This window comes from Pseudoalteromonas sp. MMG022 (assembly GCF_021654245.1).
In the GTDB taxonomy this organism is placed as follows: Bacteria; Pseudomonadota; Gammaproteobacteria; order Enterobacterales; family Alteromonadaceae; genus Pseudoalteromonas; species Pseudoalteromonas amylolytica.
Window position 1 is genome coordinate 1 of the sequence record NZ_JAKFZQ010000008.1, and the last position, 115,343, is coordinate 115,343.

Below are 115,343 nucleotides of genomic sequence, written 5' to 3' on the forward strand. Positions count from 1 at the left end.
AAGTGGACACTACTAAACGGTAAACTACAGCCAAAAGAAACACTCTATCGAGTAAAGTCATGTTTAGAAGAAATCAAGCGCTCTCGGGCTTACACTACAGATCAAGCCAGAGCTATTTCACATCGGCAAACAGCAAAGCATCAACTCGCTACACAAATCGCCTATGCCGCAGGCCTGCGCGCCCATGAGCTACTGACGCTTGCCAAAGCTAGTGAGCGAAGTGCAGATAAACGCCCTGCCCTAGATTCAAAATGGCATGGTCGAAGCGGCGAGCTATATACCGTACAAGGTAAAGGCGGCTTGGTTCGCCATGTGCTGATTCCAACCACACTCGCCAATAAGCTAGAACAACAACGTTTAGCACAACCTATCACGGTAGTAGACAGAAAAATTAACTACCTTCAGCGCTATGATATCGCTGGCGGTAAAAAATGGTCGGACTCTTTCTCTAAGGCGTCAAACCGCGCACTGTTGTTTTCGACTGGCGCACATGGTCTTAGGCATAGTTATGCTCAAGAGCGGATGGTTGAGCTGAAAAGCTTGGGGTATAAATATGAAACGGCCTTAGAGACCGTTTCGCAAGAGATGGGGCACTTTAGGGCTGAGATTACTCTTGTATATTTAAGATAGCTTTTAGGTCGTTAAATGTTTTGCAAAGATCCCAACGATTAACCTACCTTTGGTTTCTTGGGTTATCTCAGGCAATAAATTAATGCCAAAGTGAAAATGTATTCTTCCCCTATCATGCAGATACTTTGCATGCCATTCACATCTAACACTCTGACTTTTGATTGAAATATCCCTTTCCCTCATTTTCTTTGCACTACTTTTAGTGTTAGGGCTTTCAGGGGATAAGTCGACACCATTTGAACTGGCATGATTAATAAATTGTTCTGGTGATTCTAAATATTTTTCTTGCCCAAAATCATTCAAGTAACTTAAAACTTCGACAATCCACTTGTATAAATCCTGACTTAGCTCAACACCTAAACTTCTGAACTTACACTTTTCATCGAAATATAAACTAGGGAAGCAATCGCTGCCAAATTTCCAAAAGTCATTTTCACTAAAATTATTATTCCAAAAGCTATTTCTTATATAGTTTAATGCACTCCTTGGGTCTTTGATTAAAATAAAATTATCACTGTGATATAAGTCGTTACAAATCAAGCCAAAGTTAATATTATTAACTTCTTCTCGGCCTAACAAGTCCCCATTCCGAGTATCAGCACTATCACACTTATCTAGCAAAGCATAAAAGCGGAGATATTCATCTCGTAAATCAGAATCTGCATATATCCTAGAGTCCGACATTACTTCGTTTACGCTAATCCCATTTTCGGTTTCAGCTCCCCAGTTTTTAGAATAATATACCTTCGTGAATTTTTTGCTACTTACATCAATCAGATCAAGTAACCTAACCAGCTTGGTTTTGTCCTCAAAAAGACAAACAACAGCGTTAGTTAAGCTACTTTTCTCTATAGCAAAATTAACTTCACAATCCATTACGTAAGCTCTCTAAGGTTTTTTATACTTTCATCAAAAAATCCCACAGGCCAGCTAGATAACTTTCCTTTTTTATTTACCTCTATTGCTTCAACAGTTGTTTTTCCATCTTCGTCTTTCGTGCAATAGTTTATGATAATATCGGTATTATCAATGTCATTGTTCTTTGCTGATATTCTAATACCATCAATGACATGATCTGAGTGTGTTTCTAAAATAACTTGTATTCCAGAAGACGCAGCTTTGGCAAGAAGCTTTCCAAGAGCAGTCTGGCCGCTAGGGTGTATGTGTGCTTCAGGGTTTTCGATTATAAAAATTGGTGTATGTGTTTTGTTTTTCTCGAACCAAGTCCTTACCGTATTATTAGTGATTTCTCCTAGCTCATCAGAAGCAGATAGTACCAATGAGCTTAGTACGATAGGTAAACTATATGACAAACCAAATCCGGTATTCGCAGCCCTGTAACCATTAATTTCGATATGTGAGAGATCGTGTTTCGGCTCTTTTGTAAAATCAAACTCCACATTTGGCGAAATCTCTTCCATCCAAAGTTGAAGTTGATGTCTCAATAAGTTACTCCCCCCCTCTTTTTCTTGTTTCCTAAGCCTTTCATGAACTGATACTCGTTCAAAATTCTTATAAAAGTCAGCACAAAACTCTCCCTGCTCCCCAACCGTAAAATAAGAGGTGCCTTTTTCTTTAAATATCGGCAGATGCGATGAAGGTCCAAGCCGATTAGCTCCTATATATTCGAGATTTGGAAGGAACTCACCATTCGTGAAATACGTATCCTTTTTGAATCCCAACATAAAGTCGCCATCATCAAATGTTAGATGAAATAAAATACTTTCACCTGGTGGTGTAAATACACTTTTTAATTCGGGAAAACTTCCTAGGCCTCGAATATAAGGTGAAGCCCCTTTCCCTGCTCTCACAGCCATTCTTAGAGCTTGAATAATTGAGCTTTTTCCAGAACTATTCAAGCCAGTAAGGACTGTAAGCTTCTTAGTTAAAAACTTTTCATCTACAACAGACTTAAATGACTTTATATGAATACTATTTAACATTATTTATTCAAAGTCCCATCGATTAGCTTTCGTAAAGCTCTCCACCTATAACCTACACCTGCAACACTAGCGCCGTGCCTGCTAATACTATTCTCAAACTCTTCTGAATCAAGTAACTTATAATACGACTCTAAAAATAAAGATCTATCTTCTACCAAGTCATAGTATTCCCTATCGCTTAGACTACTCATCATATTAATCCACAATTCAAAAAGCGACTTATTTATAGGAGATTTCCTGTTATCACTCAATTTTGATTTACGAAATGAATGTTCTCCGAGGATTGTAGTCGTTCTCATTAAGCCTTTCTTAAACTTTTCTTCTAAGTCCACAGGATCAATGTTCACATTTTCTAAATGCTTTTCACCATTTAATAATTGCATAGCAGATGACAAGTAATCATCTGTGTTGCCAGTATACTCCTCTCTACCGATGAGATTGAATGCAATAAACCTCAAAATCAACTCTCGACCTGCCATACGGGAATCATTTACAGTATTTTGCGTTGCCACTTCATACTCTTGTGTTTTCACAAGTTTTTTCAATAACACTGTAGCGGGCCCTTGGTATAAAGCATGTCTTATTTCTTGTTCAGATAAGCGAATTCCCCCAGTGTTAAGTCGCTTAAAGATATTCCGCTTCACTTTTTCTGGAGTTTCGGGGTTTATAATCGTAAAATTAAGCTCGGTTTCTAAGATATTATTTACAATTCTAGCCGCTTTTGGATCTTGCTCTAACTTAAAAAAGTTCCTAGTGTTTAACTTACTTCCCCAAAATTCCAATTTGGCCAAATCAAACCCTTTACCATCACCGTCTGGCCCTAAAATAAAATCTCTAATTGTTGACAAGCGTTGGAGCCCATCTACAACTTCCCAAATACCCTCCCTATCTTCAGATACATAAAACATAGGTAGTGGTATTCTCAAAATCATAGACTCTATGAGTTGGCTCTTCCTCTCGATGTCCCAAACGTAATTTCGCTGAAAATCAGGAGAAAGTCTGATTGTGTTGTTTTTTATCCGTCTCAATACAGTGTCTAAAGCAATTGTTTTAGATGATATTGATATCGAACTAGGATCAAACGGCTCTGTATCAATATACTCATCACTTGTAATTTCACGTTCTACTCCTGAAAATGAACGCTCATCAGCGATTTCTTCATCGATTTGAAAATAGTCAATATTTGTATTCATACTCAATACTTCATCATAGATTAATTGTATGAACTATACAGCTTAGTTAGGGTTAAACCAAACTTTCAGGCTCCAGCTCTTTTAGAAAAAATGTTTGTTAAATTTAGTCGACCATTTATAAAGGAGCTTTGAACGTTTCTCCATATACTCCTGCAAGTTATAAACCTTTTGCATTCCCTGCAATTGGTGGTTAAGTATCTTTTCAACCACTATCGGATCAGCGCCAATATCATCATCACCTAAGCGAGTAGCCATTGTTCTACGAAGGTCATGGGGCACGAATTTTGGTACACCTAGCTCTTTTTGCTTTCGGTTTACCGCCCTTGAAAGTGAGTGCCTATCGATAGGCTGTTCACCTACTGCGCTTGTGGTACAGGTGGTACTTGGGAACACGTACTTTGAGCTTAAATAGCTGAATGAAGCACGTAGTTCATCAAGCATAATGATCATATTTTGGGTAATGGGTACTTTGTGGATTCGCTCCCCGCCTTTATTTTGTTTTACTCGCTCGGCAGGGATGGTCCATATCATTTTATCAAAGTCGAATTCTTGCCACTGCGCGCCCGTCACCTCTATCGGCCTGCAACCAGTTAAGGCGATAAACTTTAAGGCATAGATCACTTGCGTGCTTACGCCTAGCTTAGGTAGGCGCTCGAATACTTGTATCAGCTCTTCAAATTCAAGGGCGCGTGTACGTGGCTTTTCAATACCGCCCACGTTCTTTTTCTTGGCGGTGCTAATGGGGTTGCCCTGCATTAAGTCACGCTCAACGGCAAAGTCGAACATCTGTTTAAGAATTGAAAGAGTTTTATTGGCTTGAGTGCCTGCTCCCCTGTCGGTGATTGGGTCTAATACCTTGCTTAAAATGTCTCGGCGGGTAATATCTTTTAATTTAACGCCCCCTATCGCTGGTAAAACGTCTTTTTCAAACATACGCTCAACTTCTAGAGGGTCTTTGCGATTAACCTTGATATAGCGCTCTAGGAACTCTGAGAATAGTAATTCCACCGTTGGCGAGTGATCTTCAATAAATTGTTGCTTAATACTTAGTTGTTTGGTTTCGTATACGTCTTCACCCGCAGCGATTCGCCCTTTTAAGCTTTCTACCTCTTTACGGACTTCTTTTAAATCTCGTTCACCAAAATAGCCCAACAGATAATTACGCTGTTTGCCTTTTGCACCACCAAGTCGGTAGTTTAAATAAAGCGCTATACGGGGCTTACTATTTCCTGAAGCTTTACCTATACGAGCGTGAAACCCACTTAACTTAGTATCATTTATTCGCTTTATTTGAGCAGGAACATTATTGAGCGTAGAGTCACTAAGCAGCATTTTTATCGTAGACATATGTAGCACCAATCTGACTAAATGAACTACATGCAGCATATATGTAGCAGAAAACAAAAACAACTCATTGCTTCTACTCATTTCTAATCAAAACCAATTATTTATTTATCCTGTTGTTTTAAATCAAGTTAAATTAGACGAACACATCTAATCAAAGCTACTTTGAAATAATTAAAACTAATCAACTCTTTTATGGGGTGTCAGGGGTCGCAGGTTCAAATCCTGCTATGCCGACCAGCTTTTCCTTACCCTATTCAATAAGTTAGTTTTCCCTTTTGTTTATCTACAAATAACGATAGTAATACTGTAGTAAAATAAATTTCCGATTTTTTGCTTTCTGCCATGAATTTTAGATTCATAAAGCTAATGAAACTGTAACTGCCCCAGTTTTACCCCTGTTCGTTAATAGCATTATGCAGCCTTCTAGAAAGCCCAATGAAGTTTGACCTACTAACAAATCGTGAGGCCGTTCATAGCATAAATATCCACCACTCATCTGTGATGTGATAAACCTGCTGAAATGGCCAAAAAAGATATAAATCCAATGCATCTTCTCGATAGTGACGATTAAATCGCTCTATTTGAAGCTATCAAACTTCATACCGCAAAACGACGTGTTGATTTTTTCTAGCCCGCTTTATTGATATTACTGTTTGTGCGATTAACGCCTATTTTCGAGCTGTGTTTGTGTTGCAAGACTATAGGCCTTTTCAAAAGCGCTTTCTCTTGCTGTTGGATAATCGGGCACAACGCCTTCTTCATTCCACGTCATGGATGGATTTCGGCCTGTTATAACTGCGCTGGTCATGGCTAACGTCAGGTTATCCCCCACATTTATCAGTGCTTCTATGCTAGCAAGTCCTAATGTTTCTTCTCCCACAATCACAGCACGCCCCGCTTCTTGTAATGAGTAGCTAAACAACTCCCAAGGGCCAGTCACAAATGAGGACGTTAGTATGTAAAGTGGTACACGTGCTTCAAATTGCTTAAAGTTATCAGTACCTGTTGCAGTAATTTTTTCAATCCAACCTCTGGAATAAAGCAACCCCACGGTTTCGTTAGGACTGACAAAGAACCCCAGCATCTTTTTAGTGAGCGATAGATTGCCCTCGTCTACCGAACGCAAATCTATGATTAGCGCGTTTACATCACGCAATGCTCTAAAATAGCGCTCTATCACTTCGCTACTTTTTAAAAATGCAAATTTCCCCGAGATCTCAACGTAGCCAATATTGTGGTCGAGCACCTTGGATTCAATACTTGCTTGGCCATGCTGTTGGGAGTTGGCACTTCCATAAAGTGAAGAGCGAATCAGTTCAAAGCCACTGTCACCCGTTGCGCTATAAAGCGTGCTGTGGACTTGCGTTTTAAACCAGTGGTATTCATTACTCGCACTAAACTCACCGGCTGCCAATTTTGCCTGTAGTAAGTCTGCCGCATGTTTTGCTTTTTCTGGGTCGATGTAAGTGTCATTCACTACCCGAGCAATGTTGTCGATTACAGCGTTAGTATGCGTCACATCAGGTAGTTGATTGGCTTGCAATTTACTTCCAAACAGCAGACAACCCAAAAGCCATATGGCAGATAGCACTTTGATAGGCACGTATACTTTCCTTGTTGATGAAGCTCTATAAGCACTGAGTTGATTAACGGTGCAAGATGACTTTGTTACTTATTTAAAACAGATATAAGGGCTTTTCGCCTGAGCGCAAGAGCATGTAGGTGTTTATCTTAGGAACGTAAACAAATAGCTGTAACGAGCGTTGGTGGTGATGCGATATCCACAGCCAATAACAACAAGCCAAGGGAGCTGCTTCAATCTACAAGGTGAATGTACACCTTGGCATCACCTAATTCATTTTGCTAACGGCTTGCTTTAGCAAATATATACCGTTGGGCAAAACTCAGGCGCGGTGTGGCAAGCGCCATAATCTTTGCTGTAAGCGAAAGTACCGCCAGCGATTTCTTTGGTTTGTTTTGCACTTAAGTTTTTGTCTGTGCTTAGCGCTTTTAATTTTACTTTTTTGAGTTTCATGTTGTTTCCTGTTGTAAATTATTAAAATAAGTATTGGTCATGACAAACGAGATATTATTCAACAACGTTCATCAATTAAACACTGTGTTTAAATTAGCAACAGATCTCAAGCCAAATCACTTGAATATTTTTGTATCATTTTTAGCCTGTTGTTTTTTAAGTTATTTATTATATTGAAATTTTATCATGCACATCAAAAATGACAGCGCTAGACATTTCGAAGTCATAAGCGCCCTGAAATAGACAGTTATTCGAAGCAAACAAGAACCTCATCACGCCAGTCACTATATAAACAACACTATTGATCAATGCGATACGCACTAATCAGCGTCTTTGTGAAAGTCTTCATGCTCTTCGATAAAGAATGCATTAAACCCTTCTTCTAACTTCTTGAGGGCCCATTCGTTTTTTTCTATTTCTTGTGACAGAGCCGTCGGCAATCCAGACCAGAACGCAATAAGCATGCCCGCTTCAAACGCTTGGGCAAGCGCATCCGACACATCCGACTTTGCTTCTATTGCGGTTGTCGCTATATCTCTTGCTACATCATCCATGTGTTCTTCAACAAACTCTTGTGGAGAGTCTTTTAATTGCGCTTCAGCATTTTTCCAAACTTGGGAATCTGCGCCGTCACCACTGGCGGTGGCATCAAGCGCCTTATATCCAGATTGTGAGTCTATTTGCAAACCGATAGGCTGATCTTTGCGATGTTGCTTTTCATCATTTGATAAGTCTCCCACAGATTTTGCAGGTTCTTTATTTGGTTTTAGACCATACGCTGAAATATTATCCAAAGCCGTGCCTTGGCCATCGGATGCAGTTCTATCTTTTGGGCTTCCCAGATCGGAGGTAATGTTTGCAGTGTAGTCAACCGCCCCTACATTACTGGTGTCTGTTACGTCTTTCCAAGGGCGAACTGTGGTTTGAAACGTCGCCTTGGCATTAGAGGTATTTGCGCTGGTGTAGTCGGTTGAGCCCGCCACAACCACAGAGTATTTAACGGCATTTTTGTTCTTCCAAACTTCATTTTTCACATAATTTTCTGAGGTTGAAAGATGTTTGCCATTAGCACCTTTTGAAATGGGATAGAGGTTGTTATCAAGTGCCGTGCCGCCCAAGTTATCATTGAGTAAATGCCCTTTTACCGACATGGCCCCCTTTGCCAAAGGGTAAATACCTTTTATCCATGCCATTAAATCATCTTGAGATGCATTCACACTGGCACTTTGCCCTCTTACAGGGTCGGCTGGGTCAAGCCAAGCGTGCATGGTATGACCAACCGTCACCGACTTGGCATTATTCGCTTGGCCATACTTACAGGTCTGACCAATATTTTCGATGACCGTTTTGCGTTGAATTGCATCAGAACTAGCCACTGCTTGCAATGGCATTGCTGATAACCCATTGGCGAGCCCGCGGTTATCTTCAAGGTAGCGGCCTTGGGCTAGCTGCTTGATTTGTTTTGCTTGCGCACTAACACGCTGCACGCTGCTTCGCTCTGCGGTTTTATTGGTGAGTATCAAGTCCTTGAACCTCTTACAAAGTCACGGTACACCGTTTGTATCATGTGCCACCGTGCCGATTCTATTGCTTAAAAATACCATGAGTTCATGATTGTGCAAAATACAAGTACGGTGACTTCCCCTGCACCTACTACATGCGGCTTTTTACTTTGTTTGTTGCTTGTGCCGTCGCGGGGTCATCTGGCCAAAAATGCTTGGGATAGCGCCCTTTCATCTCTTTTTGTACATCTTTGTAACTGGTTTGCCAAAAGTGAGCCAAATCTTGGGTAAGCTGTAGTGGCCTATGGGCAGGAGACAACAGTTCCATCAATAAGGGTAACTTGCCATTACACAAAACGGGCGAGGCTAACAGGCCATATACCTCCTGCATTCTAACCGATAACTTAGCTGGCCCCTGAAGCGGGTATTCAATCTTTATATTTGAGCCACTAGGCACTTGAATGCGTGGTGGTAAAATTTCATCTAATCGCTGTTGTTGGTGCCAATCCAGCAGGCCCTTAATAGCACTGGTCAAATCAAGCTTCTTTAACTCTATGAGCTTTTTGATATCAACAAGGTAAGGCGCTAACCAATCTTCAATACGATTTAAAAGCGCAGCTTCATCAAGGTTTGCAAACTCTTCAGGGTAGAAGCGCTGTGCCAGTGTCATACGGTTAAGTAGCGGTTGCACTTGCTGATAGTCATTAAACAGCGTCAAGCCATGCTTGGCGACTAAATTTAACCAAGCTTGTGTTCGCGCCTGCACATCCAGCGTTTTCGTGCTTGGTTTAGATTCAATCACCAAAGCGCCAAGTTGTACGCGTTGTTCGTGTATAAAGCGCTCGGCCTTTTCATCAAACTCACAAATGTCTTTTTCTTCAAATAAATGTGGCAGCGTTTGTTGTAAGCGTGCAACGTTAAGCTCTGTCGCGCTAAAAATACGCTGTCCTTTATGTCCGCCTAACGATGCAATGGCTAAGTAGTCACAATCTAACCAATGAGTTTCATGACTGTTCACGCCTGCGCCGTTGGCCAATACAAACCCCTGTCCTCGGCGTTTTGCTAATCTGTCAGGGAACGCCAGCGCAACAAGCAAGCTCAAATACTCACAGCTAAGCATTGAGCGCTCACTAATCTTTAAACGCTTTAACCATGGCCTTAACGATTGTGTAAACGACTTTTGAGGTTTCTCAAATTGACTTTGAAGAGCCACTCTGAGTTCCGGTGATCCAGTTGCTCTGCTTTCCAACAAAGCAACAAGGTAACAGGCTAAATGGCTAATGCCGGGGCTGTCTGCCTCCAGCGCTGTGGCTTTCAAAAGCATGTGAGCGAGGCGCGGTTCGGTGCCAAACTGGTGCATTTTACGACCAAGTTCTGTCACTTTTCCTGTTTCATCAGTTGCTTCGAGCATGCTAAGTAAGCTATGAGCTTGCTGTAATGCCCCAGATGATGGCACATCTAACAAAGGTAGTTGTTCAACCTCTGAACCCCAGACTTTAGCTTCAAGAACTAGGCTGGCAATGTCTGAACTTAAGATTTCGGGCACGTCATGTTTGTCTCTGCGCTCAAACTGCTCATGTGATCCAAGTCGATATACGACCCCTGCTTCAACCCTGCCCGCACGACCAGCCCTTTGTACCGCTGATGAACGCGAGATCGACACCGTTACAAGTTCCGTTACGCCCGTTTTTAAATTGAACTGTGCAGCGCGGCGCTTACCACTGTCTACAACAATACGAATGCCTTCTATGGTCAATGAAGTTTCTGCGACATTGGTGGTGAGTACCACTTTACGTAACCCATCTTTTGCTGGCGCTATTGCCGCTTGTTGTGTGGCTTTGTCCTGCTCACCAAACAAGGTGACAACTTGCGTGTCTGCAGCCACTTTATCAGTAAGACTTTGATATAAAAAGTTAATCTCTCTTTTGCCTGGTAAGAACACCAGTACACTTCCCGTTTGCTGTTGTAGTGCGTTTAGTACCAAAGAAGGCATAGCTTCAAGCCATTTGGCTTCATCACGCAAGGGCTGATAGATTTCACTCACGGGATAACTGCGCCCATCTGATGCGACTACGGGGCAGTCTAAAAAGGCTTGATAGCGCGTGCTGTCCAGCGTTGCCGACATCACGAGAATTTTTAGATCGTCTCTAAATGCGCCTTGCGTTTCCAACGCAAACGCCAATGCCGTATCCGCAGCCAAAGAACGCTCGTGAAACTCATCAAAAATCAGCAAATCGATACCAGTCAGTTCCGGATCCGATTGTAACATTTTTGTTAAAACACCTTCTGTAACGATTTCTAATCGCGTATGCGCCGATACCGCGACTTCATTACGAATTCGCAGGCCAATACTGTGCCCTAGTGCTTCATTTTGTTGCTGCGCCAGAAACTGCGCGATGTTACGTGCCGCAAGCCGTCTTGGTTCAAGCATCACAATATGCTTAAAACAGTTATTTTTCATTAAATTAAGCGGTAACCATGTGGATTTTCCGGCCCCAGGTGGGGCCTGAAGTAGCACGGTACTATGTTGCTGCAACTGAGCAACTAACTTCTCATAAATAGCTTCGATGGGTAACACAACAGCACTCGTTATAATCTTTTTATTAATATTAACATGTACGACTAAACAGGTATAACCATGACTCTTTCAGACGAGACAACAATCGATAGCCTAACTTGCTATCTTTAAAGAAAAAGATTATTTTTTCATAAAAATTTCCGTATAAATAAATAAATCACACATTTAGATTAACTTTTGGTTATTTTTTTGTAAAAATAAGATATCGGATAGACACCTATATCCAGAAAAAGGAACTTTGACTACTTTTAAGGAAAAGTGATGAGGATCAAGCCGTCGGCAAACTTATACGATGTAACGTGCAAATGCTCATGTTTTATTTTTCTGAGCGTTAAGGAGCACCATGGTTAATTATTATTTCAAACTAGCATGGATCAGCATTCGTAAAACCCCTATGCTCAGTTCTCTCATGGTACTTATTATTGCGATAGGCATTGCCATAACAATGATCACCTTCACGGTGAGCTACATGATGTCAAAACATCCAATTCCAGAAAAAGCCGATACACTTCATCTTGTTTATTTAAGCAGTTGGTTTTCAGAACAACCCTACAGTGAATACCAAGGCAAAGAAGAAGCGCCCCATAGGATCACTTATCGCGATGCAGTGAACATAACCGCAGCAAACAAACACAGCGATTTGGTTAAGTCGCAAACTCTTATTGCGGATCACAAGGCACTCATTCGTACGCCATCACAAGCAAAGTCGGAAGGAAAAATGCAGTATATGTATGCAACGACCAACGACTTCTTTGATATGTTCAATGTGCCATTTTTATTTGGAACGCCTTGGTTAGACAGTGCAGACGAAAATGGCGAGTTTACAGTCGTGATCAGCAAAGCGCTCAATGATAAGCTCTTTAATGGTGAAAATTCTGTTGGCAAGCAACTATTGATGGATCAACACTCGCTCACTATCTCAGGTGTTTTAGACAGCTGGAACCCAACGCCTAAATACTTTTTTTATTCGTCCTCCGCATTTAAAAAACCATTGGATATATACATACCAATAAAAACCAAGATTAACCATGAGTTGTATCTAAGCAGTAGCTTTTCAATGTATTGCGGTATTGCACCAGAGAATCCAAGCTTTAAAACAATTTTAGAGTCAGAATGTGTTTGGATGTTTTTATGGGTAGAGCTGAATAATGCCAATGACAGGCAAGCATATACAAGCTTTCTACATGACTACGATGCACAACAAAAGCAACTTGGTCGATTTCCAAGAGATTTACCAAGCTACACACGCAATGTTGAAGAGTACCTAGTCCGTGAGGAAGTCGTTCCAGATAACAGTAAGGTCGCAGTTTGGCTTGCCTCGGCCTTTTTGATTGTTTGTTTACTCAATTGTATGAGCTTGATGATAAACAAGTTCCACAACAAGAAGGGAGAGATTGGTTTACGCAGAGCAGTCGGAGCCAGCAAGCAAGATATCGCCATTCAATTTGGCTGTGAAACAGCACTTATAGGCTTACTCGGCGGTATGTTAGGGTTATTGCTGGCGCAATTGGGGTTAAAAGCTGCGCAAAACGTGTTTCACTTTATCAACGCAAGTGTCATGCAAATGAATAGTACACTGGTCATTGTCACTGTCGTACTGGCGGTATTATCTAGTTGCCTTTTTGGCCTTTGGCCCATTTACAGAGCAATGCAAGTACAACCTTCCAGCCAACTAAAGAGCTTGTAGGAGCAATAATCATGAATGACATTATGCCTATTCTAAAGTCTCTTTATCAGCGTAAGGCCCCGACATTACTTCTGGTTTTACAGATCTCAATCACCTTGATGATTCTAGTGAACACAATTTTTATGCTATTACAAAAGTGGGACAACATAAACACCAGTACAGGCTTAGAGGAAAAGCATACCTTTTCATTTACCACGAATATTCAAGGCGATAGAAGCGAAATTGCCAACTTAATCAAACAAGATATCGAGCGTATTAATCAATTATCTGCCGTACAAGTTGCTTCCAGCGTTTCAGACATTCCTTATACTTCTTGGGGGTCAACAACGCAGATAGGCCTCCCCCCTTCTCCAGAAGATGCGCTGCTAAGAGCCGGATATTACGAAGGTGATTACAATGCGTTAGAAGCTTTTGGGCTAAAACTTATTGCAGGTGAATGGTTCAAGCCCAGTGATATTTTTTACTATGAACACACCAGTACCAATACTCAGAGAATGCCAAAACTCATTATTTCCAAAGCGTTGGCGGAAAAGCTTTACCCTGATGACTGGCGAGAAGCTTTAGGGAGTACGATATATTCTGGAATGGATGCCTGCACCGTTGTAGGCATCGTTGAAAAACTACCCAGCGCGTGGAACTGGTGGAAAAACAACTGGCACACAGTATTAAGCAGTGGGAACTATATTGACTCAGAACCGATTTACATGGTCAGGGCACGCCCAGGTATGCGCGAACAAGCAATGCAGCAAGTTTCAGAGCTATTACTGCAAACCCCCGGTCGATGGCTGGATAATATGGCAACGTTTGAGCAAACTCGTAGCAAAAGCCATCAAAGTGATTTTGCTGTGGTAGTCACGCTTATTGTGTTGGTCGCTATTTTGAGCACAGTCACCGCGTTCGGGATTTTTGGCCAAGTGCGCTACACCATCATCACCCGTAAGAAACAAATTGGCACGCGTCGTGCGCTTGGTGCCAGTCGCACACAAATATTGCGCTACTTTATGCTTGAGAGCCTTATCGTAACGAGTGTGGGAATAGGTATAGGTGTACTGTTATCGCTTATTTGTAACACTTATTTAATGGTGTTATTTGAATTACCACCCATTCCTGGTGACTACTTGATAGTCGGCGCGTTGGCTATGTTAGGGATAGGACAGCTCGCCACTTTACAACCTGTCTATCAAGCCAGTTTGGTCTCTCCCGCCATTGTGACTCGCATGGGCTAGCTGTGCTAACTAACCTCGTGTGTTAGTAAATTAAAAAAGCGCTTGATTAAATCAAGCGCTTTTTTAAGGTTTAATGGCAACTTTTAGAACGGCTACGCCTCGTAGCCAAGGTTTGGTGACAACCAGCGTTCAGCTTCTGCCAAGGTCATTCCCGTGCGCCTTGCATAGTCTTCAACTTGATCTCTTTGAATACTTGCCACCGCATAGTACTTTGACTCAGGGTGAGAGAAGTACCAACCTGAAACCGCCGCCCCGGGCCACATGGCGTAGGAGCTGGTTAGCTTCATACCGATGCGCTGTTGCGTATCCAGTAGTTGCCAGATTTTCTTTTTCTCGGTGTGCTCAGGACAGGCTGGGTAGCCAGGCGCTGGACGAATGCCTTGATAGTTTTCACGGATAAGTTCTTCATTACTTAGACTTTCATCGGGAGCATAGCCCCAGTAGTGCTTGCGCACTTGTTCGTGAAGATATTCCGCAAACGCCTCTGCCAATCTATCAGCAACCGCCTTAACCATGATCTTGTTGTAATCGTCGTGTTTAGCATCAAACGCCGCAGCTAAATCATCTTCTTCCAAGCCACCGGTTACCGCAAATGCACCAAAGTAGTCAGCAACCCCTTTAGGGGCGATATAATCTGCCAAACAATAATTCGGAAAATCTGTTTTTTCCGTCTGTTGGCGTAGATGGCAAGATAAAGCGTGCACTTGAGTACGCGTTTCATCGGTGTAGATCTCAATATCATCCCCCACTCTGTTAGCAGGGAATAAGCCTATGACACCCAAAGGCTTTAGCGCCCCAGTTTGTTCAAACTCATCCAGCATCGCATTAGCATCTTCAAATAGGCTTTGTGCCTGCTCTCCCACAATTTCGTCATGCAGGATTCTGGGGTATTTACCCGCCAGTGACCAAGTCATGAAAAACGGCGTCCAGTCGATATATTGGCGAAGTGTTTTGATACTCACATCAGTGAACTCAGTCACGCCTAATTTTTTAGGTACTGGCGGAGTGTAGTTGTCCCAATCAAGCTTAATGGCATTGTCTCGCGCACGTTGCAAAGTAACAGGTTTTGAACGTGGCTTCTTGCGCGCTTGTTGCTCCCTGACTTTGACATATTCTTGGGCTGTTTTTGTCAAAAAGTCTGCTTTTTGCGTCTTGCTCAATAAGTTCGAGACCACGCCCACTGCGCGGCTGGCATTGTTTACGTACACAACCCCTTTGTCGTATTGAGGTTCGATTTTCACCGCGGTGTGCGCTTTGGAGGTGGTTGCTCCACCAATCAACAATGGCAACTCAAAGCCACGTCGCTTCATTTCTTTGGCAACGTGTACCATTTCATCCAGTGACGGCGTGATCAAACCAGATAAACCAATCACATCCGCGTTTTCATCAATGGCGGTTTGCAAAATCTTTTCCGCAGGCACCATTACCCCAAGGTCAACCACTTCATAGTTGTTACACTGCAACACCACCCCGACAATGTTCTTGCCAATATCATGCACATCACCTTTGACCGTTGCCATGATGATTTTGCCGTTCGTTTCACCTTCTTGCTTTTCTGCTTCAATGAAAGGGTCAAGGTAGGCTACAGCGCGCTTCATCACACGCGCTGATTTAACAACCTGAGGTAAAAACATTTTACCTGCACCAAACAGGTCACCAACGACGTTCATACCATCCATCAACGGCCCTTCAATAACCTCTATGGGCTTTGCCATGCCTGAGCGACACTCTTCAGTATCTTCGTCAATAAACTCGGTAATGCCCTTAACCAAGGCGTGCTCCAAACGCTTAGCAACGGGCCAAGAACGCCACTCCAAGTCTTCCACTTTTGCAGCCTGCGCCATTCCTGAATACTTTGGCGCAAGATCAACTAAACGTTCGCCCGCCTGAGGGTCTTTGTTAAGGATCACGTCCTCAACTGCGTCTCGAAGCTCTTTAGGAATATCGTCATATACCGCAAGCTGACCTGCATTAACGATACCCATATCCATGCCAGCTTGAATCGCGTGATACAGAAATACCGAATGAATGGCTTCACGTACAGGGTTGTTACCACGGAATGAAAAGGAGACATTTGACACCCCACCGGAAACCTTACAGTGAGGTAGTCCGGCTTTGATCCGCCTTGTGCCTTCGATAAATTCAACAGCATAGTTATCGTGCTCTTCTATCCCCGTTGCCACAGCAAAGATATTGGGATCAAATATAATGTCCTCTGGTGGAAAACCAATTTGATCGACCAATATACGGTAAGAGCGCTCACATATTTCAAATTTACGCTGTGCAGTTTCGGCTTGACCTACTTCGTCAAACGCCATTACTACAGCGGCTGCACCAAAACGTTTGATAATTTTGGCTTGACGAATAAAAGGCTCTTCACCTTCTTTTAAGGAGATTGAGTTGACGATGGCCTTACCTTGAATGCATTTTAGACCCGCTTCTATCACCTCCCATTTCGAGGAGTCAACCATAATAGGGACACGTGAAATATCAGGCTCAGATGCAATCAGATTTAGAAACTTCACCATGGCCGCTTTTGAGTCCAACATAGCTTCATCCATGTTGATATCAATCACTTGCGCCCCGTTTTCTACTTGTTCACGGGCGACTTCCAAAGCTGTTTCGTATTCTTCCTCTAATATCAGGCGCTTAAAACGCGCAGAGCCAGTGACATTGGTACGTTCACCAACGTTTGTAAAAATGGCTGTAGATTGTTGCGTCATAAGTACTTCCTAATTCAAATTACATGCTTCTAAACCAGCTAAGCGCATGCGCACTTCAAGCTCAGGCAAACGCCTTGGTGCAACCTGTGCAAGACCATCAGCGAACGCTTTGATGTGCTCAGGCGTTGTGCCGCAGCAACCACCAACAATATTGATTAACCCTTCCTTACCCCAGTCAATGATTTCTTTCGCCATTTCAGGCGCTTCTAGGTCATATTCACCAAATTCATTCGGCAATCCAGCGTTAGGGTGAACAGAAGTAAACGTTTCGCAAACCCTTGATAGCTCAACAACGTACTGACGCAACAAATCAGGTCCTAACGCACAGTTTAGACCAATTGATAAAGGCTTAATATGACGAATCGAGTTATAAAATGCCTCGGTTGTTTGTCCTGACAAGGTACGCCCTGATGCATCAGTAATGGTACCTGAGATCATGACCGGTAGCGTTACACCTGCGCGTTCAAACGCTTCTTCAACCGCAAATGACGCGGCTTTTGCATTGAGTGTATCAAAGATGGTTTCAATCAGAATTAAATCTACACCGCCTTCTATTAACGCAAGTGTTGACTCAATATAAGCGTCAACTAACTGATCAAAAGTAATGTTGCGATAACCTGGGTCGTTAACATCTGGTGAGATTGAGCAGGTTTTAGAAGTAGGCCCCAGCACCCCCGCCACATAACGCGGTTTATCTGAGTTGCGTGTGGTAAACTCATCACACAACTTGCGCGCCAACTGGGCTGACACTAGATTAATTTCTCGACTAACGCTTGCCATGTCATAGTCTTCCATCGAAATTGTGGTCGCGTTAAAAGTGTTGGTTTCAATAATATCTGCACCCGCTTCTAAAAACTGACGGTGTATTTGTTCAATCACCTCAGGTTTAGTAATGCTAAGTAAATCGTTATTGCCTTTGACAAGCACATGCCAATCTTTAAATCGCTCACCTCGATAGTCGTGTTCTTCCAGTTTGTATTGTTGGATCATGGTGCCCATTGCACCATCCAAAATCAAAATACGTTGTTTTAATGCCTCAGTTAAGGCGGCGCGTTTATTCGGCATAATTGTTAGTCCTTACATCTTGGCTAACGAGGTTAATGTCATAAGGTGTTGTTTGGTAAACGTAGTAATTCAACCAATTGGAGAATAACAAAAAGGCATGACTTTGCCATGTTTTCGATGGCTTTTGCGATGCATCATCGTTTGGAAAATAGTTCTCTGGTTTTGGGGCATCGGCTGACTTTTCCAAGTCTCGCTGGTATTCTTTGAGTAAAGTATCCGCATCATATTCTGGATGACCGGTAATATACACCTGACTTCCAGATACATTCTTAATGAGATAAGCGCCGACAGTTGGTGAGCCAGCCAGTACCACAAGATCTCTTTTTTGGGCTATTTGTTCTGGGCTAAGGTGGCCAAAACGAGAATGAGGTACCAAAAATTCGTCATCGAAGCCACGAGTCAGTGCACCATGTTCAAAATAGCATTGATGCTTAAATACACCACTTAGCTTTTCAGCTCTGATCTGACGTTTCAAACCATGATGATGAAATAACCCAGCATGCGCCGCCCAGCAAGAAAACAAGGTTGAAGTAACGTGGTGCTCTGCCCAATCAAAAAACTGCTGTAATTCTTGCCAGTAGATCACATCTTCATATTCTAAGTGAGCCAATGGCGCGCCTGTGATGATTAGCGCATCGTAATTTTGATCTTTTACATCTGAAAAATAGCGATAAAACATATCTAAATGCTGTTCAGAGTTGTCAGACGTGCGGTGCGTATCTAGACGCAGTAAGTCTACATGGACCTGTAATGGAGTATTAGCCAGTAAACGGATGAATTGCACCTCAGTTTCAACCTTGTTTGGCATTAAATTTAATATCGCCAATCGCATTGGACGGATTTCTTGGGTCTGTGCACGACTTTTTGGCATCACGAATACATTCTCTTGACGCAAACGAACAATTGCGGGTAATTCGTCTTTTACTGTAATTGGCATACCTTACTCCCAAGTATAGATTTAGCTGACATTATGAATGGAATTCGAAAAATATCAACCTCTAGATGTATAGACGTCCAAATATTTTTATCGTCGATTCAGCTTCACCTTTAAAAGCTGAACACATAACGCTAAGGTATCACTTAGAAAGAAAACCTAAGGACAACATCATGTTGGAAAACTTGCTCGCAAATTTACCGTTGGACACAAGCAAAGAACACTTTGAAGATCTGTTATCAGCTAAAGACGTTCGGATTGAGAGAATTGTGTCTTACGGCCAAACGTCACCGGACTCATTTTGGTATGATCAAGATGAACATGAGTGGGTTTTGGTGCTATCCGGCTGTGGTACAGTTGAGTTTAAAAACGGTGAAAAACATAGCCTAGAGTGCGGCGATTTTCTAAATATACCTGCATATACTCAGCATCGCGTAAGCCATACAGCAACTTCTGAGGCGACCGTCTGGCTCGCTATTTTTTATCGCGATTAGGCCACCGCCGCCAAAAACTTGAATTTATACCTGCGCTTCTAAGAAATCCATCGCGGTTTGTTCGCGGTGGTCAATTTTACCGTCCGCAGCACACACTTTGTGTACTATCTTAAGGGCCAACTCACGCATCGGTTGGTCAATGATAAATTTCATTCTGTGTTGAATAAATGCTTCTGTGTCATCGCTTTTAACCGCATGAACACACTTTCCAACCATGTCAGAGATGTAATTATCAAGGCTGACCGCTGAGTTCCAATTTAACGTTGCTGCCCATTTTCTCACAACATGTAGTTCAGATTCACAAACGCGACCATCAACGGCCACGAACAGAAGCGCTAGATCCAGTAATGATTCCTTTTGCAATTGTTCAACGCAAATGCCACTGTCAAAGTGATTGAGTAATTGTTCGAATTTCATAAGTCCTTGCTCCTTGAAGTCAATAACCGAGGTACATAATCACTTCATGACCATCGTGCTCTCTTTACCATATTAGACAAAAATCCAAATGTCACATTAAAAACTCTCAACATCCCCTGTTGAGCTACACTTAAGGCAAGTACTGACGATTTTGGAGGTGGCATGCGAGGTTTATGCACCTTGTTTTTTATATTACAAATCAACACAGTGCGGGCAGTCACCATCCCAATCACTATCGAAGCAGATATTTTTAATTACGCACAAATTATTTTGGCGGATCAGTCCATAGATACTGTGAATGACTTTCACCATCCACTGTGTCAAAGAGACGTTGTTGAGTTTGTATTATTACAAAAAGCGCTCAAACTCGGCGGCATGGAACTTAAGTTTAAGTTTGAGCTGGGAAATTATGATGCCCGAAACATTAAACTGTTAGTTGATGGACTATTGTTGGTTAGTTTCGACACGCTGTGGTATCAAGAAGCCCAACAACACATTGAGCGGTTATACATTTCTGATGCAATTATTCGTAAAGGTGAGTATTTTGCAGGCCTGTATACCTCCGCCAAATCCGTTTCTGACATCAAACACAAGATTGGCGAAGACTTATCACAGGTTTCTGTTATTTCAAGCCAAGCTTGGCATACCGACTGGGTTACATTGTCCGCATTAAACCCAAAACAATTACATGAAGAATCCGATTGGATAGTGATGGCAAAGATGGTCAGCCGAAGTTGGATTGATACCATGTTGGTGTCATTCAATAACACCATTCCTTTTGAGTACAAGGGCGTAGACTACAGAATTGTTGCAATTGAAGGTATCAAGGTTCCACTGCAAGACAGCCGACATTTTGTTGTATCACGCCTTCATCCGCTCGGTGAGGCCACCTTCAACGCGCTACAAGTTGGTATCAAGCAGTTACGAGCTTCGGGCTTTATTGAGCAATCATACAAACAGTGCGGCTTCTTTAATCCACATGTTGAAGCTTGGCGCCCATTAACACCAAAATAAAAATCCCACTTAGTATGGTTAATGCCATTCGCTTAAGCGCCTATGACTTTAGTTAGGAAGACGACATGTTTGTTTGAACAATGCGGTCTTCCTAATCGGTCTTGCCATTGTGAATGTGTTTCAGAATTTCATCACCTTAAACGAGTGCTGTTAACTTACGCATAGTGAGATTCATTCATTTTCAACGGCAAAATGCGCCAACGAATTAACGTTTTTTTGGTTTTTGCACACGCTGATTGTGCTTTTTAACAGCCTTACGGATTTGGTTAATCTTGGCGCGTTTATCTTTGCGCTTTTCAGGCATGACTGAAAGCTTAGTTTCCGTTTCGTTGCGCAGCTTCACCGACTTGCGCAGATAGTTAACATCTTCAAGTTTAAGCTCTTCCCAGCCGCCCTGAGGTAAACGTTTATTAAGCTCTAATTTACCATAGCGAATACGGATAAGACGCGATACTTCAACATCTTGAGATTGCCACAAACGACGAACTTCACGGTTGCGACCTTCGGTCAACGTCACATTAAACCATTTGTTAATCCCTTCACCACCCATAGGCTTTATTTTCAAGAACTTAGCAGGACCATCATCCAGTTCAACACCTTTGGTTAGGTTACGTAGTGTTTCATTGGTGACTTCGCCAAACACACGTGCCGAGTATTCACGTTCTACTTCATATTTTGGGTGCATTAGGCGATTGGCCAATTCACCATCGTTGGTGAATAATAAAAGTCCTGAGGTGTTAATATCTAAACGGCCAATCGCGATCCAACGATCTCCATCTAAGCGTGGTAAGCGATCGAATACCGTGCGACGACCCTCTGGGTCTTTGCGTGTACACAACTCCCCTTCAGGCTTGTGATACATGATCACTCGGCATATTCTATCTTCTTTTTGCTCAATTTTTACCACATGTCCATCAACACGGATCACCGCATTTTCTTCAACACGGTCGCCTAACTTTGCGACCTTACCGTCCACACTTACACGGTTAGACTCTATGTACTTTTCCATTTCACGGCGTGAACCCACACCCGCACGGGCCAATACTTTTTGTAACTTTTCACTCATTAAGATGGTTCTCTCACAGAAGGATCGTTCAACATCTGGTCAATTTTAACGCTGTGTTGCTCTGGTAATTTGGGCAACATGTTAAGGCCAGATAAAGAAAAATAATCTAAAAATTGCTTTGTTGTGGCATACAGTGCAGGCTTGCCCGGCACTTCTTTATATCCCACCACTTTTATCCATTCTCGCTCTTGTAAACTCTTGATAATATTTGAGCTTACCGTCACGCCCCGCACTTGCTCTATCTCGCCCCGAGTAATGGGTTGTCGATATGCTATCAAGGCGAGAGTTTCAAGCGTTGCTCTGGAATATTTCGGGGCCTTTTCCTGCCATAAATTGCTTAACCATGGGCTCAAGCTTGAACATGCTTGAAATCTAAAACCGGTTGCAACCTCAACAAGGCGAATACCACGTGTTTGATAATGTTCAGAAATACTGTCCAATGCTTTATCAACTCTGACATTAGATACTGAAATATCTTGCAATACAGTTTCTTTTAGACGCTTTTTTGACAACGGCTTGTCTGCAACAAAAATCGCTGCTTCTATCAGCTCTATCAGTTGCTCATCGCTAATTCGACGCGTTGCCATACACTTGCAGCCTTATCAACACATAAACGTCTATTATGACAGAGGTTGCGTTACTCTTGTAGCTGCAAACTCAAATAAATTTGGCTATCTGGTGTAACTTGTAAACAGGTTATCAATTGCTCTTTGATCAATTCCAACATTGCAATAAAGGTAACAACTACACCACTGCGTCCCTCTTCCACAGTGAAAAAGGCATTTAACTCACATGGGCCACTGTGCTCAGACAGGTACTGTAGAATATGACTCATTCGCTCTCGGGTCGACAAAGCTTCGGCACTAATGTGGTGGTGTTCGAAGGTTTTCGCCCTAGCCATTACATCTCCCAACGCAAGCAATAGCTCCTTAAGCGCAATATCAGGAAACAACGTTTCAGGTTCTGCCGATTCGTCTACCAAAGCGTGTGCGGTAAAAATATCACGCCCAACTCGGGGGATCACATCTAGATTCTCTGCAGCCTGTTTAAACTGCTCATATTCTTGCAAGCGCCTAACTAATTCAGCTCTTGGGTCTTCCTCTTCTTCCAATTCTTCATGCACAGGCAACAACATACGAGATTTAATTTGCGCCAACAACGCCGCCATCACCAAATATTCGCCAGCGAGCTCAAGTTGCAGATCTTTCATCAACTCTACATACGCAACATACTGTTCAGTGATACTCAAAATAGGAAGTTGCAGAATATCTAACTTGTGGCGCTTGATGAGATATAGCAGTAAGTCCAGCGGGCCTTCAAAGGTTTCTAAAATGACCTCTAGCGCATCCGGTGGAATGTAGAGGTCTTCAGGCTTATCAACTACCGCCTCGCCATTTAAAAACGCCAGTGGCAGTTTTTGTTGTTGAGGAATATCATTCACAAAGGTTACTCAAATGGAGAGGTATCACCACACCCCACGCGTAAAATCTCAACGTCGTCTTCTGACAAATCAATTACGGTGGTAGCTTGTTCTATCAAAAAGCCACCGTGGATAATCAGGTTCACTTGCTTTTCTAGCCGCATTCTTATCTCATCGGGGTCCGATTCGGTAAATTGCTCATTCGGTAAAATCAACGAACAAGACATCAACGGCTCTCCCAACTGGGCCAATAAAGCGGTAGTGATTGGATGATCGGTGACTCGAATACCTATGGTCTTTTTCTTGTCGTTTAGCAGTCGCTTTGGCACTTCTTTCGTGCCTTTAAAAATAAAGGTGTACGGCCCGGGTGTGTTGTTTTTTATAAGCCGAAACATTTGATTATCAACACGTGCATAGGTCGCCAGTTCAGATAAATCACGGCACATGAGCGTAAAGTTATGATGCTTTTCAATACCACGAATACGTTCAATACGCTCTTTGGCTTGTTTGTTACCAATATTACAACCTATCGCATAGCCGGAGTCGGTAGGATAAACCACCACTCCACCTTGCATGATGATTTCAGCAGCCTGTGTAATGAGCCTTGCTTGTGGATTCTCGGGATGAATATGAAAAAATTGGCTCATGCTAACACTCCTCGTTTGCTTGCCAAAACTGCCAAACACCTTGGCAATCTTTTGGTAAGTATAGGTTTTTTCCTAAATCTAACCAAGGCATTGGGTAATGAAAGTCAGAACCTTGGCTGGCGAGCAGGTTATATTCGCGACTAAGTTGCCCCAAAAACTGCCGCTCAGGAGGGGCCTGCTGAGGCTGTGCCACTTCCATCGCTTGACCGCCACACGCGCTAAACTCATTCAACAACTTACGCAGCCATTTACTCGACATTTGGTAGCGTGCGGGATGTGCCAACACACTCACTCCCCCAGCCGCTTTAATAGCAGCAATAGCGGTTGCCATGTCACACCACTGGCTCGGCACATAACCCGTTTTGTTACGTGCTAAAAACTTTTTAAATACACCCTGAATATTTTTTGCCACACCGCGTTCTACCAATGCAGCTGCAAAATGCGCTCGGGTGATCTCGGCCTCTGCGGCCAGTTCTTTGGCACGGTCAAAAATGCCCTCATAGCCTCTTTTTTCCAGCCGCCTGCCAATTTCCTCAGCCCTCGCTTGGCGTTTCGCTTGTTGCGTCTCAAGCAACTTAACCAATTCGGGGTGATGAATATCAACCGCTAGCCCAACAATATGGATCTCAAAGCTCTCCCATCTGGTGGAAATTTCAACCCCCGAAATCAACTCCAGTGCAAGTGCGTTTTGCTCTATGTATTGCTGTGCAGGTAAGATTGCAGCAGTGGTGTCATGGTCTGTGATAGCCAGTACATCAACGCCTTTTTCTGTTGCGCGCTCAAGCAGTTCAGCCACGCTCAAACGACCATCAGAAAAAGTGGTATGGCTATGTAAATCGTATTTTATCAATTGAACTCTTTATCTAAATAGTTGCTGTCATCAAGGTCACAGTATATCACTGTTGTTTGTGTCGTTTCTGTGAAATTTTTTCTTTTTGCCAAAGCAGGGGTTGACAGAATATGAACCAGTACGGTTTACTGTACCCACTAAAGACAAGTAAACGAAAAAATCTAAAACCATGATAACAACAGTAAACAATAACATTTGGTGGTGGCACTCGTAAAAGCGGGTGGTTCGTTGTGTCTTAACGAAAATATCAACCCGCTCAATGTAAGCGGGTTTTTTTATATCTAATTTTCAGGGAAAACTATGTTCAACAATGCAAAAACAACTTTTTGGTGGTGGTGCCTGGCTTAGCGGGACGGCATTGTTGCAACTTTTTGAACGACCCCGCTAAACCTAAAAAGTTAGTGGGGTTTTTTATTTTAAAGGGGAATGAGGTTTGATATTTAGTCACATAACTACCACACCAGGTGAAGTGACCAGTATACGGCAAAGACGGGACTACATAAGTAGCCCCTTGTCTTTGTACGCTGCACTGGGAAAGAAAAACTCACTGTTGTTAGAATCAGCAGAAATCGATTCAAAAGATAATGTAAAAAGCATTATTCTTGCGGATGCGGCAATGCGTATTGAATGTATTGGCAAACAAGTCGTTGTTAAAGCGTTATCAAATAACGGCCAGCAGTTGCTCAGCTTCTTACAAGCACAAGTAGCCAACTGTACAGCGATGCTAGATGACGATACGTTGACATTAACATATCAAAGTCTGGACGAAGAGCTGGACGAATTTAGTAAGCTCAAAGCAGACAACGCCTTCAGTGCATTGCGTACCTGCATAAATAGCATTAAACGTAACTCTGAAACGCCACTGTCTGTTTTCTTAGGGGGTGTATTTGCTTATGACATGGTTGCCAACTTTGAGCAGCTACAAGATGTACCAAATGGGGAAAACACCTGTCCTGATTATGTGTTTTATCTCGCGGAAACCTTGGTACTTATCGATCATCAAGCGCAAACTACGGAATTAATTGGCAACGTATTTAACGGACCAGACGTGCACGCTAACTGCTTCGAGGTAGGCAAACAGCTTGAGGAGCTTAATGCGCACTGTGATGCATTGACTCCCTACTTTGCGGCCCCCAATGAAGGCCAAGCGGATGTTCACGTAAATATTGATGATGAGACCTTCTGTGAACAGGTGTCACAGCTCAAACACAATATTGTGGATGGCGATATTTTTCAGGTAGTACCCTCTCGTACTTTCTCATTACCGTGTGCGCAGCCTCTGGCAGCTTATCAACAACTCAAACAACAAAACCCAAGTCCTTATATGTTTTATATGCACGATCAGGACTTCGTGTTGTTTGGCGCATCACCAGAGTCAGCTCTGAAGTATTGCGTCGACAGCAATCAAGTAGAAGTGTATCCAATTGCAGGCACACGTGCTCGAGGCAAGTTTGCCGACGGCCGTATCAACCCTGATCTCGACAGCCGCATTGAGCTTGATCTGCGTAATGACAAAAAAGAACGTGCAGAACATTTAATGCTTGTGGATTTGGCCCGTAATGACATTGCTCGGATCAGCGTAGCTGGTACTCGCCATGCAAAAGAGCTACTAAAGGTAGACCGCTATTCACAGGTGATGCATTTGGTATCACGTGTCGTCGGCCAGCTCAAACCTGACTTAGACGCACTACACGCTTATCAAGCCTGTATGAACATGGGCACTTTAGTCGGCGCACCAAAAGTGAAAGCGGCACAATTGGTTCGAGAAGTAGAACAAAAACGCCGTGGTAGTTATGGCGGTGCTGTCGGCTACCTGACAGGCGACGGCGCGATGGACTCTTGTATCGTGATCCGCTCTGCATTTGTCAAAAATGATATTGCCTATGTTCAGGCTGGCGCTGGGGTTGTGTATGACTCAGTGCCACAAGCTGAAGCCGATGAAACACGCGCCAAAGCACAGGCTGTGATCAAGGCGGTACAATCTACATATCAGGGAGCGACCAATGCACACTAACGCAAAAGTCTACTTTTTAGATAACTTTGATTCGTTCAGTTATAACTTAGTTGATGAGCTCACACTGCTTGGTATGGACCTTGTTGTGTATCGTAACCACCTCAGTGCAAGACGAATTTTTGACAAAATGAGTCAAGAACAACAACCCGTAATTCTGGTGCTTTCTCCAGGTCCTGGTAATCCAGCACAAGCAGGTTGTTTATTAGAGCTTATCGAACTGTGCAAGGGAAAGTTTCCGATGCTGGGTATTTGCTTGGGCCAACAGGCGTTAACCCAAAGCTATGGCGGCGAAGTGGGCCATGCTGGAGAAACCGTACATGGCAAAGCCTCAATTATAGATGCCCTGCCTCACCCAGTTTTTGAGGGATTGGGCAGGCAGTTTCCTGTGGCGCGTTACCACTCACTGATGGCAACTTATGTGCCTGATTGCTTACAGGTTATCGCAAACTATCAAGATATCCCAATGGCGATATACCACAGTGAAGATAGAGTGCTTGGGTACCAATTTCACCCCGAGTCAATTTTAACCCCGGATGGTGCCCGCTTGTTACAGCAAAGCATCGCATACTTAACACGGTAGGATTTACTATGGATAGCATCAACAAGTTAATTTCAAAACAGTCACTGGACTTTGTACAAAGCAGTGCACTGTTTGACAGTATCATGCATGGCCAACTCAGTGAGATTGAGTTAACTGCGGTACTGATCGCATTAAAGATGAAAGGTGAAAGCGCCCAAGAAATAGCTGGTGCAGCAAATGCGATGCGAAGCAATGCCAAACCTTTTAATAACAATGGACTACGCTGTGTAGATAGTTGTGGTACGGGCGGCGATGGCGCTAACACCATTAATGTCAGTACCACTGCAGCAATTGTTGCCGCCGCATGTGGTCTCAATGTGGTAAAGCATGGTAATCGTAGCGTATCTAGTAAATCTGGTTCGGCCGACTTATTAAAAACATTGGGTATTAATTTAGATATGAGCGGTGATGTTGCCAGTGAGTGTCTAACCAAAACTGGCTTTACTTTTTTGTTCGCGCCCAACTATCACCAAGGCACTAAACACGCAATGCCAGTGCGAACAGCCCTCAAAACGCGCACTATTTTTAACATTCTTGGCCCTTTGGCAAACCCAGCAGCACCGCAAGTTCAGCTACTTGGGGTTTACGATCCAGCGCTTTGCACACCTATGGCTGAAACGCTAAAAACGCTTGGTACAGAAAGAGCCATGATAGTTCATGGCGCAGGCACCGACGAAATTGCACTACACGGTGAAACTCAAGTCACTGAGCTTAATCAAGGCGAGCTGACACACTACACCCTCAATGCGCAAGACTTTGGCCTTGAAAACTATTCGCTTGCAGACATCGCAGGGGATACGCCAGAGTATAACGCCAAAGCGAGTTTGAATATTTTAAAAGGCCAAGGCAAAGATGCCCATAACGCAGCGATTGCAGCGAATGTGGCTGCGCTTTTGGTGATGGAACAAAAAGCAGAGAGCTTTAAAGAAGCCACAGCACACGTATTGGAAGTGCTGGCATCGGGCAGAGCATACCAAAAGCTCACAGATATTGTTGAGGTAAGTAATCATGGCTAACGTATTGGAAAAAATTGTTGCCGATAAGCGTGTCGAACTTGAACAAAGAAAGGCCACATTACCACTTGAAGATTTTATACATAAGGTGGAGCCTAGCCAACGCAACTTTTATGCCGCTCTGGCCGCCCCTGGTACACAGTTTATTTTAGAGTGCAAAAAGGCTTCTCCATCTAAGGGGCTGATCCGAGACCATTTTGACCTTGATGAAATCACTTCTGTATATAAACGTTATGCCAGCTGCATTAGCGTATTGACTGACGAAAAGTATTTTCAAGGCAGCTTTGACTTCCTAAGCTATGTTCGTCAAAGAGTTGAGCAACCACTGATCTGCAAAGATTTTTTTATCGACGAATACCAAGTTTATTTGGCGCGTTTACATGGCGGTGATGCCATCTTGTTGATGCTATCTGTGTTAGATGATGCCCAATATGCGCAATTGTCTCAACTTGCTCAAAGTCTTAACATGACCGTGCTCACCGAAGTGAGTAATGAACAAGAAGTACAGCGAGCGCTCGCTCTTGATGCACAAATCATCGGTATCAATAACCGCAACCTGCGAGATTTGAGCACAGACTTAGCAACCACAGAGCAACTACGCAAGCTTATTCCAGACGACAAGATCGTTATCTCAGAATCTGGTATTTATACTCACCAAGACGTTAAACGCTTAGCGCCATTGTGTGATGGCTTTTTGGTTGGCAGTTCGCTTATGGCGGAACGTAACTTAGATGCCGCCTGTCGAAAGTTGATCCTAGGAGAGAACAAGGTATGCGGCTTGACGCGCTCTCAGGATGCACAAGCTGCCTATCAAGCCGGAGCGCTTTACGGCGGGCTTATCTTCTATCCTAAATCACCAAGATATGTGGACTTAGACTGTGCCAAAGCCGTCATTGATAGCGCACCGCTTCACTATGTAGGCGTATTCGTCAATGCCGATATTGAACAGGTCGTTGAATATGTTCAAGTTCTTAAACTCAGTGCTGTACAATTACACGGTCAAGAAGACGAAACATATATTGCTACCTTACGTAGTCAATTACCAGTCACCTGCCAGATATGGAAAGCACAAGGTGTTCGTGATGTATTACCAAGCCCAATACAAGGTGTTGATAAACACCTTTATGATACCAAAACCAACGAGGGTTTTGGCGGTACAGGCATTCAATTTGACTGGCAATTATTAAGCTCTCAAGTGGCCAATAACTATATGCTTGCCGGTGGCATAAACCCCGACAACGTACTTGCTGCGACCCAGCTGGGTGCACAAGGAGTTGATTTGAACTCTGGGGTAGAGTTAAGCCCTGGTAAAAAATGTCAGCAAAAATTACAAAACGCTTTTTCAAACATTAGGAATTATTGAGGTGGAAATGAACAACGCAGCTTATTTTGGTGACTTTGGTGGCATGTTTGTCCCAGAGTTACTCGTCCCAGCGCTCAAGCAGCTTGAGCAAGAATTTAACAAAGCCCAGCAGGACCCTGAGTTTTTGAGAGAATTTCAGCAATTGCTCAATGAATATGCTGGCCGCCCTACGCCACTAACATTGACACGTAACTTGGTGCGCAACCCTAACGTTAAACTATATCTAAAACGTGAAGACTTGCTACACGGTGGTGCCCACAAAACTAATCAGGTGTTAGGTCAGGCATTATTGACTAAACGCATGGGCAAAAATGAAGTTATTGCAGAGACTGGCGCTGGTCAACACGGTGTGGCAACGGCGCTTGCTTGTGCCTTGCTAGGCTTGAAATGTCGTGTGTACATGGGTGCAAAAGACGTAGAGCGTCAACAACCCAATGTCTTTAGAATGCGTTTAATGGGTGCTGAAGTGATTCCTGTTACGGCGGGCTCTGGTACACTTAAAGACGCCGTGAACGAAGCAATGCGTGACTGGTCAGCCAACTACAAAACCGCGCACTACCTGTTAGGTACGGCAGCGGGTCCTCACCCCTTCCCAACCGTTGTTCGTGAGTTCCAAAAAATGATTGGTGAAGAGGCTAAGCAACAAATTCTTGAAGCTGAAGGTCGCTTGCCTGACGTAGTAATGGCGTGTGTGGGCGGCGGCTCAAATGCGATTGGTATGTTTAGCGACTTTATCAAAGAAGAAGGAGTCAAGCTGATTGGCATTGAACCTGCGGGTAAAGGGCTAGATACAGCAGAACACGGCGCTGCGCTGTGCAAAGGCTCCAAAGGGATCCTACATGGTGCATATACTTACATCATGCAAAATGGCGATGGACAAATAGAAGAGTCACACTCAGTTTCTGCTGGGTTAGATTACCCAGCGGTTGGCCCTCAACATGCCTACTTACATGAATCAGGTCGTGCTGAGTATGTTGCCATCACTGACACCGAAGCACTGGATGCATTCCAGTCACTGGCAAAGCATGAGGGAATAATTCCTGCGCTTGAATCTAGCCATGCATTGGCATACGCGCTGAAATATGCTGAGCAACAAACTGAAGAAACTATCATTGTGGTCAATTTAAGTGGTCGTGGCGACAAAGATTTAGCCCATGTACATCAAGTTTTAAATGAGCGAGGAGAGCTATAATGAGTCGCTACGCACAGATGTTTAGTACCCTAGCAGAAAACAATCAAGGGGCCTTCGTGCCATTCGTTACGATTGGCGATCCTAACAAAGCGCTCAGTCTTGAGATCATTAAACGCCTTATTGATGGAGGCGCTGATGCCCTAGAGCTTGGCATCCCATTCTCAGACCCTATCGCGGATGGTCCCGTAATTCAATCTGCCAATATTCGTGCATTAGCAGATAACACCAATACCGAGGATTGCCTTGAGATAATCAAACAAGTGCGTCAATACAACAGCGATATCCCTATCGGGTTGTTGTTGTATTCAAACCTCATTTTTGCCAAAGGTATAGAAACCTTTTATCGCCAAGCAAAAGAAGCTGGTGTCGATTCTATCTTAGTGGCCGATGTGCCGTTGCTTGAGTCAAAGCCATTTCGAAGAGCCGCGCAAAACGTTGGCATTGAACCAATATTTATTGCAACTCCTAATGCCAATGATGATACGCTCAGAGAGTGTGCAAGTTATGGGCGGGGCTATACCTATCTGCTTTCACGCTCGGGTGTAACAGGCACAGAAACCAGCGCGCAAATGCCAGCCGATTCGATCATCACTAAGTTGAGCGAATATCATGCTGCGCCTACTTTGCTGGGCTTTGGTATTTCTACCCCGGAACACGTTAAAGCAGCACTTGACTGTGGTGCTGCAGGCGCGATTTCTGGTTCGGCTGTGGTTAAGATCATTGAAAAAAACATCGATGATCCTAGTAAACTGCTAGACGAAATACAGGCGTTTGTCTCACAGATGAAAGAAGCAACCGTACGCTAATTGCTTGCTGAGGCTAAGGCGTCTTTTAGCGCCTTAGCCGCTTTAAACTGCACTTTATTCGCCCCTGCGATTATAATAGCTTCACCCGTTTGTGGATTACGGCCCGCTTTTTGTGGATGGTAACTTAATGCAAATGTACCAAGCCCAGAAATAGGCATTTGATCCCCTTCTGACAGGCGCTTTTGAATAATTGCTAAAAGGCTATTCAACGCAGCTTGGCTATCCTTTTTACTCAACTCACTCTTTGCAGACATCGCGGTGATCAATTCAGATTTATTCATTACTACTCACTTTCTGGACTGTCTAATTATGCAACAATACCGCTGCACATTTGTAAAAAGCGCAGAGGCTAAGGAGTTAGCCTACAAATGTCAATCTTGAACTTCCCCTCGGAACTTGGTAAAACCAAGGCATTACAAATAAAAAGGTAACCTAAATGGCTACATTGCTTGAGTATCTTCCGTTAATATTATTTTTTGCCGTTTATAAATTTGTCGATATCTATTGGGCTACAGGCGTACTTATTGTCACTTCTGTGATCCAACTGGCTTATCACTATTTCCAAAGTGGTCATATCGCGACCCGACACTGGGTATTTTTTGCTATAGCACTGGTGCTTGGTGGGATGACAATTTTGTTCCAAGACGAACAATTCATAATGTGGAAAGCCACTGTCATTTATGCAATTTTAGCGCTATCACTGCTGATTTCTCGATATGTTTTTAAAAAGAACCTCGTAGAAAAAGCACTATTAGGCTTGCTTAAATCAGTGAGCGAAAAAGAACAGGGTGATAAAACCGACAACACACCCATTGTGATCCCAAAATCAATCTATGAGCAACTAAACTTGATGTGGATGATGCTACTGGCCTTTATTTCAGCGCTTAATTTGTATGTGGCATACAACTTTTCACTCGATACTTGGGTTAATTTTAAAGTATTCGGGCTCATGGGCATCACCTTTGTGGCAATCTTGCTGACCATGATGCGCATTTATAAATACTTACCTGAAGACAACGGTTGACCCTAGCGACAGAAAACTGCCATATATTCTAAAGAATGTCACTTTTGAGGACATTTTTGCTGCTATAGTTTTTGTAAAACGAAGCAAAGCGAGAATGTCCTTGAACGCAAGTCAATACCGCTGGTGTGAACTGTTTTTAATCTTTTTTTGTTTACCAACTTTGGCATATATATTTCGTGATCATTTGGCCAACTGGCTGTTCCCTGCCCTTATTATCTTGATGATAATATGTAGCTTTTTACTCTTAAATGACCCCCATTTTAAACGCTTTAGACTCACCAGTTTAGGGCAGTTCTCGACGATAAAACGGCGTTTATTTACCACATTTCTCAGTGGTGCACTTTTTTCAGCCATGCTGTATGGCTTGTTTAATCAAGAGCATTGGTTTGCCTTTCCTCTTAACTCTACAACGCAGTGGCTGTATTTGCTGGTTGCCTACCCACTGCTGTCGGTACTGCCACAAGAGCTGATATTTAGAAGTTACTTCTTCCACCGCTACAAGCGCATTTTGCCGAAAAAAAGCTCGCGTATCATACTCAGTGCTACGGTGTTTGCACTCGCTCATAGCGTCTACGACAACTGGGTTGCTATTGCCTTGTCATTCGTGGGCGGCCTGTTGTTTTCATACACCTATGCTCACAGCCGTTCACTGATGGTTTGTGTGCTAGAGCACAGTTTATGGGGGTTATGGATATTTACACTTGGACTGGGGCAATACTTAGACTCTGGCGTAACCTTCTAGGGCGTGACAACAGTCTTTATGGCAATAGGAATCTGACATAAAAAAGCCGGGACTTAGCCCGGCTTAACTAAGGTGATAGCGTTTAAAATCCAAATAAGCTAAATGCAAAAAATTTGGTAGCCACTGTGTTAGCAAAGATCACCACCAGTACCACTGGGATGAAAGTAGACAGTGAAAAATTTACGTACTTCTCCACCAAACTGCCAGTATAGCTTTCACAGCCCTGTGCGAGTTCTGCTGATAGATTCGCCTTCTTCCAACGATAAATCACAAACAAACAAACCATAAGGCCGTTAAGTGGCAATATCGTGTCGTAGAAAACATCATAGACTAAGTCAAACATGCTCTTATCACTACCACCATAGCTAACAAACTTGGTCAACCCTTCGACCATGCCAAACGACATAGTACACAATACTGTTAACAAACCTGTCGATACTGCCAGAATAAGTAATGCCATTTTACGGCTAACACCTTTTTCTTCCATTAAAGCGGAAGTGGGTACTTCAACAATTGATACCAAAGAGGTGATCGCTGCAAAAAACACTAACAAAAAGAAAATAAAAGCAACGATAGATGCACCCACGTAACCAATATCCGTTTGTAGCGCGAGTAAAATCTTGGGTAAGAATTCGAATATCATAGAAACAGATGACTCTGATAGCTCATCAGTATTAGTAGCCGGATTAAAACTAAAGATTGCAGGCAACACCATCAGACCTGCAATAAATGCAACCAATGAGTCTGTAATCGCTACCATTTTCGCGCCACCAACAATGTCATCCTTTTTAGAGATATAGGACGCGTAAGTCATCAAAATACCCATACCCAAAGATAGCGAAAAGAATGCTTGTGATAACGCCCCATTAAGCACGCTGGCATTCATTTTAGAAAAGTCAGGCACAATGTAATAGCGCACACCTGCCATAGCGTTATCAAGAGTCAGAACATACGCAACCAGACCAATCAAAAGTACAAACAAGGTTGGCATTAAAAACTTAGCCGCTTTTTCAATCCCCTGTTTCACACCGCCTACGAGGATCAAGTTAACAATAACCCCCACTAACAACATGTACCAGAACACACTCGTTTGATTAATAAACTGCCCAAAATGGCTGGGGTTCGCTAATGCATCTAAGTTGCCCAGCGCCGTTTGTGCCAAATATCCAAAAATCCACACCGTGATCACCATGTAGAACACGGCTATCATAAATGGCGTCAATACAGACAACCCTCCGGCAATAGACCAGCGCTTGTCACCACCAGAAAGTGCTTTGTATGCTCCGTATGGGTCTTTTTGTGCCTTACGGCCCATGGCCATTTCAGCCATCATTACGGGTAAACAAATAAAAGCAACAAACAACGCATAAACCAATAGAAAGGCGCCACCGCCATTTTTTGTCGCTGACACAGGAAAACCAACTAGGTTACCAATACCAACCGCTGATCCTGCGGCCGCTAAGATAAAACCCAGTCGAGAGCTAAAATGCTCACGATTTGCACTCATGCGGAAAACCTTATTATTATTTTTTCGGAATATCCGAGCGACTCTACCAGCCTTGACGTGCGGTTTTCAAGTGTAAAAGGATAAAGGGGCAGACAAATTCCCTAAGCCATTTACAAGACAACGCAAAGCAGACTAATATAAGTGTTTATTTAATTTACCTTTGATTCGCTCCTATGCTGTATATGATTTATTCTACCGACGTTGAAAACTCGTTGGAAAAACGTCTCGCTACTCGGCCAGAACACCTTGCTCGCTTAACTGATCTCAAAGAGCAAAACCGATTGTTTGCAGCTGGGCCATTGCCTGCGATTGATAACGAGGACCCAGGCCAGGCAGGTTTTACGGGCTCGTTGGTAATTGCACAATTTGATTCTTTAGCAGATGCTCAAGCTTGGGCAAGCGCCGATCCATATATTGCTGCGGGCGTCTATGAGCATAGTGTTGTAAAACCGTACAAAAAAGTATTGCCTTAGTTCAGTTTTGGTTAATTACGCTCGTCGTAGAGTGGCGTTAAGTGTTAAGCAACCCAAGCCCCGTGGAGCTTAGTAGAATGCGATTGTCAGTTTGTTTCCTGCTTTTTACCTGCCTTACATGCACGCAAGTGCTTGGTCAAACACCCAAGGGTGAACCAATCAGTAAAAAGCAAGCCGTTGAGCTTGCTCTGGCTGAATGTCAGGGTAGAACATTAAAGATTACTGAACAAAGTGACGATTATATAGTCAGAATCTTACGAGATGATGGCCGTGTTGTAGATATCCGCGTCGATAAAAAGAATGGGACAGTCAAGAAGGATTAGAAATGCGAATTTTAGTAATCGAAGATGATGTACAGTTGGCTGAAAATCTGCGTTCGGCTCTTGAAAAAGAAAAATATAGTATCGATTTATGCCACGATGGTGAATCCGGGTTATTTCATTTAACTGAATACCCGTTAGACATGGCTGTGATCGATTTAGGCTTACCTAAAATTGATGGTATTGAAATCATCAGACGTGCCAGAGCTGCTGGTATTAAAATCCCGATTTTAATTTTAACCGCACGTGACCGCTGGCAAGATAAAGTAGAAGGCTTGGATGCAGGTGCAGATGATTATTTAACCAAGCCGTTTCACGTTGAAGAACTGATTGCACGCTGTAACGCACTGATACGCAGAAGTGCTGGACAGGCAAACCCTGAGATCTGCATTGGACCGATTAAAATTCATACTCGCTCACAGCAAGTATGGGTAAACGATCAAGAGCTATCGTTGACCGCTTACGAATACAAGGTTCTTGAATATATGATGGTTAACCCTCAGAAAGTGATATCTAAATCTGAGTTGACCGAGCACATCTACGATCAAGACTTTGACTTGGACTCGAACGTGATTGAAGTATTTGTATTGCGACTGCGCAAGAAACTTGACCCAGATGGTGTTTTAAACCCGGTCGAAACTTTACGTGGTAGAGGATACAGGTTCAAAACTCAGTGGTAAAACCAGCACAAATCTCCCTAAAAATAAGACAAGGATTTATCCTTGTCTTTGTGCTTGTAATAGCACTACCCGCTCTGTTTTTCTCAATTGGTCGTGCATATCATGCATCCTTAATCGACGCGACAGAAAAAACACTCGAAGCACACCTGTACTCTTTGATCTCTGAAGTAGAATTTCTAGAAGATGGTATTGAAATGCCACGCACCATTCTTGCCCCAGAGTTGAACAGAATAAATTCAGATACCTTTGCACTCATTTATCAAGGGCAAAGCCTAGTGTGGTACTCCGAGTCTGCCGTGAATCTTTCTATCTCGCCAATATTTGATGACTCTGAGGCTGGCGCCGCTGAATTTAAACTTGTTGAATATGGTGACCAAAAGTACTGGCAACTCAGTCTCACCGTGATTTTAGGAAACGCAGATTATTCTCAACACGCCCGATTCATTTTGCTAAGGGATAATAAAGCGCTGGTTGAGTTAATGTCAGGATTTAGAAATACCCTCATCAACTGGATGCTGGTTATGGGCGTGATAATCGCGGCTTTGATGGCGATAGGTTTTATCTGGAATGCAAGACCACTACAAAGATTAGACAAAGAAATTAAAGAGATTGAGGCTGGTAAAATTGAAAAAATCACAGGTATCTATCCAAAAGAGCTATTAATCATCAAGTCTGATTTAAATCTGCTTCTGGACTCCCAACGTCGCCAAAAAGAACGTTATAGGGCTTCTTTAAGTGATTTAGCGCACGCTCTCAAAACCCCGCTTGCAGTATTAAAGTCCAGTAAACTCGCTGATGATGAGGATGCTCAGGAGCAATTGGACCGCATTAATGCCATGATAGAACATCAGCTTAAACGCGCTGCTACCGGTGCATCTGACACTTGGAAAAAGCAAACACTGATTAAACCAGTACTCGACTCAATTTTAAATGCGATGAAAAAGGTCTATCATGATAAAGACATCACTTTTAATTCGCAGTGCACAGAAAAGATCGCCTTTTTGGGTGATAAAACAGATTTAATGGAGATTTTGGGCAACATTATCGACAACGCATGTAAAGCATGTAAGACACGTGTAGAGATTTGTGTGCGTTTTGATAAAAGCCAAACCCTCGCGCTCGAAATAGAAGATGATGGCCCTGGTATACCGGAGCACCAACGCTCTGAGTTACTCAAAAGGGGTAGCCGTTTAGATACTTATGAAGCTGGCCACGGAGTTGGGATGGCAATTGTGTCTGACTTAGTTAATTCTTACCATGGTACAATGGAGATAGGAAGCTCTAAGTTTTCAGGTGCGAGGTTTTTAATTGAATTCAATTATGAAAAAAATTAGCTCGGCGGCCTTTTTTCTATCGCCACTGATTGCCAATGCAAACCCAACAGATGTTTCCTTAACCGACTGCTCAGCGCTTGAGAGCTACCACCCTATTGACTCTAAAATCTATATTCAATGCCTTGATAGCAATATTGATATGCTGCGAAGATATCAGCAAAGTTGGATCAATAAACTACTTCACGACATAGAAATCCTCCAAGCGCAGACAGGTAATACGCAATTGATGCCCATCATCAAACGAGCTGTTGTTTATCAGGAGCAATATATGGAGGACACCTGTAAGTGGCGTTATTTACATACTTTGCCCAACTCTATCAAGGCATCAATCGTACATAAAAAATGTACCGTACGAATGCTACGTCGGCACATTGAAGATTTACAGATACCCTACTAACGTATTCACTGCTCTGCGCTACCTAGTAATGTAGATAACCAGTGACCATCTTCGCTATTTTCTAGTGCGATTTTGACCACCATAGTCAGTGGCACTGAAAGCAGCATGCCAACGGTCCCTAACAACCACCCCCAGAAAATCAATGATAAAAATACCACCAATGCTGACAACCCTAACCCACGCCCCATGTATTTGGGCTCTACAATATTACCCATCACTGTATTAATCGTGACATACCCTGCAGCTACTAGGCCAGCTATAAGCGGCCCATGCGTGACTAGGGCCAACAAAACAGCTGGTATCGCGGCGATAATAGAACCAATGTTGGGGATATAGTTGAGAAAAAAAGCAACGACTCCCCAAAGAATAAAATAGTCTATATTCAGTAGCCACAACATCAGCGACGCACACAAGCCTGTCGCCAACGATACGAGTGTTTTTATCGCAAGATAAGAGTTAATTGACTCCAAGAAACGGTCTATTTGCTTTAGCTTCATTTCAGGATCGTCTAGGGCCAAATGAACCTTATTCGCGATGGTTGGTGCTTCAAACAACATGAACACCACGGTCAAAATAATCAAGAATACATTTGCCATCACCCCACCTAACCCCGTCAGCATAGATGAAGCCATATCGATCATCTTACCTGGGTCAAACAAAGCGATAATTTGTTGTTTATCTATCAAAATATTATGTTGTGCTGCCGCGTCGACTAGCCAGATAAATTTGCTTTGCAATTGCTCACGGTAGTTTGGCAACTGCTGAGAAAAATCGTTTACAGATTGCCCGACCAAACCCGCTATGCTGGTGCCAATCGCCAGAATAAGTGCGATGACTAAAATAATTGCTATCCCTTTTGGGATATTAAAGCGAGCAAAGAACTTCAACAATGGATTGCAAATAATGGCAATAAAGGCCGCAAGTATAAAAGGCACAACGATATCACTGGCTAACTTTATGCCTGCAAGCACGATTACCAATGATGCAAGTACAACGAGGCTCTTATTTATTCCAGACAATGAAGACACTTGAATTCCTTATTATTTTTTTAAAAGTGTAATGGAATCTAGCTGAAAATAAAACGTTTTGATCTTTATTCAATATTTTCCGTAAATTACCTACACTAATGATATATGAATAGGTTTAGAGCACCGCGTTATGAATATATTGGTAACTGGCGCAACAGGTTTAATCGGTGACCAACTATGTCGCTTTTTGTACAACAAACACCAAGTCAGCGTATTAACCCGAAATATAGTCAAAGCTCAACAGCAATTTAGAAGCCATGTAACCTGTGTGGATACATTAAGCCATATCGATTTTAACAACCTTGATGCCGTCATTAATTTAGCGGGCGAGCCCATCGCCGACAAGCGCTGGAGCGCAAAGCAAAAACGTGCCATTTATGAAAGTAGATTAGATATCACTGAGCAACTGGTTACTAAAATAGCGTCTGCAGAAACCCCGCCACACACATTAATTTCTGGCAGTGCAGTTGGATTTTATGGGCGACAGCCAAATGACATTGTCATTGATGAAACCTGTCAGCATCCGTACCAAGAATTTAGCCATCAGCTTTGTAAACAGTGGGAAGACATCGCTTTACGTGCTCAAAGTGAGCAAACTAGAGTATGCATTTTACGCACTGGCATTGTGCTCAGCCAACACGGTGGTGCATTAAAGAAAATGCTGCCAGCGTTCAAGTTTGGGTTAGGCGGACCACTTGCTAGCGGCGAGCAAATGATGTCTTGGATCCACATTGATGATATGGTCCATATCATTTTATATTTGTTAAAACACCAAGAGCTTAGCGGTATATTTAATGTTACCGCCCCCTCACCAGTTAGCAATCTGGACTTTACCAAAGCACTTGGACAGGTTTTACATAGGCCAACTGTATTCAAAATGCCCGAAAAAGCGCTGCGTCTGATGTTTGGTGAAATGGCCGATTTGCTCATATATGGACAGGCTGTAATACCTAAGCGAGTCCTAAAATCAGGTTATCACTTTAGGTTTAGCGATATAGAAGATGCTTTTACAAGCTTATTAGTGCGTGACAGGTAGCACTTTATTAGCGCAATCCATAATCACAGATTACTTTATTGAATAGAAACGACAAGCTTAACGCCTGTCGTTTCTATGGTCGGGGATTGCTAAGGAAGTACGTTATTAATAAGCTGTGATACGCCAAGCGTTTCAGAGTCTTTCACGTAGCGATAGTGCTTTTTAAAGATCCAAAATCCAGTACTTTTATCAAAAGTTTGAAAGCCCACATTGTTACCAGCAACGTCAATGTTGTTCTGTGCAATAGTCACTTTACCATGGTGCCCCGCCTCACGAATTGTGCCATGAGTGTATCCATCCGCCATGATCAACGGATAGTGATATGGCATAAAGCCACTGACCGCATCATCTTGTGCGCTCAACTGACCGTCCATCGCAACTTGTTGTGAGCAGCTACCAAATTTTGCAGCTTTACTCGCCCCACATGCTGAATGAGAAGCGACCACACCATCATCACTGCCTTTTAGAAACGGACTGGTCACACCCAAAAAGTCACTTGAGTTAGCTACAAACCGCAAACGTGGCGCACGGCTCGACGGTTGTGGCGCTATTTTACGCGCATTATTAACTTTCAAATCATGCAAAATGCCTAGCGCTTCTACCGTTGTGCTACCCAGCCATAGCTTTATCGCCTGCTCAACCAGCGGATCCCAAAAGTGACCCCCCATTAAGGCACTCACCGCCGTATCGGCCAACTCACTGCCCCCACCTGCGCCTGCAATATCAAAAGTCGCAACAATATTCAGTGGCTGTAAACCTGCATTTTCAAGCCAATTCGCCTGATTGTCTATGATGTAACGTGCCACTAAGTCACCCGTTGAATGCGTTAGCAATACGCAACCCGGTTCACATAGGTTTGACTGAGAAAATTGTTTTAGTTTTGGCCATAACCAGTGTGTCGCAATTTTGCCTTCTAGGCGCTCATATGACGGCCAATCGATTCGCTCATCTGCTTTGTTGCCCCAAAACGATGTCCAATATGACTGGCCATCGCTGACCACATTTGTCCCTCTTGGGTTGAGAAGTTGATCCGGCTGAAAACCGTGGACCAAGATAGTTTTATATTCATTACTGTGCGCTGCAAAACTGCTCAGTACACACAACATAAAAGCGCCTAGGGCTTTTATGCTCAACTTGCGGCATTTGTTGTTCATGTAAACTCCTGAGTATTTATTATTAGTTGCTTTATGAACTCAGACATCAGACCTCGTATCACTGAGTCATTTCAGTATGTTTAACAAAAACTCAAAATTCAACATTAAATTTACAAAAATGACTCATAAATGAACGAAAAATGGTGGGTTGACAAATTAATAGTAAATAAATCAATTAAATATATTGATATTAAAAAAGTTATTTTTTGCTGAAAAGCCTCCAAAAACCACCATATATGGCAATTTAAGGAGGTGAACAAGGTGTTTTTGGCAGTTAAATGAGAGTTATTAGATAAGCTTTTGTCAGCTACAAGTTTCCATCACTGGCTAACTGACGTAAAAACTCTAAGCTTTGTTGCTCTTCAGAAGAGGCGTTGTAAGGTAGTTGTTGCAGACTATCAAATGCAAAATCTTTAATTTCAAAGGTTTTAATCTCGCTGTTGCCATAACTTGCAGGCTCAGCAGGACTCGGTGACATGCGTTCAATGACAAAACCCGACAACAACATGTTCGCTGTATTTGGCCTAAGTACCGACCAGTGTGCTTTTAACATCATGCTTTGTGAGCCTTTTGATAGCTTCTCTTTACTTACGAGATGCGCCAAAGGCTGCCCATCATTTGTGAATAAATTCGCTCTTAGCCGATAAATACCCGGGTTGCTCACCGCGAGATTGAGCTCAATGATCATATTTTCATTTTGAGGGTAAACGCCTTTCACAGAAACGATTTTAGCGCTAGGCTGCATATATTGAAACTGCGCTACTACTGGGACTTTCTGTTTTTCAAGTTTTACGTTAGCCACAAGTTGCAGAGCACGAGGAAATTGCTTTTCCCCTTTAAAGTGCCCTTCGAAGGGGCTACTTTGTAACGTTGTCGAGGCATATTCCTGCTGAGTATCTATATCAACAAGTCTAAGCTCTACCTGTTTTAAATTTGGCCCTGTTACCTCAACTAGGATGTCTTCTGGATACACGTAACGATACTTAGATAACTTAACACTCAGCGGCTGCTCACTTCCCTCAACCAGACTCGTCACCGGATAGAAATGATTGGGATTGAGTCTGTCTTCATCATGCTCGGTGAGCGGTTGAGAATAAGGTGGATATTTAAGCGCCTGCTCGTATTGTATCGCCACATGCTGCGCGGCTTCACTCAACTGGCGAGAGGTGTGTACTGTTGCCTCGGGTTTCGCTGATACCTGCGTCTTTGGCTGTGTTACAGTGCCCGGGAACTGCCCAACAATGGGCACGTTCATATCATTTTTGGGCTTACTGTCAGGCTCTGTTTGTAAGTTTGTTTTCTCCCCAGACAAAAACCACAGCAGTACCGCAGCAACTAGCCCCGCTATCACAAGATAAGTCTTTTTCATACACAACGCACTCCATTGTTAGGGTCATTTCAAGAGCGGAAACTTGCTCACCACCTCAGACCTCTTACCAATTTATTAACATTCAGTATGTAAAACTTATGCGTTGTATTCAAATAAAAGTTCTTAACTTTCATCAAGCATTTTTGCCTTAAACCTTAGGTCATTCGAAACCTCGCTTGTGCTTATAGTACTTCGAAGACTCTAAATCTTTATGATCTAAATTGAAGTTCACCACATCAATAGAGGTACCGTTATAAATCAACGAGTATTTTGTCTAAAAGCTGTGTTAGTTGCTTCAAATCTTCCGTACTAACACTTGGAAAACAGCAGCGTATTTGCTGTGGAATTTGTAAGGCTTGAGACTTGAGTTGTAGCCCTTGGGCTGTCAATGTCACCCATTTTTTGCGTTTATCATGCTCATCTTTGACTATATCCAACAGCGACTTGGCCACCATCTTTTTTAAAATTAAGGTCATTGCCCCACCATCGATGGCTGTTTTTTCAAGCAAGCTGGCAATGGTCAATTTTTCATGTTCCCACATTGCCATCATCACCACATATTGTGGGTAGGTTAAATCAATGGCCTCAAGTAATGGCCGATAACTTCTTACAATACCATTCGCCGCCATGTAAAGCCGATGGCATAGCTGGTTTTCTAGTTTTAGTTGGCTGTCATTCATTGTATTTACCTCTGGGTACATTTTATTTTGCACACAAAGTATTTGCAAATTTGATTTTAATGTATATACTTTGCATGCAAACTAATTTTCAAATGCACAAGGAGCACATTATGAATAAGTTACAATCTATCGCTTACAGCGCACAAGCTACAGCCACTGGTGGCCGCGAAGGTACAGCTAAATCAGATGATTCACGCCTTAACGTGAAACTGTCAACACCTAAAGGTCTAGGCGGTGACGATGGCCCGGGCACCAACCCAGAGCAATTATTCGCAGCCGGTTATGCTGCGTGCTTTATTGGTGCGCTCAAGTTTGTTGCGGGGCAAAATAAAAAGTCACTACCAGCGGATACAAAAATTGACTCGCAGGTGGATATTGGTGCCATCGAAGGTGGCTTTGGTATCGCAGTAAAACTGGCCGTTACCATCCCTTCTATGCCAAAAGAAGAAGCCGAGCAGCTTGTTGAAAAAGCACATCAGGTATGCCCATATTCGAATGCAACTCGCGGTAACATAACTGTTGAACTCACTGTTAATTAATTTAAGGGTTAATAACCAAGTTAACACTCTAACAACTGGGCCTCTTACTCGCTTGAGGCCTTAGCTTATGAAATTAAAATTATATTATTAACTATCAATAGGTTGAACAACCACCCTTTTTCCACTATTAAAGCACATCGTTCTAACCATATAATTAGTATGCATTTTCTAATTACTTGTAACTAAAAATATAACAAAAGATTATTGTCTGTTTAATGAAACTACCGTAATCTGTTCCTTGCAATAATCACCATATTGTTCACAAGGAAAATGTATGAATAATAATAAGTTACTTAAAAGGAGCTTGATCAGCACTGCGATTTTTAGCTCTCTGTCCATGATGTCCACCATTGCTACCGCTGATGTTGGTGCCAATGAAGATCAACAATCACTTGAAGTTATTACGGTAACGTCTCGTAAAAAAGTTGAGACTATCCTTGAAATCCCAATGAGTGTTTCAGCTATCTCTGCCGCTGAAATGAGCAACCGAAACTACCTAGATGCCAGTGATATTTACCGCACACTTGCAGGCGCTGCGGCACCGCGAGGCGAGCTAATACTGCGTGGTCTAAGTGGAGGTAATGATACTACACCAGATACAACGGCCATTTTTACCGATGATATCCCTTATGAATTTACCAATCTGGCTGATATCGAACGTGTTGAAATCTTGCGAGGTCCGCAGGGCACACTTTATGGGTCTAATGCCATTGGTGGCACCGTACGCGTGATCACCAACAAGCCTCGTCTGGATGAGTTCGAGCTATTTGGCACAATGCAAGGTGCGGCTGAAAAAGACGTTGATGGCTATGATAGCAGCATGTCTTTAGGTGTTAATATTCCATTGATTTCAAATACCTTGGCGATGCGCGTTAACGGTAATATTACCAATGATATGGGCCCTATGGTAAACAAAGCAACGGGTGTACAACGTGAGAAAAAAACCAGTTTCTTACGTACCCAGCTATTGTGGCAACCCCAAGATGGCACTACCATCAACTTTGCTTACGTAAGAGATGAGCGTAACCCTCAAGGTACCACTTTAGGTGATACCTCGAAACCAGGTGGCTATTTCAGTTTGGATTACAAAGATAATCCAACCGCAAAGTATGGTTATGACGTCTCTCATAGTTGGAACGAATGTAACCCAAATTGGGGCCGCGTTCGTTGCGTACAAGGTAGTGAATTTGTCACCGGAGCTATAGATAAATACTCTGTATACAACACTTTCGATTACTGGGAAGAAGAGCAGTTTGATTTGTTCTCGGTTGCCGTTAATATCGACAACATCGCCGATATTGCATCGCTATCCTACACCGGCTCTTATCGCGAATATGAAACCCACTATCTAGATGATTGGTCACGTCTAGACGCGGCAGACATGTTTAAAACATGGATTATCACCCATGATGAAGAAGAGCGCACCACCCATGAACTCAGGTTACAAAACCTTGATGCGAATAGCCCATTAAGTTGGGCTGTGGGCTTCTTCTACGATAAGACCGAAGAGCCAAATACGCCAGATTATCAATGGCAATACCTAGAGCTTGGCGATAAAGTTTCAGCGGCCGCAGCGTATTGGTGGGGAGTTGATGCCCGTCAAATGGGTATAGATAAGTTTGGTGACCCTGCAAAAATTTGGAACTTAAGACGCTACAGCGCTTGGGACGAAGAGCAAGCCTTGTTTGCAGATGTAAGTTACACATTCCAAACTCAAGAGTTGGGTGAGTTTGAACTCAACGCGGGTGTGCGTCGTTTTAACCTTGAGGACTACAGTCATACCGAGACCGAAGGTGTATGGTCAGAAAGCGTGACGCTTACCTCAGGTAAAGAAGATGGCAATCGCTATAAGCTAAGTGCCTCATGGCGACCTGAAAAGCATTACTCTGTATATGCTCTGTATTCTGAGGGCTATCGCCCAGGCGGTAACAATGGACCATTGGCACAAGCCTGTGTTAACGACCCTAAAGCAGGAAACAGAAAAGACCGTTATACATCAGATGCAATCGATAACTATGAGTTAGGTGTTAAGGCGTCACTATTTGATGGCCGCTTCAGCTTTAGCTCTGCAATCTATAATATCGATTGGACAGACATCAAAACTGACATCTATATGGACACTTGTGGCTTTAGTTATACAGCCAACGCAGGTGCAGCTCGCTCTCGTGGCCTTGAATTTGAGTCTACCGCAAATCTAACCGATGACTTATCACTCATTGTTAACGCTTCTTATACCAAGTCAGAGTTAACAGAAGACAATGCATCCATTGGCGGAAGTAAAGGCGATGAAATGGCGCTAGTTCCTAAGTACAACGCCTACATTGCGCTTGACCAAGAGTTTGAGTTTAGAGGCCGTCCAGCGTTTATTCGCGCAGATGTCAGTGCTTACGGTAAGTACAAAACTCACTTTAATACCAAAGATGGTGACAATGTGCCGGCGTATCAAGTGTTCAACTTATCGGCTCGATATGAAGTAAACGATAACGTTAAACTTAGCTTGCACCTGAACAATGTGTTTGATAAAGAAACAGTTAAATATCAGAATGATAGAAGCAGAAGTGACAGTGCAACTGCACAAAAATACATTGAATTCTTACCAGGCAGAACATTGGCAGTACGTTTAGATTATATTTTCTTCTAAGCGGCGCTTGCCTAGACATAAAAAAATCCGATGCTAGCATCGGATTTTTTTATAAATAGAGTTTATTTTTTCAAAACTCTTAACAGCCGTTCGGTGTCAAGCTCGCTCTGCGCTGCACTCAAATAGTGCGCTAGGCATACCTCAAAGCTCACTTCTTCACCTTGAAGCTTAGCGTCTAGCATTGCTACCTGCTCAACCATACGCTGCTTTTTCATCTCTTGTGGCGATTCCACGTCTGCCAAAATTTCTAAACGAAGCATAAGCTGTGCTGGAACTAACTCTGTCGTGCCCTTTGGCTGCTGCCAAGTGGTAGGTAACAACTCACCCGCTTCAATTGCGTTTATAAGTTCAACATACTTTTGCTTATCCTGTTTCGCCTTTAATTGCTGTTGCAACTGAGCAATTTTATCCAACAGAGCTGCTTTTAGCTTTCGCAAACCGGGCACTAAATCCAGTGCTGAGACCTCAGCTGCCAATTTAGCTAGCTCCTCAACTGACTCTGCTTCATGCAGCTTTGAGGCATAGGCGTCCAACTGTGCCTGCTGCTCAACTTCGTGCTCAGATTGTTGCTGCTTTTGTAGTTCAAACTGCTCACTGCGTTTAGAAAATACTGCATCATTATGCTTTCTAAACGTCTGCCAAAGCGTATGTTCCTGCTTAGAGCCCGCAAAACCAATATTTTGCCACTGCTTTTGTAGTGCTTTTAGCTGTTCACATGCATCAGCCAGATCTTCAGATTCTAGTTGCTGCTGTGCCTGCTCCACAAGCTGTTGTTTAAGCCTAGCGTTGGCTTGATGATATGACTTCAAACGCTCGTTAACCGAACTGTAAACTGCTCGATAGTCGCCATTCAATGCCTTGTATACCGAACCATCTACGCTTCCAGCTGTACGCCACTGCTTTGCTAAACGATTGAATTGGCTTTCAAACTGGCGCCAGTCAAAGTTATCTGCATCTGCTTGTTGTGCCTCAAGTACTTTCATTTGCTCAATGATCTGAACCCGAGCCTGTTTTGCTTCTTCTCGCTGTTGCTCTTGCTGGGCAAAAAACTCACGACAAGGAGCAAATAGCTGCTCAATTTTTTCATCAAACTGCTGTGCCTGTGCCTTTTCTTCATCCGTATCTACACGGCCCAGCTCATTCCAACGAATACGAAGTAGTTTAACTTCTTCTGCGCGTTTTTTCGGATCTACATCTGTTTGCGCGAGCATTTCATCAACCTGAGTCAACAGTTCTGCACGCTTAGGCGTTGCTGCATACTTCTGCCAATCACGTACTTCTTGTAAAGACTCGTTCAAGCCCGTGTATAACTTTTCAATGCTCTGCTGATTATTTTCGGTCAGTTGTTGATAGTGCTCCAAGAAACCATTAAACACCCCAAAGGCAACATTGAAACGTCCCTGCTCAATCAAACGCTGCACGTCTTTACCTTTGCGTCTGGCTTGCTTTAAATGGTTTTGTTGCTCATCCAGCAACGGTGTGATGCCTTGTTTAAACTGTTTGCTTAGCGCATGTAATTGCTCAGATGCCTGCTTTTGAAGATCATCGGGAAGCTGACGCAAAATTGCTTTACATTCATCATAGGCAGATTTTTGCTCAGCCACTCTTTTGTCCAGCAGTTCTTTTTCGTCAGTAGGCTTGATAACTGCTAGTGCCTCCAAAGCCGCTTTTATTTGTTTGCTTGCCGCAATAAGTTCTGGGATCTTAGTCAACTGTTTAGCAAAGGTTTCGATACGCTTGCGCTGCTCTACTAACTCTTTACAGTCAGCAAATTCGCTCTGAGCGAGCATACTACTTAATTGAGTTAACTGTTCATCTAATGACTTGCTTTGCTGCTCATCTAACTCACTAATTGCCTTAGCTAATTGCTGTGCAAACGCATCAATCGCAGCTATGCTTGATTTAATTTCATTTGCTTTAGCTTGTTCTGCCTGTATTTTAGCTTGCTCGGCCTCAAACTCAGCCTTTTGCTTTGCGATGTGCTGTTCAAGCTTCTTGTTGATGCTGGTAAACTTCTTATCAACTGCCTTAATCGCTTCGTCATCTAGCCATTTTAGTTCAATCTCTTGCCACTCACTTAATAGCGCTTTCGCTTGTTCATTAACTTGCTGATAATCGAACTTGTCGCGTAGTGCGTTCAGCTTCGCCAACACCATTTTGGTTTGCTGCTCAACCTGTTGCGGCATTTCTTTGGCAAGCCTCTGCTGCTCAATTCGCTGTTCAATAGCCGTTTTCGCTTCACCTTGCGCACTTTTCAAAACTGCTTTATCTAATTGATATTGCTCTGTAAGAGGTAACAACGCGACTTGTACCGCCTCACCACCCTCTTTAAAAGCCCGCTCTATGAGCTTCGCGTTTGCTAAACGTTTGAGCAGTTTAACTCTAAATTGTATTTCACCTTCTGAAAAAGCGAGCTTTTCAAGCAATTTTGTCGGAGCGTATTTGTCGATATACTCGCTACGAATGTCATCACTCAGTGCGTCATTTTTGTTAAGCACTGCGCTGGAAATCTGCTGCTCTGCCAATTCTTTTAAGCTTTGGTCCTGCTTATATGCTTGCCACCACAACACCAGATCATTAACCTTGTGCAATGCTTTCTTGCGGATCTCTGTTGAGCTATCTTGCAAGGCTAAGGTTTGTAATACCTCCGCGTCTTTCCCTGTATCTAATTTATCAACTGCCGCCAAACGTACTGCCGTTTTTGGGTGCTTCCATTTAGGCGTAAAAAGGTGTTTAAAGATCATGTTCACTGAACCTAGCTATTTCATTTTGGGTTTTAAATTCTTGTTGTAACTCACGCTTTGACTTTTGAACCATTTCGCCGCGCTCATTAATGGTAAATTGCTCATTACTTTTAGCAACTTTCGCCTGATATAGCATCACTAACTGCACCGTTTGGGCTTTTTGCGCCTCGTTAAGCGGCGTACCATCTGGCCATTTGCCTGTTGCAGCACCATACTGGAGACGCTCGTACACTTCTGGTGTTAAGCTTTTTACTATACTGTCAATATTCATCGCTACTTTTTCTTTTTCAAATAAATCAACACAACTCGGTTAACCAAGTACCACACACAGCCCACAGCAATGGCTCCCTGTGCCGCTATCATCTGTAACGAATCCGGCTCAGGTTGGTGCCAATACATATATAAAAAGCCACCAAGGAATAAAATCAATGCCAAAAACGAATGATTCATAAACTTTTGTTGTTTACTGATACGTTTTTTTATCGCAAGTCGTTCAATCTGTTCTTCAGTCAGCTCACCCAATTGCAGTTGGCAATGCGGGCATACCTTAGTTTTATTTGAAATGGATTTGCTGCAACCAGGACATTGTACAATTGCCATAAATAACTCTCCAAATGCTACAAAAAAAGCGCCCATAGTGGGCGCCATTTTACTCGTTTTCTATTCGAATGTCTTTGTTCAATTCGACTCGTTTACGCGCATGTTGTTTTTATCGTCACTTTTTTGGTCACTAGATGCATGTTCTTTGTGTTCACGATTAAATTTCTGCCAGTAATCATCTACAGAGTCTTTCATTTCTTTACGCAGCAAGAAAATACCAAACAAGTTTGGTAGAGTCATAACCACTATCGCCACCGCTGCTAATTTCCAAACGAGTGTGGTATCAGCAAATGACGCCCAGAAAAAGCCCGCCACATAAAATACTCGATAAGGCATGACTGAACGACTGCCTAGTAAATAGATCATGGCTCTGTCACCGTAATATGACCATGCAATCGCCGTTGAAAATGCAAACATCAACAAACCAATCGATACGATATATTGACCGTTTTCACCAAAGAAACCACGAGTGAAGGCCTTGGTTGTCAGCTCAGCTGAGTGAACCAAAGATTCACCACGAATACTGATGCTGTCATCAACCAGCTTACCTTTGTCCACTTCCACTGTACCTGTGTAAACATGACGCTCTGTAATACCGAAGCGAATGTTTTCACCAATCGAGCGTGAATGAATAATCGTAAAGTCATCACTTAGCGCCTTGCCCTGCAACACTTCTATATTGCCTGTATACGGCTGCACCGAATGTTCTTTACCACCGTTGAGATATTGATACAGTTCCTGGCGTTGCTGCGGGTCATTTTCACTGTACTTACCATGGAGAATAGTCATTGATGAACGCTCAAACTGAGTATCAAACTTTTCAGACCACACGCCAGATGACAAAATAACCAAACCAGTGAGTGTACAAATAATAATAGTATCAATGAATGGTTCTAAAATAGATACCATCCCTTCCGAAACTGGCTCATCGGCCTTTGCAGAGGCGTGCGCAATTGGCGCAGAACCCTGACCGGCTTCATTGGAGAATAAACCACGGTTTACACCTCGGTTGAAGGCATAAGCAAATGACGCACCTAAGAAACCACCAGCTGCGGCGGAGCCTGTGAACGCGTTGGTGAATACAGCGGCAAATGACGGTGCGATATTTTCAATGTTGTAAAAAATAACGGCTAACGCGCCCACGATGTAGATAGCTGCCATAATTGGCACAATGCGAGAAGTAATCGCAGCGATACGTTTGATCCCACCAAGAATTACTAGCGCCAATAATACAGATAACACACCACCTGTGTGCCAAGGTTCAATGCCAAAAGTTGCTTCCATACCTTGCGCAATGTTATTGATCTGCGGCAGGCTTCCTGTACCAAATGAACTGATCACAGTTGCTATAGCAAATAATATAGCCAGCCACTTCATGTTTAAGCGACGGTCCATATAGTACATAGGGCCACCAGCCATTGTGCCATCATCGGTTTTGACACGGTACTTATGCGATAAGGTGACCTCTACAAACTTGGTCGTCATACCGAAAAATGCAGTCATCCACATCCAAAACAACGCTGCAGGACCACCAATAGAGATAGCCAACGCTACACCACCAATATTACCCGTGCCCACAGTGCCCGACAAAGCAGTTGCCAGAGCTTGAAAGTGAGTAGTGTCCCCTTCATGACTTTTTTTATCAAACTTACCCGTTACTACTTTACATGCATGCTTAAAGTAGCGAACTTGTGGGAACTTGAGATAAATTGTAAAGAATAAACCTACCCCTAAAAGTACATATGGGAACCAAACGGATCCCCCTAAAATGCTATCTAGAAAATCTAGAAACTGTCCAAATGCATCCACGACTCATCCTCTTGTTGTTATACGTAAAAAGCAACCGAATAACGGTTGCTTTTTGGGTTAATTATTATCTTAATTTATCTACGACACTCACAATCGCCGCGAGCGTGTCTTGTCCAAACTGGTATGAACGTCTGTCTGACCAACCATAGTAAGGATCTGGCAAATTAGCATTATCCTTAAACGGCATTTCAACGGTATAAGCTAACGTTTTAAATGCCTCACCCACAGCACAGGACGCAACGGTTAGGTTTGCCTCACCTGGAGCGTCTTTATCATAGCCAAATTCATCTTGAAACTCAGGCGTAATCGTCAATAGTGCAGCTTTGAAAGTATCTTCAAGTTCTTTGATACGTGCATCATAACTTGGTATCCCTTCACCACCTGCCACAAAATTGTACGGTAGCGCTTCATCACCGTGAATGTCTAGATACATATCAACGCCAGTCTCATGCATTTTATTTAACACGTGATATACTTCTGGAGATTTTTCTAAGCTTGGTGTTTGCCATTCACGGTTCAAGTTAACGCCTGCAGCATTCGTGCGTAGATGACCTCGCACACTACCATCTGGGTTCATATTAGGCACTATGTGGAATACGGCTTTTGACAATAATGCAGCTGCATGCGGGTCTTCATCATCTAACAGCTTATGTAGCAAGCCTTCAACAAACCACTCAGCCATTGTTTCACCAGGGTGTTGACGCGCGGTGATCCAGATTTGCTTTTTACCGTCCTCAGGCTCCCCTACAGTAAGTAGACCAATGTCACGGCCATCTAGTGTTTCACCCAGTGTTTCAATGGCGCAAATGTCATGGCTTTGTGCCCAATATAATAAATCTAGGTGACGCTCATAACTATACGGTGCGAAATAAGCAAAGTAGGTGTGTGAAAATTCAGGTTCAAAATCAATAATTAAACGGCCATCTTCATAATGACTCGGCACTCTAAACCATGTTTGACGATCGTATGATGCAACCGCATGATAGTCATCCCATCCTTCTGGATAAGCTGACTTTTCAAGACCATTAATATGTAGTTTGTGACCTAAAAATGGTGTGCTCTCTAAACGAAAGTGAAACCACTGAAAAAAATCGGATTCATTGTCTTTATTAATTTCCAACTGAATATCAAGAGGCTCGCTAGCCGCTAGCACCTTGATATTACCACTGTCAAAATTACTGGTGATCTTCATCATGTACCTTAATTGTTTTACCCCGTTCATTTTGAGCGGGAGAACTTCGCTGTTAATTCTTGTTAGCTGACTGTAACGTAATACGCTCAAGAGTATCACAGCCTGCTACGTTCAAAAACTAAAAAAGCCAGCAAATGCTGGCTTTTTAAGACTATCAACGTATTAACGAGGCAGACTTGGGAATGATACTTCTGCCATATCACGCATAACACGTACTACCTGACAGCTATAACCAAACTCGTTGTCATACCAAACGTAAAGAACAACGCGATCACCATCAACAATTGTTGCTTGTGAATCTACTACGCCCGCATAACGGCTACCAACTAAGTCTGTTGATACGATTTCTGTTGACGCTGTGTAATCGATTTGATCACGTAAGTCAGAGTAAAGCGATGTGTTACGTAAAAACTCGTTCAACTCTTCACGGTCAGTCGCTGTTTCTAGGTTTAAGTTAATGATTGCCATCGAAACATTTGGTGTAGGTACGCGGATAGCGTTACCTGTTAGCTTACCCGCAAGTTCCGGAAGTGCCTTAGCAACCGCTTTTGCAGCACCAGTTGAGGTAATAACCATGTTCAATGCCGCACTGCGACCACGACGCTCTGCTTTGTGATAGTTGTCGATCAAGTTTTGGTCATTAGTGTATGAGTGAACCGTTTCTACGTGGCCATTCTTTATACCAAACTTATCATTTATAGCTTTTAGAACAGGAGTGATTGCGTTGGTTGTACAACTTGCAGCTGATACAATCTTGTCTTCACTCTTAATGTCTTGATTGTTTACACCGTAAACAACATTTTTGATGTCGCCTTTAGCAGGTGCAGTCAATAGTACTTTTGCTGCGCCTGTTGATTTAAGGTGCAGGCCAAGACCATCTTCATCTTTCCAAATACCGGTATTGTCAACGATCAACGCGTTCTCAATGCCGTATTTTGTGTAATCTACTTCATCTGGAGAGTTTGAATAGATAACTTGAATGTAGTTACCGTTAGCTTTAATCGCGCTCTTTTCATGGTCAACTGTGATTGAACCGTTGAAAGGCCCATGGATAGAGTCACGACGTAGTAAGCTTGCACGCTTTTCTAAGTCACCATCACGACCGCCACGAACAACGATAGCGCGTAGGCGTAAATCAGCGTGAGAGCCGCCACGTTCAATAAGTAGGCGCGCTAATAAACGACCAATACGGCCAAAACCATAAAGCACAACGTCGCGAGGCTTTTGCTCATCGCCTTTGTTGATTAGCTCAGCAAGCTCAGCGTTAAGATATTCTTCGATTGAGCGGCCTTCACCAGCATTTTTATAAATGTAGCCATATGCTAGTTTGCCTAAATCGATGCGTGCTGGTGCTAAGTCCATTTTGCTGATAGCTTCTAAAAATGGGAAGCTTTCGCGCAAACGCAGTTTACGCTCTTCAAAGCGTGCAACAGTTTTGTGTGCTTTGATCACGTCGATGGTACTGGTGTTTACCAAAGGACGGCCATAAACCGCGATTTCGATACCAGAGTTACGATATAAGCGACCAATAATTGGTTGCATATTTTCTGCGTAATCTTGGCGTTCTTGCCAGCTATTTTGATATTCTTGCTCGTGAGATAAGGTCATTTTTTCTGCCTAATAAACAATTTTTTGAACGGATAGCCCTATCGGGCACACGTATTCTAATTTAAACCGCCGTGATTCTCCACTGTTACTCATCAATTCATTGGGCTAGAATACTCATAATAAATGACGACAAGAGGAAATCTCATGGCATTAAGACAATCTATTGTCTTGTCTGTATTGCTATTGGCAGGCTGTGATAACGCCATTACGTTGAGTCGAGTGTGCGACGAAACGCCTGGATTTTGTAGTGACTTAAACACAGATAGTCATTGTAGAGAAGAGCGCGCGGAGGTAATTGTTGCGCGTTATCATGAATACAAGAAGCCAACCGACGAAAATAAGTACCAGCTACTTAAACTATTCGAAGACTATGACAAATGTGTCTCCCTCGCGGCCAAAATTGAACACATAAAACTAAAAGAAAAAACCACGTCTCGCGTCAATGGTCATTTAACAAGCCTTAAAGAAATTAATCGCATTTTTAAAGAAACATTAAACACCACACATCCTGGGTTACTGTATTACCATTGGTCACGCAACGCTAATCGAGCGGCGTTAAATAAATTACTCAACATGCAAGAACAAAAAGTGGTTAAAGATGATCCGGAGATTCAGCTCTTTTTGGCAACCTTTTATGCCAAGATTGATGATGATAAAACGGTCGACTTGTTGTACCGCGTTTTAGAGTTAAATAAGAAAGGCCAACAACCCGCTCCAGAAGTATACGAAACTCTGACGAGTATTTTTTATAAGCAAGAAAAATACAAACATGCTTATACCTTTGCTAAGGTGGCAAAACTATCTGGCTATGAAAATGTGGATATTATTCCCATTGAACATCAAATTACCAGCCTTGGTAAATCGCTAGATCCGTTGAACGATTTAGCACAAAAAACCTATACCAGTATTCAAGAAGGTACCTTTGTATCACCTAGAGAATTTTAAAAAAAAGAGCAGCGGTTGCTGCTCTTAAACTTTTAACTTTAAAGTCGGAAAGTTAAAACTGTTACGCCTTATTTTTTAGCTCTTGTGTTACTTGAGCCAAACCCACTTCAGAAATGCGAGTAATAATCTCTTTTTGCTTGGCACTGAGCAATGAAATGCCTTCTGCAACCATATCGTAGACTTTCCAGCTACCGTCTTTCGATTGTCTGAATTTAAAGTGCATATCGATATCAGGTCCTGACATTTCTTTAATCACCACTTTTACGGTAGCAAATTCATTGTCACCAAGCGGCAACTCTTCAAACAGTACATTTTGCCCTTTGTACTGCAACAAAGCGTTGGCATAGGTTGCTACTAAGTAGCTATCCACCGCATTGATAAATTCAACGGCTTCAGCTCGTTGCAAGCCTTTTATATGCTTACCCAGCAATTTAAATGACACAAACTTCACATCTATATGCGGCATTAATCGGCTACGTACGATGTTCTTCATAACATCAGGTTGAGCTTTGCCGTCTTTGTTAACCGCTTTAATATCGGTAAATAATTCGTCACCTACTTTGGTAATTAACTGATAGGGTGTGTCCGATGCAAAGCTAAAGGCTGAAAACAGCATCGCTAACACGATAATTAATCTGTTCATGAGTAAACGTCCTAAATGTTTATATGGCGATATGGTACGCAAACATTTCATGCATAAAAAGATGCAAATAAGCACATACTTGATGCCAAATCAGCACCAATAAATTTCCGTTTATTGCTGCCATTCATCACGCAAAAATGTTTCGCGTGCATTATAACGAAGGCATGCAAGAACAAATGTTAGGATTTGTAAGGAGTATTGAAAAAGTGTCGCTCAGCCTTTGCTTTGCTAAAGCCAATACTATTTAGCTAAGCCTTAGCAAAGGACTGTTAGCATAGTGAGCCTACGCTACTTTTATGCTCTGGAAGGTACCTGGCAGGTGTTGTCTTTGTTTTAACGCTCGCGCTATCTCATCGCTTTCAAAAGCGATAAGTTCATGCTTTGGCAAACGTAAACGTTCTTGCTGAAGATTTTCCATCAAGATATTACCTAGAAATGACATACGCTGCTGCGCACAAATACTCTTGGCCAGCCAAGCCCCTGGCAAAGACACCACGCCAATATTTGGTGCTTTTTTAAACAATAACGCATCATCAAGCTGGGATAAACCGGAAATACAACTGATTCGACCGCAAAATTGCAACAGTGACAATAACTCATTGGTATGTTGACCGCTGCTATCAATAACGCCCTGAACACCATCATATCCATATTGACGCTGGATCAAGTCGGCTAGATTTTCATCTTGCTCAGAGAACACTGCGTCAGCGCCCAATTCTTTTAAAAGCTCTTGATGGCCTTGTGGGCAATTACTAAACACCATGAGCCCCTGTTGTTTAGCAAATTGAATTGCCAACTGACCAGTGCACGTGTGGCCTGCTTCAATGAAAACGGAATCACCTTCGTCTAACTGCAGTTTTAGCAAGGCAATTAACGCCGTCATCCCCGGTGTTGGCAGGCAAGCTGCTACGATTGGGTCAACGTGTTCAGGCACCACTGCCAAGGCATAGTTTGCCACAGCGGCATATTCACTCATCACACCTGGCGTGCTGATATCATTGTGCCACATCACGCGCGTACCAACTTGTGGATGCATTCCTTTTGGCGCATCAACCACAGTACCAACCGCATCAAAGCCAAATACGCGTGGATACTGCCAACAAGGCGTGCCTTGTTGGGCAAATTTCTCGTCTAAGCTGCCTAGCCCTGTGTATTCCACCTTCACTAACACTTGCTGTGCTGTTGGTTTTGGCGTGCTTAACTGAGCCTGCTGCAAACGAAAGTGTACACCTGGCTCTGCAAGTAAAATACCGCTCATGGTTTCAGGAATTGTTGTCACGCGATTCTCATTCATTTCTATTTTGGAGGCTGATTAGTTGTATGTAATGTTCTAATAACCGTTTTAATTATTAGAACATTCATTGTTGTACAGCTCAACTATAAGTTAATCATGTGTCAAAATCTGGCTAGACTTTGCTACATTTTTAGCGCTTTTGCTACTCACCAACATATAAAACACCGGTGTAAATAGCAATCCAAATAACGTTACGCCCAACATGCCAAAGAATACTGCGACCCCCATGGCATGGCGCATTTCAGCTCCCGCCCCTGACGCTAGCACCAAAGGAATAACCCCAGCCGTGAACGCAATCGAGGTCATCAAAATTGGTCTAAGACGCAGTCTACAAGCGGTGATGATTGCCTCTAGTGCTGTTTGACCATCATCATTTTGCTCTTTAGCAAACTCAACCATCAAAATGGCGTTCTTACACGCCAAAGCAACCAACACGATTAGAGCTATTTGCGTGAATATATTGTTATCTCCGCCTATCCACCAAACACCAAGTAATGCAGAGAAGATAGTCATTGGAACTATCAAAATGATGGCCAATGGCAGCCTTAAGCTTTCGTACTGTGCCGCCAGTACCATAAATACCAGCAGTACCACTAGCGGGAAAATATATACCATGGTATTGCCCGCTAAGATTTGCTGATAAGTCACATCAGTCCACTCAAACGCCATATCATTGGGCAGGTGCTTAGCTAATATCGCTTCCATTGCCTGCTGCGCTTGATCAGAGCTAAACCCTGGAGCTGGACTGCCGTTTAGCTCAGCACTTGGATAGCCATTGTAATGCATCACTCTATCCGGTCCCGTCGTAGGTGTCGCGGTTAAAACAGACCCCAACGGTACCATATCACCTCTTACGTTACGCACTTTTAGCGCTAATATCTGCTCAGGGTCTAAACGACTTTGTGCTTGAGCTTGCGCAGTCACTTGGTAAGTACGACCAAATAAGTTGAAGTCGTTCACGTACAAAGAACCCATATATACCTGTAGTGCGTTAAACACCTCTGATAACGGAATACCTTGCAACAGCGCCTGTTCTCTGTCGATATCGATATCCATTTGTGGTACCTGAATTCTAAAGCTTGAGAACATCCCCGTCAGCGCTGGGTCTTTTCTTGCCTCATTGGTTACAGTTTGTAATGTATTAAATAGCGCCTCAAATCCTTTATTGCCTCTGTCTTCAATTTGCAACTTAAACCCCCCTGTAGTCCCCAAACCTTGGATTGGCGGCGGAGGAAAAACAGCGACAAAGGCTTCATCAATGGCGCTAAAGCGCTTGTTAAGTTCCATCGCAATTGCCATCGCAGATAAACTTGGGTCATTACGCTTTGTAAAGTCTTCAAGCGGCGTAAACACAATGGCAGCATTGGGGCTGTTGGTAAAGCCATTGACTGACAGCCCAGGAAAAGACACCGTGTTTGCAACGCCTGGCACCTGCAATGCAATTTGTTCCATTTGCCTTGTTACAGCTTCAGTTCTATCTAAGCTCGCAGCATCAGGTAATTGCGCGATTGCGACCAAATACTGTTTATCCTGAGCTGGAATAAAACCGCCTGGCACAGCATCGAATAATTTAGCCGTCGACCCCAATAGCGCCACATACAGCACCATAACCACAGCAGACATTCTGATCAGCTTTTTAACCAGCTTTTCATACCCTTCGCTGCTTTTGTCAAAAAAACGATTAAAAGGCGCAAAGACCCAGCGACCAAATATCCTATCCAGTAGGCGTGTTAACCCATCTGGCTTGCTACCATGTGGTTTTAGTAACAAGGCTGATAACGCTGGCGACAAGGTCAGTGAATTGATCGCTGAAATGATGGTAGAAATAGTAATAGTCAGCGCAAATTGCTTATAAAACTGCCCCGATAACCCCGTGATAAACGCCGTAGGAATAAACACCGCACACAATACCAGTGCAATGGCAATAATCGGCCCTGTCACTTCATTCATTGCCAGCTTAGTGGCTTCCACTGGACTTAATCCATTGGCGATGTTGCGTTCAACATTCTCAACCACAACAATTGCATCATCAACCACGATACCAATTGCCAGCACTAAGCCAAACAACGATAAGGTATTGATAGACACACCCAACCATTGCATCACTGCGAATGTACCAACTAGAGATACCGGCACGGCTATCAATGGAATAATCGACGCACGCCATGTTTGTAGAAAAAGGATCACCACGAGCACGACCAGCACAATGGCTTCAAGCAAGGTCGTGATAACGGCATCAATTGAACCACGCACGAACACGGTCGGATCGTACACGATGTCATATTCAACGCCTTCAGGGAAAGATTCGCTCAAGCGTGCCATCGTCTGACGAACCTGATCGGACAGTTCAATCGCATTCGATCCGGGTCGTTGAAAGATAGGCATTGCAAGCGCGGGCTGGCCGTTTAACATAGCTCGCAGTGAATAGTTATCCTGGCCAAGTTCTATACGCGCGACATCTTTTAGCCTAGTAAGCGCGCCTTGCTCGCCTACTTTAATAACCACCTGTTCAAACTCTTCTATACTGCCAAGGCGGCCACGTACATTAAGCAAAACTTGAAACTCAGACTCATTCGCCGCTGGTTGCGCCCCCAAACTGCCAGCTGCAACTTGTTGGTTTTGCTCCCGTAATGCCTTAACAACATCCATCGCCGTTAATTGATTCGCCGCCAGCGCATCAGGGTTTAGCCACACCCTCATGGCGTACTTGCCACCACCAAACAGCTGTACATCTCCAACGCCAGGCAGACGAGCAATTTCGTCTTTAACGTACAAATCGGCGTAATTAGATAGATAGGTGGTATCGTGACTGTTTGTCGGTGAGTAAAGGTGTACCACCATCGTCAAGTCCGGCGAAGCCTTTTCAGCAACAACACCAAGCCTCTGTACCTCTTGAGGTAAGCGAGGTAGTGCGCTATTAACGCGGTTTTGTACTTGCACCTGCGCTCTATCCAGATCCGTGCCCAGCGCAAATGTCACTGTCAGTGTCATACGTCCATCGCTGGTCGCTTGAGAAAACATATACAGCATGTTTTGTGTGCCATTGATTTCCTGCTCAAGAGGCGTTGCCACCGTTTCTGCGATTACAGTCGGATTCGCACCCGGATAACTTGCGGATACCACGACCGTAGGCGGTACAACTTCTGGATATTCACTCACTGGAAGTTGAGACAAACTCAAAGCACCAGCAATAAAAATGACCAAAGAAAGCATCGCCGCAAATATGGGCCGTTTGATGAAAAAATGAGAAAAAGACATGCCTTATTCTCCTCGCTCGGCAACCAACAGCGACGTCTGGCTTGCAGCATTCATCACCAGCAGCTTACTATCAGGTTCAACCTCAACCATTTGTGGTGCTATCGGCATGCCTGGTCCAACTCTGGCTGGACCATTGACTGCAATCTTATCTCCTGGTTTTAAACCCGTAACAACTGCGCGCATAACGCCATAACGCTCGCCAAGCGTAACGGGTCGATACTGCAAGACATTTTGCTCATCTGTTACCAACACAAAACGATTTTTCAAATCCGTACCAATCGCTTTTTCAGGCACCAGAACCTGTTGCTGAACATCTTCAGCGGCAATGCGCACACGCACAAATGCACCAGGCTTTAACTGTGGTGTCGCAGCAAATACAGCACGGACACGTAGCGTACCTGTCTGACGGTTAATATGATTATCAACAAAATCAACAACGCCACTGTGTTCAAACTCGTGGTCTCCAAGCATTTGCATGACGACTTGCGTTTGCTTATCGCCTCGCAACTGATTGAACTGTTTGTGCCAAGTACGCTCGTTAATATCAAAATATGCATAAACGAAGTCATTGGATACCAAATGCGTTAACACACTTGTGCCTGCCTGGACTGTATTACCTGTGGTCAACTCAGCGCGAGACACAATACCATTAATAGGGGCTTTAACTTCGCTGTACGTTAAATCTAACTTAGCAGCGTCGAGCTTAGCTTGTGTTGCCATCACATTCGCCTGATGCTGGCTTAGTAAAGAGCGTCGTTGCTCAACTTCTTCTTGAGAAATAGATTTCGTTTTCAAAAGGCGCGCCGCTCTTTTTACATCGCGTTCAGCCTGAGACAACTGCGCTTTGGCGTTTGCTAATAGCGCTTCTAGTTCAGCTACTTTCACCACAAAAGGGCGCTGATCCAAGGTAAATAACACATCCCCCTCATTCACGCTTTGCCCTTCTTTGAAATTAACCGCGGCAATGTTTCCTGATACTCGCGGCCTCAGTTGCACAAAATCAACGGCCTCTAAGCGGCTGGTATAAGTAAACCAAGATTGCACTGGATATGCTTTTACCGCAGTAACATCTATAGGTTGTTTAAATGCTTGGGCGCTTTGTGCTGGGGCCTCGGCATGTGATTCACTACATCCTGTCATATAGGCTAAGCAGCCCAGAATCGCTATTGTCACGAGTGATTTTTTCATGGTTTTATCTCCTAGTACTGATAGCAATACAGTCTATAGATCAGAAAAGAGCCAAAAAAGCATCGTTTTTTAAATTATTTAATGCCAAAATGGCACCAATAGAAATCTAAGAGAAACTGAATATGGACACAAGTACACGCTTATTAATGTTTTTAGATGTTGTTGAACGTGGCTCTTTTGCCAAGGCAGCTCAAAACAGGAACATTGACCGTTCGGTTATCTCTAAACAAATCAGTAAATTAGAAGATGAACTCAGTGTTAGATTGTTAAATCGTACCACCCGCTCGTTTTCGTTGACGGCTGCGGGAGCCGAAATGGTAAAAAAGGCGCAGCAACTTAGGAAGCTACTCAGTGAGACTCAGTTACTTGCAGAGAACTACCACACCGAGCCCAAAGGGTTGTTGAAAATCACCAGTTCGACGATTATCGGTAGGCGCTACGTACAGCCTGTGGTTAACGAATTTCAAAAACGCTTTCCGCAGGTTGAGGTTGAGTTGCGACTCGAGGACAGGCTAGTGGATATAGTTGGTGAAGGCTATGATCTGGCGTTTCGCGTTGGTGAACCAAAAGACTCTACCCTCATTGCCCGCAAAATAGCCCGAAATCGACTCATAATTCTAGCTACTTCACAATTTATTGAAACCTATGGTGAACCGAAAACCATGCAAGATCTCGCCAGATTACCAGCAGCAAGCTATGCAAGCGATGGCCTTAAGGTTACTGGCGTGCATTACCTAGATGACCACAACGAGCCACAAGAAATTCAGATTAAAAGTATCTTTAGAAGTAACGATGGTGAGTTGTTAATGATGAAGGTGCTTTCTGACACAGCCTTTTGCACTGTGCCTGCCTTTTTGGTTGATCAAGAAATTATCAATGGCCAACTGGTGCCGCTACTGACCGATGTCAAGTTAACTGATTATTCTGCGTTATATGCTGTTTATCCGCATCGAGATTTACCCGTCAGAACACGGCTATTTTTTGATGCAATGCGTGAATATATAGGCAAAGATACGCCCATTTGGGAGAATAATATACCTGAGTTTGATAAATTGTATGGCTTCCAAGCTCCAGTAAAAGCACCGCTTTTCTAGCGGTACTAAGACGACAATCGGACGACATTTCAAAGCCTAGCGCTACGATGTAAGGCACATGATTAGTATTTCTTTAAAACACTTTTGACTAAGCCATTTGATTTGATCCATTTTATACATTCATCCAATGGCAGCGCCTCACAAATATTATACCCTTGCAAATAGTCGCACTCGATACTGGTTAAATAACTCGCCACTTTGTCATGATTTACACCCTCTGCCACAACGGAGCATTTAAGGCGTTTAGCCATAAACATGGTTGTTTCTACAATGATCTGCGCTTTTTCATCTTTCACGCACCCCTCAATAAACGAGCGGTCGATTTTTATCTGCGATACAGGCAGATCCTTAAGTAACTTAAACGAAGAGAAGCCAGTACCGAAATCATCGATACTCACCGCAAACCCCATCTCAATAAGCACCTCTATTAATGCCTGTGTTTGCGCCAAATCGGCCACCATCATGCTTTCTGTCAATTCAAAGGTGATATGCTTAGCTGCAACTTGATTACCACTGAGCAAACTCGCTAACAGATTGACTAGCTCTTTGTTCAAAAAGTCATGGCTGGATAGATTTATATGAACCATTAAATGTTTATCACATGCCAGTAATGCTGGTAAGTCTGCAAACACTCTTTTTATTACAAATAAACTGAGCTGGCGAATTAAGTTACTACTCTCTGCAACAGGCACAAAATGTTCCGGCATCATAATTGTACCATTTGCTTGCGGCCATCGAGCCAGCGCCTCTACGCCATGAACTTCAGCACTTTTCGCTTTAATCATCGGCTGATAAAATACTTTCAATGTATGTTGCGCAAATGCCTCTTTAAGGCCGACTGAGATATGAAACTCCTGATCACACCCCTTGTGTAATACATCATCAAATATCACCAACGACTGGCGAGAACGTTTTGCACTATACATGGCAATATCGGCTTCACGTAACAAGGTAATACAATCTCTTTGTTCATCGCCATGATATACGCTCACACCTGCGCTGTAGTGTACATCAACTGCCACATCTTCAATCTGTAAAGGGTACTCTAGCGCTTTAATAAGTGCATTATTTTGCGCATAAATCGTTCTTTCTTCGGTGCCATCAATCAGTATTACAAACTCATCTCCGCCCATGCGAAATAGTGTGCTGCCGGGTGATAACGCTTCTGTCAGTCTCTGTGATAAGGCAACCAGTACTTTGTCTCCAAACAAATGCCCCACAGAATCATTAATTTGTTTGAAATTATTTAGGTCAACCAACATGACGGCAAAGGCATGGCCTTGGGAAATTTTTGTCTCTATGGTATTAACACAATGTTCTCGATTATTCAGCTTGGTTAAGAAGTCTGTTTGCGCGTGAAAGCGCTCATCTTCAACAAGTTTTGCCAGTGCTTTTAAACTTTGATGGGCCATATGATTGACGATTAAAACAAAGATTGAACCAAAAAACAGAATACTCGCTAAACCCACGTTGAGTAGCTCAACTTGTTCTCGTTCAAATAAGTAGGCCGTAAATGCACTATAGCCCAGTATAAAAAAGACGATTAAACCAAATAACACGCGCCAACCAAATTGACGAGAAATCTGACATATTTTATATGCCCAGTGAAGAGATAGGCATAGCCCAGTAACTCCAGCGATAACAAGAATGAGCGCTAACAATCCCACATATGTACACCATCATAAAAGCAATGACTAAGAGTATAGTGGAAAATATTACACTCGGATTTTTAACTGCTTTGAGCTTTGTCGATGAATGGCTTTTCCATTGTTTTTTGAGTTATGCCTATAGAGTGTGATAGAAAAACATGCCAGATATTGGCATAAAACCGATCTATCCAACCCACCTGAAATATGCCTTATGGTACTATTTCGGTGGGTTGGGCTTTACTTCTTTATGCGCACTTTAAGATACGATACAACTGATCTTTTAAATGCAAACGCTGTTTTTTGAGTGATTCTAAATACTCATCAGAGGTATTTTCTACCCCTTCTTCGATGCGGACAACCTCATGATCGACATTGTGATAATCTTCAAACAGTCGAGCAAAATGACGGTCTTTCATTTTTAACTCATGAATTTTATCTTTAAACTCTGGTAACTCTTTAGCAAGACTATGGCGCTCAATATTCATTATTCAATTCCTATTGTCTGTTGTTATACACTTATCATTAGCTGATAGCCTTACAGTACGCCTGAGCAAGTAAGTTATCCTTGATCCAACACAAGTTTGCGTGACTATTAACATAAAAAAAGCCCTGCTATGTGCAGGGCTTTTGGGCAAGTATAATAATTGAAATCGAATACTTTACTTATAGTTTGCCGTTGACTCACGGGTAATGAGTTTCGCTTCAAGCGTGGCCTGATAAACAGGCGTTTGCTCATCGCTTATTTGCAAAATGAGTTGCTCTACTGCTTGACGCGTCATTTCTTCTACCGGTTGTGCGATAGTTGTCAGTCCCGGCCAGATATGGCGGGCAATTGGCGCATTATCAAAGCCGGCGATAGAAATATCTTCAGGCACTTTTAATTGCCTTTGTGTAGCGAGCTTTAACACCGCCGCTGCCATGTAATCATTTGACGCAAACACTGCACTTGGCCTTGGGCTCAGATCTAATATCTCCTTTGCACTATCAGCACCAGAGTGATAACTAAAGTTACCCTCGGCAACCAGTTTCGGATTAAAGGTTATATTATGCTCGGCCAATGCGCGCTGATACCCACAGAAACGCTGTTCGGTGGCGCTGTGATCTGGGTGACCTTTGATAAAGGCGATATTGCTATGGCCCAATTCAATCAAATGCTCCGTGATCTCGTAAGCCCCTTGCTCATCATTGCTGCGTACAGAAATAGACTCAGCATCATCGATAGCCGATGCAACGCGTGCAAAGTGCACTTTCTTCTTCTTCAGAAAATTAATGAGCTCTTGTGAGTCTGAAAATGGCGGCGTTAGCACCATACCATCGAGTCTTGAGGTGGTAAGTAGGTGTTCAATATTGGCAATGAGCTCTTCACCACGCAGCTCACACGGATGAATTAGCAAGTTATAGTGATGCTTGTGGCAAGCTTCCAACGCGCCGCTTTGTACACGAGTTATGTAACTTTTACTTGGGTTATCGTACAAGCAGCCAATAATGAAGCTTCTATTTCTAGCCAATCCGCGAGCAATGGGGTTTGGCGTATAGTCTAGCTCTTTAAAGACTTTCAGTACTTTCTCACGTGTTGCTGGGCTAACGTTAGGCTCATTGTTAAGGACTCTGGAAACCGTTTTTTTAGATACGCCAGCGTAAGTTGCAACACTATTGATGGTTACTTTTTTCATGCAATTATTCCAAGCCTCTTGCTATGCGCGTCGCTCATGCAAACATGCGGCGGCACCAATAAGAGGAATATTGTCTTGTACTACTAAAGTCACCGGGATCTGTCCAACGTACTGTGACATTAACCCTTTCTCAGTGAATCGTTCAATAAATCGACTTGATAATAAGCGATCTGTCATGCGAGGTAAAATCCCCCCACCTATATATACACCGCCAAGTGCACCAAAGGTCAGCGCTAAATCACCCGCTACGCTACCCATCCAGTCACAAAAATGTGTCAAGGTTGCATCACAGACTTCACATTCCGGTGCCAACTGGCTGATTTGCGAAGCATTTAGATCCATGGGGGTATGGCCCTTTACTTCGGCCATAGCACGGTACAAACGAGCGATGCCTGGGCCCGAGAATACACTCTCAATAGACACATGTTGTAAATTCGATCGCAACGCATGAAGCAGTTGTCTATCAAGCGCTGTCACCGGTGCCAGATTAATATGCCCGGCTTCACAACTCATCACCGCACTGCCATTTATGTCTCGCGCTAAACACGCTGCGCCAAAACCAGTGCCCGGTCCCATTACAGCAATATTGGCGTCTGGTTCAGGTTGACCTGACTTAATAATTAAGTTCTGTTTTGTATCCAAGTACGGTGCTGCGTAGGCAAAAGCCGCAAAATCGTTGATAACCGCTAATTCGTCAAATTGCATCTGCTCTTTGAGCGGTGCGATACCGAAATGCCAACCAAGGTTAGTTAAATAAACCTGTTGTGACTTAATTGGACCTGCGACTGCAAGACATGCTCTTTTTGGTCTATCTATCGGTAATTGGCTTAGAAAGCGAGTTAAAGCAGCTTCAAATGATTGGAAATCTGCACTTGGGTAAGTGATCTGATGTTGTATTTCGAATTGACGAGTTTGCTGGCAATAATGAGTGACGATAGCAAACCTTGCATTCGTTCCACCGATATCGGCAACGACAATCGGATCAAAATCTTGATGTTGGTAACTTGTTGTCTGGGTCATGTTGTTTTCTCTTTTGTCATTGCGCGATACGCGCTTATTTTTATGCACCAAGCCCAGGTTGCCAGTGCAAGTATTTCTATTGGTCATTCAGTTAATTTTGCACGCTAACTGACGTAAAAAAGTGCTGCCCACACAAGTTGGGCAGCCAATACGTTTTGACAACAAAATGATAAAACACCGACATTATGACACCGGTGTCAGAAAGTGGCAATAAAAAATTTATGATTATGGCGAAATTGGTTGAAATATTTGTTCAGATCCTGACAATAACCAAGTTAACTACTGTTGAGTACAAAAATGAAGCATAAAGGTAAAGCAACATCATTTGATATTGCCCACTACGCTGGTGTATCCCAGTCCACGGTTTCGCGTGCGCTGAGAAATAGCCCCTTGGTCAATGAAGAAACTCGACGTAAAGTGCACGAGGTGGCAGCAAAACTAAACTACAAAGTAGATAAAAACGCCAGCAATTTACGTACCCAGCAAAGTAGTACTTTAGCGCTGTTGTTGTTTGAAGACCCGACGACAGATGAGTCACAAATCAATCCCTTCTTTTTAAGTATGCTCGGCAGTATTACACGCGCTTGTGCCAAAGAAGGGTATGACTTGTTAGTCTCTTTTCAATCAAGCAGCCAAGATTGGCGCGCCGATTATGAAGATAGCCATCGCGCCGACGGTATAATTTTACTCGGCTATGGCGATTACTTGGACTATCAGTCTCGGTTACAACAATTGTTAGAACAAAACACTAAATTTGTTTGTTGGGGTGCTAAGGTTGATGGCCGGCCCGACTTAACAGTAAGTTGTGACAACTATGGCGGTGGACAACTTGCCGCACAGCATTTAATTGAACAAAAACGCACAGATTGTGCTTTCATAGGTGATGCATCACATCATAGCCCTGAGTTTTTTGCTCGCTATCAAGGATTTAGAGACACATTTTTGGCACAAGGCATACAACTGAATGAACGCAAAATTGCCAATGCCATCTCTACCGAAGACTCTGGTTATCATGCGACTAAATCTCTCATCGCTAATAACGTTCACTTTAATGCCCTATTTGCTGCCAGTGATTTGATAGCCATCGGTGCAATCCGTGCACTGCAAGAAGCCGGTATTATGGTGCCCAATGATGTTCGTGTCGTTGGCTTTGATAACATACCTGCAGCAAGTTATGTATCTCCTGCCCTCACTACAGTACAACAGAACACAACCTTGGCGGGACAAATGCTGGTCTCAAACTTACTTAGCTTGATCCGTGGTGAAGAAGTAGAGTCAACTTTATTACCACCTAATCTTATCGTCAGAAATACCTAAGCCAGTAAAAAGCGCACAACCCAAGATATTGAATTGTGCGCTATAAAACAAAAGTTATACCGGGCCCACTCTAGTAAGGGTTAGTCGGCAGATAGAAGTTCGTTAAATTACCATCAATTGACATCATTAACTCTGAACCTGTGTGTGTATGGCTATAAACATTATAGTTATCACCGCTTTGCAGCTTCACTCGTAATATATCCTGATATTCAACAGCCTGCCCACATGCCAACGCCAGTCTTTGGGTTTGTGCCGTTTCTTTGAGGATGTAAATTGACCCACTGCCATCAACAACTCCATTACCATCTGCGGTAATATAGATAGAAGTCGCTTCATCTGCGGCAATGTTGAAATGCGCACTGCTGTGCCTTGCCAATGATACCGCCGCGCGACCCATTCTATCTCGCTCAGCAAAATGTGTATCGGTCAAGGCATTGCTTAGCATTGGGATAGAGACAAACGTACTACTGAAGTTAAGCGTTTCATGACAATAATCCGTAACCACTTCACTAGAAATCGCACCAAGCACACCATCAGGGTCATAGATGCTGTCGGCCATCAATGCCATACCAGCCGAAGTACCACCCACAACGCCCCCTTTGTCAAACACGTGCTGAACCGCCGTTTGTACAGCTGTACCCTGCCATTGGTTGAGATAATCGGACTGGTCTCCTCCTGCAAACCAGACAAACTCCGCACTGCGAATAGCCCACTCTACATACGGGTCGTTAGCTTTGCTGATAGAGTCAACAATCAGGGTTTCTACTGAATCAGCATTCATAAGTGCCAGTAGATAATCGTTATACGCATCGGTGCCCGATGTGCGCAGCACCACCACATCAGCGCCAGTACCAACATGTGGCGTCACTCGTTGATTGAAAGCAGCGTCTACATCCGTGCCACCGCCCATCAACAAGGTTGCCCCGTTGCCTGAGGTCAGAACATTACAGGTATCAGCACTGTTGCCCGCTATGTAGGCTTTCAGTGCGCCAGGTTTTGACGGTCGTGCGCCATAGTTACAACTACCACTCGGTGGTGGAGGTGGTGTGGTATTTTCGTCAAAGCTTACGTTTAGATCATACCAACCCGAACCGCTATAACGCGTTAACTTGACATAATACGTGCCGGTGGATGTTGCTTGATAACTGCCAGACTCGGGCACTTGGCTGGTTTCTCTACTGGCCACCGCAGGGCCTGTTTCTTGATACAAGAACCAGTCAAAATCATCACCGCTACTGTGATCCAATGAAATATCAATAGTCCCTGTTTGCGTCACTTCAAAAGAAAACCAATCAACATCGTTTCTTGATAGTTCTCCAGTGACTAGCGTATTACTACACACGCCACTATTGGCACTGCTTTCAGTATTATTTGATTCGATTTCATTGGTTAGACATGCGTAGCTGTTTGCGCTTGCAAGCAAACAGGCTGCTAGTGATGCAGATAGAATGTTCATGTTGTTTTTCATAATAATTTACCTGAATTTTAATAGTTATAATTATTCCTGCCGCAACGAAAATGTGGGCATAGTTAGGCTTTAAAATTCAGGTGAGGTTATTCGTCGAACCACTCACTCAAGTGGTAGTCAACCGAACATTCATGCAGATCACTAGGGCGTAGTACGATAACTTTAAACATATACGTCTCCTAAATGATTGTTGAAGAAATTAAGATTAAGCAGATGTTAATATCCGCCCAAAAAATATGGCACGCAAAAACCTGCATTTCAACATTTATTATCAATTATCTTAATTTATTTACAAAAACAGGCGAGAAAGAGGTGGAGAAATATTCAGTTAACACCTTGATGTTTTTACTTACTTTTAAAAAATTACCGATTATAGTTGCATTAATAACAATTTAATTTTTAATTTCAATGCTTGCTGCTGACCCAGCATTCATGACCAACCATGTTGGTTAACATGGTTGGCATGCCTCATTCTCAGTACCAAATAATCGCCTATTCGAGCGATTTTAATTTGGTAACGTCAAACGTACTCGCTGGTATATCTAACGTATTAAAGTTTGGAAAATCACGAACAGATGCATGAACGTTAGGATCACCTGTGATCATTCTTAATAGCTGATTGGTACCCGTTGCAAAATAATAAGTTGCAGGCCCCTTGCCATGCGGCCTTTCGAAGGTCCATGCCTCGGCGGATTGCCCCAATACATCGTGCAAACCGGTAAATTGTGCATTGCACTGTATCAGCACATCTTGAGTTAAAATTAACTCATGGCAGGCATCCACTTCGTCATTGAGAACCGATTCAATAAATTCACTAGGCATATTAGTATGTGCTCTCGTGTAAGCCACTTTTGCCTTGAAGGATTCATTGCTGCTCGGATACATAATTTCTGACATCCATAAACGATGTCCCTTTTGTGCTTCGCTCCAAGGGTTAAATAGTCCATCAATACGACATACGTTTTTAGTGTAATCAAACCAACAGTAACCTGAGGTAATATCATCTTCGGGCAACATAGGTTGCCAGTAAGAGATATAACTACTACTCCACTTGTTCGGGAGTCTTGGTGGTACTTTATCCAATCTATTCAGTTCCATTGTAATACCTTTTAACGTTTCAACGCGTATTTGAGTGCAGCTTCCAATGCCTCTGGCAGCGCAGGTAATGACGCACGTCTTTGTGCAAACGCTTGGGCAATCTCTGGGGTTGTCAGATGCATGTTATCTTCTGCACTTTCAAACCAAAGTCGGCTAATTTCGGCATGTTGACTGAACAACTTCATTACAGGCATGACACGTTGGTTGAAGTCTTGCAACGCAACCTCTACATTTTGGCTATGCTCATGTACTGATTTGACTAACAATTGCGCACCAACAACCGCCATAGTCGTACCATGTCCTATTGAGAAATGGCCTGATTGCAATGCATCCCCTAGCAACACCACATTACCATCGTAGGCTTTTTCATGGCTTAATGTCATAAACTGACGCCATTTTAAGCCAGCTTGCGCAATAACAGGCTGCGCATCAAGCTCTTGGCTAAATACGCCTGCAATGAACTGCTCAGCTTGCTCAGGTGACATATCGTCCAACCCAGACTTTTGATATGTCTGTTCACTACACTCAACAACAAAAGTACTCATTTTACTGGAGTATTTGTATGAGTGAGCGACAAACACGCCGCTTGAGTGTGCTTTGAAAATCAGGTTCATTTCGTTAAATATCTGCGGTGTGCCGTACCACATGTAACGGTTTTTACCAAAATCCACCTTAGGCTTAAGTGCTTCACGATAGAAATGTGCGCTCTGGCTGATGCCATTCGAGACCACCACAAGATCATATTGGTCAGCGGCTAATTGCGCCTCTTCTAGCACAGGTTGCTCATACTCAATGTTAATATCAAGGCTTTGGCAAAGCTCACGAAGCGCTTTGATCATTGATTTTCTTTCTGCACCACACAATGTCACGCCAGTACTTTTCATCGCACTATCATTGTGATGCGTCAGTTTGAAGGTTTCTAAATATTGCGCATCTAACGTTTCATGATCCAACAAGTAGGATAATGGATTGGCTGGATGATGAGGCGCTCTGCCGGGTAAGACAACGCCCCAACCAACACTCTCTTCTTGGTTATTTTTTTCTATGATACGGATATGCCACTGCGGATTGAGCTTTTTAATTTGACTTGCAAACATTAACCCAGCCGGACCTGCACCTATCACTAAAATGTTCATTAGTTCATTCTCCCTATTTTGTACCAAACATTTTGTTTTTGTTGAACATCCCTAAGCTCGCTGTACGCCATAGAGGTGAAATACAGCTTTTCAGCCATATCTGGCGGATAGAGACCGGGAAATTTTTGATTCATGTATCGAGCAAAACGCGCTCGCATAAAAAAGATGGGATTAGAACAAGACAGCACTTCATAGTTAGCGCGCGCCATGTCTTGCATCGCATCGGCCTCTTTCTTACGTAACTGCGTGAATTTAGGCAAAATCTCATCTTGATCGCCTTCATATTCTTCGAATAACTGATCCAAAACATAGGCATCTTCAAGCGCCATATTCATGCCCTGACCCAAAAATGGTGCGGTGGCATGCGCAGAGTCACCGATTAGAACCGCCTTGTTTTTGTAATGGAATGTAGACGAGCGAACATTGATTAAATCATTGCTGGGTTTTTCCATGAATTGTTCGAATAAAGATTGACGAACATCGTCTGGCACCATTGAGTAGTACTTTTCGAAAAAAGCTCGCATGGCGGTGCTATCTTTGCTGTGCAAACTCACCTGGCCTGTGTAAGGTAAACACACGGCAAAACTGATACTTCCATCGGGGATAGTTGCCGCCCTACCCGCGAACTCTCCGCCTGAGTCCATACCAAAGAAGTATAATAAATCTTTACGCAGTCCAACCTTAGACGCATCTGGGATCACCAATGTCTTGTAGCCATGCTTAAAGAATGATTGATGGAACTCAAAACGACGACAGTGTGTTTGCATCGCATCACGTACACTCGAACGTGCCCCATCAGCGGCAATAATTAAGTCCCCTTTGTGAGTCACAAAGTTGCCAGACGCATCTTGGGTTAAAATACTGGCATTATCTAAATCGACTTCAACACAACGTTGGTGATAGTGATATGTCACATCAGCTTGATGCGCATACTTATTTAATAAAACCTGAAACGCACTGCGGCTAAGCGATAAGGGCTGTAATTTATCAATTGGCGGTAACTCTCGTACTTTGGCCTGCCCTTTGACGAAAAACGCCATGCCCGACACTTGCACACCACATGCTTGCAACTCTTGCAAAGGAATACCCGCAGCGACTACCGCTTCGATACCCCGTACCGTCATGCTCACACCAATCGCTCTTGAGCTTACTTGGTCAATGTAGTCTGCTTGATTGTCTAGCGGGTTCCCTCTTTTCTCAATTATATGCACTTCATAGCCGCGTCTTGCGAGATAAATAGCAGTCAGGCCACCTGCCAAACCGCCGCCGACGATGATTATTTTTTTCATTGTATTAGCCTTCCCTTGAAAGATTTCCTGTTGCGAGATCTGCCATTTGTTGTTGGAAAAACTCCAGCAGCTCTATTTGCGTGTCAGGTGTTTGAATTAGATCTAAATTTCTTGCCATATCGGCCAAATCTGCGCAGCGTTGCGATAATTGCGCGCAGCCTTTTGCATAGTCAGTTGCAATTGATGACTCAACAGGTTCAGGCACTGGTGGCCCAGCATTGCGCCCAGGTGTACCTGAGGGCAAGGTCATCAAATGCACCGAAAGCGGGCGTAGAATTCCCGTCATTAGGTCTATTGCAGCATTCATTAAACGAGAACGGCGTAAACTGCCTTTTGGGGTTTGCGCAAAATGATGCATCATGATTTGAAACATCAACTCGTGACATTCTTTGTAAAATCTCATCAACGATTGCGCTTGCGGGTTAGTAACCAGATTACACCCAGCTCGCGCTTGGAAAACCGGGTTTTTAAGCACCGGATAAGCTCCCTCAAAAGGCACATCTTGCTGGTTGAGCACTTTAGAGATCTGACGAAGGCGGTTAAAGTGACTGAGCTCAAATTGCTCAGTTTGCTCACTCACACCTTCCCCTTGTTCCGTCACAAACTCAATCGCAAACAATGCCGTTTCACGGTTATAGACCTCAAATTGATAACCCGGATAATTACGATTCACCACTTCATTCAAAAACAGGTGATGTTCTCCACCAGAGTGTATATTGCCTTGCGGATAAAGGTCTGGCAGCTCTTCAAAAGCCTGTTTTATATCTGCGTAGAAATCAGCAATAGAGCGGCCAATAGTCGGAATAAAAGTCGGCCACTCGAAGCGCACAAATTTGGCCATCGTCTGTGCACTGAACGGCTCAAATGAGAAGTCAGTGTCTAGACCAAAAGTACTGTGCGCCTGCTCACCTAGGACTGGCGCCCCCGCATAGAATGGCTCTCCCAGCGACATCAACAAGTTATTGACCACCAGATAATGGATCATTTCTTCATGTGCTATTTCCAAAAGCACGCCTCGCCAACCACTGTTATGCCTTCTATCAGAGCCGCCATTAACAAGCTCTAGTTGCTCATTAGTCCAACGTCCCGCCTTAACAAATTGCTCTCCAGAGGCATAAGTTGGCAACGAATATGCGCTATATAAATACTGCAACATGATAGATAGCTCGAGGTCGACGGCATCTCTAAGAGACTGAATAAGTTGAGCTTTATTTTTAATCTTGCCAGTAATGGCTAACTCTGTGTTACAGGGTGGCAAAGTTTTAGGAATGGCCGAGTTTTCAACATTGCTAAGATATTTCAAGAACAAATAAGACTGTGCCTGCGACATCTCACGCGTGCTAGGCATGTAATAGCTCTTGTGTTTGTTGTTGGGATCGCACATCTGCCACATTAAGCGCGCGTATGTTTCACACTTACATTTATCCGCCATGCTAAACACTTTGTCTGCCATAAACGGGTATATAAACTCGTAATAAGCCATGACATTTTCATACAAAAAGTCATAGTCAACCTGCTCATCTGGCGTATCCAATAAAGCCCAATCATCACTGAGCACACGCACCTTTATTGGGCTATGTTGCTCACCTAAAAAGATTTGTCCGCTGCCTGCAGATAAAGCTTCAACTAAAAACTGACCGCGACCATCGTCAGCGGTTTCAAGAAACGCATCACAAGATAATAAATCCGTTGTGCAATTGTGGCTCGCCAGCTTATTTATTGCCCGAGGTGCCCCTCGAAAATAACTGTAGACATCTATGAGCTGGTTACTTTTTTGCTGTGATTTAGGATTTGGCGACTCCATATAGGTAATGTGCTGCTCCCCTTGAACGTACCAATCCACTTCATGCCAGCTATGTTGATCGCTCACCAATTTAAGCGACAAGTTGGCAAGATCCGAGACACTTAATTCTATTGGAATATCGATGATACCAGCACACTCAAGACTGTTTTTGTACAAGGCCTCTGGAATTATCGCAAGCGTTTGACCCTCTTTACTCTGTAGTTTCAGATCACCAAGTGATACCTTGTCGGCCAGTTTCGCAGGCATGCCGGACTCAACCGGCAAAGTCTCTAAATAACCTTGATGACCCACACTGATTGCCATATTCAGGCTCAACCAATGCTGCGAAGCCTGCAGCACGATATTTGAAAAGTGCTCTTGGTTGTCAGGTTGTAACACTCTACCCACCGGACAAGTGGCCATTTCATGCTCACGCCATAGCCCAATACTGCCGTGCAAATCGCAAAATACTGGCATATTCGGCTGAGTTGGTGGCGACAGGTTACTCACACAATATTGCACTACCAGCCCTTTTACATCGGGTTGCGCCAGTGCCAATTTAAGCTGTTCTAGAAATTCAGACTCTAAGTTCAACTGGTTGATAAGAAAGTCTTTAGAATGTTTACTCACGGTAAATTGAAAAAGTCGAGCAGCAGCGAGATCGGCTGCAAAAGCATGGGGTTGCTCCTGCTCTATGTAGCCTGGATTTAGCCAACGTACTCCATGAGTACAATCTATATCAGCAGATAATACATGCGCTGTATTGGCTTCACTGTTTGGTGCGCTAACGGTAAGTTGTCCGGCGTATATCAGCGCAGAATCCGCTCGCGTTGGGTCATTGTCGACCCAGCGGGCACGATTAAATGAGGTTCGCAAATATTCATTATAGTGGCCCCAAAGATTCAGTGTACCGCCTAGCAACGGATCATGCTGTAAACACTCCCCTGGGCGAATTTGCAGTGCCGTAATTTGTGTATCATGCCATGAGAAGTGGTTGTTCCCCATCATGTTATAACCACATGCTAGGTTAAACTGTCCATTTTCATCTACTTCGCCTCGAGCATTAATTTTTGGCCCCAGTGACTGTAAATACTCATGATATGCCTTTGGAGGCATCTTAACATCAACTGCTTGACCTTCATGTAATACCGTATTCGTTGCAATATCCAAGGTATTATTGATATTGCGGTTAGCCGTTGGCACGTTAACTCTTGCTACGCCTTTAAAATGTATTCGTGGGAAATCTAGAACACTCATTTATCGTTCACTTATTTCTTTTGTATTGATTTGAAACGCTCTTATCATCATGTGTATGCCACCTCTTTTTCAGGTTCGTGATTCGTTGCTTTTTGTTTGCTAATGATGGCCTCTGCGGTATGTCTCCCCGCTAAAACTCCCCCTTCCATCCAGCCGCAATGATGTGTGTATGCATCAGAGAGAGAAATAACGCTGTCATCCCCTAAAGTGAGATAGAAAGGATGTTCTGGGCAACATTCTTTTGAGAACTCAACACCGTGGGTCCAGAATTTATGAATGTGGGAGTGTGCAACCGGAATAGACTCAGGTGATTGATGCAATGCATCTGCAATAAAGTTTCTGACGGCTTGAAGATAATGCTGCTCGCCTTGGTTGTACATATCTTGCCAGTAAAGCGCGTTTTCACCATCTGTGTAGAAAAACACATATTTGTTGTCTTTAAAGTACAACTTTCGAATTGGGTTACGGGTAATTACAACATGGTCAGTCAACCCTAACCCTTGCCACCATGAATCTGTATAAAAGAAGAACCCTTTAAACAATGGGCTTGAACCATAACTATAGTTAGTCCAGCGCTTGGGGAATTCGCTATCTAGCTGTTGCATTCTAGAAGGAGGCAACGTCACAATTTTATAGCCATCAGAGAGAGTTTGTCGCTGACCAAGCTGATCTTTAAGGATCAGGTTATGGCTATCCGTACTGTGCTCTATTGCGATTAGTTCTTGATCAAAATGAAAGTTTACGCCCAGTAATAATGCTTGCTCATATAGCGCCTGTGTCAACGCTGAAAAACCCTCTTTCAAATTGAACCATTGATAGCCCACATTTTCAGAAAAGCCCTGTGTTTCTGGGTGCTTTTCGATAATATCGTAGGCAATAGAAGGAGAAATAATGGGTAGAGAAAGAGAATCATAACCCAGTGCCATAATCACATCTGACGCTTTGCTCGCGCCTAAGTAAGTCGCTAAAAAGTCACGAAACGAATCATCGCGATGTTCTGCAATCAGAGGCTTTAAATTATCGAGCAATTGCTTAAGCTCTTTCTGGATGGGCTGTGAAGTTTTCAACTGTGTAAAAGGAAACGTTTCGTACTCTAGGTTAAGGGATTTCACTAGGTCATAAACATTTACATGTATTTGCGAACAAAATCTGCCAGCGCCAAGATCAAGGAATTGATCATTTATAAAGGTAGTGTGTGCCCGTCCGCCCACTCTTGATTTTTGTTCATAAACATTAATCGACCAACCTTTGCAGGTTTGTGAGCGAGCAAGTGTCAGCGCGCACATGATACCCGAAATACCAGCTCCAACAATTGAAACTGAGTGTTTAATATTAGACATCGTTATATTCCTTGATGATTCTGAGCCATAATTTGTTAATTCTTCATAGTATTTACTGCTTCTATATCTATGTTTTTGTTTACCTATTATTATTAGACCAATTAACCTACCCCTTTGGTCGGAAAAGCAAGTTACGGTTTTTCTGTTTCAAAAATCTTGCAGTTTTAAGTCTGTTTAAATTCCAGAATTTTATTATTGATAAATTCTGTTTATTGACATACTTAAATACACATAAACACAACAACAAAAAACTATTACGCCAAAAAAACCAGAGAAAATCATAACCAGATGAATAGGTGGGGTTTTTCTCAGAGACCATCAATTATAAATATTTTAAATTCGAATATTAAAAAACAGAATAAATAGAGAGGAAATTAATAAGAGGCTTTAACAACCATAATAGAAACAAAAGCTTGAAGGTTGTTATCAGTGCGAAAAATAATGAAAATCAGTATTGTCATAAAATTATATTAGGCAATACTGAGTCCATATATTTGCAATTAAAATTCTTATATGAATTTTTTATGTTTTAGTGGCAAATCTCCACGATGCGTCAAATACTGTAAAGTTGTCAGTGAAAACAGCAGAGCAAATATACCGCCTGTCACATCGGCAATTGGGAATGCCAACCAAAAGTCATCTGTGGAAAAGTAAGTGGGTAACAGATACATGAGCGGGAACAGTAAAATATAGTTTCTGGCAGCATCCAAAAACGTCGCAGGAATGGCACGGCCCATACCTTGGAACAACCCGCTAGACATCATACAAAACCCTGCCGCGATAAAACCTGCAAAGCACACTTTCGCAATGTCTAACCCTAACGCTATAACTTGCACATCATTAGTAAACAGCACAATGAGTAAGTCAGCGTTAAAACACAACAGCCAAGTTACCAATCCTCCCCACAACGTACTTGCAAAAATCGCGACAAGGTAAGCACTGCGCACCCGCTGGTATTGACCGGCACCATAATTAAAACCAGATAAAGTTTGCAGCGCTATCATCATGCCTATAATTGGTAAGAATAAAAACATAAAGCAGCGGACTAAAATGCCGTGTGCGGCAATAATCGAATCAGGCTGTTCACTAAAAAAGGTAGAGATAGAATATACAGTCGCCGCTAACGTCAGAGAAAACCCACCATGTGACATCAACACAGGCAACCCTAAGCTGAGAATTTTAAAATGTACTCTGATGGGGCTAAATAAATACCCTGTGTTAAAACGAACCTTACTTTGCCCACTTTTTTGCAATTTAATTCCGAGTAACAAAGCCATAAGAATAGCAATAATCGTTGCCCAAGCCGCGCCAGCAACCCCCCAACCAAAGCCAAATATAAACATCGCATCTAAAATGATATTTAAAATTGACGCACTGGATAGAACTTGCATCATTGCTTTCGGGTTACCTGACGCTCTAAACCCTTCTGTTATTTGATTACTGGCAAACCCAATCGTCCAAAATAATACAATGGGTGTAATATAGTCTGTTGCGTTCCCTCTAAGATCTTGTGGTACTTTTAAAAAATCAAAAATACCTGACAAATTAAAAAATATGAGTAAGGATAGAATAATAGAGATACTGATAGCTAATAAAAATGAAGCACTGAAGACCACATCAGCATCTTGCTGACGATTACCTCCCAGATAACGAGAAATCAATGAGGCCATGCCACTACCTAGCATAGTACTGATGGCAATCAGCAACATCTGAATTGGAAATACTGCCGATACCGCTGCCATAGCATGACTGCCAATCCCCTTTGAAATGAAAATAGCGTCGACAAAACTGTACAATCCATTGATCACCATGCCGAGTGTCGTTGGAATGGCTATCAGTACGAATTGTTTGGCAATGTTGCTGGTAAGTAGTGGTGTGTCCTCGTGATTTAATTCTACGTCAATGCTTGATGAGGGTGTGCTCATAATTATCCTTAAATTTAGATATAGCTAAACCTAAGGAGTGTAAAGGTGAAATGTTACCGATGTTAAACAGCTATGAAATTTATTGATCTTTAAATCGACCAACTCAAAATGAACAGCTCAAACCACACACTACCAAAAATAACGCCTTTATTTTGCGAATGAGCTTAAGCACGTTACCCTGTTTGTTACCAAGCAGAGCACTTCATCATAACGGAGATAAACGTGACACTAAAAGTATACCTTTGTGGAGAAATTCATACCGATTGGCGTGAACAAATTATAACAGGTAGCAAAGCTGCCGGTCTGGATATCAAGTTTTCATCAGCGGTGACTATTCATGAAGCAAGTGATGCCGCAGGCGATTGCCTTGGGCAGGAGCAAAACGGTTTTTGGCGTGACCATAAGTCAGCAAAGATCAACGCTATTCGCACCAAAACACTTATTGAACAATGCGATTTGGCGGTGATCCGTTTTGGTGAGCAATACAAGCAGTGGAATGCTGCATTTGATGCAGGCTATTGCGCTGCTCTAAACAAACCTTATATCACGCTACATAGTGAGGCATTGATCCACCCGTTAAAAGAAGTAGATGGTTCAGCCCAAGCCTGGGCGACCACACCCGAGCAGGTTGTCGAAATATTAGTGTATCTATTATCAGATCAACTCAGCCAAACATAAGCCGCCAGCATAAAAAAGCAGGCCAAAGCCTGCTGTTTTTTATCGTACAATTTTAGTCACACTATTTAAGCTTTTGTTCAACTACTGGATAGTGATCCCACACCTGCTTATCAGCAAGTGAGCGAACCAGCTTAATGTATTCTGCATGCGTCCAAGCAAGTGGGGTCGCTGAATTTGTTCCTTCTCCAAATTCATAGCCTTTAGGGTTTACACCCACGTTATCCCATACTTGCTCCGGTAACATCATTCCCTCATTAGCAAATAGCTCCATCCCTTTGACATAGGTTTGTTTAATGTGCTGCACCTTTTGCGTTGACAGATTATTACTCAGTGATGCGGCTGCAATTTCATAATGACCACGCTCTCCGGTGAAGAAAGGCCATACTCGACCACGCTGCCCTGGAGCATTTTTCCCACCTTGCGCGTAATTGTTACCCGTCACTTCATCTTCGCCGTAACCATCGTTACCATAACGACGATAGCCTGGGTAACTTCCCTCTACACCATCGAAAGTAAAACTGTATTTTACTCGTAGGTTATCAACCATGCTTTCATCTTCATATTCTGGCAATGTTGCCAAAATACTCGGTGCATCAGCTGCACGTACACCGTATCGTACAAGCTCTAGGAAGCCGCCATCAATAATGGCTTTTTTATTCATCCCTTCACGGCCATTATTGCTGTTTATTTTACTATTGCTGTTTGGGTTTGAGTCTTGACCAATTCTGAAGAAGTAATGTCCGTCACTGGCCTGACTCTGCGCCTGCTCTTTGAGCACACCTTCAGTGGTAAACATCAATGCTTCAACTTGCTTATCATATTGTTGAGCCACTTCCAGATACCGTTCAGCCGCTGCAATATCACCGCTACGTTTGGCGATTTCAGAAGCCGTTACCAAACCTGAGATCACCGCCGCTGTGGTTGAAGGAGAGTAACCATTTTGCTCTTCCCAACGCTCTTGCTGCGTACTTGGCGGTGTAATTTGCGTATCATTCCAAAGGATCTTGGCCTTGCCACCGTGTACTAAAAAGTCAGCTGCTGGTTTAAGCATCTTGGTATACCAATAACCGAGCTCTTGCTCCGTTAACACCTTGGCCTGATAAAGCTTCCACGCTAGCATAATCGGCATGGCGGTTTGGTCTAACTGTACACCAACCCACTCAAGCTCACCATCCACGTGTGTTTTTTGTAAAAACCAACCAGTGTCACCTTGGTTGCCTGGCGTGCTGTCTTTTACTTGTACTTTTTCTAAATACTCAAACGCCGTTTTGGCTGTGTGAGCATCGCCCATGGCCATAAATGCCATGGCAACTTGATAAAAGTCCCTTACCCATACGGCTTTGTATCCGGTCGAACCTTCTACCGCAGGTACCGTATCTCCCCACGGGTTTGATAGTGACGCAATCAAAGCCCCTGCATGAGTTTTATCTTCTTGTGCCTTAAGTACCATGGCACTGGTATGGAGTAATTTACCTTGGTCCGCGCTAAATTGTGCTAATCGCTGCAACGGTGCTAACTGCGATAGGTAGGCTTCCCAACCGCCATTATAGGCATCTAATACCGCTTGATAGCCCTTTGCAAGCGTCTGCTCTGCTTGCTTGGCACTTTGAGCTTGTGACTTGCCAAAGCTTAATACAAAATCAAAATGTGCCGACTGATTCACCTCACCTAACTTGCCAAGTAAACTCACGTTACCCGATGTTTCTCCCGTTGAGGTGTAAGTGTTTTCCAGCTTTTGCTGCTGCATTAATGAGGCCAAATTATCACTTTTACCAGTAAAGCCTACTGAGGCTTGAGCAAAGCCACCTTGTGCCTGCATGGTGAGATAACTATCGCCTTCATTGGCAACCAAACCTTGCTCAGTTACTTTTGCAAAGTCATTCACGCCATTGTTATTGATGTATGGATTCGCCGATACATACAACTGTAATGGTGACTTAACGGCGCTGTTAACGTGAGTGCGTACAAACAAACTTTGCCCATCTGAGTCCGTAAATACATGCTTTTCTACAACAAAGCGACCCAACTTGTCTTTGCTGGTAATTTTATACGCCAAAGACAGTGGGCGACCAGCAGAGTCCTTATGTAGATAATCTACGCTGACCTCAAAAGCATCAACATCACTTTCTTTAACACTAAAAGCGTTGCCATAGTCATCCGTGCCTGTGATCACCATTTGTAAGTCTTTTAACTGCGCTTGGTGAATAAGCCCAAACATGGTCTCAGTGATCATGCCTTTTGCGATAGAGAACCAAACTTTTGATACCTCACCGGTGTGCGCCTTATCGCTATATTGCCCATCTTGGTATGCTTCATAAGACGTGCCAATCCCCGTCTTGCCTGAATAGGCCCAAAATGGCTTGTCTCCAGGCGCACCCGGTGCAACCACATCAACTTCAGTTTGGCCGTTATAAGTTGCGCTACCGCAACCTACAAGCCCCGCAGTCAGTAATGCAATTGTCAGTTTGTTTATCGTTTTTCTCATTTCTTTCCCCTAGGCGGTTTGCGTTTTAACGCGCAGTACAGATACGGCGGCAAAAATTAGTGATACGCCCCCAATCACCAACGCATAGATAGGTTGATTATCAAACAGGTGTCTTAGAATAAGACCTAAAATACTGGCAGCTAATAGTTGCGGAATAACAATGAAGAAATTGAAAATCCCCATAAATACTCCCATTTTATTACTTGGTAATGAGTTGCTCAGCATCGCGTAAGGCAAAGATAAGATCGACGCCCATGCAAACCCTACTCCAATCATAGGTAGCCATAGCAAGTGCGGTTGTTGGATAAACATAAAGCTTATCAAAGCGCCTGCACCCAGTAATAAATTCAAACAATGCGCCCAAGCCAAACCCACTCTTTTGACGATCACTGGGATGGCGATGGCAGCAAGTGCAGCGAAGCCGTTATATGCAGCAAACAGTACCCCGACCCAGTCAGCTCCATCGTTATATGCCTTGCTGGTTACATCCGAAGTCCCATAGTGAAAGCTGGTAACCGCTGAGGTGGTATAGATCCACATCGCAAACAATGAAAACCAGCTAAAAAACTGTACAACAGCTAATTGTTGCATGGTCTTTGGCATGGTAAACACATCATAAATCACCTGATAGAAACCGCCACTAACACGTTGCTTATTCTGTAAAAAGCCTGCAACTAGCTGAACCAAGGCGAAGCTCAGTAATAATGCCGCCAGCAAATACAGCTCTTTTTCTAGTTCCAATGCAACAACGCAACCTAGTAGCCCACCGCCTAGCAATGCAAACACCAACGCACCTTTTGCAAAGTTAATCACTCTAAGCGGCTCATTATTATAGGGTAAATCGCTGCTTTCGCTGTCGAAGCTAGCCAATTGCTCTGGGGTATACTCCTTGGTTTTAATCACGGTCCATACCACCGCTAAAAACAAAATAGCGCCACCGAAATAAAATGCATATTTTACAGATTCAGGAATTTGCCCCTCACTGGCCGTGTTACTAATATCAAACCAGTTGGTCATCATCCAAGGCAGGGCTGAGGCTACAACGGCGCCCACACCGATAAAAAAGCTCTGCATTGAGTAGCCTGTAGCACGCTGTTTTTCGTTAAGGTTGTCACCAACTAATGCTCGAAAAGGTTCCATTGTCACGTTAATGGATGCATCCATAATCCACAGCACACCCGCAGCTATCCATAGTGTTGGCGAGTTAGGCATAATAAACAGTGACAGCGTTGTTAAAACAGCACCATAGAAGAAGAATGGTCGCCGACGCCCTAAGCGTCCCCATGTTTTGTCGCTCCAATACCCGACGATAGGCTGCACTATCAAACCTGTTAATGGCGCGGCAACCCAAAGGATAGGAATATCATCTACCGATGCCCCTAAAGTCTGAAAAATACGGCTCACGTTACCATTTTGCAGTGCAAAGCCAAATTGAATACCTAAAAAGCCAAAGCACATATTCCAGATTTGCCAAAAGCTTAAGTTCGGTTTTTGTTGTTGCATGGCTAATCCTCAAGTAAATAAACCACACTTGCGCGTGGAGCTAAATTAATCGTAATTTGGCCATCTTCTATCGTTTGCACAGGATGGTTTTCCAATAAATCACGTACTGTTGTGTTGTTGTTTTGTTGCCAATCATTGGGCAAGCTTAAACTGACAGTATGTGAATGATTTGCATCAAAGTTGCTGGCTACCACCATTCTTTGTGTTGCGTATTGGCGAGCAAATGCCATTACACGTTGCTTTGCTTGGGCATTATCAGTATCAACCACCACTGGCAGTAAGTTCCCAGCAACCACAACTGGTAAGGTACTAAGCGACATCAGCTTAACGTAATAGGCACGCAGTGATTGCTGAGCTTGGCTCAACTGACCACCATCAAACTTACCGCCATTCATCCAAGCCTGATGGGCTGGCACACCAATGTAGTCAAAAATGCTGGTGCGGCTTGGTTTACCAAAACCCGCATCTTCTGAGCCATCTTCACCGACCGTTTGCCCAAAATACAACATAGTCGGGGCTTTGCTGATCAAGTGCGACACCACCATTGCAGGCTTACCCATACGAGCATCCCCTGCAAATTCAGCACTGGCAATACGTTGTTCATCATGATTTTCTAAAAAGTGCAGCATGTGCTTGGCAATATCTTGAACGCTGTGCTGCGCTGCCAAAACATCCTGCGCATGGCCTGTTTGCTGCATTAGCGCTTTCAAGCTGTCGTAGAAACCGACTTTGTCATACAGGTAATCCATTTTTCCTTGCTGGATATAGTCACGATACAGCGCGGGGTTATACACCTCAGCAAGAATAAAGGCTTGTGGGTTTTTCATTTTGATTGAAGCATTTAAAAAGCTCCAAAACTCCACAGGCACCATTTCCGCCATATCGTAGCGAAACCCATCAACGCCTCGGTTTAACCAGTAATAGGCAATATCTCGAAACTTATACCAGCTATCAGGTAATTCATGTTGCTGCCAAAATTCATAGTGTGCCTGAATATCGCGCTGTGCATAATTTGCAGGTAGGCGAGGAAAATCATAACTGCCGTCGGGCTTCACCCCGTAATTCACTTTAACGGTTTCGTACCAGTCGTTAATATCTGGCTGCGCTGCACGTGCGCCATTGCCAGTCCATTTAGCAGGAGACTCGCTAAATTGACCATCACTTTGCACGTGAGCTTCTCCCCCCAAAGGCTGGTAATCTGGCGACACTGGCACTTTAAAATCTTCGCCCACCACATAGTAGAAGTTGTTGTCCCTTGCATAGGTTTGGGTTGTATCATCATTTTCGCCGAAGTCTTTGACCCCATCAGGGGCCGACATAGACTGATAGTTACGGGCAACATGGTTCGGCACAATATCAATGATCACCTTCATTCCTGCTTGATGAGTGCGAGTAATCAAAGCATCAAACTCAGCCAAACGTTGACTGGGGTCTATCGCTAAGTCCGGATTAACATTGTAGTAGTCTTTAACGGCATACGGTGAACCTGCACGACCTTTAACAACATCAGGGTCATCAGCAGCGATACCAAATTTGCTATGATCGGTCACCAATGCATGATGTAACACGCCCGTATACCAAATATGGGTTGTACCGAGCGCTTTGATCTCTTGCAAAGCTTTTGGTGTAAAGTCTGCAAACTTACCCACACCATTTTGCTCTACGGTGCCCCAAGGCACATTGGCGGTTTGTTGATTACCAAATAAACGAGTGAATACTTGGTAAACAACTGGCTTACTCACTGCTGCCTGAGTGCTTTGAGGCTCGCTTTGAAGACTCGTCTGAGCATTTTGCTGTGGCTCAGAGCAGCCCAGTATCAACACGCTCGACGCCGCACTCAATACACAATATCTTAGCTTGTTAAATACAGCCTTAGATTTTAAATTTCTCATTGCACTTGTTGTCACTTGTTGTTGTCATAATGTGGCTTATTGCAGTCTACCTTGGCTTATAACTGAGGTTGAACCTTCTGCATACGTATTCACCATAAGGATTCATATGCTAGTCATGCTTTAGCAGTAGTACCCTTGCACTCATTTTCGGTATTTCTATGCTATCCAGCGCATCTACCTCAGAGAGTTTGAGTAAATCCCGCGCGGTTTTTACCCCCTGTAGTACTTCTTGATACCGAGCCGTGCTGACTGTTACCGGCGTTTGGCTCTTATTCAGCAACACCATAATGCTGTGCGACTTTGCGCGTCGAACATAGCTGTATACGCCATCATAAGGGCTAAAATGTATCAGCTCGCCATCGCTCAGCGCGGTGTATTTTTTTCTTAATTGCACCAGATGCCGTACATAGCTTTGCATTGTTTTTTGCGCCTTGCTTAACCCTTTGCCTGACACCGCATCGTGCTTGTGGCCTTGAAATCCGCCTGGAAAGTCAATTCTGATATCACCATGATCATTTGAGCCTGTGTTATCAAGCAATACTTCAGTGCCGTAGTAAACCTGTGGAATACCCCGAGTGGTTAGCAGCAAAGTCATGGCCAGTTTTGTTTTGTCCAAATCCTTACCCAACTCAGTAAATATCCGGCTCATGTCATGGTTATCTAAAAACGTCAGCAAATTATCTGTGTCTGGGTAAAGAAAGTCATTCGCTATGGACTGATATACTCTTATCCATCCTGTGTTCCAGCTTTCTTCCTCATTTAACGCTTTAACCAGCGACGCTTGTAATGAAAAGTCCATCACACTCACGAGCTCAGAGGTGTAGCCATCTTGGTTTACTTTGCCTCGCTGCCAATATGAAGCAATAGCGGGATTAGTACTCCACTCTTCACCCACAATATTAAAGTTGGGATATTCATTCATTAGACGCTCGGTCCACTTGGCAAGAAAACTTTTATCAGAATATGAATATGTATCAACACGAATACCGCTTAAGTTGGCATACTCTACCCACCAAATCGCATTTTGTATGAGGTAAGTCGCCAAAAGTGGTTGTCGCTGATTGAGATCCGGCATGGTGGGTACAAACCAGCCATCATTGAATTGCTTTTTATCAAACTCACTGGCGTGGGGGTCTTGAATTGTTTGTCTGGCATGGCTTGTGCCGCTAAATTCACCAGCAAAGTTAAGCCAATCTGCGGTTGGTTTATCTTTAACCCACCAATGATTTAAGCCACTGTGATTAAGCACCATATCCATGATCACGCCAATCCCTCGACTCGCTGCGGCTTGCGTTAAGATGCGATACTGCTCGTTGCTCCCCATACGGGGGTCGATTTTATAAAAGTCTGTTAGTGCATAGCCATGGTAAGAATATTCACTCATGTTATTTTCACGCACTGGGGTCAACCACAATTGTGTGAACCCCATATCCTTTATGTAATCCAGACGGTCGATAATCCCCTGTAGGTCTCCGCCGTGACGCCCTCCTTTAAAATCCGGCTGTGGGCCTTCCAACATACCAGCGACACTGTCATTGTCTGGATTGCCATTGGCAAACCTATCAGGATTGATTAAGTAAATGATATCTTTACTAGAGAACCCTTGACGCGCAGCACTTTGAGGCTGACGGCTGTGTAATGGGTAGCGAAGCACATCACTTGTGTGTTGAGAAATGATATCAAAAATCAACTCACCAGCTTGCGCATGTTCATCAATATGCAAGTTTATAAAAGCGTAGTTGTCGCTGTCTCCTCGCTCCACCCCTACCAACTTAACGCCTTCGTAACTACGCAGGCTTACCTTGGCATTGGCGACGCTCACCTGCCTAACCATAATTTGCAAGGCTGGATGCTGCATACCCACCCACCAATTTTGTGGTTCGACTTGATAGGCGTTTATCGCTTCGTGACGCATCAAACAACACGTTGCAAACAGCAGATATAAAATTGTAAGACTCGCTTTCATAACTTAGAGGTCCGTCAAAAATTGTGTGTGGGTAGGCATCGCAGTCACTGTTTGTTCTATTAAGGTTTTGAGGCTGCTAAATAACTCCATCCTTTGTTGGTCGCTCAGCGCATGTAATAACGGATGTAGTTGTTTTGGTTTTAGCCCCTGACCGATGAATACCTGTTGCCATGCTACTTCGGCAAATAATTCGTCATCTTCACGCAGTAGCTTTCCCGTTTCTTTAAACAAGGTAATTTTTTGCAGCAAACTTTCAGGGATATCCATACTTTCACATTGACGCCAAAAATCAGAATCTCTTCGTTCATTGAGTTTGTAATGTAAAATAATAAAGTCGCGAATACGCTCAAACTCTGTTTTCGACTGCTGGTTGTATAGCGCGACCTGGCTTTGCTCAATACCATTGTGAGGAAACAACTTAACCAAGCGCACAATGGCAGTTTGAATTAAATGAATACTGGTTGATTCGAGCGGTTCTAAAAAGCCACTAGAGAGTCCAATTGCCACTACGTTTTTGTGCCAAGGCGTCAGTCGTCGCCCTGTTCTAAAACGAATTAACTTAGGTTCTGCTAATGCCTTACCGGGTAAATTGCTCAGTAGCTTGTCTTTGGCCTGCTCATCGCTCATATGCTTACTGGCATAGACCAAACCGTTGCCGACGCGATGTTGTAGGGGAATTTGCCACTGCCAGCCCGCTTCATGTGCTATGGAGCGAGTGTAGGGCGCAATGTGTGTGCTGGCATGTTCACATGGCACTGCTAAAGCACTATCACAGGGCAGCCAGTGAGACCAATCCTCAAAGCCGCTGTTGAGGGCCTTGTCGATCAATAGAGCGTGCATACCAGTACAATCAATAAATAAGTCGCCAGTTACTTGCTGTCCGTCTTTGAGCTCAAGTGCTCTGATATTACCGGATGACTCATCCTTAATAACTCGCTCTACAGTGCCTTGAATATGGCATGCTCCAAGTTGCTTTGCATGGGCGGCTAAAAACTTGGCGTATAGCCCTGCATCAAAATGATAGGCATAAGAAATGCCAGGTAGTTTGGTACCGGGGATGGCGTTGAGCTTAGAGAACTTATGGTGTTTTGCGGCTTGATAATTCAGTGAGTAATTCCAAAAATCGTCACCAATGCCCTGCTGCTGCGCGTACAGCCAGTGGTTATGAAACTCGCAAAATGGGAAGTCTTTACCAATCGCCCCAAATGCGTGCATATAGCTGCTCGTTTCTGTACCCCAACCTTCAAATTGAATGCCGAGTTTAATGGTTGCTTTGGTTGCGCGAATAAATGCTTGTTCATCAATGCCCATCGCGCTGTTAAACGGTTGCAACGGTGGAATGGTTGCCTCCCCCACTCCCACCGTGCTTATGTCTGCTGACTCCAACACCGTTATGTTAATAAGCTTCCCCATCACTTTGGTTAAAAAAGATGCACTTAACCAACCGGCGGTTCCCCCACCAACAATCACAACGTTTTTAATCTGTTGAGCAGACATAACACAACCCCTTCATAGCTTGATACAAAAAAGCCCTTGTGGTTAAGACAAGGGCTTTACATTATCGCGTGTCAGCGATTAAAACTTATAGCTTAAACCTAACATATAGGTGCGGCCATAGTCTTGGTAATCACGTACTTGTAGTGCGTTATCACCCGAAAGCGCGGTAAACGGCTCTTCAGTGATGTTTTGAATTTGTAAGCTTACAGACAATCCATCTAACTGCTCGAAACCACCTTCACCAAAGTCATAGCCCAACTGCGCATCCCAAATGGTTTCACCTAAAATATCTACCTGAACGGTTTTAAATCCTAAACCGTATACGTCACCTTTAAATGCGCTACGCTTACGCATGCTCGTACGCGCTTGGAAACCGTGGTTTTCATAGTAGAACGTTAAACTTTGAATACGGTCAGACAAGCCCGGTAGCTCATAATCGTTACCATTAGGGTCTTCGATATCTGATTTCACACCAGTGTGGCTGGCAATAATACCAAAGCCTTCTAAGCTCTCGTGGAAGATATTAAACGGCAATGCAACCGATAACTCATAACCCCAAAGGTCGCCACCGCCACCATTGACTTTACCTTTACCTGATCCACCTGCATTTGGTGGAACCTCACCTGATACAGGGTCAACAACGCCAGTCATATCAATTTCGTAAGTTCCATCAAAGATCCATTCTTTTAAGTCTTTATGGAACAACGCGACTGAGAAGTAGCCTTCTGCGCTGAAGTAGTTTTCATAGGTCAAGTCAAAACCAATCGCTTCTTTTGGCTCAAGGGTTGGGTTACCACCTGACACTTCCCAGTTATTACCATTTTCATCAGGACGCTGGTTGTACTTAGCGCTGATTGACGCATTCATCTCATCAAGACGTGGTCGAGAAATTGTTTTCGCAGCACCAAAACGCACTGTCTGCATTTCATCAATTGCCAATGACAAATTCAAGCTGGGTAATAAGTGAGAATAGTCATGCTCAACGTGTGTTGGTGTAGTAACCACTTTACCATCCACAGTGTTGAAAGCATTACCTTTACCCGTTTGCTCAGTTTTTACGTAACGTAGACCCGCGTTACCTGTCACAGGGAAACCTGCGATTTCAGCATTGATATTTGCTTGTACAAACGCGGCCGTAACCTGCTCTTCAACCGTCCAAGACATCGTTGCGTGGCTTGGGTTAGTCAAGCTTTCTGCCAGTAAATCAAACTGACCATCCGCCACCATAGCGCGTGAATCATAGGCAATCATGTCACCCATGCCGATGAAGTCTAAATTAGCACTACCTAATCGGTATTGCTCTGGCACTGTTAGCATGCCAGGATTGTCAGGGTAAGAGAAACCTGCAACAGTCATGAAGTAACCTTCTGACACTTTAGACTTTTCTCTATCACGATATGACAAGCCAAACTCAACACTGCTGACAAATTCGTTATCAAGTGCTTGCTTTGCCGCAAGTTTCAATGCGTTTAATTCGTCTTCAATAGTGGGCGCGTTGATAAAACCATCTTGTAGCTGGTTTTCATATGGGTGATATTCGTATTCACCTTGGTCGTTTTCTGAACCCACAACACCATACTTTTCGTTAAGTGCTGAACTCCAACCCCAAGATAATGGGCCACCGATTTTGATTAAGTCGTAGTCACTGTAATCTAATTCATGGGAGAATTGCGCACCGGTATTGCCACCAGAAAATGTATAACCTAAGTTATCTGCTACGCCTCGGTCATTACCACGCCCCGTGCCTGAGTAGCTTTCTAAACTCCAGATCTGCTTCTCTACGCTCGAGTGGCTTGCATCAAATTCAAGCGTCAATGAGTCATTTACGTTATATTTTGTATTGAAACCAAATGCACTTAACTCAGCTTCACGGTCTTCATAGTCATTACGTACAACAACACGTTGCCCTTGCGTGATAGCACTCGTTACAAAGCCAGAAGCTTCGTCTACGGTTGCCGTTTCACCAGAAATTGAACCTTGGCCCCATGCAAATGGGATTTCAATACCACGTAAGATCTTTTCATCTTTGAAGTCAACGTATAAAGCATCAAACACCATAGATAGTTTGTCACTTGGTGCCGCTTCAAAAACGAACATTACAGAGTCACGCTCAAGCGTTGATGAGCGAACAAATGGCTTAGCGCCACCCAAAATAGAGTATTGTTTACCATCTGCTTCAAATTCAGGGTAGCCCCACGCATTCCAACGTTTTTCTTGGTTTGGTGAAGTCATGGTAGTAAGTGCCAACGCAACACCAATGGTATCGTCAGCAAATTTATCTACATATGAGAACGTACCACGCAGACCAGCGTCTTCACCATCTGGGTTTAACTTATCAAAGCTGGTCTTTTCATACATGGTATTTAGTTGGAAAACACGCTCATCAACACTCAATGGCTTGATGGTTTGCATGTCGATTACACCCGCAATACCTTCCGCTTCTAAATTAGCACTCGGTGTTTTGTAAACGGTAACGCCGCTCATAACCTCTGAAGGATATAAGTCAAACTCTACACCCCGGTTGTCAGAGATTGAAACTTGTTCGCGGCCATTAAAAGTGGTGGCACTCTCATCTTCACCAAAACCACGTACGCTTACTTTACTGGCACGGCCATCAAGACGTTGCGCAGTCAAACCCGGTAAACGAGCAATTGATTCTGCAATTGAAGAATCAGGCAATTTACCTATGTCTTCAGCTGAAATTGACTCAACGACTTCAGAAGAAAAGCGCTTGGTGTTAATTGATTCCACAACGCTGGCACGAAAGCCTTTAACTTCTATGACTTCTACTTTTTGATCTTCTTGTGCTTTAGCAGTTTCTTCAGCTGCATACGCAGAGTGTGAAACAACACCTGCACCAATTAGTGCCAGTGTTAACATACTTGGTTTGAACATAGACATAGTGTTTTATCCCAATTACCCAATTTTATTACTGAAACATCTTTTTCTATTGCGCTTGCTTGGATGACAAGCGTATTGATGCTCAGCTACTTTTGTTGTCAGGATGCATATTAGCGCTGAGCTAATTTTATAAACAACTTTATGCATACGTATTCAAACTATAGCCAACATCACCAAGTTTACATTTATTTCACACAAAAGTGCATTAACCCTATGTTTTAAAAACATTTAATAAAACTAAAAAGTGACTTCTCTGATCACAAATATATAGCGGATTTTTGCTGCAAACTTAACCTGATTTCTTTTTTTTGTCACAAAAACGCCATAGCATAGGTGTGCTAAAATTGTTGAAGTTTCAATAATGATAAATTGGTCTTACCATTAACCACCCCACCAAAACACAATTTATTTAGGTAATAAAAGGCTATCAGATCAGTTAGGATTAAATTGGTAAACTTTTATTACAGAAACTATATTGGTTTTTCTAGGTCAATTTTTTGCTTCTAATTTCGGTATTTATGATGCATACGTATGCAACCTTTTTACAGTATTTGGGCGATAACGTATGCTTTTTGCCATTAATGCCCCCATGTTGGTTAGGTTTATATAACTTCCTTCATAAATGGCAGTATTGAGCAGAAACTTGGAGAATATACATGGCTCAACAGCAATGGTGGAAAGGTGCGGTTATCTATCAGATCTACCCTCGCAGTTTTCAAGATACAAATGGCGATGGTATTGGCGATTTGCCTGGGATCATAAATCGATTAGATTATATAAAGTCACTTGGCGTAGACGCCATTTGGATCTCACCATTCTTTAAATCTCCGATGAAAGACTTCGGCTATGATATCAGCGACTACCGTGACATCGATCCTATGTTTGGTAACTTGGATGATTTCGATACTTTAATTGCCCAAGCGCACCAGCGTGACATAAAAATAATTATCGATCAGGTGTTGAGTCACACGTCCAATGAACACCAATGGTTTATAGAAAGTCGTGAAAACACCAGTAACGATAAGGCTGATTGGTATGTTTGGGCAGACGCAAAACCAGACGGTAGCGCACCAAATAACTGGTTATCTATCTTTGGTGGCACCGCTTGGCAATGGGAACCAAGACGCTGTCAGTATTACTTACATAACTTCTTGACTGAACAGCCTGATCTGAACTTTCACAATCCAGATGTGCGCAAAGCCGTGTTAGATAATGTAGAGTTTTGGTTGAAAAAAGGTGTGGATGGCTTTCGTTTGGATGCTATTAACTTCTGTTACCACGATGCGCAGCTACGCGACAACCCAGCAAAGCCCAAAGAGCTTCGCCAAGGTCGTGGGTTTAGCGAGGACAACCCTTACGCGTTCCAATATCATTACTACAACAATACACAGCCAGAGAACCTCGCATTTATGCAGGAGATCCGCAGCCTACTTGACCGCTACCCCGGTACAGTTAGTTTAGGTGAAATCTCATCAGAAGATTCGCTACAAACTATGGCAGAATACACCGCCGATGGCGATAAACTGCATATGGGTTATAGCTTTGAGTTACTGACTAAGGATTACAGCGCACAATATATTCGCGAAACCGTAAGCACACTTGAGTCTGTCATGACCCAAGGTTGGCCATGCTGGGCATTTAGCAACCACGATGTAGAGCGCGTTGCAAGCCGCTGGCATCCATCAGCTAAGACGGACTCAAAACAAGTTAGCATGTTAACAGCATTGCTGGGTTCACTGCGCGGCAGCGTTTGTATGTACCAAGGTGAAGAACTTGGCTTGGGTGAGGCTCAGGTTGCTTTTGAGGACCTACAAGACCCCTATGGGATTACCTTCTGGCCTAACTTTAAGGGCCGCGATGGCTGTAGAACACCTATGCCATGGCAACATGAGCAGCCCCATGCAGGATTCAGTACTAGTACTCCTTGGTTGCCAGTTGAGCAGCAGCATCAAGCACTTGCCGTTGATGTTCAGCTACACTCAGAAGAATCAGTGTTAAAACGTTTCCAACACTTTATGGCTTGGCGAAAAACCATGCCTGCGTTGCAATATGGTGATATTGAGTTCATCGACACACCTGAGCCGATACTCGCTTTTTATCGTCGTTACGAACAGCAAAGTATGCTGTGTGTGTTCAACCTTGGTGACCAGTCGCACACACTACCATTGAGCGACAACATACACACTGAGCACACTCAGTTGCAGCACCATAATGGCTCGCTTAACGAGGGGACTTTAACCATGCCAGGCTTTGGCTGCTACTTTGCAGCCGTATAATCCAAAGCCTCATAATTAAGAGTATGAAGGGAGTGTTGATGGCTCCCTTTGTACCATTACTATTAAAGCCTCAATTGCCAAAGCCTTGGCATATAACCAGCCCTGATGGACCTCGACCCCCTGTTTGAGTAAATAGTCAGCCTGATAGGCAGTTTCTACCCCTTCCGCAATCAACTTTTTGTTGAGCTTGGTCGCCATTTCTATCACCGCGTTGAGCACCGGTGATTGTAAATTATCCAACCCAATTGAAGCCACAAAGCTTTGGTCTATCTTGAGTAAATCTATTGGAAAACTCTGCAAGTATTGCAAACCACTATACCCAGTCCCAAAATCATCCACAGCCACCTCAATCCCCTGCGCAACGAGCTGTTCCAAGGTGCGTTTTACTTGCACCTGAGCCAACACATCTCGTTCTGTCAGCTCTATGGTAAGTGAGCAAATATGTCGCTTTGCTTGCTCAAGTGCGATTAAATAGCTGGCACAGCTCAACAACTGCCCATTAACATTAAATGATACTTTAAGCTGCGGGTTTAACGCCAACAACGGAGCCAACTCCTGAACCGCGTTGTGTACTTGTGCAATAGAAATCTCCACGATTGCGCCACTTCTTTCGGCTTCAGGAATGAAATAAGCGGGGCCCAACTCTCCTTCACTTGGATGTTGCCAGCGAATGAGTACCTCTACGCCCACAACCTTTTGTGTTTTCGCATCTATAAGCGGCTGATAAACATTGAATAACTGGCGCTGTGAAATGGCGCGTTTTAGCTGATACTTCAAACTAAGCTGTCGTTTTTCAATAAAGTAAAGTAGATAGCTAAGCAATCCCCAAACAATCAGATACGCAACCACAAGCGCCATGAAGGGAGTTGAACGGATAGTAAAGATTGGCTTGCTATTACTTGAGGCCACCACTGAAAGTTTAGGAAGCGAGGCCAGTGGCTTAGCAAATAGATACTTGTTCATACCATCATCAAACTCCCCACGCGCCTGTAGCGGCAGTTCAATAGGAAACAATGCCTGGTGCAAAGGTAAACTATAATTACCCTGCAATAATATTGGCACCCCCGTTTGGCTATCAACGAGAGCGATAAAATCGAGCTGAGAATATTGCTGTAAATCAAGCGTATGGCGCAGCCAGTCGCTCGGTAACAGTACGTTGACCTCATAGCCATCTTTGCGCGTTCTTGCCAGAACAAAAGCTGACATTTCCATATATTCGCTTATGACAGGGCCATGATAACGTAGTTCTTTGCTTTTTATGGGGGCCGTTGTTTGAATTGGCGGGTTAAGCACACCATAAGTGTTACATAACAACTGACCCTTGTGGTCAACAATGCCAATCTCACTCATGGCAGGATTTTTAAATACCTGCTGTCTGAGGCGAAACAATGTTTCTTGTGGGCATGTAACATCAAGCGATTCTGCTTGGCGCAAAAACGAGTCAATCTCTTTAAGTTGAGCGTTAAGTTCGAAGTGAACCTTCTGAGCGACATTTTGAATATGTAATTGCTCTGCATCACGGTGCTGGACGACAAGTAAAGCGAGCAATGTGCCAAACACAACAGTGCAAGCCAACCAAGCAAACGCAATATGTTTCAACTGCTTTGCGAACAAATGTGCCCTTGGCATGATTTAAACCTCAGCCTGCCAGATATGAAAGGCGACAGTGTAGAGAAGGTTTATGACTTTTTTATGACAAAACAAAAGGCCTCGAGCGTGAACTCAAGGCCTTAAAAATAGCTATAAACTTTTTAAAAAAATATTAACTTTCTTTGCTAGTACCAACTTCGACGCGAGTCTTAAGCTTTTGGCCTGGACGGAAAGTTACTACGCGACGCGCAGAGATTGGAATGTCTTCACCTGTTTTAGGGTTTCGACCCGGTCTCTCTTTTTTGTCACGGAGATCAAAGTTACCAAATCCAGAGAGCTTAACTTGCTCTCCTTTTTCAAGCGCTGAGCGGATTTCTTCAAAAAACGCTTCAACTAAGTCTTTGGCATCCTTTTTATTTATCCCCAATTTTTCAAATAGGTGTTCAGCTATGTCGGCTTTAGTAAGCGCCATATCTAGTCCCTCAACGATGCATTAAATTGTTTGGCCAGTTCGGCCACCACGTTCTCTACAACTTGATTGATGTCTTTCTCTTCGAGCGTTCTATCAACCGCTTGTAGTGTCAGAGCAATCGCCAAACTCTTAAAATCTGGCTCAATACCTTTGCCCTTATACACATCGAATAAGTTTAGGTCAACTAATTGATTTCCGCCAACTTTCTCAATGCTTTCTAAAATATCGCCTATTTTTACATCATCTGCAACTAAAATAGCGATATCTCTTCGATTTGATGGAAATTTAGACACACTTACCGCTTCTGGCAACTTACGAGTACTCAATGCATCCACTTCAACTTCAAACACATAGGCCGTGCTATTCAAACCTAGAGACTTTTGTAATTGTGGATGAACTGCGCCGATAAAGCCAACTTTTGCATCATCAAAATAAATCGCTGCTGACTGACCAGGATGTAGGCCGTCACACTGCTCTGCTTTGAAGCTAAAACGAGAGCCATCGTTAGTCAGTGCTAATAGGGCTTCCACATCACCTTTGACATCGAAAAAATCTGCTGGACGCGATGCCACCGACCAATGCTCGTTGTGTGTGTTGCCATAAACAATACCACCTAAAACAGCCACTTGAGCAACGCCATTCTCTGCAGACTCATCTTTCAGGAACTTCAAACCATGCTCAAATAAACGAATACGAGATTGTTGACGGTTTTGGTTATACACCACAGCGTTAATTAACCCTGTCATCAGGCTTACACGCATGGCTGACATTTCTACTGAAATCGGGTGTGGTAGAATTAAGGCATCTGACTCTGGGTGCAATAGCTTTTGTGCTTTTGGTTCAACGAAGCTGTAGGTAATCGCTTCTTGGTAACCACGCGCCACCAACTCGTTGCGCATACGAGACACCGGCACGTTGGCCTCGTTATGTTGAGTCATCTTTAACGCCGCTTTTGGTGCAACATTTGGAATGTTGTTGTAACCAAATACTCGTGCCACTTCTTCAATCAAATCTTCTTCAATGCTGATATCAAAACGATAACTTGGCACCTGTGCTTGCCACGTATCGTTTGCAAACGTGTTACTCAACCCTAAACGGGTAAGAATGTCAGCAACCTTTTCATCAGCGATGTGATAACCAATTACTCGATCTAAACGTTCACGGCGTAACGTCACTGATTTTTCTTTGGGTAGATCGGCTTCTGATACAGCCTCAACCACTGGGCCTGCCTGACCACCAACAATGTCTAGCAACAACGCAGTAGCTCGTTCCATTGCATCGCGTTGTAGCTTGTAGTCAACACCACGCTCATAACGGTGTGATGCATCGGTATGAAGACCGTAACTACGCGCTTGCCCAGCAATGGCTAAAGGAGAGAAGAATGCGCTTTCGAGTAGGATATCTTGAGTGCTTTGTGTAACACCTGAGCCTTCACCACCGAAAATACCCGCCATAGCGAGCGCTTTCTTATCGTCAGCAATCAACAGAGTTGTTGGATTTAGCTTGGCTGTATTGCCATCAAGCAATACTAGTTCCTCGCCTTCATTAGCGTTACGTACTTTAATGCCGCCTTCAATCGCATTCAAATCGAACGCGTGCATTGGGTGACCAAGCTCAAGTAGCACATAGTTGGTTACATCAACAACTGGGTCAATTGAACGTACACCTGAGCGACGTAGCTTTTCTACCATCCAAAGTGGTGTGGTTGCATCAAGGTTAATTCCCTTGATCACACGACCCAAATAACGAGGACATGACGCACTGTTTACCAGCTCAATTGAAATCTTATCATCAATCGTTGGCTGTACTGCTTCAATCGCAACGTCTGTGACATCCACTGAATTCAATACACCCACTTCACGAGCTAGACCTTTTATGCCAAGGCAATCACTGCGGTTAGCAGTAAGATCAACGTCAATTGTGACGTCGTCTAAAGAAAAATACTCACGGATACATTGGCCGATTGGCGCGTCACTTGGTAACTCTAAAATACCATCAGAGCTTTCAGCCATGCCAAGTTCTTCAAACGCACACAGCATGCCGTGTGAAGGTTGACCACGTAATTTGGCCTTTTTAATTTTAAAGTCGCCAGGTAATACCGCACCTACTTTTGCTACCGCAACTTTCAGTCCTGTACGGCAGTTTGCTGCACCACACACGATATCAAGTAGTTCATCTTCGCCAACATTCACTTTGGTCACACGTAGTTTGTCTGCATCAGGGTGTTGACCACATTCAACCACTTCCCCAATCACAACGCCTGAGAAATCACCAGCAACGGCTTCTAATCCGTCAACTTCTAAACCCGCCATAGAGAGCTGTTCAGATAGAGCCTCAGTATCAATGGCTGGATTAACCCACTCGCGTAACCACTTTTCACTAAATTTCATATTATTAACTTCGCTCTTATCTGAATTGGTTTAGGAATTTTAAATCGTTTTCGAAAAATGCGCGTAAGTCGTTTACGCCATAACGCAACATGGTTAAACGCTCAACACCCATACCAAAAGCAAAGCCTGTATACTTTTGTGGGTCGATACCGACTGAACGCAATACATTTGGGTGTACCATGCCACAGCCTAGTACTTCTAGCCATTTTCCATTTTTCCCTTTTACATCCACTTCAGCTGAAGGCTCTGTAAATGGGAAATAAGATGGGCGGAAACGAATTTCCATGTCTTCCTCAAAAAAGTTACGTAAGAAGTCATGCAAAATACCTTTAAGTTCAGTAAAGCTCACATCTGTGTCAACCATCAAACCTTCTACCTGATGGAACATTGGCGTGTGGGTTTGGTCGTAATCATTTCGGTATACGCGACCTGGAGAAATAATACGAAGTGGCGGCTGCTCAGCTTCCATGGTACGGATTTGTACGCCACTAGTTTGTGTACGCAATACCAATTTAGGGTTGAAGTAAAATGTATCATGATCAGCACGTGCTGGGTGGTGCTCAGGAATATTTAGCGCATCAAAGTTATGGAAGTCATCCTCAACTTCTGGACCAGATTTAACAGCAAACCCTAATTCACCGAAGAATGATTCGATACGCTCTATCGTGCGTGTCACTGGGTGCAAACCACCAATTGGCATGTTGCGGCCAGGCAACGTGACATCTATGGTCTCTGCCGCCAATTTTTTCTCAAGTGCTTGCTGAGTCAATTGCTCACGCTTTGCATTTATCGCATCTTGCACCTGAGTTTTAGCCTGATTGATAACGGCTCCGGCTTCTTTTCGCTCTTCTGGTGCGAGCGTGCCCAGAGTTTTTAATAATCCTGTGATCTCACCTTTTTTACCAAGGTAATTAACTCGGACATCCTCAAGGTGCGCAATTTCGCGGGCTACCGATACGGCTTCTAACGCTTGCGCTAAAATATTCTCTAAGTTCATTCTATACCTGATCTTTATGGAGGTAATTTGCTGTTGTATTAATCGCGTATGATAACTGAAAGCAAGGACTAGATTCTAGCCCTAACTCGGGTTGAGTTTACTATTGTGGGTGAATATTTGTAAAAACTTGCATCTTTGGGATAAATCTACAAAAATTTTCGCCATTTTACTTGCAAGTTCATCACAATCGCAGCGTGGTTTTAATAAATGGAATGGTAAGCTTTCTTTGTGCTGCCATCGAGGCATGATCGAGTTTATCTAGTACATCGAGCAAGGCACGCATATCACGGCTCAATCGAGTGAGCAAAAAGCGTGCGCATTCATCGCTCAACTCTAAGCCCCGCATATTTGCACGTTTTACTAGAGCCTCGGCTTTATCATCATCGCTCATCGAGCGGATTTGAAATGTGGTTCCCCATGCCAAACGAGACTCAAGGTCTGGTAGATTTATGTTCAGCATGTTGGGCAACAGATCCGCGGTCACAACCAAGCACTTATTGGGTTCATTGAATCGATTGAAAAAGTTAAAGAGCGCCTTTTCCCAATGCTCAACACCTGCCACCAAATGTACATCATCGATACATACAACATCCAAAGACTCTAAACCATCTAAGACCGCTGGGCCAAAATCAATCACTTCTCTAAGACTTAATAAAATGGTCGACAACCCCATTTCCTGAGCATGGATACATGTGGCATAAAGCAAATGTGACTTGCCAGAATCCGCCAACCCACATAAATACGTATATTGGAAATCCTTGGCAAGATTTCTCAATGACGCTTTTAAATGGTTGACCTCTAATGACTGAGCGCCACCAAAGTAAGACTCAAATGTTTCGTCATCTGGGAGGGTCACAGGCAGCGCCATTTGCATGGGTTCGTTACTCATCACTGGCCTACCCAGCTATAGCGTAAATTCGAGGCGTTGGCGATTTGATAAAACGCATGCGGGTCAACATAAATGTTAAACGCTTGCTCTAAGTTCAATGATTTAACGAGATCGTCTAACGTCGAGCTATGTTGGATCTCAAACCTAACCACATCAGCAGAGCGGTACACAACATCCACATCCACCACTGTACTCAAACTGGTAAGTTGCCTTTTTGCCAACTCAATTGATGTGAAGGTCTTGAGATTATCAACAATCAAAGAAGTGGTTTGAGTCGCCAAAGAAACATTCGGGTCAATCGCGTAATTTTTTGCTAATGCTGATGAAAAGTCATTCACCATGGTGATGAGGATCTGCTGTTTATCGCCAACTAATTTGTTGACTTCAAACATTTGCGCATCGGTATAGCGCCACTCCAACTGCCAGCTGCTACTGTTACGCTGTTGGAACATACGTGCTGTGATAGCGCGCTCTGCGTTATATCTTTGCGATGCAAGCTCCACAGGCTCAGAGAAGTTTCCCCAAACCTCAGCAACGCTTACCTTGGCCAGGTCATCAAGGTCAAGTAATGGCACTATGACAGGCACACCCCACTCCGCTGCCGTATCGTAAATTAAACGTTCAAGCTGCGGATAACTGTCTTGGGTAACAAACTCACGGCGAAAATTGTCTTCAATAGCAAGCCAAATCGCGATCAGTGGTCGACGATTCCCCCAAAGTGGTAGCTGGGCATCTCTGACCAATTCTTCGACTTTGGTTGGCTCAAACTTTACGCGTATTTTAACCGTTCCATCTTGCGCATCTAAATATTCATACTTGAGCATATAGTCTGAGATAGAGCGCATTGCTTGTTTGATAAGCGTAGAGTCCCCACCTTCATGGCGACCTGTGAGTTTTTTTATTACGTTATACAACGCTTTTTTGCTGGCTTCGACTCGCGTGTCGCGACTTTTATCAGTGACATACAGCTCGCTTTGATACAAATCAGTCACTTCAACTGCAGGTGTATGAATCGACCATAAACAACAAAAAATAAACAGTATTCTCAATGCCATAACTTAAGCTACAGGAAATCTTTGTGGCTCGATCCTAAAGCAAAGCCAGACTAAAGCAAAGCCTTAAAAAGTTTACTGTTACTTTGACACCGAAAAAGAGATTTGTTTTTTCCCGTTATTCTTAGCTTGATAAAGCGCATCATCTGCTTGGTGTAAAATGGCTTCTGCACTAAAAGCCTGAGCATAGTTCCCGGTCACGCCAATGCTGCAACCACATCGAACCTGACTATTGTCAGGTACATCAACTGGCATAGAAACAGCTTTAAGCAACCTCTCACAAACTTGCTGTAATACCCCAAAGTGAAGTGGCTCAGTCATCAGCACCACAAACTCATCACCACCTAGGCGAGAAACGAGATCGTAACTTCTCACTTCTTCGACCAACCTTTTAGCGACCGTTTGTAAAACAATATCGCCAGCATGATGACCGTAATTGTCATTGATCGGCTTAAAATCATCTAGATCGATATACAAAACATAGATTTCTAGATTTGCACGCTGTGATTTTGCGGCCAGTCGAGATAACTCTTTAAACAAATATTTTCGATTAGCCAGACCCGTCAAATTATCGTGTAACGATTCATATTCCAGTTGCTGCTGCAACTGCTCACGTTTTTGCACCTCCTGACGAACTTCTTCAAGGCTTTTTTGTAGCTCTTGCGTACGCGCCTGTACTCTCTCTTCTAATTCTCTTTGATAGATTTGCAACGCTTCATTTGCTTCGAGTAAAGCACGTTGGTTATTGAAAGCATCTAATGCGGAAGAGATCACATGACTAATCGTAAAAAGTACATCAACAATCACACCTGAGTATTCTTGCTCATTACGATAGGACTGAATAATAAACGCACCAAGATAGGAGCTGCGATTAAGTAACGGAAAGCACAACCATTGTTTAGGCATCGTGCCTAGTACCTGTAGTTCTCCAGAATCAATAAGCTGCTGTATATCTTGCTCGGTAAAATTGCAAATTTTCCGTTGACTGATGGCATACCCTGTCAGCGTTTTTTCAACCACATTCAAATTGATGTCTTCTAGGTCTTCAGCCCTGATGTTGTCCATCACATCATGAAAATATGGGAAATGAAGCGTATCATCACGTCCAAACAAGACGACGTAAAAGTTATCCGCGTATGTGACTTTTTGCAATATACAATGAATATCCAGCAAGAAGCGTTGTATCGAATCACTCGTATTCAAACAAGCAACGATATCTGTCATGCTGTCAATAACGCTATCATTCGCTATTTTTGACACAGTCATCGCCCCCTCTAGTGAAGATGAAACGCCTAAAACTGATTATATTTGAGTATAGGATAGGATCTCGCATTCGCTAAGAACTCTAAAAAATACTTTGATAATTAATAGATTGTCATCCCCCCTTCACACTACGTAAATAAAATGTAGTATATGTTTACATTTATTTTACTCAGTGAAATTTCGTGCGACGTTCAATTTTTATCCTTTTACACACCGCTGCTATATTCGCAATTACGCTAAGCTTGCTATCTGGCTTTCGTATCGCAACATTAACTAAACCATACTTACTAACCATAGCAACGCTGTTTCCATCAGGGCAAGTCCATAACTTACACTTGCTATCAGCCAGTGTGCTATTGATTGTCAGTGTGTATTATTTATATTTTAGAATTAGCAGAGGCACCATTACCTCACAAAGCCGCTACCACCGTATGGTTACATGGTTTGGTTATATTAGTTTAACAGTATGTTTAGTAAGCGGATTACTAAATTATCTCGATATAACGCCCAAACAAGCTACGTCTTTACATTATTACAGTGCATTGGCCATTGTTGTTTATTTATTACTGCACAGTTGGGTGTATATGCTCCAATTTGGCCGTAAAGCCTTTAAGAAAATTCTGCTGATGAGCAATAAACACATTCCTTATGCCTTGCTTGCAGGGCTAAGCCTATGTACCACAGCCGTTTTTTTTATCATTAATGCGCTAACACACACATTGAATATTGCACCTATCTCGAACCAAGTCTTGATGGAGGTAGACGGCCTAGCCAATGAACCTCAGTGGCAACAAGCACATTCGTTTTTGATTGATACCGCCGGTGGAGCCAACTTTGACAATGGCCGTACGCAGGTGCAAATAAAGGCACTGAGTAATCAGCAGGAAACATTTTTTTTGTTTCGCTGGGCAGATCCAAGCAAGAGTTTGCGACACTTGCCTTTGACAAAAACATCACAGGGTTGGAAGGTCCAAGAGAACGGCTTTTATCAATTTGATGAGCAAAGTCACTATGAAGATAAATTCGCGGTGATGCTCTCAAACAGCTGTGATCTGGGTGCAGATGGCACCAGCTACTTAGGTAAAAAGCCCTTTGCCGATAAGCCAGCCAACTGGCATGGTAAGGGTTACCATGCCAGTTTAGATGGTAAAGTACGTGATCTGTGGCATTGGAAAGCCGTTCGTACCAACGATATGGTGCTAGCCGATGACAATTTTATCGGCCCACTGGCAACGCCTCTGAGTGGTCAACGTCGCTACAAGGCAGGCTACCAGACGGATGGTAAAGAAAGTGGCGCGTATGTGATGAATTGGTTGTGGTATTCACCTAATCAGGTTACCCCAAAAAGATTACCCACCCACGACGACAACAGTAACAAAGCGGTATTACCTTGGTTTGGTTCACGGCCCTACCACAAGTCAAAAGATACCTATCCCATAGGCACACAACTAAGTTCAGTACTTTATCGCTCCAATCGGTTCGAAGGCGATCGTGCCGACGTACGAGCTAAAGGCCATTGGCAAGACGGTTTTTGGACCTTGGAGTTGGTAAGAAAAAACCAGACTCAGTCTAAATATGATGTGCCGCTTAATAGCGATACGTGTATCTGGGTGTCAGCCTTTGATAGCAGCCAAATTGCCCACACTCGCCACCAGCGTGCAATCAAACTTAGGTATTTACTGTGATCAAAAGATTTTGCATTTCAGCACTCGTTGTTGTGATAGTGAGCATTTATGTTGTTTTTGACGATGTACAGATGGAACCCATCACACACCCAAGGTTTACAAAAATAACCGCGCAAGGTCAGCCATTGTCACCTTGGCAAGGTCCGTGGGCCTGTGTGTTGGATCACCAGAACAATCTGTTATGGGAAATAAAAACAGACGATGAGTCTATTCATGATGGCTACTGGACATACTCTTGGTATGACCAAGGTTTGGGCAAAGCTAATTTTGGTGACTGCTATTTTGAGTCTGCGCGTTGCGATACCCAAGACCTTATCCGCCATACCAATGAACAAACACTGTGCGGCCAAAAGAACTGGCGACTGCCAACCGAGCGTGAACTCGCCAGTTTAATACAACCGCCAGCACACCCTGGCCAGCCCTATATCGCCTATGACTATTTTACTCACATCAAAAAAGGTGATTACTGGACAAACCAAGCCAACGTCAAATTACAGCAACAATTTGCGCACCTAAAACAAGGTGCCAAAGCGGTGAACTTCCATAACGGTAAAGTTGTTACCTTACCCTACAGAAACGCCGCCTTTGTTATCTTAGTGAGTGATATCACTAAGGCTTACTCTCATGCGCAGCTAAGCAGTCGCGACACTTCAACTACACATTAATATAGGATCAAGGAAATGAGCACACGTATCGTGAGCCTTGCTGTCGGTTTAACCCTTACCGCCAGCGCCCATGCCGGTAGTCAATATCATAGACTGATCTGGGACCACAACCCCTCATCACAAGCGACTATTGGTTTCACCCCCAACGGGGGCAGTAATCATCACGTCAAATATGGTACATCAACTGATGAACAAAGTTGGACGGTGCAAAATGTGAGTACCACTCACACTTTTGACGGAGGTCTTGAAAGTCAGTTTGTAACACTGCAGAACCTCAGCGCAAATACCCCAGTTTATTATCGTGTTTGTGACAGCCAAGGCTGTTCACAGCCGCTGTGGTTTAAAACCGCGCCAGCTGATAACCAACCGTTTACAGCCATCGCTGGCGGTGACACTCGAACGGGTTGGACAACGCGTCGCCAAGGTAATCAGCTTATCGCAAAAATTCGCCCACTGTTCATCATGCATGGTGGCGACTACACCAATGCAAACTCCGTCTCAGAAATGAAAGAGTATCTGCAAGACTGGCAGCTAACCTTCTCAGACGATGTGATCGACGGTGTAAATTACCAACGTATTTACCCGTTTGTAGCCACCCATGGCAATCATGAAGACGATAACTATAAAACCCTATGCCAAGTTTTTGGTGTTGATTATAACCAAGATGGTGAATGTACCAGTTCAGACACCTATGGTGCTTTTAACGTCGGTACCTTGCTGCGTGTTTACACCCTAAACAGCCAGTATAAAAACAGCGGCTGGTCAAGCTATGCTACCGCTATGAACAACTGGTTAACGCAAGATCTTAGCAACAATGGTGATACAACCACTTGGCGTAGCGCGCAATACCACAAACCTATGTATCCGCACTACTCTGGTAAGTCTGACAATACCATTTTACATACTTGGTGGGCCGATGCATTTTATAACCATGCAATGAACCTAGTTGTTGAATCAGATACTCATATCAACAAACTCACCCAAGCATTACAGCCAACCAATAATGGCTTTAACGCGACTACCTCAGGCGGCACTGTTTACGTGGGTGAAGGCAGCTGGGGTGCACCTGCCCGCTCCGCCAACGACCCTAAGTCTTGGACGATTGATTTGGCAAGTATTCAGCAATTTAAAGTACTCACTGTCAGTACAGATAACTTATTGGTACGCACCGCACAATTTGACGCATCGGCCGACACACTGACGCGTGAACAGCGCGCAGCAGACCCTCTTGCGCTCCCTGCCAATATCAATTGGTGGCACGCAAATGAGATTGGGGAAGTGCTTACACTCAAACAAGCGAGTAATAAGTTAAGTGTTATCGATAATGGTTCGGGCCCAGTTGAGCCGCCTGAAGCTATCGCGTTACAAAATGGTGAAGCACTAACAGGGTTAAATGCCGCAAAAGACAACGAAACCCACTACGTACTTGATGTGCCAGAAAACACATCCAGCCTATCATTTACTACCTCAGGAGGCAGTGGTGATGCAGACCTATATGTTAAATTTGCCCAGCTTGCTACACAACAAGATTATGACTGCCGTCCATACGAAAATGGTAATGCTGAAAACTGCACTATCAATACCATTCAATCAGGTAAATACTATGTGATGTTGCACGCTTATGAGGCCTATTCTAACTTGAGTTTGGTAGCGAACTTCAATGTCGGCACAACACCGGGTAAACAACAGCAATGGCCCGACCAAAGTGCCAGTAAAGGCGAATGGTTATACTACACCTTTGAAGTACCTTCAGGCGCCAGCAGCCTAAATGTACAAACGAGCGGCGGCTCAGGTGATGCAGACTTATACATTAGATTTGCTCAGCAGCCTACAACTGCGAATTATGAGTGTCGCCCGTATGAAGATGGTAATGATGAACTTTGTAGCATCACTAACCCTCAATCGGGCGTATGGCATTTAGGTATAAAAGCATATCGAAGTTTCTCTGGTGTGTTGTTAAGCGCACAGGCTGAGTAATGAACTTTGCCCCTTGTTATTTAAGCAAATGACCATAAGTCTATAGCTTAATTGAAACAAGGGGCAATACATGGATTTTTTACACACTATGGTGCGTGTGAAAGACTTAGACGCATCACTTAACTTTTACTGTAACCTGTTGGGCTTGGTTGAAGTCAAGCGATATGACAGTGAGCAAGGCAGGTTCTCTTTAATTTTCTTGGCAGCACCAGGCCAACTAGAAGAAGCCAAAACCTCTCTTAAACCAACCATAGAACTGACTTATAACTGGGACCCTGAACAGTACACAGGTGGCAGAAACTTTGGTCATCTAGCCTTTGCAGTTGACGATATATACGCTATTTGCCAAACACTCCAACAAGCAGGAGTTGTGATCAATCGTCCTCCTCGTTGCGGGCACATGGCATTTGTTCGATCTCCTGATGGTATTTCTATTGAGCTGTTACAAAAAGGCAAAGCCTTAGAGCCACAAGAGCCTTGGGCTTCAATGGAAAATACAGGCAGTTGGTAATGACAAGTTGATGTTAAGCGACTCAATGACTCGCTTAGCTTTTTACACCTAGTGCTGTGTTTGTAATGTGATAGCGAATTAACAACTGTTGGAGCTGCTCTTTAAATTCGCTCTTTTGAAGTACCGTGTCTATTACATCAACAACATTACGCATATCTTTTGGTGCGAGTAATGCTCGACTGTATGATTCGTGGGGCTGATTTGACAAGTGCACGGCGTTTTCCCAGCGTTTGTTATTAGCCAATAAATAGTTCAGGGTAGCATTACTAATCACCGCAATTTCAATACGCTTCTTTACGAGCATTTCCAGCAACTGTAACTCAGTTCCCATCTCAAGTTGAGTTGCTTTATCTATTTTTACCACAGGTGCTACCTGAAAGTAGTGATAGCCCCTCACGCCACCAATGCTTTTACCATACAATGAAGCCTGACCTGAAAATTCGAACGGCGCTGAAATATTCGATACAAACTCGTCCCTATCTCTCATAAAAGGTTCAGACCACGCAAACTTTGTCTGTTGCTGATCCCGAAACCAAACTGGATTTACACCAATAATTAAACCATCTAAGGTGTTTTGCTCTATATCACGGTTAAGACGCTTGCGTGGCATATACTCAACTTTAAAGGAGTAGTGTGCTTGGTGATGATTAAGCAGCAACGCAAAGTCAAAGTACAACCCTTGTTCTTGCTCAACATCGGTAATATAGGGTGGCTTTAGGTGATAAGCATAAAGTGTCATCGTTTGCTTAGCAGATAACACTCCACTTGTGATCATCAAACAGCCCATGCCAAATAGGATGAGTGACCTTTTTAGGAGAAGAAATGTTTTGATAGGTTTACTCAATTACATAATGTACATGACTATAGTGTTAACCAGTGATTTACGCTTTGCAACCAGAATTATTACTCAGCAATATTATGATGATAAAAAGGCGGCTCAAAAAGGCCGCCCTGCCATTAGCTTATCACAAGTACCTAATCATCAATTAGTTACAACCACCTTCGTTATAGGTAACTTTTAGAGAAGCGGCTTGACTGTCTCCTGATATTTTCAAATAACCCCAATATTGAGACTGTGCACTAACACTAATGCACTCTGCATTACCTAGGTTATCTGATGTCGCATCCACATTGCTGCCATCTGGCCAGCCTGCATTGCTATATTCAAGCTTTAAGTCACCACTACCGTTGGCTGTCTCAATACGAACGGTGTCTTGTCCGCTGACATTTTCCAAACTAAACCACATCACAGATTGATCACCAAGGCAGATAAGCTCGCCTGCTGTAGCGCGTCCACCCGTTTTCGCAGCTTGTGTTTGACAAGCATCTGGTAGAGACGCTATAGGTGCATCGAAGTTCGCGACCAAAGACACATTATTAAAAGCATTGTAGCCTCTTATCATGACGTAGTATTGGCCTTCTTGAGGAGTTGCAAAGTCACACTGCTCAGAGTTGCCCCCCACGTACGGACGACAGTCATAACTGCTAAGTGTCGGCTCACTGCCATAACGAACATACAAATCCGCATCTCCGTCACCGCCTGAGATAGCAATGTTTAGATCACTCGCTCCTTGCGGTACATTCAGCACAAATAGCAGTTGCTCATCTTGCACACCATTAACAGTGACCGCCTGACCACGTTTTAACTGTGGCACGTTCTGTCCTTGTTCAATTTGTGCATTTGTACTGGCACTGCTTGAGAGGCCTTCTGAATCAGTAACAGTTAATGTCACAGTGTAATCGCCCTCGGCGTTATAGATATGCGTTGGGTTCGCTTGTTGGCTTTGATTACCATCGCCAAAGTCCCACAAGTAGCTTGCGATCGGGCCTTGCGCGTCACTGCTACCATTACTTGAGAAGGTCACAGGTTCACCAGCGACACCACTGTAAGGGCCATTAACTTCTGCCACAGGGGGTGTGATTACATCACCTGCCAGCTCTTGTGTCCATTGTGTAAACTCTGCATCATAAGCTACCTGCCAACCATTGAGTAATGACTTATAACCTGCCCAATCACCTACTCGGGTTTTGCCTAGCATCTTATCCACTTCATCGTTATGACGTTCAAACATAAAACGAACCGCAAGATAACCCCAACGGTAGATTCTATCTTGATCGAAACCGTCATAGGTAGTCGCAAAGACTTGCTGCAAATTATAAACTGAGCCATCCTTAATCGTGTCGATAGCGTCCTGATTATCATTGAGGTTAGCAATGTACTCTGCCACACCTTCGGTCCACCACACAATGTCTTCTGTTGGTGCATTGAAACCACCATACAAATCAAAGCGTCCGTCTAGATAGTGCACATATTCATGCTCTAAATTCCAAACATAGTGATCAGCTTTAGCATAGCTTGCTTCATAAGCTACGAAATTTGCCTGATTGTCGGTTTTGCTTGGATCCCCTTCTAAGTACATGCCACCATTGTTGGTATCAATATTAAAGATGACCTTGGCATATTTTTTATAGTCATTACTGCTATTAAAAATATTCACCTGTAAGAACGAGTTGTTGTCATCCGCTACAGGTGTTTGATTAGTCGCTAAGCGGGTGTGGAAACGGGTTTCTTCAGCTGCCATGGTGTCACATGCTGAAGAAAGCTGAACTGCTGTCATTTCCTGTGCTCTGATGCGAATCGTACTGCTACATTGATGAATCTGAGACAATACTTGCTGTGTCAAATTCTCTTCAAAGTTACAAATGTTAAACTCACTACAATGGCCAAAATACGATGCCACATCAGCAGCATTGAGCCACAATGAATCACCATACCCGTAGCTCTTGTAGGTAGAGAACAAAGTTTTCAGACCATTGGTAACCGCTTCATCGATATCACTTGGGCGATACTGGGTAAGCCTTGCTAATTCTCCTGCTGAGTTGGTAATCAAGAACTCAGAGTCTGAGCCTACCATCCAAGATTTTTGCGTAAAGGCAACTAAGGCACTCACCAAAGCACTATCAGTTTTAATTTTGGTTACATACTCACTATTCCATTGACCACGGAATAAGATGTTAAAGATACCATTTACCGCATTACGCATATTGCGGTTATTGGCGTAATTCTCATCAAAACGTAGCAACCACTGGCGCACTACATCGATATACTCGTGTTGTAGCTCAGCACTATCCATGGTCGTTATGACTTCCTGTAGTACCTTGCCGTGTTCGTCATTGTTGTCATAAAAGTGGCTGTTATTTACAAATGCATCAATGGCACTTTTAACGTTAAGTGCTACTTGGCTGTCAAATGTCACCGCGTCGTTATAAAACTCTACGTAAAAACCTGCGCGAATAAACAAAAACATCGCTTTTAGTTCATCACCACCTAAGCCTGTGTAGCTGGTTGCTAAAGTGCGTGCATGATCAGTGATGGTGTTCATTTTACTGCTGGTGAAGATTGCTACTTGATCACTGCTGCTCGCTGTGAATAGCTCATTCACACAATTGCTGCCTTGTGATTTAACTTGCTCAACCAGCTGGCTGCCTGAAGAATTTGCAAATGCACTTGCATCACAACTTAGCACCGTTTCTGATGCTTGTGATGTCATCACTTGTTGCAATTTTAGCTGAGGATTAATACGTGTCACATCCTGAAGCTGGGACGCAGCAACTGGTGCTCGTTCATCTACTTGTTCATGTTCATGACCATGGTGAATATGTTGCACTGATTGCTCTGTTTGAGGCTGTGTCGGCGCAGAACCTGAATGCTGTGCTGCGCTAACAGTCAAGTTTAGGCTCATCCCAAGCACAGGCAGAGCTAACGCTATTTTATTAAGTTTCATAATGTACCTTTGTATGTTGTGTATCCAAACCCATCACTTTTGATAACGGGCTTTTTAATTATTAACACCAAATACACAATGTATACAATATATTTTATATAACTTTAATGAATAACTCCGCGAATTTATATGTGTACAGTAAACATTGACACACATAAAATCACTTAAAATACTGATAATTAAAAATTTAAATGTAAATCATATTGAATGAAGAAAATAAATGAAATTTCTAAGATCTTGGGTTAGCTAGTTGGTGTAACAAGCTATCACAGCCAACTCCCTAAAATTAGAGTTGCTAGCAAGTGGATCGGCTGATAAGTGAACGAAGTTTGCGGTTTCACCTTCTTTTAAAGTGCCGAGGTTAGACCCTAAGTGTTCCGCTGCTGCTTTGGTAATAGCATTGAGTGACTGGGGCTTTGACAAACATTGATCTGGTAGCAAGACCCGTTCATGACGGGTATAGCAGCCTGGCGCATACTCCATAATTCGGCTACAGGCTTGCTCCGCAGCACGTAAGGGGCTCAAAGGTAAAATAGGAAACCCTGATTGCAAACATACATTATACCCTTGATCCATTAACTGCTGACAAGGCTGTAACATTGACTGTCCGTGATAACTTTTCACCCAGTCATAGCCGCAATAGCCAACCTCTCCAATGTTAATGGCTATTGAGCGATTAGCCGCAGGCTCGACTTTTGTATACTGCTCACTTAAACAAGCTAGACTGTTTAACTCTTGTAACCAACTATTTCTTGGTTCCATTATGCTTATTGCTGAATTTGTTTTTTGATATAGATTAAGCAACTTGCGAGCAAATGGGTGAGTATCAATCGTGCCCATATGGGTGATACCCAACGAATACGCACGTGCTACAATTTCATCAATTTGTATAAACACACTTTTTAATTGGCGTTTAAGCTGCCTAGCTGGCAAGGCTTCGACCAACCACACTAACTGTTCGTTAATTAAACCATTTTGACGACGTACCAAATCAAAAAACATTGCTTTTGATGCAAAGGGGTTCGCATCATGATGCTGCAAATAGCTATATATTTTCTCTAGTGCGGCTTCATTCACGTATGCAATGGCACTGGTGGCATCCAAGATAGCAACCGGTCTATCGATACACACTTGCTGCACCAGTTGAAAAACATCATCCTGGCTCGTTTGTGCGCTCTCATCCAGTAACACACTGTAAAGCCCGTAACCTAGCAGCCAATCCTCAGCTGATAAACCTTTGTCAAGATACAGTAATGCGCGCGCAATATAATTTAACCCGTAATTGGGCATCAATTTTTGCCAACCACAGTCAAAGCCAAATGGTCCAATATGCGACCACTGTTGCAGTATCGCACTGAGAATTAAGTTAATATTCGGCTCTATAAACCCAGGGCACAGGCTCTGTTCTTCACCCAAGTATTGGTAACGAACACTCATATCTAGACGAGTAATATATTGCTCAATTTCATGCTGGCTGCCCAAAATAACTACTTTGTTGTTGCTCACCAACATCGCCTCTACAGTTTCAACCGTGGGACAAAACTGTGTATAGATTTTTCCTAGAAAGACTTGATTATGTGCAACCGGAGCAGATGTTTGGTTACTCGCCGGCTCAGGAATCAATGAGAACTCAGACAGCCTATCGAGTAAGCTGTCAAAAAATATATGGTTAAGAGAAAAGCGAGCGCTTGGTTGAGACAATCCTTCCACAGTATGTATCCAACAGGTAACACACATTAAACGTTAGACTAATCCCAAAAAACTGCCATTACTGTTCATTACAGCAGTTGAAAAACAACGTTGCGCACAGTCATTGAATCCATGCGCAACAACTAGGAGATCACTTGATAGGTAACGGAATATCTGCAAATAACGCGTCTACATCATCCTGATTACGCAGCAAACTGGCTTTTTCAACTAAGTCTTTGCTCAAGTGTGGCGCAAAACGTTCAATGAAGTCATACATGTAACCTCGCAAAAAGCTACCCTTTCTGAAGCCAATTTTAGTCGTACTGGCTTCAAATAAATGACTCGCATCGATACAAACAAGGTCCTTATCAGCCACACTATCAATAGCCATCGATGCCAACACCCCAACTCCAAGGCCCAAGCGCACATAGGTTTTTATGACGTCAGCATCAGTGGCAGTAAACACAATGTGAGGCTCTAAGCCATGCGCGTTAAACGCTTTATCTAATTCAGAGCGGCCAGTGAAACCAAACACATAGGTAATGAGCGGGTATTTTGCTACATCATGTACAGTCAGATTATGTGCTTTTTGAGCAAGTGGATGATCCTTAGCAACTACGATTGAGCGATTCCAGTGATAGCAAGGTAACATCACTAAATCTGAGTATAAATGCAGTGCCTCTGTAGCGATAGCAAAATCAGCATCGCCTCTTGCCGCCGCGTCAGATATTTGTTGTGGGGTGCCTTGGTGCATATGAAGAGAAACCGCAGGATACTTCTTCATAAAACCCTGGATAACACCCGGCAACGCATACCTAGCCTGGGTATGGGTAGTCGCAATGTTCAACTTACCTTGATCGGGCAATGTATGTTCGTTTGCAACCGCCTTGATGCCTTCGACCTTAGATAAGATCTCACGCGCTATATTTATGATCTCATTGCCCGCATTAGTGACATGAGTTAAATGCTTACCACTTCGACCAAAAATTTGTACGCCAAGTTCATCTTCCAGCATTCTAACTTGTTTTGATATGCCCGGTTGAGAAGTATAAAGGCTTTCAGCAGTGGCTGACACATTCAGATTATGGTTTAAAACTTCTACAATATATCTAAGTTGTTGTAATTTCATAGCTTATTTTTTCTTTTTAGTTTTTACAAGGCAATGAACACGGCGCGCTATTAAATGG

General features: G+C 43.3%; 91 protein-coding genes. 30 read left to right on the plus strand and 61 right to left on the minus strand.

The genetic code is table 11. From position 1 onward, the window contains the following. Window positions 1-630, plus strand: a 630-nt coding sequence (locus tag L1070_RS09065; protein ID WP_237125320.1) for a site-specific integrase, incomplete at its 5' end; no start/stop codon positions are given. 3 nt (window positions 631-633) lie between these two features. Here the strand turns inward: L1070_RS09065 and L1070_RS09070 are convergent. The 8 genes from L1070_RS09070 to hrpB form a co-directional block, all read right to left on the minus strand. Beyond that, window positions 634-1,506, minus strand: a complete 873-nt coding sequence (locus L1070_RS09070) for a hypothetical protein (RefSeq protein WP_237125321.1) — start codon at window positions 1,504-1,506, stop codon at window positions 634-636. Continuing rightward, window positions 1,506-2,573: a DUF3696 domain-containing protein gene (locus tag L1070_RS09075; protein ID WP_237125322.1), complete on the minus strand. Its 1,068-nt coding sequence runs from the start codon at window positions 2,571-2,573 to the stop codon at window positions 1,506-1,508. Before L1070_RS09075 ends, L1070_RS09070 begins: the two co-directional genes overlap by 1 nt. After that, window positions 2,573-3,766, minus strand: coding sequence for a DUF262 domain-containing protein (locus L1070_RS09080; RefSeq protein ID WP_237125323.1), 1,194 nt, complete (start codon window positions 3,764-3,766; stop codon window positions 2,573-2,575). Before L1070_RS09080 ends, L1070_RS09075 begins: the two co-directional genes overlap by 1 nt. An 81-nt stretch (window positions 3,767-3,847) precedes the next feature. Next, on the minus strand, window positions 3,848-5,113 hold the full coding sequence (locus L1070_RS09085; RefSeq protein ID WP_237125324.1) for a site-specific integrase: 1,266 nt from the start codon (window positions 5,111-5,113) through the stop codon (window positions 3,848-3,850). A 661-nt stretch (window positions 5,114-5,774) separates the two neighbouring features. Further along, a complete protein-coding gene (locus L1070_RS09090) occupies window positions 5,775-6,716 on the minus strand; it encodes a S41 family peptidase (RefSeq protein ID WP_237125325.1) in 942 nt (313 codons plus the stop codon). A 273-nt stretch (window positions 6,717-6,989) separates the two neighbouring features. Continuing rightward, complete coding sequence (locus tag L1070_RS09095; protein ID WP_237125326.1) at window positions 6,990-7,148, minus strand: hypothetical protein; 159 nt, start codon at window positions 7,146-7,148, stop codon at window positions 6,990-6,992. A 320-nt stretch (window positions 7,149-7,468) separates the two neighbouring features. After that, window positions 7,469-8,671 carry a hypothetical protein gene (locus L1070_RS09100; RefSeq protein ID WP_237125327.1) on the minus strand — a complete coding sequence of 401 codons (1,203 nt, stop codon included), beginning with the start codon at window positions 8,669-8,671 and terminating at the stop codon, window positions 7,469-7,471. Window positions 8,672-8,801: 130 nt separating this feature from the next. Next, on the minus strand, window positions 8,802-11,228 hold the full coding sequence (gene hrpB / locus L1070_RS09105) for an ATP-dependent helicase HrpB (RefSeq protein WP_237125328.1): 2,427 nt from the start codon (window positions 11,226-11,228) through the stop codon (window positions 8,802-8,804). A 343-nt stretch (window positions 11,229-11,571) separates the two neighbouring features. On the opposite strand from hrpB, the gene L1070_RS09110 reads away from it, so the two are divergent. Together L1070_RS09110 and L1070_RS09115 are read left to right on the plus strand one after the other, a co-directional pair. After that, window positions 11,572-12,915: an ABC transporter permease gene (locus L1070_RS09110; protein WP_237125329.1), complete on the plus strand. Its 1,344-nt coding sequence runs from the start codon at window positions 11,572-11,574 to the stop codon at window positions 12,913-12,915. A gap of 11 nt (window positions 12,916-12,926) precedes the next feature. Continuing rightward, complete coding sequence (locus L1070_RS09115; RefSeq protein WP_237125330.1) at window positions 12,927-14,141, plus strand: FtsX-like permease family protein; 1,215 nt, start codon at window positions 12,927-12,929, stop codon at window positions 14,139-14,141. 92 nt (window positions 14,142-14,233) lie between these two features. Here the strand turns inward: L1070_RS09115 and metH are convergent, their stop codons facing one another. The 3 genes from metH to metA are packed head-to-tail and all read right to left on the minus strand — an operon-like array spanning window position 14,234 to window position 18,866. Beyond that, complete coding sequence (gene metH, locus L1070_RS09120) at window positions 14,234-16,864, minus strand: methionine synthase (protein ID WP_237125331.1); 2,631 nt, start codon at window positions 16,862-16,864, stop codon at window positions 14,234-14,236. Window positions 16,865-16,873: 9 nt separating this feature from the next. Further along, the gene (locus L1070_RS09125) at window positions 16,874-17,929 is read right to left on the minus strand and encodes a homocysteine S-methyltransferase family protein (protein WP_237125332.1); all 1,056 of its coding nucleotides are present in this window, start codon (window positions 17,927-17,929) and stop codon (window positions 16,874-16,876) included. Beyond that, a complete protein-coding gene (metA, locus tag L1070_RS09130; protein WP_237125333.1) occupies window positions 17,919-18,866 on the minus strand; it encodes a homoserine O-succinyltransferase in 948 nt (315 codons plus the stop codon). The genes L1070_RS09125 and metA overlap by 11 nt, the downstream gene beginning before the upstream one ends. Before the next feature lie 170 nt (window positions 18,867-19,036). On the opposite strand from metA, the gene L1070_RS09135 reads away from it, so the two are divergent. Beyond that, window positions 19,037-19,357: a cupin domain-containing protein gene (locus L1070_RS09135; protein ID WP_237125334.1), complete on the plus strand. Its 321-nt coding sequence runs from the start codon at window positions 19,037-19,039 to the stop codon at window positions 19,355-19,357. 24 nt (window positions 19,358-19,381) lie between these two features. Here the strand turns inward: L1070_RS09135 and L1070_RS09140 are convergent, their stop codons facing one another. After that, window positions 19,382-19,774 (minus strand): hypothetical protein, encoded by a 393-nt coding sequence (locus L1070_RS09140; protein ID WP_237125335.1) that lies wholly within the window; start codon window positions 19,772-19,774, stop codon window positions 19,382-19,384. Window positions 19,775-19,936: 162 nt separating this feature from the next. Between L1070_RS09140 and L1070_RS09145 the strand changes: the two genes are divergently transcribed. Then, window positions 19,937-20,788 (plus strand): hypothetical protein, encoded by an 852-nt coding sequence (locus tag L1070_RS09145; RefSeq protein WP_237125336.1) that lies wholly within the window; start codon window positions 19,937-19,939, stop codon window positions 20,786-20,788. A 205-nt stretch (window positions 20,789-20,993) separates the two neighbouring features. Here L1070_RS09145 and rluB read toward each other — a convergent pair whose 3' ends face one another. From rluB to L1070_RS09170, 5 genes are read right to left on the minus strand one after another with little or no spacing between them, the layout of a single operon-like run. Then, window positions 20,994-21,854, minus strand: a complete 861-nt coding sequence (gene rluB / locus L1070_RS09150) for a 23S rRNA pseudouridine(2605) synthase RluB (protein WP_070986886.1) — start codon at window positions 21,852-21,854, stop codon at window positions 20,994-20,996. Next, window positions 21,854-22,441, minus strand: a complete 588-nt coding sequence (scpB, locus tag L1070_RS09155; RefSeq protein WP_237125337.1) for an SMC-Scp complex subunit ScpB — start codon at window positions 22,439-22,441, stop codon at window positions 21,854-21,856. The genes rluB and scpB overlap by 1 nt, the downstream gene beginning before the upstream one ends. 50 nt (window positions 22,442-22,491) lie before the next feature. Then, window positions 22,492-23,295, minus strand: coding sequence for a segregation/condensation protein A (locus L1070_RS09160; RefSeq protein ID WP_237125338.1), 804 nt, complete (start codon window positions 23,293-23,295; stop codon window positions 22,492-22,494). A 5-nt stretch (window positions 23,296-23,300) separates the two neighbouring features. Further along, window positions 23,301-23,921: an L-threonylcarbamoyladenylate synthase gene (locus L1070_RS09165; protein ID WP_237125339.1), complete on the minus strand. Its 621-nt coding sequence runs from the start codon at window positions 23,919-23,921 to the stop codon at window positions 23,301-23,303. Window position 23,922: 1 nt separating this feature from the next. Continuing rightward, a complete protein-coding gene (locus tag L1070_RS09170; RefSeq protein ID WP_070986882.1) occupies window positions 23,923-24,771 on the minus strand; it encodes a PHP domain-containing protein in 849 nt (282 codons plus the stop codon). A gap of 433 nt (window positions 24,772-25,204) precedes the next feature. Here L1070_RS09170 and L1070_RS09175 point away from each other — a divergent pair, with 433 nt between their 5' ends. Genes L1070_RS09175 through trpA form a run of 6 tightly spaced genes read left to right on the plus strand, consistent with a single transcriptional unit; the run spans window position 25,205 to window position 31,739 of the window. Next, window positions 25,205-26,785, plus strand: coding sequence for an anthranilate synthase component 1 (locus tag L1070_RS09175; RefSeq protein WP_237125340.1), 1,581 nt, complete (start codon window positions 25,205-25,207; stop codon window positions 26,783-26,785). After that, the gene (locus tag L1070_RS09180) at window positions 26,775-27,365 is read left to right on the plus strand and encodes an aminodeoxychorismate/anthranilate synthase component II (RefSeq protein WP_237125341.1); all 591 of its coding nucleotides are present in this window, start codon (window positions 26,775-26,777) and stop codon (window positions 27,363-27,365) included. The genes L1070_RS09175 and L1070_RS09180 overlap by 11 nt, the downstream gene beginning before the upstream one ends. Before the next feature lie 8 nt (window positions 27,366-27,373). Further along, the gene (trpD, locus tag L1070_RS09185; RefSeq protein ID WP_237125342.1) at window positions 27,374-28,381 is read left to right on the plus strand and encodes an anthranilate phosphoribosyltransferase; all 1,008 of its coding nucleotides are present in this window, start codon (window positions 27,374-27,376) and stop codon (window positions 28,379-28,381) included. Next, window positions 28,374-29,741: a bifunctional indole-3-glycerol-phosphate synthase TrpC/phosphoribosylanthranilate isomerase TrpF gene (trpCF, locus tag L1070_RS09190; RefSeq protein ID WP_237125343.1), complete on the plus strand. Its 1,368-nt coding sequence runs from the start codon at window positions 28,374-28,376 to the stop codon at window positions 29,739-29,741. Before trpD ends, trpCF begins: the two co-directional genes overlap by 8 nt. Before the next feature lie 7 nt (window positions 29,742-29,748). Next, window positions 29,749-30,933, plus strand: coding sequence for a tryptophan synthase subunit beta (gene trpB / locus L1070_RS09195; protein ID WP_070986954.1), 1,185 nt, complete (start codon window positions 29,749-29,751; stop codon window positions 30,931-30,933). Beyond that, window positions 30,933-31,739 carry a tryptophan synthase subunit alpha gene (gene trpA / locus L1070_RS09200; RefSeq protein ID WP_070986877.1) on the plus strand — a complete coding sequence of 269 codons (807 nt, stop codon included), beginning with the start codon at window positions 30,933-30,935 and terminating at the stop codon, window positions 31,737-31,739. Before trpB ends, trpA begins: the two co-directional genes overlap by 1 nt. Here the strand turns inward: trpA and L1070_RS09205 are convergent. After that, window positions 31,736-32,020, minus strand: coding sequence for an HU family DNA-binding protein (locus L1070_RS09205; RefSeq protein ID WP_237125344.1), 285 nt, complete (start codon window positions 32,018-32,020; stop codon window positions 31,736-31,738). The genes trpA and L1070_RS09205 overlap by 4 nt on opposite strands. Before the next feature lie 155 nt (window positions 32,021-32,175). Here L1070_RS09205 and L1070_RS09210 point away from each other — a divergent pair, with 155 nt between their 5' ends. Then, complete coding sequence (locus L1070_RS09210; RefSeq protein WP_070986875.1) at window positions 32,176-32,763, plus strand: inner membrane-spanning protein YciB; 588 nt, start codon at window positions 32,176-32,178, stop codon at window positions 32,761-32,763. Window positions 32,764-32,863: 100 nt separating this feature from the next. After that, complete coding sequence (locus L1070_RS09215) at window positions 32,864-33,505, plus strand: type II CAAX endopeptidase family protein (protein ID WP_237125451.1); 642 nt, start codon at window positions 32,864-32,866, stop codon at window positions 33,503-33,505. Between the two features lie 82 nt (window positions 33,506-33,587). Here the strand turns inward: L1070_RS09215 and L1070_RS09220 are convergent, their stop codons facing one another. Next, window positions 33,588-35,012 (minus strand): sodium-dependent transporter, encoded by a 1,425-nt coding sequence (locus tag L1070_RS09220; protein ID WP_070986874.1) that lies wholly within the window; start codon window positions 35,010-35,012, stop codon window positions 33,588-33,590. Between the two features lie 173 nt (window positions 35,013-35,185). Here L1070_RS09220 and L1070_RS09225 point away from each other — a divergent pair, with 173 nt between their 5' ends. From L1070_RS09225 to L1070_RS09245, 5 genes are all read left to right on the plus strand, one after another. After that, on the plus strand, window positions 35,186-35,485 hold the full coding sequence (locus tag L1070_RS09225) for a YciI family protein (protein ID WP_070986873.1): 300 nt from the start codon (window positions 35,186-35,188) through the stop codon (window positions 35,483-35,485). 77 nt (window positions 35,486-35,562) lie between these two features. Then, window positions 35,563-35,808 (plus strand): PepSY domain-containing protein, encoded by a 246-nt coding sequence (locus tag L1070_RS09230; RefSeq protein ID WP_070986872.1) that lies wholly within the window; start codon window positions 35,563-35,565, stop codon window positions 35,806-35,808. A gap of 2 nt (window positions 35,809-35,810) precedes the next feature. Beyond that, window positions 35,811-36,485: a response regulator transcription factor gene (locus L1070_RS09235; protein WP_070986871.1), complete on the plus strand. Its 675-nt coding sequence runs from the start codon at window positions 35,811-35,813 to the stop codon at window positions 36,483-36,485. Next, window positions 36,479-37,819, plus strand: a complete 1,341-nt coding sequence (locus tag L1070_RS09240; protein WP_237125345.1) for an ATP-binding protein — start codon at window positions 36,479-36,481, stop codon at window positions 37,817-37,819. The genes L1070_RS09235 and L1070_RS09240 overlap by 7 nt, the downstream gene beginning before the upstream one ends. After that, the gene (locus tag L1070_RS09245; RefSeq protein ID WP_070986869.1) at window positions 37,806-38,216 is read left to right on the plus strand and encodes a hypothetical protein; all 411 of its coding nucleotides are present in this window, start codon (window positions 37,806-37,808) and stop codon (window positions 38,214-38,216) included. Before L1070_RS09240 ends, L1070_RS09245 begins: the two co-directional genes overlap by 14 nt. 5 nt (window positions 38,217-38,221) lie before the next feature. Here L1070_RS09245 and L1070_RS09250 read toward each other — a convergent pair whose 3' ends face one another. Continuing rightward, the gene (locus L1070_RS09250) at window positions 38,222-39,244 is read right to left on the minus strand and encodes an AI-2E family transporter (RefSeq protein WP_237125346.1); all 1,023 of its coding nucleotides are present in this window, start codon (window positions 39,242-39,244) and stop codon (window positions 38,222-38,224) included. Window positions 39,245-39,374: 130 nt separating this feature from the next. Between L1070_RS09250 and L1070_RS09255 the strand changes: the two genes are divergently transcribed. After that, on the plus strand, window positions 39,375-40,280 hold the full coding sequence (locus L1070_RS09255; protein WP_237125347.1) for a TIGR01777 family oxidoreductase: 906 nt from the start codon (window positions 39,375-39,377) through the stop codon (window positions 40,278-40,280). 89 nt (window positions 40,281-40,369) lie between these two features. On the opposite strand, the gene L1070_RS09260 is transcribed toward L1070_RS09255, so the two are convergent. The 3 genes from L1070_RS09260 to L1070_RS09270 all read right to left on the minus strand — a co-directional run bounded on the left by L1070_RS09260 (window position 40,370) and on the right by L1070_RS09270 (window position 43,483). Continuing rightward, window positions 40,370-41,434 (minus strand): hypothetical protein, encoded by a 1,065-nt coding sequence (locus L1070_RS09260; protein WP_237125348.1) that lies wholly within the window; start codon window positions 41,432-41,434, stop codon window positions 40,370-40,372. Window positions 41,435-41,741: 307 nt separating this feature from the next. After that, window positions 41,742-42,803: a hypothetical protein gene (locus L1070_RS09265; protein ID WP_237125349.1), complete on the minus strand. Its 1,062-nt coding sequence runs from the start codon at window positions 42,801-42,803 to the stop codon at window positions 41,742-41,744. Window positions 42,804-43,054: 251 nt separating this feature from the next. Continuing rightward, window positions 43,055-43,483 (minus strand): MarR family transcriptional regulator, encoded by a 429-nt coding sequence (locus L1070_RS09270; RefSeq protein ID WP_070986864.1) that lies wholly within the window; start codon window positions 43,481-43,483, stop codon window positions 43,055-43,057. Window positions 43,484-43,593: 110 nt separating this feature from the next. Here L1070_RS09270 and L1070_RS09275 point away from each other — a divergent pair, with 110 nt between their 5' ends. Together L1070_RS09275 and L1070_RS09280 are read left to right on the plus strand one after the other, a co-directional pair. Next, entirely contained in the window at window positions 43,594-44,022 is a 429-nt protein-coding gene (locus tag L1070_RS09275) for an organic hydroperoxide resistance protein (protein WP_237125350.1), read from the plus strand. A gap of 274 nt (window positions 44,023-44,296) precedes the next feature. Continuing rightward, complete coding sequence (locus L1070_RS09280; RefSeq protein WP_237125351.1) at window positions 44,297-46,663, plus strand: TonB-dependent receptor; 2,367 nt, start codon at window positions 44,297-44,299, stop codon at window positions 46,661-46,663. Between the two features lie 62 nt (window positions 46,664-46,725). Here the strand turns inward: L1070_RS09280 and L1070_RS09285 are convergent, their stop codons facing one another. The 6 genes from L1070_RS09285 to L1070_RS09310 all read right to left on the minus strand — a co-directional run bounded on the left by L1070_RS09285 (window position 46,726) and on the right by L1070_RS09310 (window position 54,616). Then, on the minus strand, window positions 46,726-49,407 hold the full coding sequence (locus tag L1070_RS09285; RefSeq protein WP_237125352.1) for a DUF349 domain-containing protein: 2,682 nt from the start codon (window positions 49,405-49,407) through the stop codon (window positions 46,726-46,728). Continuing rightward, window positions 49,397-49,678, minus strand: coding sequence for a DUF1315 family protein (locus L1070_RS09290; RefSeq protein WP_070986860.1), 282 nt, complete (start codon window positions 49,676-49,678; stop codon window positions 49,397-49,399). The genes L1070_RS09285 and L1070_RS09290 overlap by 11 nt, the downstream gene beginning before the upstream one ends. Window positions 49,679-49,680: 2 nt before the next feature. After that, on the minus strand, window positions 49,681-50,007 hold the full coding sequence (locus L1070_RS09295; RefSeq protein WP_070986952.1) for a hypothetical protein: 327 nt from the start codon (window positions 50,005-50,007) through the stop codon (window positions 49,681-49,683). A gap of 78 nt (window positions 50,008-50,085) precedes the next feature. Further along, window positions 50,086-51,816, minus strand: coding sequence for an amino acid carrier protein (locus L1070_RS09300; protein WP_237125353.1), 1,731 nt, complete (start codon window positions 51,814-51,816; stop codon window positions 50,086-50,088). A gap of 64 nt (window positions 51,817-51,880) precedes the next feature. After that, complete coding sequence (locus L1070_RS09305) at window positions 51,881-53,008, minus strand: M14-type cytosolic carboxypeptidase (RefSeq protein WP_070986858.1); 1,128 nt, start codon at window positions 53,006-53,008, stop codon at window positions 51,881-51,883. 162 nt (window positions 53,009-53,170) lie between these two features. Beyond that, window positions 53,171-54,616 (minus strand): glyceraldehyde-3-phosphate dehydrogenase, encoded by a 1,446-nt coding sequence (locus L1070_RS09310; RefSeq protein WP_237125354.1) that lies wholly within the window; start codon window positions 54,614-54,616, stop codon window positions 53,171-53,173. A gap of 144 nt (window positions 54,617-54,760) precedes the next feature. Here L1070_RS09310 and L1070_RS09315 point away from each other — a divergent pair, with 144 nt between their 5' ends. Further along, complete coding sequence (locus L1070_RS09315) at window positions 54,761-55,561, plus strand: DUF2989 domain-containing protein (protein ID WP_237125355.1); 801 nt, start codon at window positions 54,761-54,763, stop codon at window positions 55,559-55,561. A 61-nt stretch (window positions 55,562-55,622) separates the two neighbouring features. Here L1070_RS09315 and L1070_RS09320 read toward each other — a convergent pair whose 3' ends face one another. From L1070_RS09320 to L1070_RS09335, 4 genes are all read right to left on the minus strand, one after another. Continuing rightward, entirely contained in the window at window positions 55,623-56,204 is a 582-nt protein-coding gene (locus L1070_RS09320; protein WP_237125356.1) for an ABC transporter substrate-binding protein, read from the minus strand. Window positions 56,205-56,487: 283 nt separating this feature from the next. Next, window positions 56,488-57,483, minus strand: a complete 996-nt coding sequence (locus L1070_RS09325) for a zinc-binding dehydrogenase (protein WP_237125357.1) — start codon at window positions 57,481-57,483, stop codon at window positions 56,488-56,490. Window positions 57,484-57,588: 105 nt separating this feature from the next. Further along, window positions 57,589-60,756 carry a multidrug efflux RND transporter permease subunit gene (locus L1070_RS09330; protein ID WP_237125358.1) on the minus strand — a complete coding sequence of 1,056 codons (3,168 nt, stop codon included), beginning with the start codon at window positions 60,754-60,756 and terminating at the stop codon, window positions 57,589-57,591. Window positions 60,757-60,759: 3 nt separating this feature from the next. Continuing rightward, window positions 60,760-61,944, minus strand: coding sequence for an efflux RND transporter periplasmic adaptor subunit (locus L1070_RS09335; RefSeq protein ID WP_237125359.1), 1,185 nt, complete (start codon window positions 61,942-61,944; stop codon window positions 60,760-60,762). Window positions 61,945-62,066: 122 nt separating this feature from the next. Here L1070_RS09335 and L1070_RS09340 point away from each other — a divergent pair, with 122 nt between their 5' ends. Next, window positions 62,067-63,038 carry a LysR family transcriptional regulator gene (locus tag L1070_RS09340; protein ID WP_070986851.1) on the plus strand — a complete coding sequence of 324 codons (972 nt, stop codon included), beginning with the start codon at window positions 62,067-62,069 and terminating at the stop codon, window positions 63,036-63,038. Between the two features lie 62 nt (window positions 63,039-63,100). Here L1070_RS09340 and L1070_RS09345 read toward each other — a convergent pair whose 3' ends face one another. The 4 genes from L1070_RS09345 to glk form a co-directional block, all read right to left on the minus strand. Continuing rightward, window positions 63,101-64,705, minus strand: a complete 1,605-nt coding sequence (locus tag L1070_RS09345; RefSeq protein WP_237125360.1) for an EAL domain-containing protein — start codon at window positions 64,703-64,705, stop codon at window positions 63,101-63,103. A gap of 227 nt (window positions 64,706-64,932) precedes the next feature. Continuing rightward, window positions 64,933-65,172, minus strand: a complete 240-nt coding sequence (locus L1070_RS09350; protein ID WP_070986850.1) for a YdcH family protein — start codon at window positions 65,170-65,172, stop codon at window positions 64,933-64,935. Window positions 65,173-65,346: 174 nt separating this feature from the next. Further along, the gene (locus L1070_RS09355; protein ID WP_237125361.1) at window positions 65,347-66,360 is read right to left on the minus strand and encodes a LacI family DNA-binding transcriptional regulator; all 1,014 of its coding nucleotides are present in this window, start codon (window positions 66,358-66,360) and stop codon (window positions 65,347-65,349) included. 21 nt (window positions 66,361-66,381) lie between these two features. Beyond that, a complete protein-coding gene (gene glk, locus L1070_RS09360; protein ID WP_070986848.1) occupies window positions 66,382-67,380 on the minus strand; it encodes a glucokinase in 999 nt (332 codons plus the stop codon). Between the two features lie 297 nt (window positions 67,381-67,677). On the opposite strand from glk, the gene L1070_RS09365 reads away from it, so the two are divergent. Beyond that, on the plus strand, window positions 67,678-68,697 hold the full coding sequence (locus L1070_RS09365) for a LacI family DNA-binding transcriptional regulator (RefSeq protein WP_237125362.1): 1,020 nt from the start codon (window positions 67,678-67,680) through the stop codon (window positions 68,695-68,697). Window positions 68,698-68,767: 70 nt separating this feature from the next. On the opposite strand, the gene L1070_RS09370 is transcribed toward L1070_RS09365, so the two are convergent. From L1070_RS09370 to L1070_RS09400, 7 genes are all read right to left on the minus strand, one after another. Then, window positions 68,768-70,165: a pre-peptidase C-terminal domain-containing protein gene (locus tag L1070_RS09370; protein WP_237125363.1), complete on the minus strand. Its 1,398-nt coding sequence runs from the start codon at window positions 70,163-70,165 to the stop codon at window positions 68,768-68,770. Between the two features lie 492 nt (window positions 70,166-70,657). Beyond that, a complete protein-coding gene (gene vioE, locus L1070_RS09375) occupies window positions 70,658-71,263 on the minus strand; it encodes a violacein biosynthesis enzyme VioE (RefSeq protein WP_237125364.1) in 606 nt (201 codons plus the stop codon). An 11-nt stretch (window positions 71,264-71,274) separates the two neighbouring features. Further along, on the minus strand, window positions 71,275-72,399 hold the full coding sequence (locus tag L1070_RS09380) for a tryptophan hydroxylase (protein ID WP_237125365.1): 1,125 nt from the start codon (window positions 72,397-72,399) through the stop codon (window positions 71,275-71,277). Further along, entirely contained in the window at window positions 72,399-73,688 is a 1,290-nt protein-coding gene (locus L1070_RS09385; RefSeq protein WP_237125366.1) for an NAD(P)/FAD-dependent oxidoreductase, read from the minus strand. The genes L1070_RS09380 and L1070_RS09385 overlap by 1 nt, the downstream gene beginning before the upstream one ends. Window positions 73,689-73,692: 4 nt before the next feature. After that, window positions 73,693-76,728, minus strand: coding sequence for an iminophenyl-pyruvate dimer synthase VioB (gene vioB / locus L1070_RS09390; protein WP_237125367.1), 3,036 nt, complete (start codon window positions 76,726-76,728; stop codon window positions 73,693-73,695). Window positions 76,729-76,775: 47 nt separating this feature from the next. Beyond that, the gene (locus tag L1070_RS09395) at window positions 76,776-78,068 is read right to left on the minus strand and encodes an FAD-dependent oxidoreductase (RefSeq protein WP_237125368.1); all 1,293 of its coding nucleotides are present in this window, start codon (window positions 78,066-78,068) and stop codon (window positions 76,776-76,778) included. Between the two features lie 509 nt (window positions 78,069-78,577). Continuing rightward, complete coding sequence (locus L1070_RS09400; protein ID WP_237125369.1) at window positions 78,578-79,993, minus strand: MATE family efflux transporter; 1,416 nt, start codon at window positions 79,991-79,993, stop codon at window positions 78,578-78,580. A gap of 222 nt (window positions 79,994-80,215) precedes the next feature. On the opposite strand from L1070_RS09400, the gene L1070_RS09405 reads away from it, so the two are divergent. Then, the gene (locus L1070_RS09405) at window positions 80,216-80,671 is read left to right on the plus strand and encodes a YtoQ family protein (protein WP_237125370.1); all 456 of its coding nucleotides are present in this window, start codon (window positions 80,216-80,218) and stop codon (window positions 80,669-80,671) included. Between the two features lie 61 nt (window positions 80,672-80,732). Here L1070_RS09405 and L1070_RS09410 read toward each other — a convergent pair whose 3' ends face one another. The 6 genes from L1070_RS09410 to L1070_RS09435 all read right to left on the minus strand — a co-directional run bounded on the left by L1070_RS09410 (window position 80,733) and on the right by L1070_RS09435 (window position 92,915). Beyond that, a complete protein-coding gene (locus tag L1070_RS09410; protein WP_070986837.1) occupies window positions 80,733-83,156 on the minus strand; it encodes a glycoside hydrolase family 15 protein in 2,424 nt (807 codons plus the stop codon). Window positions 83,157-83,165: 9 nt separating this feature from the next. Then, entirely contained in the window at window positions 83,166-84,659 is a 1,494-nt protein-coding gene (locus tag L1070_RS09415; RefSeq protein ID WP_070986836.1) for an MFS transporter, read from the minus strand. 2 nt (window positions 84,660-84,661) lie between these two features. Beyond that, complete coding sequence (locus tag L1070_RS09420) at window positions 84,662-86,551, minus strand: alpha-amylase family glycosyl hydrolase (protein ID WP_237125371.1); 1,890 nt, start codon at window positions 86,549-86,551, stop codon at window positions 84,662-84,664. Window positions 86,552-86,660: 109 nt separating this feature from the next. Further along, on the minus strand, window positions 86,661-88,517 hold the full coding sequence (locus L1070_RS09425; RefSeq protein ID WP_343221749.1) for a glycoside hydrolase family 13 protein: 1,857 nt from the start codon (window positions 88,515-88,517) through the stop codon (window positions 86,661-86,663). A 3-nt stretch (window positions 88,518-88,520) separates the two neighbouring features. Continuing rightward, a complete protein-coding gene (locus L1070_RS09430) occupies window positions 88,521-90,014 on the minus strand; it encodes a tryptophan halogenase family protein (RefSeq protein WP_237125372.1) in 1,494 nt (497 codons plus the stop codon). Between the two features lie 78 nt (window positions 90,015-90,092). Further along, window positions 90,093-92,915, minus strand: coding sequence for a TonB-dependent receptor (locus L1070_RS09435; protein ID WP_237125373.1), 2,823 nt, complete (start codon window positions 92,913-92,915; stop codon window positions 90,093-90,095). A 656-nt stretch (window positions 92,916-93,571) separates the two neighbouring features. Between L1070_RS09435 and L1070_RS09440 the strand changes: the two genes are divergently transcribed. Beyond that, entirely contained in the window at window positions 93,572-95,191 is a 1,620-nt protein-coding gene (locus L1070_RS09440; RefSeq protein WP_237125374.1) for an alpha-glucosidase family protein, read from the plus strand. A gap of 15 nt (window positions 95,192-95,206) precedes the next feature. On the opposite strand, the gene L1070_RS09445 is transcribed toward L1070_RS09440, so the two are convergent. The 7 genes from L1070_RS09445 to L1070_RS09475 form a co-directional block, all read right to left on the minus strand. Next, entirely contained in the window at window positions 95,207-96,820 is a 1,614-nt protein-coding gene (locus L1070_RS09445) for an EAL domain-containing protein (RefSeq protein ID WP_237125375.1), read from the minus strand. A 133-nt stretch (window positions 96,821-96,953) separates the two neighbouring features. Next, window positions 96,954-97,253 (minus strand): integration host factor subunit alpha, encoded by a 300-nt coding sequence (gene ihfA / locus L1070_RS09450; protein ID WP_010362644.1) that lies wholly within the window; start codon window positions 97,251-97,253, stop codon window positions 96,954-96,956. Window positions 97,254-97,255: 2 nt separating this feature from the next. Continuing rightward, complete coding sequence (gene pheT / locus L1070_RS09455) at window positions 97,256-99,643, minus strand: phenylalanine--tRNA ligase subunit beta (protein WP_237125376.1); 2,388 nt, start codon at window positions 99,641-99,643, stop codon at window positions 97,256-97,258. Between the two features lie 16 nt (window positions 99,644-99,659). After that, window positions 99,660-100,640: a phenylalanine--tRNA ligase subunit alpha gene (gene pheS, locus L1070_RS09460; RefSeq protein WP_070986829.1), complete on the minus strand. Its 981-nt coding sequence runs from the start codon at window positions 100,638-100,640 to the stop codon at window positions 99,660-99,662. A 181-nt stretch (window positions 100,641-100,821) separates the two neighbouring features. Next, complete coding sequence (hda, locus tag L1070_RS09465; protein WP_083330593.1) at window positions 100,822-101,532, minus strand: DnaA inactivator Hda; 711 nt, start codon at window positions 101,530-101,532, stop codon at window positions 100,822-100,824. Beyond that, window positions 101,529-102,584, minus strand: coding sequence for a DUF2066 domain-containing protein (locus L1070_RS09470; protein ID WP_070986828.1), 1,056 nt, complete (start codon window positions 102,582-102,584; stop codon window positions 101,529-101,531). Before L1070_RS09470 ends, hda begins: the two co-directional genes overlap by 4 nt. 78 nt (window positions 102,585-102,662) lie before the next feature. Beyond that, window positions 102,663-103,847: a GGDEF domain-containing protein gene (locus L1070_RS09475; protein WP_237125377.1), complete on the minus strand. Its 1,185-nt coding sequence runs from the start codon at window positions 103,845-103,847 to the stop codon at window positions 102,663-102,665. Between the two features lie 179 nt (window positions 103,848-104,026). Here L1070_RS09475 and L1070_RS09480 point away from each other — a divergent pair, with 179 nt between their 5' ends. From L1070_RS09480 to gloA, 4 genes are all read left to right on the plus strand, one after another. Next, complete coding sequence (locus L1070_RS09480; protein WP_237125378.1) at window positions 104,027-105,529, plus strand: ethylbenzene dehydrogenase-related protein; 1,503 nt, start codon at window positions 104,027-104,029, stop codon at window positions 105,527-105,529. Further along, window positions 105,526-106,194: a DUF1566 domain-containing protein gene (locus L1070_RS09485; RefSeq protein ID WP_237125379.1), complete on the plus strand. Its 669-nt coding sequence runs from the start codon at window positions 105,526-105,528 to the stop codon at window positions 106,192-106,194. The genes L1070_RS09480 and L1070_RS09485 overlap by 4 nt, the downstream gene beginning before the upstream one ends. 15 nt (window positions 106,195-106,209) lie before the next feature. Continuing rightward, complete coding sequence (locus tag L1070_RS09490; protein ID WP_237125380.1) at window positions 106,210-108,171, plus strand: pre-peptidase C-terminal domain-containing protein; 1,962 nt, start codon at window positions 106,210-106,212, stop codon at window positions 108,169-108,171. A 70-nt stretch (window positions 108,172-108,241) separates the two neighbouring features. Further along, entirely contained in the window at window positions 108,242-108,682 is a 441-nt protein-coding gene (gloA, locus tag L1070_RS09495; RefSeq protein WP_237125381.1) for a lactoylglutathione lyase, read from the plus strand. Between the two features lie 34 nt (window positions 108,683-108,716). Here gloA and L1070_RS09500 read toward each other — a convergent pair whose 3' ends face one another. The 4 genes from L1070_RS09500 to cysB all read right to left on the minus strand — a co-directional run bounded on the left by L1070_RS09500 (window position 108,717) and on the right by cysB (window position 115,285). Beyond that, complete coding sequence (locus L1070_RS09500) at window positions 108,717-109,457, minus strand: ABC transporter substrate-binding protein (protein ID WP_237125382.1); 741 nt, start codon at window positions 109,455-109,457, stop codon at window positions 108,717-108,719. Between the two features lie 211 nt (window positions 109,458-109,668). Further along, window positions 109,669-112,467: a collagenase gene (locus tag L1070_RS09505; RefSeq protein ID WP_237125383.1), complete on the minus strand. Its 2,799-nt coding sequence runs from the start codon at window positions 112,465-112,467 to the stop codon at window positions 109,669-109,671. A gap of 246 nt (window positions 112,468-112,713) precedes the next feature. Continuing rightward, complete coding sequence (locus L1070_RS09510; RefSeq protein WP_237125384.1) at window positions 112,714-114,177, minus strand: amidohydrolase family protein; 1,464 nt, start codon at window positions 114,175-114,177, stop codon at window positions 112,714-112,716. 130 nt (window positions 114,178-114,307) lie between these two features. After that, on the minus strand, window positions 114,308-115,285 hold the full coding sequence (gene cysB / locus L1070_RS09515) for an HTH-type transcriptional regulator CysB (protein ID WP_070986819.1): 978 nt from the start codon (window positions 115,283-115,285) through the stop codon (window positions 114,308-114,310). Window positions 115,286-115,343 lie beyond the last annotated feature (58 nt).

Coding starts and splice junctions, on each gene's coding strand:
- L1070_RS09070 (WP_237125321.1), bottom strand. CDS start 1,506: ATGGATTGTGAAGTTAATTTTGCTATAGAGAAAAGTAGCTTAACTAAC.
- L1070_RS09075 (WP_237125322.1), bottom strand. CDS start 2,573: ATGTTAAATAGTATTCATATAAAGTCATTTAAGTCTGTTGTAGATGAA.
- L1070_RS09080 (WP_237125323.1), bottom strand. CDS start 3,766: ATGAATACAAATATTGACTATTTTCAAATCGATGAAGAAATCGCTGAT.
- L1070_RS09085 (WP_237125324.1), bottom strand. CDS start 5,113: ATGTCTACGATAAAAATGCTGCTTAGTGACTCTACGCTCAATAATGTT.
- L1070_RS09095 (WP_237125326.1), bottom strand. CDS start 7,148: ATGAAACTCAAAAAAGTAAAATTAAAAGCGCTAAGCACAGACAAAAAC.
- L1070_RS09110 (WP_237125329.1), top strand. CDS start 11,572: ATGGTTAATTATTATTTCAAACTAGCATGGATCAGCATTCGTAAAACC.
- L1070_RS09115 (WP_237125330.1), top strand. CDS start 12,927: ATGAATGACATTATGCCTATTCTAAAGTCTCTTTATCAGCGTAAGGCC.
- metH (WP_237125331.1), bottom strand. CDS start 16,864: ATGACGCAACAATCTACAGCCATTTTTACAAACGTTGGTGAACGTACC.
- L1070_RS09125 (WP_237125332.1), bottom strand. CDS start 17,929: ATGCCGAATAAACGCGCCGCCTTAACTGAGGCATTAAAACAACGTATT.
- metA (WP_237125333.1), bottom strand. CDS start 18,866: ATGCCAATTACAGTAAAAGACGAATTACCCGCAATTGTTCGTTTGCGT.
- L1070_RS09135 (WP_237125334.1), top strand. CDS start 19,037: ATGTTGGAAAACTTGCTCGCAAATTTACCGTTGGACACAAGCAAAGAA.
- L1070_RS09140 (WP_237125335.1), bottom strand. CDS start 19,774: ATGAAATTCGAACAATTACTCAATCACTTTGACAGTGGCATTTGCGTT.
- L1070_RS09145 (WP_237125336.1), top strand. CDS start 19,937: ATGCGAGGTTTATGCACCTTGTTTTTTATATTACAAATCAACACAGTG.
- rluB (WP_070986886.1), bottom strand. CDS start 21,854: ATGAGTGAAAAGTTACAAAAAGTATTGGCCCGTGCGGGTGTGGGTTCA.
- scpB (WP_237125337.1), bottom strand. CDS start 22,441: ATGGCAACGCGTCGAATTAGCGATGAGCAACTGATAGAGCTGATAGAA.
- L1070_RS09165 (WP_237125339.1), bottom strand. CDS start 23,921: ATGAGCCAATTTTTTCATATTCATCCCGAGAATCCACAAGCAAGGCTC.
- L1070_RS09180 (WP_237125341.1), top strand. CDS start 26,775: ATGCACACTAACGCAAAAGTCTACTTTTTAGATAACTTTGATTCGTTC.
- trpD (WP_237125342.1), top strand. CDS start 27,374: ATGGATAGCATCAACAAGTTAATTTCAAAACAGTCACTGGACTTTGTA.
- trpCF (WP_237125343.1), top strand. CDS start 28,374: ATGGCTAACGTATTGGAAAAAATTGTTGCCGATAAGCGTGTCGAACTT.
- trpB (WP_070986954.1), top strand. CDS start 29,749: ATGAACAACGCAGCTTATTTTGGTGACTTTGGTGGCATGTTTGTCCCA.
- trpA (WP_070986877.1), top strand. CDS start 30,933: ATGAGTCGCTACGCACAGATGTTTAGTACCCTAGCAGAAAACAATCAA.
- L1070_RS09205 (WP_237125344.1), bottom strand. CDS start 32,020: ATGAATAAATCTGAATTGATCACCGCGATGTCTGCAAAGAGTGAGTTG.
- L1070_RS09210 (WP_070986875.1), top strand. CDS start 32,176: ATGGCTACATTGCTTGAGTATCTTCCGTTAATATTATTTTTTGCCGTT.
- L1070_RS09220 (WP_070986874.1), bottom strand. CDS start 35,012: ATGAGTGCAAATCGTGAGCATTTTAGCTCTCGACTGGGTTTTATCTTA.
- L1070_RS09225 (WP_070986873.1), top strand. CDS start 35,186: ATGCTGTATATGATTTATTCTACCGACGTTGAAAACTCGTTGGAAAAA.
- L1070_RS09230 (WP_070986872.1), top strand. CDS start 35,563: ATGCGATTGTCAGTTTGTTTCCTGCTTTTTACCTGCCTTACATGCACG.
- L1070_RS09235 (WP_070986871.1), top strand. CDS start 35,811: ATGCGAATTTTAGTAATCGAAGATGATGTACAGTTGGCTGAAAATCTG.
- L1070_RS09245 (WP_070986869.1), top strand. CDS start 37,806: ATGAAAAAAATTAGCTCGGCGGCCTTTTTTCTATCGCCACTGATTGCC.
- L1070_RS09255 (WP_237125347.1), top strand. CDS start 39,375: ATGAATATATTGGTAACTGGCGCAACAGGTTTAATCGGTGACCAACTA.
- L1070_RS09260 (WP_237125348.1), bottom strand. CDS start 41,434: ATGAACAACAAATGCCGCAAGTTGAGCATAAAAGCCCTAGGCGCTTTT.
- L1070_RS09265 (WP_237125349.1), bottom strand. CDS start 42,803: ATGAAAAAGACTTATCTTGTGATAGCGGGGCTAGTTGCTGCGGTACTG.
- L1070_RS09270 (WP_070986864.1), bottom strand. CDS start 43,483: ATGAATGACAGCCAACTAAAACTAGAAAACCAGCTATGCCATCGGCTT.
- L1070_RS09275 (WP_237125350.1), top strand. CDS start 43,594: ATGAATAAGTTACAATCTATCGCTTACAGCGCACAAGCTACAGCCACT.
- L1070_RS09280 (WP_237125351.1), top strand. CDS start 44,297: ATGAATAATAATAAGTTACTTAAAAGGAGCTTGATCAGCACTGCGATT.
- L1070_RS09285 (WP_237125352.1), bottom strand. CDS start 49,407: ATGATCTTTAAACACCTTTTTACGCCTAAATGGAAGCACCCAAAAACG.
- L1070_RS09290 (WP_070986860.1), bottom strand. CDS start 49,678: ATGAATATTGACAGTATAGTAAAAAGCTTAACACCAGAAGTGTACGAG.
- L1070_RS09295 (WP_070986952.1), bottom strand. CDS start 50,007: ATGGCAATTGTACAATGTCCTGGTTGCAGCAAATCCATTTCAAATAAA.
- L1070_RS09305 (WP_070986858.1), bottom strand. CDS start 53,008: ATGAAGATCACCAGTAATTTTGACAGTGGTAATATCAAGGTGCTAGCG.
- L1070_RS09310 (WP_237125354.1), bottom strand. CDS start 54,616: ATGACCTTATCTCACGAGCAAGAATATCAAAATAGCTGGCAAGAACGC.
- L1070_RS09315 (WP_237125355.1), top strand. CDS start 54,761: ATGGCATTAAGACAATCTATTGTCTTGTCTGTATTGCTATTGGCAGGC.
- L1070_RS09320 (WP_237125356.1), bottom strand. CDS start 56,204: ATGAACAGATTAATTATCGTGTTAGCGATGCTGTTTTCAGCCTTTAGC.
- L1070_RS09330 (WP_237125358.1), bottom strand. CDS start 60,756: ATGTCTTTTTCTCATTTTTTCATCAAACGGCCCATATTTGCGGCGATG.
- L1070_RS09335 (WP_237125359.1), bottom strand. CDS start 61,944: ATGAAAAAATCACTCGTGACAATAGCGATTCTGGGCTGCTTAGCCTAT.
- L1070_RS09340 (WP_070986851.1), top strand. CDS start 62,067: ATGGACACAAGTACACGCTTATTAATGTTTTTAGATGTTGTTGAACGT.
- L1070_RS09350 (WP_070986850.1), bottom strand. CDS start 65,172: ATGAATATTGAGCGCCATAGTCTTGCTAAAGAGTTACCAGAGTTTAAA.
- L1070_RS09355 (WP_237125361.1), bottom strand. CDS start 66,360: ATGAAAAAAGTAACCATCAATAGTGTTGCAACTTACGCTGGCGTATCT.
- glk (WP_070986848.1), bottom strand. CDS start 67,380: ATGACCCAGACAACAAGTTACCAACATCAAGATTTTGATCCGATTGTC.
- L1070_RS09365 (WP_237125362.1), top strand. CDS start 67,678: ATGAAGCATAAAGGTAAAGCAACATCATTTGATATTGCCCACTACGCT.
- L1070_RS09370 (WP_237125363.1), bottom strand. CDS start 70,165: ATGAAAAACAACATGAACATTCTATCTGCATCACTAGCAGCCTGTTTG.
- vioE (WP_237125364.1), bottom strand. CDS start 71,263: ATGGAACTGAATAGATTGGATAAAGTACCACCAAGACTCCCGAACAAG.
- L1070_RS09380 (WP_237125365.1), bottom strand. CDS start 72,399: ATGAACATTTTAGTGATAGGTGCAGGTCCGGCTGGGTTAATGTTTGCA.
- L1070_RS09385 (WP_237125366.1), bottom strand. CDS start 73,688: ATGAAAAAAATAATCATCGTCGGCGGCGGTTTGGCAGGTGGCCTGACT.
- vioB (WP_237125367.1), bottom strand. CDS start 76,728: ATGAGTGTTCTAGATTTCCCACGAATACATTTTAAAGGCGTAGCAAGA.
- L1070_RS09395 (WP_237125368.1), bottom strand. CDS start 78,068: ATGTCTAATATTAAACACTCAGTTTCAATTGTTGGAGCTGGTATTTCG.
- L1070_RS09400 (WP_237125369.1), bottom strand. CDS start 79,993: ATGAGCACACCCTCATCAAGCATTGACGTAGAATTAAATCACGAGGAC.
- L1070_RS09410 (WP_070986837.1), bottom strand. CDS start 83,156: ATGAGAAAAACGATAAACAAACTGACAATTGCATTACTGACTGCGGGG.
- L1070_RS09415 (WP_070986836.1), bottom strand. CDS start 84,659: ATGCAACAACAAAAACCGAACTTAAGCTTTTGGCAAATCTGGAATATG.
- L1070_RS09420 (WP_237125371.1), bottom strand. CDS start 86,551: ATGAGAAATTTAAAATCTAAGGCTGTATTTAACAAGCTAAGATATTGT.
- L1070_RS09425 (WP_343221749.1), bottom strand. CDS start 88,517: ATGAAAGCGAGTCTTACAATTTTATATCTGCTGTTTGCAACGTGTTGT.
- L1070_RS09430 (WP_237125372.1), bottom strand. CDS start 90,014: ATGTCTGCTCAACAGATTAAAAACGTTGTGATTGTTGGTGGGGGAACC.
- L1070_RS09435 (WP_237125373.1), bottom strand. CDS start 92,915: ATGTCTATGTTCAAACCAAGTATGTTAACACTGGCACTAATTGGTGCA.
- L1070_RS09440 (WP_237125374.1), top strand. CDS start 93,572: ATGGCTCAACAGCAATGGTGGAAAGGTGCGGTTATCTATCAGATCTAC.
- L1070_RS09445 (WP_237125375.1), bottom strand. CDS start 96,820: ATGCCAAGGGCACATTTGTTCGCAAAGCAGTTGAAACATATTGCGTTT.
- ihfA (WP_010362644.1), bottom strand. CDS start 97,253: ATGGCGCTTACTAAAGCCGACATAGCTGAACACCTATTTGAAAAATTG.
- pheT (WP_237125376.1), bottom strand. CDS start 99,643: ATGAAATTTAGTGAAAAGTGGTTACGCGAGTGGGTTAATCCAGCCATT.
- pheS (WP_070986829.1), bottom strand. CDS start 100,640: ATGAACTTAGAGAATATTTTAGCGCAAGCGTTAGAAGCCGTATCGGTA.
- L1070_RS09470 (WP_070986828.1), bottom strand. CDS start 102,584: ATGGCATTGAGAATACTGTTTATTTTTTGTTGTTTATGGTCGATTCAT.
- L1070_RS09475 (WP_237125377.1), bottom strand. CDS start 103,847: ATGACTGTGTCAAAAATAGCGAATGATAGCGTTATTGACAGCATGACA.
- L1070_RS09490 (WP_237125380.1), top strand. CDS start 106,210: ATGAGCACACGTATCGTGAGCCTTGCTGTCGGTTTAACCCTTACCGCC.
- gloA (WP_237125381.1), top strand. CDS start 108,242: ATGGATTTTTTACACACTATGGTGCGTGTGAAAGACTTAGACGCATCA.
- L1070_RS09500 (WP_237125382.1), bottom strand. CDS start 109,457: ATGATCACAAGTGGAGTGTTATCTGCTAAGCAAACGATGACACTTTAT.
- L1070_RS09505 (WP_237125383.1), bottom strand. CDS start 112,467: ATGAAACTTAATAAAATAGCGTTAGCTCTGCCTGTGCTTGGGATGAGC.
- cysB (WP_070986819.1), bottom strand. CDS start 115,285: ATGAAATTACAACAACTTAGATATATTGTAGAAGTTTTAAACCATAAT.